This window comes from Pantoea sp. X-Soil-TKNS-1280, from assembly GCF_059730475.1.
On sequence record NZ_AP035963.1, the window covers coordinates 461,374 to 575,483 of the forward strand.

Here is a 114,110-nt window from a genome sequence, read left to right on the forward strand (position 1 = left end):
CCTTTGCTTTTTCGTAGAACCGTCTCCCACTGGAGGTGAGCGATACGCCCTGTGCATGATGGCGAATGAACAGCTGCTGTTCAAAAGCGTCCTCAAGGTTTTTGATGGCGACCGAAATCGAAGGCTGGGCGATGTGCAGCTGGCGTGACGCTTCGGCGATGCTTTCGGTCTCAACCACAGTGACGAAATATTTAAGTTGCTTGAGCGTGAAATGTGTCATGAGAAAAACCATTATAGAAATATTGTCAGGTGAAGGGTCTGCATAGCTTTAGGCTAATCAATGTAGATCAAGCAAGTGCCATGCCATGTATTCGCGATCGCGACAGCATTCTTAAACGGGAAAAGTTTGATATTCGTGAGGGAGGTAGCGGGTTTTTACTGCACGATGAATCATCAGCAAAGCAGCCCTGCCCCCGGGTTGCACCTTATCAGGGCAAAGGGATCTGATCACGCACCAGACCACGCAACCAGCGATGCGCCGTATCATTTTCCAGCCGCGGATGCCAGAACTGCGAAACGGTCATCTCCGGGGTACTGAACGGTAGCTCAAAACTCACCAGCGCCGGGCTGGCTTTCATCAGCGGGTGATAGAGAAACAGCGAACGAGGCACCAGCGCCACCAGATCAGAGCCTTGCGCAATCGCCACTGCGGTGGAAAACGCAGGCACCACGGCGGCAATCTGCCGGGTGTAGCCCGCTGCCACCAGTGCATCATGGATCGGTCCGCCCAGTTCACCACGGCGTGAAGCCACGATATGCCCCCAGGCAGCCAGTTCGCGCAACGTCACCTGCTGCGCCAGCGGATGCCCCTGGCGCACTACACCAACAAACCGATCGCGAAACAGCGCCTGCATGCGGATTTCCGGCCCCATATTGCCGAGCACGCCGATCTCCAGATCAACCCGCCCTTCACGTAAATCGCGTGAACTTTTTTCCGGCTTCGCCACAAAGTTCAGCCGCACACGCGGCGCAACCTGCGCCACCGCGTTGATTAAGGTGCTACCGAAAGCCTCAACAAAGCCCTCATTGGTGCGCAGATTAAAAACCCGATCCAGCGTCGCCAGATCCAGTGCTGTTGCTGCCGGTTGCAGCACCGCTCGCGCCTCACTGACGCTATGCTGGGTTCGCTGCCGAATTTCTTCGGCGTACGGTGTCAGCACCATATTGCGCCCGGCCCGCACCAGCAACGCATCACCTGTGGTGGCGCGTAACCGCCCCAGCGTACGGCTCATGGCAGATTCACTCAGGCCAAGACGGCGCGCAGCCCGCGTCACACTGCCTTCAGTCAGCAGCGCATCAAGCGCGAAAAGAAGATTCAGATCGGGTTCAGTCATACTTCATCCTCTCTGATTAGTGCTGCGGAAACAAGGCGTTTGCTCCAGGTGAGAAAGGTTAATGTGAGGGAGCCATCGGTGATTCTTCAGGAAATTATCAGGTGTGCCCCATGCTGGATTTCGCTACTACTGCCGTTGGTTGTCATTATGATTAATCGGTGTAAATAGCACTTACGCCAAAGAAATATGAGGGATGAAATGAGTTTTTTTGACGATCTTAAAACTTCGCTGGAAGAAGCTGTTGATATCAAAAACGGCGTTAAGGCTCCTGCTCGTGTTGCTCGCTATGAGATTGCAGATGTAAAAGCCATCAGAGAACAGCTGAACGTTTCACAGGCAGAAATGGCAAGAGCCCTGGGTACAAGCATTGATACGATCAAAAGCTGGGAAGCCAAACGCAGGAATCCAACCGCGCTGGCAGCGAAGGTGCTGGCGACTATCCAGGCAAATCCGGCATTTTATCTTGAGCTGGCTGCGCATTGAGTGGGCTCACTCTTGATTGAACATGTTGGCATGGACCTGTTGCGGCGCGATTTATCGCGCTTTTTCCAGATATTTAGCCACACCCTAAAATCTGCGCGATAAATCGCGCCGCTACCGATTCTTGCAATTATTGACCCGGTCGGCATCAAGGCCGGCACTACAGGCGTTTGCTGCAGGTTATCAATGCACATACTGCGCGTTCCGCCTGCTATCCAGCGGCGCTACACTCTTGCTGTAACGTTCATTACAGGAGAGAACCTTATGACCCCTTCAGCAACCCCACGCGTTTTACTGATTGGCGCCTCACGCGGGCTGGGCTTTGCCCTGACTGAGACCATGCTTCAGCGTGGTTACCATGTGGTGGCGACCGGACGCCAGCATTCCACCGCATCACTTGAGTCTCTCGCCCAACGCTATCCAGATACCCTGAGCGTAGAAAGCGTGGATATCACCCTGCCGGAACAGGTTAGCGCCCTGAAGCAGCGCCTGGGCGATCGTCAGTTCGATATGTTGTTCGTTAATGCCGGTGTGAAAAATAAGGATGGTGAAACCATTGCCGATGTCTCCACTGACGAATTTATTCGCGTGATGGTCACCAACGCGCTCAGTCCGCTGCGCGTGATTGAAACCTTCAAAGACAATGTCAGCGCTGACGGCACCCTTGCGGTGATGTCATCCGGCCAGGGTAGCATCACCAATAACACCAATGGCAACTACGAAGTCTATCGCGGCAGCAAAGCCGCTCTGAATATGCTGATGCGCAGCTTTGCCGCGCGTCATCAGGATGATGGACGCACCCTGCTGCTGATGGCACCAGGCTGGGTACGTACCGATATGGGGGGTCCTGAAGCACGCCTGAGCATTGAAGAGAGCATCCCCAACCTGCTGAATACCATGGAAACATGGCGTGGCCGCACCGGGTTACATTATCTCGATTATCTTGGCCGCGAGGTGCCGTGGTAACCCCCTTAACCCAGTTTGTGCAGCACCAGCTGACGGAGTTTGTCGCGCATCCAGCGATGGGCCGCATCCTCGCTCCCCGCCTTATGCCACAGCAGCGATAACCGGTAATCAGGCATCGCTACCGGCACCGGTTCTGCGCACAGTTCATAACGTTTGCACCAGCTGCTGACCAGCCCTTGTGGCACAGTGGCGAATAGCGGCATACGGTTCAGCATCATCGGTAATGCGGAGAAGTGCGGCGTGACAAACCTTACCCGGCGGGCAACTCCCAGTTGTCTCAGTTGCTCATCGAGCGCACTTTCGCTGACGCCGCGATAGGACACCAGCACATGATCGTGCTGAACGAAATCAGCCAGCGTCAGCGGTGAAGCCAGACGAATCTGCCGGTTATCCCACAAGGTGCAGAAACCCGCGCTGGCAATATCTTCGCGCAACAAATCACGGCTGCTTTCATTGCCGACCATTACCGCCATATCCGCCTGCTGCTTCTCCAGCAGCGGGATGGCCTGCCAGGGATCGGCGGCCAACACCGTAACATCCACCTGCGGCGCTTCTGTCATCAGGTCCGCCAGTAAATCCGGCATCAGCCATTGCTCGACCCAGTCACTCATGCCAAGGCGAAAGCTGTAGCGATCCTCCAGCGGGTTAAACGCTGGCGTACTAAAAATTGCCTGCTGTACACCCTGCAATAATGGCGCAATTAACTGTATCAGCTGTTCCGCGCGCGGCGTCGGCGTCATGCCGTGCGAGGCACGTATAAACAGCGGGTCGTCAAACATCTCACGTAAACGTTTCAGTGCCGCACTGACGGCAGGCTGTCCAAGATACAACCGCTGCGCCGCGCGGGTAACGCTGCGCGTTTCGTACATCACCAGCAGCAGCACCAGCAGATTAAGATCGACGCGAGTTAAATCATTTTCATTGATGATTTTCATGATTTTAATCGATTTAAATAATGCTTCAGGCTTCAGTATAGTGGCGTCATTAACTGACCGGGAGCAAATTATGCCAATCCGTGTAGGCGACTGCCTGATCGCGAAAGTGACCGAACAAACCGCCGCAGTTCCGTTTAGCGCGCTCTATCCAGAGAACCGCCATGAAATGTCCAGCGCAGTAGCACAACAAACGGCTGAATTGTCGATCCACAGCTGGGTGGTAAGAAGCGGCGACGACATCATCATTATCGATACTGCCACGGGTAATCAGCGCGAACGAGACCATAAGCCACTGTTTCATCAGCTGCAAACCGATTATGCCGCACGCCTGGCACAAGCCGGTGTGCAACCGCAGGATGTCACGCTGGTACTGATGACGCATATCCACACCGATCATGTCGGCTGGAATACCCACTGGCAGGAAGGACGCTGGCAGCCGATGTTTCCGCATGCGCGTTACATCTGTTCTGCACTGGAGCTGGAGCGATGCCAAAACACCCCGGCGATGCAGGCGTTATATCTCGATAGCATTCTGCCGCTGATTAACAGTGGTCAGCTGGAAACGGTTGATATCGATAATTCACCACGGTTTGCCGGTGTACTGCGTTATCTGCCTACTCCCGGCCACAGCAGCGATCATGCGTCACTCATGCTCAGCAGCCAGCACCAGCATGCGCTCTTTTCCGGCGACGTGATGCATCATCCAATCCAGTTTCAGTTCCCCCTCTGGAACTCGGTATTTTGTGAAGATAAAGCGCTGGCGGTGCGTTCGCGGCAACGGGCGATAGACTGGTGCCTGCAAAATCAGGCAATCTGGTTCAGTTCCCATTTTTCTGCCAGCTCATGCGGCAGGGTTTTACCTGCTGACGATGGGCAGCTTCACTGGATGCCGCTGGAGGCTGAACCGGATGCAATATGCTGATTATCTTCGTGCTTCGTTAAGCGACCTGACCCAGGCACTGAATCAAGGCACCACCACCTCTCGCCAGTTAACCGGGTTTGCCCTGCAACGTATTGCGGAAGCCGATCAAAGCGGCCCGCACTATAACGCCATTACCTGGCTGTTTGCCGACGAGGCACTGGCTGCGGCTGATGCCAGTGATGCGCGCCGCAGCCACGGTGAATCACCGGGTCGCCTCGAAGGTATCCCGGTGTTGATCAAAGATAACATCGAGGTACAAGGCTGGCCGACCAGCGCCGGTTCGGTGCTGTTACGCGCCGTCATTGCCGAACAGGACGCCCCGTTAGTGACGGCGCTGCGTGCCGCAGGTGCGGTGTTGCTGGGTAAAACGGCGATGCATGAGCTGGCGGCAGGGATTACTGGCGCATCCTCCCTCAGTGGTTTTACTGACAACGCCTGGCTGGCGGGCCATTCACCCGGCGGTTCCAGCAGCGGCTCGGCGGTGGCTGTCGCCGCAGGTTATGTTCCGCTGGCGATCGGTACCGATACCGCAGGCTCGGTACGCATTCCGGCCGCATTTAATCATCTGTATGGCCTGCGCATGACGCACGGTGCCATCAGCATTGACGGCATTGTGCCGCTGTCACCGACTCAGGATATTCCCGGCGCGCTGGTACGTCATGCAGCCGATCTGCGCCTTGCCAGTGAGATCCTGAGCGGGCAGCAGTTCGTGGATGGCGAAGAACCCCTGCGTATCGGTTTGTGGCTGGAAGGATTTGCCGCAGAGGAACCGGCGATCAACCAGGCGATACGCGCTGCGGTGGCGGCGCTGACGGGAGAAAACGGCACGCAACAGGAGATTGCCTTCCCGCAGCTTGAAGCGCTCGCAATGGATGCCAGTATCATTCCCTGGGAGTTTGCCGAAGCGCTGGCAGACTGGCTGGCCGACAAACCGCAGGCCGAGGTGAGCACGCTCAGCGAAGTGGTCGCATCGGAGCGGCATCATCCTCAGCTGAAAGCGGTGTTTACCGCACGCGCCAGTCATCCAGGTAAGACCAGTGAAAGCTATGCCGTCCAGCAGGTACGTCAGCGCACACTTTATCAAACCCTCAGCCAGCTGTTTGCCCAGCGCAGAATTAACCTGCTGGCCTATCCGGTGGTCAAACATCCCCCGGTGAAACATGGCGAGTTACAACCCGGCAGCAACGCCCTGCTGGCTGCGGTAACCGGGGCACCTGCTATCAGCATCCCGGTGGGCTTCACTGCCCAGGGACTTCCGATTGGCATGGAACTGCTGGCATTGCGCGGACGGGAAGATCTGTTGCTATATGCAGCAGCGCAGATGGCGGAGTTCGGCAGGTAAGGTTGTATGTGTATCGACCATTGCCACGACGGCGGCAATGGTCAAGGTTTTGCGGATTACTGGCAGTTTGGCGCACCAGCCACATTGGTGTTAGCCACCGCATTGATATTAGTAAAGGCTGCCGCGTTATTAGACGCCTGGAAACAATAGCTATCGGTGTTTGGTGCTTGCACCGCGAAGAAACAGGAGACGACATTCGCCGGAATAGTGATGTTGTGCAATCCGTGAATAGCGAAAATTGTGGCGGTGGCCGCGCGGGTGGCTGCACTGTTCGGGTTTTTCCGGAAAGTAATCCCGGTATTAGGTGCCGTAACCTGAATCTGCGAATAGTTAGTACAATTGGCACTGAACGGCAGATCAACGGCGAATGCCGGCAGCGACATTGCAGAAAATGTACTCAGAATCACGCCAGCCGTCAGGTAGTAGCAGATACGTTTTTTTTGCATGATACACATCCTTTTCATCGATAGAAATCTGCAATAAATGCAGTGGTTTGTTGCAACATCACAACGTTGTAAAGCGAGACTACCTGGTGATTGAGAGTCAGATTTGCAGGAAATTTAAATTTCCGTTCAACATATATTTCAAATCCGTACTGCCGGATCCGAAAGCAATTTTAACCGGCGTACTCATACTGGAACCTGAAACAGAAAAAAAACGGCTATTTGATGAATTGCTCATCTTGGGTAGCGCTACCCCCTGTGCGAAATCGGTGACCGTCAGATACCAGGATATTTGCGCAACATCAAAATAATAAAACGTATTAGGCGCACCTTGCATCGCTAAGGCTGGATATTGTTCAACATAAAGCGCGACCGCCATATTAGCCGCATCCGAGACGGTAAAACTGCTGTCAGTGGTAATTTCCAGTTTATTAAAAATACTACTTTTGTTATAAGGATTACCGGAAGCAAATCCATACTGGTTATGTAGTACCGGAAGGACATTATATCCACCCACGGTAGAGGGAAAAACAGCAACCGGTGGTTGTCCGGTAGTAAAAAGGACATTGGTATCCAGCGGCTGAGGCGTACTCCCCCAACCTAATCTAAAATCAGTTGGGTCCCAGCTGAATGATACTGCTCCACCATTATTTGTCCCATTCACCATCCAGACCAGGGAAGATTCATTCCCTCCCGAAGCATCGGCAAGAAATATCGCTATATATTGCGCTGCACCGCTGTTATTAATCACCTGCACCGAATAAGCCACGATTAGATATCCTTCTAGCAGAAAATCTATTCTAAAGCCAACCTGCTGCATAAACAGCAGATTGGCTTTCTTAATCTTTAGCTGTGCAAAAACTATTTACCGCAAAAAGTATCGATATCAGGAAACAGGAACAAATTGCAAAGTCGTATTAAGTTCAAATTTCAATGAAGTCACTCCATCCGCAAAGGAAAATTGCGTTGGGCTACTGACGTAAGTTCCTGATACGGCAACACCCTGTTTTGAATCCGTAGTACAAATCCAATAGGTTGGATGCGTGTCAAACAGGAAATTCCCGTTGGGTTTGCCCTGCATAGCAAATGCTGGCAAAGAATTCATGTATACTGCAAGGCTCATTGCTCTCGATTGGGCAACCGTAAATGTCGCATCGGTTGTTACCAGCATACTTCCGCTAGAAACACTGGCATTATTAAACGCCGTAGGCGATGTCTGGAATTGACCATTTGAATAAGTCACCCCCATCGCGTTATTTCCTCCTGCAGCGGTAGGATTCATACTTTGAATCGGGCCACCAGAACTCCACTGCACGCCGGGTGCTAATGGTTGCTCTGATGTACCCCAGTTTAACGCCCAATCAATGGTCCAGTTGTAAGTATTAGTATTGCCATCGTTGACGGTTTGCAACAACCAGACCAGTGGCAAACCCGCGATGAGATTAGGATAAGTTTGGTAAATGGCGACATTCGCAGGGCCGCCGCTGGAATTTTTGACAGAGAGAGAATAGGAAGACATAAGTTGTTCCTTTCAGGATAAGTTAATAAAAACATCTGTACTCAGAGACAATTTACAACGGTGTTCCGAGCGGGAACGAACTTATTATCATCGTATTTTTTTATTGTGCAAACCCCCTTACCAGGTCTGTGCGAGGAAATATTTAAATGATTAACATGGGGTATTCAGATTTTTTCTGGAAATTTCAGCAAGGGCTGATTACGAATAATTTCCCCTTTTTCATAGGAAAGCATTTAAAATCTCATTATGCAGATATATTTTTTAACAGAAAATAATGTAAAAAATATTTATGAATTTGAGTTAGGGGTGAAATTTTAATTGCATGATTTTTAAGATAAAAAATATTTTTCCTTTTTCACATTGATTTTCATAGGCTCTTAATTATCATTTTTCATAATGATTCTTGTAGCAAACTGGTAAGGAAATCCGATGTAATGCACTTAAGGCGAGAAAGCGTATGGAGAGCCTATGTAGTTAAATCATACTGTTATGTTGCAGTCAGCAAAGTGCTGGCTTAAAAACCGTCAATAAACTGATAGAACGCTGCCCATTATTTGGGCAACGCGACACGTCTATTAGTTATTGAATATTAACCTTGATTAAAATATAAATTTTCAAAAAATAAAAATATCAACCATGTAATGACAAACCCTTGATGGCTTTATCAACCGCTTTCTTCGGACCCCGTAGCGCGATGCCCACCAGATTCAGGTTATCTGCATCCTCGGCAAGGAAGACTTCGCGATTCGCCGCATCATGACCCGTGGAAAACATCGCGTGAACATAGGGAATGATGGTTAATTCGCGTTCCAGTCCCTGACGATGGGCGCGTTGCAGGCCCGGCAGATCCCCGGCAAACACCAGCATCGGTTGCCCGGCCATATTGCCGTAATGACGTCCGCGAGCATCAACGTAAGGTTCGCCCATCATTTCTGGCGCAGCCGAGGCAATCCCGGTGGCCAGAAAGGCCACCACATTTAAGCGCTGCCAGGTGGCTAAATCATCACGGACAATCAGGGCGATTTTAGTATCAAACATCTGCAACAACTCCGTTCGGGTCAAAACCCTATCATAAACAGGAGCGAGGCAGGCGGTCTGGAACGTTTGTGCACTGACGCTGATAAGAGGCGGGTGTCATGCGATAAGCACGCTGGAACCAGCGACCAAGGTGGCTCTGGTCAGAAAAACCCACCTGCAAGGCAACCTGAGCAGGTTCAACGCCCTGCGCCAACAGGCTACGTGCGCTACGCAGCCGTAACCGTACCAGATACGCATGAGGAGATTGCCCAAAGGCTTTTTTGAACTGGCGCGACAGGCGAAAACGATCAATACCCGATAACCGCGCCAGCTCCTCGAGGCCAATATCTTCCGCCATAAAATCGTGCAGATAATCACGCAGCAACTGCATCGGTGCCAATGTCTCAGTTCGCTGCAACCCCGGACGGGGATCAAGATGACGAGACAACATGGTCAGCAGATGATCAAGGCTTTGGTCACGCGCCAGCCGTCCTTCGCCGTGGTGCACCACGTACCATGCCTGCTGAATCGCGCAGGCCAGCAGCGCATCATCGTTCAGGGTTGAGCGAAAAGCCGCTTCTATATTGGCGATATCACCCAGACCACGCCGCTCCATCATCTGTGCCACCCACGTTTGTGGCAGGTAAAGCATCACATAAGTGAAGCCTTCGGTATCCGGGGCATGACCATCATGTACCGCACCTGGTTCAATCAGAATCGACCGCCCCGGCGTGCTGGTATGCAATGCGCGGTGGCAATTAAAGCGCTGCAACCCCTGCTGCGTCACCCCCACCAGCAACTCATCATGATCATGGGGATCGTAGGCGTGCCCGCAAAAATGGGCATTGACGCTTTCGATGCCAGTTTCGTCATCGCGGCGAAAATCGACCCAGTCCTGGCTGCTGGCGTTGGCGATTTTGGCTGGCATAACGGCTCCTGGCTGGCGCAACAGAAAAGAAACAAACTATATCAGGCCGGATAACAGCCACCAACTATTGGCAGCCCGCTCCCAACTCACGTAGCCAGTGAATCATCGCTTCACTGCCTGGCTGGCTCAGGGTGCGCTGTGGCCAGGCAAGAAAATAGGGTTTACTGAGGGGCAGGCAGAGTTCGTCAATCACCACCAGCTCGCCACGCGCCAGCTCCGGCGCGATCAGTCGCCGCTGCCCCAACAGCAATCCGACTCCAGCCACAGCGGCATCAATCGCCAGTGAGGTCAGATTGAAGCTAAACGCAGGTTGCGGTGGCGGTTCGTCCATGCCTTTGGCCTGAAACCAGCTACGCCAGTCAGGCAGAAAACGCCCTTCGTTGCCCCAGTCGAGGTGGATTAGAGGCGCATGGCTGAAGGCCTCTCCGGGCGCAAAGCACTGTAATAACGCCGGACTGGCGACTGGCAGCACCTCATCATGAAACAGCCACTGCTTATCCAGCTGCGGATAACGATCCTCGCCAAAGCAGATAACAAAATCGGCGGGCATGGCGGTGAAATCCACCTGGGCATGGGTGCCATATAACGACAGATTGATATCCGGGCAACAGGTGCGCCAGCTCGCCAGCTGTGGCAACAGCCATTTCGACGCCAGCGCCGGTAGCGCATACACCGTTAACCTGGGGGCGCTGGCGGTATGGCGAATGTTTTGCTGACCGAGGTGCAAAATATCAAAGGCTTCGGTGACATAGCGTAAATATTCCTTCCCGGTTTCGGTCAGCATCACGCCACTTTGCGTGCGCAAAAACAGGGCGCTACCCAGTTGCTCTTCCAGCTGGCGAATCTGCTGGCTGACCGCAGCCGGCGTTAACGCCAGCTGGGCAGCCGCTTTTGCCAGGCTGCCCAGTTCGGCGGCAACTTTAAATGACTGGATAACACTGATTTTTGGCAACCGCGGCGATTGGGCAGGCATTAAGTCTTCCTTATCAGGGTATTAAGTATTTATCGTTACACAGCTTTACAGGTGACAGTTAGAGTAACATCACACCTGCTAATCATGAGAATTGTTGCTATGTCTGGCTCTCTTGTTCGTCTCGACCGGCACCCGCTGGCCAATCATGACTGGCGTCAACGCTGTCGTGAGCAATTAAACCAATCTGGTGCGCTGGTATTGCGTCAGTTTTTACAACCCATAGCCTTACAGGCGATCATCGATGAAGGCCTTGCGCAGCGCCATCTGGCTTATCACACCCTCAGCAAACATAATGTTTATCTGATGAAACCTGATGAGGCGTTCAACCCTGAGCACCCGCGTAATCGTGATGTGATCAGTACCAAAGGCTGTATCACCGATGATGCCATCGCTGCCGAATCACCGCTGCGTCAGCTTTATAATGATGCCCTGTTTAAAAATTTCCTGTGCGAGGTACTGGGTGAAGAAGCGCTGTATCCCTACGCGGACCCTCTTTCCTCTATCAACCTGCACTACGCCCCCCACGGCCAGGAGCTGGGCTGGCACTTCGACAACTCCTCTTTTGCCATCACCTTATTGGTACAAAAACCGCTGGCAGGCGGCGTGTTTCAGTACGTGAAGGATCTGCGTGATGCCGACGCCGGTGAGATGAACTTCGCAGGTGTCGAGGCGGTGCTGGATGAACGCCAGCCGGTGGAAGCGCTGGCGATTGAAGCCGGTGATTTGGTGTTGTTTCGTGGCCGGAATTCTCTGCACCGCGTGACCCCAACCGAGGGGGAAGTCACCCGGATGCTGGCCGTGCTGGCTTACAATACTCAGCCCGGCATTGCGTTATCAGAAACAGCGCGTATGACATTTTACGGCAGACTGTGAAATCAGGGCGTGTCCGCCAGGGCACGCCAGCCGCGCAGAAAGATTTGCTGTGTGCGGAATGCCACTAACGCCCCACGTCATCATCACTTTGCTTGTTAAAGCCTTAGCAGGGCTATTTGTTTCGGTTCCAGACTAAGAATTAGGTTCACACTGTGAGATCACATTTGTATCATTATCTTTTCATTCAACTTTCAGAATCAAATTCTGCCATTTAGAGATAATACATCGGTTATATCTCTATACTGTTCCTTTCAGGATGAATGAATATGCCAATAAACTTAGTCAACGCTGGCTCCCCGATATTGCCCACCACTTCCCAAGAAAATAATCAGCCCCAACCTGTCCCACGGGATATTAGGAATGTAGAAACCAAACCCACCTCAAATGCTGTTGCAGAGACCACGCAAATGGCGGCCTCTGTACCGCATGAAGTGACTCCAGAGACATATGTTGGATATATGAATAACCGCAGCACGAAAGCACCCACCCCGATGACATTTCGTGGTATCAAATTCTCGCCCTATGCGAAACACGCCCCCTGCTTGTACCAGGGACCTCTGCATTTCAAAAACGATAATTTTATCGATCTTGAACTCTATTGCTTTAATATTAGCAATGACACCAGCATTAAATTCCATCAATGCTTTTTTGGAACAGATAAAGGAAAACTTAACTGGCGTAAGGTTGACTTAAAAAACACGAACTGGGAAGGCTCTACCATAGATGGTTCCTATAATGGCTCAAGATCAGAAATAAAATCGTGTTATTTTTCTGAAGTCAACATGTCTCAATGCAAATTGAAAAACTTCATAATATTTGATAGCGACACCCGTTCGATTTATGGGGCTAAATTTATTGATTCTGTCATGACAAATATGGCATTTGAAGGTTTCAGAAACTATAGAGACGTAAACTATTATAATATCGAAGATACCAGTTTTCGTAATATGCGAGCTGATAAACTGATATGGGATGTAGTAAGATGTGTGAAAGATGTTGATCTTAGCAATGCTAAAATAAAATATTTCTCACCGCTGGGAGGAACGGAATTTACTGGCGCGAAGTTTGGTATTTACGAAAAAGGCAGGATTACAATAAATCCGGCAATGTTTGACGATGTAAGGAAAGTGGATCCCTATCTCGACGGTGTAAATAACATGGAAGTGGGTGCACTGTTCTTGCATACCCTTGACTCGATACCGGATAAGGCCGTTAAACAAGATTTCGCTGAACAAATGATTGAGATGATAAAAAATGAACCAGTATTATCTGCAATCTATCCCAACTCAATCACGCTGCGACAGTCCATCATTAATCATTTGGCCCATTCTGATTATGACTCATCCGCTGAGATTCAGAAATTTATCTCTCAGGAATTGTTAAAAGAAGGCAATGACATTCTTATCCCCGCAAGATTGCGACCCTTTATGTATTACTCGGTACTTCATTCGCTTGATGACAATGCGCCGCTTCGTCGCCAATTCCTGGTCAATCAATTGATCGCTGAATATCCCGCATTAAAAGAGCGGTTCTATCAGATAACGCCCATCAGGGAATTCATTGAGTACATCGAAGAAGAAAAAACGCTCATCAATGGACACGATATCTCTCATGAAGGTTCACTGTATCATATCTTCTATAACCCGGATGACAGGAAAACGGCTTTATGCCTCCCCGCCGCTGAATTTAAAAAGTTAGTTGAAGAAAACCAGGTGCCACAGAATTTTTCGCTCTTGCAATACCAGGTGGATAAGAAAAATAGTGTTATCGAGAAACCGGATACTGTAGAGTCTCGAAGTCGTGTTCTGTCTGCGTTCCCCGCTTTACATAGTTTGTGGAGTTGTGCGGATGGCCTCTTCACACCTGTCATCCATTCTCTATTCGAACATAACCACACGCTTGATGCAGAACAGAACTCACGAGCATTTAAGATCAAAAATCAGATGATTTCGATGCTCAAACACAAGTCTTATCAAACTATGGAACTAGACATAACAAAAGATGCCTCTGTACTCAGCGAAATTTTGTCTCCCTTTTATATCGATGGAGCGAGTGCCGCCGATGCACGCGGGCAGTTGGTTGAATTAATGCAGCGCGAATTGTCACCAAAAATAACACAATTCTCTGAACGCGAGCAGAAAACCATTGCATTTATGTGCTTAATAAAAACGCTGTCTGATGTCTTTTATACACGCTATAGTTCAATATCAAATAAATCTCCTTATGCACCACGCCAGCTAGCCCAAAAACTGGTTGAGGACCTTAAAGCTTTTTCGCCTGAGGCCATTTCTGAAGAAGAAGCAGTGCTGTGGAGCAGCCTGCTGATGCCAGAATCAAGAAATGAATTACCCAGTTCTGATAAATTATCCCGCAGGATGGCTAGTTACTCGTTTCCCGGAGAGCACGGAAAGGAAATGAATAAAATCATGCAACTTTATTATCCTCTAAGTTAACCCATTTCCCGGTTATATGTTCCTTTGTCGCAGAGGCAAAGGAACACGCCTGTGACATATCATATCTTTCAGGAACGATTTTATGTCCGATATTTCTGTTAATGTCTTAGCCTCACCCATGGCCACTTCATCAGAAGCGCTTCATTCTGGAGCGTTATCTCGCCCGGCAATCAATAATCATTCAGTGACCCTCGCGTCAAATACACCATCAGTCATCAACACTCTGGATGCTGACAATACCTCCGAACTGAAAGACATTATCCCCACAACCTTTATCGATTATATGCATAACATTCGGCCCCATGATCAACGCCCCAGAACCTTTCGCGGGCTGGGTTTTGGTTATGATCTTGTCTGTAAACCTGGTGTTTTTTATGAACCGTTAGTATTTAATGGTGACACCTTCTACGACTTAAACTTCCGGGGACATTGCACTAACCACCGCATTGAAATGCATAACTGCGTACTCACAGTAGAAAATGACAAGCTAATTTGGTATGGGTCAAATTTCAAAAAATCCTGTTGGGAAAGCACCATAATTGATGGTTCATATAAAGGACAGCAAAGCATCATCAGAGACTGCGAGTTATCACAGGTTGAAATGGTTGGCTGTAAACTAAAAAACATCCGTATTGTAGATAATGCCTCATGCCAGATAGAACAAACTAATTTTTCCAAAAGCGCCCTGGACAATATAACATTCTCCAACAACCTGAGTGAGCAGTATAGATTCAAGAATGTTAGTTTCAAAGATATTCAAGCAGGAAAATTCGTTCTGCAGAATGTTAATTGCCTGGAGAACGTTGACTTTACCAATGCAAAGATCGATAAACTCTCTCTTCTGGAAGGGACAAAATTAACCGGCGCAATTTTTAGTAGTAACGCATCTGATGTTATCAAACTCGATCCTGAAATGTTTTACGGCATCAACCAGATAGACAGACATCTGGACAGCATTCATAATCCTGATACCGGTGCGTTGTTTTTTAATACACTTGCCACACTTAAAAATAATGCTGTCCGTTGCGCCTTTGCTGAACAACTGGTCGCGATGCTCGATGGGGATAGTTTATTAGCAGAAACATACAGACACTCCACATCGTTAAAACTTTCATTCATTAGGGAGATGACAAATAATTGTTATAAAGACTCCGAAATTATCAAGGATTTTATCGATCGTGAATTATTAAATCACAGCAAAAATGCATTACTTTCAGAGACACCGCATGCAGATCTCTCTGAACTACTCATGAAATTGAAGGAAGAAGCACTACTCGATTATCAGTTCCCGATAAACCAGCTCATCACAGCTCACCCGGAATTACGGGAAAAGTTCTATCAGAAAACGCCAATTAAAGATTTTGTCAGCTTTATAGAAAAAGAAATGATGATAGAAGATGAGGATGCCCCGCATCATATTTTCTATCATCAGGATAATAAGAAAGCCTTATATCTTCCGGCAACCGATTTCAGAGATCTGCTTCGCTCCAGCCAGACACCCGAACGTTATGCCTTATTGTGTTACCAACCCGATGAGAAGAAAATCGTGACGGACATCCCAGCCGTATTTTCGGATCTTAGCAGCGTACTGGAAGATTTCCCTAAACTGCACTCGCTATGGAGCCGTTCCGGCGGCATTATGACACCGGTGATTCGTTTTCTGTTTTCCCATTCTCCCGGCCTTGATAGCCTGCAAAAAAACCGGGCCGCAGAGATTGAAAACCATATGATTTCCCTGCTGATGCGCAAGGTTGATGCATCAACAAAACTCACCAAAGGGGCCGATGAATGTCTGTTAAGCGAGATTCTGGTGCCTTTTTATCTTGCCGAGACGAAAGATGACCGGAACAATGCCAGACAATTGCGTTGGCAACTAATTGAACTGACTCAGCAGCGCCTGGCGCTAAGTCACAAAAAATTCACTGATGATGAGAAAAAAGTCATTGCCTTTATGATCAACATCCGATTACTCACAGAACTTTTTTCCACGCGTTTTTATGCTGAAGAAGAAGAGTCGGCATATGCCCCACGTCAGCTTGCCTGGTGTTTAATTGATGACCTCATGGCTTTCTGGCCAGGCATTATTGATCCTGTTGATGCCGCAGACTGGAAGGAACGCCTGGTCCCAGAATTAAGCAAAACTTATACTTGTTCCTCCATTGTGGCGGATATGATCGCAACCTGTAGAATTAGAGGTGAGCGCGATGCAGAAATTAATAAAGCCATTAAACTCCATTACCCTCTGATTTAATAAATACTTATGTAACCCGTCGCGGCGCGATTTATCGCGCATCTTTTAAAACATCGCGATAAATCGCGCCGCGACGGCAAACAATTAAATAAACGTGAAAATCTCTTCGCGTGGCAGACGTGATTTCGGCAGCCCCGCATTGAAATCTTCTTCGCTACGGTAGCCAAGTGAGACCAGTACCACGCTGGTCAGCCCTTTTTCACGCAGGCCCAGCGCCTGATCGAGCGCGCGTTGGTCAAAACCTTCCATCGGCGTGGCATCAATGCCCAGCATCGCGGCAGCCAGCAGCAGGCCACCCAATGCCAGGTATACCTGTTTTTCCATCCATTGCGGAACATCGCGCTGTTCGTAACGGTGAATATCGACATAGCCGCGGCGGCTCTTATCCTGACCGGCTTTCCCTTCCGGTTTCAGAAAACGACCGTCTTTATCTTCCTGATCCAATACCTTTTGCAGATGGGCTTCGTCCAGGTCGGTACGCATGCACAGCGCGATAACGTGCGAGGCATTCAGCACTTTAGGGCCGTTGTAAACAAAGGGCCCCTGGGTTGATTGCGCGATCAGCTCACGACCTGCGGCGGTAGACGCCACCACAAAGTGCCACGGTTGCGAGTTCACTGAGGAAGGGCTGTTACGCAGCACATTCAGCAGAGTTTCGATCTCGGCATCCGGCAGGCTTTTACCGGAAGCAAAGGCTTTCACAGTGTGGCGACGGACCACAGCATCATTCAGCGTCATGTTTTTCTCCAGAGCAGTAACGGGTAATGTGGCAATACGATATCCGCCTCGCTAACCCACGGGTTAACGATTTGTGTTTCAATACGTTAAAAACCGCTCAGTACAATTTTGCCGCGTGCGCGACCACTCTCAATCAGGGCATGCGCCTTGCGCAGGTTGGCAGCATTGATGGTGCCATGATGCTCACCGGCGGTGGTTTGCAGGGTGCCATCATCAATCAGCGCGCTCACCTGTTGCAGGATGTCATGCTGACGTTGCATATCAGCGGTGTGGAACAGCGAACGGGTAAACATCAGCTCCCAGTGCAGTGAAATCGCTTTACGTTTCAGCGGCACTGCATCCAGCGTTTCGGGGTCATCGATCAGTGCCAGTTTGCCCTGCGGAGCCAGCACATCAATCAACTGCGGATAGTAGCTGTCGGTATGCGTCAGGCTGGCGACATAACGAACGTTACTGATGCCCAGCGCGGTCAGTTGCTCGCCCAGCGGGCGCTGATGATCGATAACATGATGCGCTCCCAGTGAACGCACCCACTCCGCCGTTTCAGCCCGGGATGCCGTACCAATCACCGTCAGGCGAGTGAGCTTACTGGCCAGCTGGGTTAGCATCGAACCCACACCACCGCCTGCGCCAATGATCAACAGCTCAGAATGGTCATCTGCCTCGATTTCAAGACGGTCAAATAACAATTCCCAGGCGGTTAACGCGGTGAGGGGCAGTGCAGCAGCATCCGCATCGCTCAATGACTGTGGCTGATGTGCGGCGATACGCTCATCCACCAACCCATACTCGGCATAGCTGCCGGGGCGGGTGATATCACCGGCGTAATAAACCTTATCCCCTGGCTGAAACAACGTCACCGCCTCGCCCACCGCTTCCACCACGCCCACTGCATCCCAGCCCAGAATGCGCGGTGTATCGGTGGGCGCACCAGCACGAACTTTCGTATCCACCGGGTTAACCGCGATGGCATTGATTTTGACCAGCAGATCGCGGGTGCCTGGTTGCGGTTTGGCAACATCGAGTTCGTACAGGGCATTTTCATCAGAAATCGGTAAACCATTCTGGCTGTAAACAATGGCTTTCATCGGTTGATCCTTATATCTCAAGGGTTTTAGTGAATGACGCTTAGCCTACGCTGCCCTCTCCTTGCGAAAAACGTCACTTGCAGGGGAACACTTTCACTCTTAGAGTGAAAATCTGCTGTCGCTGGAGAAATGAAATGATTCGACTGGAAGATGTGACGTTATTTGTGCGCTCCGCTGCGCTTGGCAGCTTTTCTCGTGCCGCGCGCGAGGCTGACCTGTTGCCAGGCCAGGTCAGTGCTGCGATTCAGCGTCTGGAACGTGAGCTGGATAAACGCTTGTTTGCCCGATCCACCCGCAGCCTGCGTCTCACCGCTGAAGGGGAAAAATACCTGCCCTACGCCCAGGAAATGCTGGCACTGATGCAGGCTGGTGCCGACAGCCTGCAAAGCCATGAAGATGCGTTATCCGGCGAACTGAAAATCGCCCTGCCTTCCGATATCGGACGCAATATCGTGCTGCCGTTGATTACCGAATTTTGCCGTCAGCACCCGGCATTGTCGCTGCGTCTCTCGCTCTCCGATCAAATCAGTGATGTGTTCCGCGATCCGGTGGATATCGCCATTCGCTACGGCAAACTGGATGACAGCAGTTATGTTGCCCTGCCGCTGGCCGAAGATAATCGTCGGGTGCTGGTGGCGTCTCCATCCTGGCTCGATCAGCATGGCCGCCCGGAGACACTGGAGGAGATCGCGCGGCATGATTGTCTGCTGTTTGTCATGAACGGCCATGTCTATGATAAATGGACCTTTCCGCAGGAAGGGATGCGCCGCCAGATTACGGTAAAAAGCCGTATGCTGTGTGACGATGCCGATGTCGCCCGCCGCTGGGCGGTGGCTGGGATGGGAATCGCTTACAAATCCTGGCTTGATGTATATGATGACGTGCAGGAGGGGCGGCTCGAAGTGGTGCTGCCACAGCAGCCTGGCGAAAGCACCCCGCTGCATCTGATCTGCCCGCATCGCAAACAATTTTCTCCGGCCATTCGCGCATTGCATCAGCTGCTGCGTACCCATCTGCGGGCGCTGACTGCGCAGCTTTCGGCATAATTGCCACCAACGCGCGATTTATGTCACAACGTTACACCTGCACCTGATACAGCTGTAACACCGAGACACTTCATCCAAACCATCCATCCTTTAAATTCATACAGTTACCATCATCTTCCGGCTGGCACAGTTTTCGCTATAGCCACGCTGAGCTTCTGCACCGGCCATCTTAAGTGGCAATGGACAGAAATAATGCCAGCCTCAAGGAGAACATAATGAAAGCGGCACGTTGGTATAAAGCACGCGACATTCGCGTCGATGACATTGAAGAACCCCAGGTCACAGCCGGAAAAGTCAAAATCAAAGTCGCATGGACCGGCATCTGCGGCAGCGATCTGCATGAATACATCGCGGGTCCGATCTTCGTCCCGGTAGAAAAACCGCACAAAATCAGCCATGACATTGCGCCGATTGTTCTCGGTCATGAGTTTTCGGGTCAGGTGGTTGAGGTTGGTACCGGTGTCACTAAAGTCAAAGTCGGCGACCGTGTCGTGGTCGAGCCGATTCTCTCCTGCGGCGAATGCCCGGCTTGTCGTGAAGGCAAATACAACCTGTGTGGCGACCTTGGTTTCCACGGCCTGTCCGGTGGTGGTGGTGGTTTTGCCAGCTATACCACAGTGGCAGAACATATGGTGCATCGTATGCCGGACGCCCTCTCCTATGAGCAAGGTGCGCTGGTGGAACCCGCTGCGGTGGCATTGCATGCGGTACGCATGAGCAAACTGAAAGCTGGCGACAAAGCGGCAGTATTTGGTGCCGGTCCGATTGGTTTGCTGGTCATCGAAGCGCTGCGTGCTGCCGGTGCCGCTGAAATCTATGTGGTGGAACTGTCACCGCAACGTGCTGAGAAAGCACGCGAACTGGGTGCCAAAGTGGTCATCGATCCGAGCAAAGAAGATGCCGTAGCGAAGATCCGTGAGCTGAGCGATGGCGGCGTTGATGTGGCCTATGAAGTGACCGGCGTACCGGTGGTGCTGAAGCAGTGTATCGACAGCACTAACTACGAAGGCGAAACCGTTATCGTGTCGATCTGGGAAGGTGAAGCGGCGTTCCACCCAAACAAAGTGGTACTGAGCGAACGTACCATTAAAGGCATTATCGCCTATCGCCATATTTTCCCGGCGGTGATGGAGTTGATGGTGCAGGGTTATTTCCAGGCGGACAAACTGGTGACCAAACGCATCGAACTGGCCGATCTGGTCGAGCAGGGTTTTGAGGCGCTGGTGAAAGAAAAACAGCAGGTCAAAATTCTGGTACGTCCACCACAGTGATATTAATCGGGCCAGCCAGGCTGGCCCGCCTTTAATGCCGCTCCGGCAGCTGAATTGCGTATCTTTGCAAACGTCGGTACAACGTCATGCGGCTGATGCCGAGCTGGCGTGCGGCTTCACTCATATTCCAATGCACTGCGCGGAGCTGCTGAATCAGTTGCCCCGCCTCGCTTTGCGTCTGATCGGGCTGCTGTGCCACCGCCTGAAGGGTATCGGGCAAGTCGCCCGGCAGAATGATCCCTGCCTCACACATCGCCAGTGCATACTGCAACGCATGATTTAACTCGCGCAGGTTACCCGGCCAGCGGTGATTGACCAGCTGATGACGCGCGCGATCGCTGAGTTGTGCCCGCTCCGCCAGCAGCGTATCAATCAGCCAGTTAATATCCGTACGTTCCCGCAGCGGCGGCAACATGATGCAGGCCCCCTGGAGACGATAGAGCAAATCTTCACGGAACAACCCCTGGGCCACACGCTGCGCCAGCGCATGGTGCGAAGCGGAGATCACGCGGATATCCACCTTCTGCGGCTGACGTGCACCAATCGGCAGCACTTCCTGCTCGGCCAGCACTCGCAGCAGACGCGTCTGCATCTCCAGCGGCATATCCCCTATTTCATCGAGGAACAGTGTGCCGCCATGCGCCGCCTGAATCAGCCCGCTGCGCGCTTTGCTACCCGCACCAGAAAAACTTCCCGGCAGATGGCCAAACAACTCGCTTTCAATCAGGCTGGCCGGAATTGCCGCGCAGTTCACCGCGATAAAGGGACCGTGGCGGCGGGTGCTGGCCTGATGAAAAGCACGGGCAAAATACTCTTTCCCACTGCCGGTCTCCCCCTGCACCAGCAAATGCAGCGGGGCGTCCACCAGACGCGTTGCGCGACGTAATTGCTGCGCCAGTTGCGCATCACCACCGGTTAACGCCGCCAGTTCAGGCGCTATCGTGACATTCTTCGTCGCAGGGGAGGATGCGACAACCCGTGCTGGCGCGAGGGTGTGCGCATAGAAACGTTGTTGCCCGTGGATATCGTCCAGTTGCTGCGTTTGCAACAGTTGCTCCAGTGAAAGATCAAACAGCGCTGAAACCGATGATCCTGCGGGCAATTGTCCGGCACCCAGCCAGCGTCGGGCTGCTGGATTCAACCCTACCAGTTGCCCGTTACCGTCAAACGCCAGTAAGAATTCTGGCTGCACATCCGCCCATGCCGGATTACGGCTGAGTTTCAGCACCCAATCGTGACGATGACGATGCAACAACCAGGCGTTCTCGATTTGCTGCGCCTGCTGCCGCGCCAGCTGCATCACCAGATGCTGGCTGGCACGCGGTTGAGGGGAAGAAAGCGCGGAAATATCCAGCACCGCCTGGAGTTGGCCCTGTGAATCGAACAGCGGCACCGCGCTACAGGTCAGCGGAATGTGGGTGGCATCAAAATGTTCTGCCTGATGGATGGTGATGGCTTCCCCGGTCGCGAGGGCGGTGCCGACGGCGCAGGTGCCGGAAAGCGCTTCTGACCACTGCGCACCCAGGAACAATCCGGCGCGACGCAAGCTGATTTCTGCGTTGGCATCGCCAAGATAATCCACCGCCACACCCTGCGCATCGGCCAGCAGTAAAATGTAACCGGCAGGCGCAATCTGTTGATACAACTTTTCCAGGCCATGCTGTGCCACAAAGCGCAGCTCTTCCAGTTGCTGACGATGCTCACGCAGCTGATGGGCGGGTAAGATACGTGCTTCCTGCATCCGACTGGGATCGAGACCGTGCCGGGTAACGCAGCGCAACCAGGAGGCCTGCACCGTATTATCCTGCGGATTTAGCACATTGGCGGCGGTCGCTTTTTCGACGCTGCTAACCACATTGGCGATATGCTCGCGCTGGCTCAGATTCACAGTCCCTCTCCTTCCTGGTGCCTTGGTTAAGTGGAATCACAGCATAGCGAATTAACACCTAATTAACAGATCCGGCATGGAAAAATGTCGCGTCTGACGATATAACCCTAAATCTGGACTTATTCGGCCACAGAGGAAATTATGGCGCTTTCTCACGAACTGATTTTGATCTACACCACCTATTTTGTTGCCACGGCCAGCCCCGGTCCGAGCAACATGGCGATTATGGGTACGGCGATGAAGCAAGGGCGCGGTTCTGCGCTGGCACTGGCGGGTGGGGTGATTGGCGGTTCGATGCTATGGGCGTTGCTGGCAGCCTGCGGCGTTCTTACCGTTCTGGCAACCTTTGCTCAACTGCTGGTGGTATTAAAAATCGGTGGTGGCCTGTATCTGTTGTGGCTGGCGAGTAAAGCAGGCAGATCGGCCTTGCGTAAACCAGATGCACCGGAATTTGCGCAGCACAGTGGCACGCCTGCGCAGTACGGCAGAATGTTTCGCCAGGGTTTGCTGATGCATGTGGGCAATCCAAAAGCGATTCTGACCTGGGTAGCAATTATGTCAGTGGCGCTGAAGCCAGAAGCGGCTGCATCAACCCTGCCGATGATCATCGCCGGGTGCGCTGGAATTTGCGTGTTGGTTTTCTGTGGATACGCGCTGCTGTTTTCCACCGCGCCGATGGCGACGTTCTATCGCAAAATCAGACGCGGACTGGATGCGCTGCTGGCCTGTTGCTTTGCCATTGCCGGGCTAAAATTAGTCTTCAGCCGTCACTGAGTCGCATTTCGTAGCGGCGCGATACATTGCGCCGCTACGACGTCCTGCTAACTTTGCTGCAATCAGGAATTATCAGGTTTGCTCGCTGCTGTTTCGCTAAACGCCGGTTTCTGTTTGCTGACCGAATAAACCACGTTTTTCGCGCTGTTCGGGTCCGTCGTCACGTCAACAGACTGAATGGTCACTCGGCCAAAGCCAAACAGCGTCTGAACGTAGCCACCCACCTTATGTTTACCCGCCGCAACATGAACCTGCTTTTCTTCACCTTTCGTCAGCAGACCCGCATCCTGGCCATCCACCGTTACATAGATGGCAGAGCCGTCATCGGTACGCGTGACTTCGTGAGTGATATTGATTACCGTCGGGCCTTGATCAAACGGCGATGCCATGTTGTTGTTCTCAATCGGAGCCGGGGTGGCAGCGGTGACAGCAGCCGTAGTATCAGCAGCATGACGGGCACAACCGGTAAGCAATGTTGCGGCCATCAGGCCAGCCAGCGTGTAACGTGAGAGCATCGTGACGAAAAACCTTTTTCTGAAAGATAAAGGCGTATTTTAACGCGCGGCTATCAGTGATGACAGTCACACAATTCCAGTATTATCTGAATTCCGCCCCCGTTCAGCCCCTGCGCCGCACGCAATGCAAAAAAGGCGGCGATTTTACCGCCGCCTGGGGAGTCAGCAACAGGTTATTGCAACGAATACCTTGCCATCGGAGCCACCTGCTGGATTAAGCCATTGGCTTTCATATATGCAGCAAAAGCCTGATAGCGTTGCGTATCGAGCATTGCGCTATGGCTGGCGAAATACGGCAACGTTGCCTGCCACGCCTGATGATTAAGCGGTGTGTTCAGCTCAGGATATTGCTTAATAAAGGCCTGCCAGGCCTGTTGCGGATGGGCACGCAGCCAGGCGACACCGGCATCCAGACCGCGTAAAAAGGCTGGAATGCGTTTGTCCTGCGCCGCCGTTTTCTGGTTTGCCAGGATGATCAATTCGTCGTAAACCGGGACACCAAAATCTTCCGGCTTAAATACCACCGGATTCGCGCCCTTATTTTTCAGGTCGAGCAACTCATAGTTGCGATACACCGTCATCGCCCCATCAATTTTGTGCGTCAGTAGCGCAGACTCCGCATCCATATTCAGGTTAATCAGTTTGACTGAGTCCACATCAACACCCTGGGATTTCAGCATGTTACGAATTGCCACATCTTCAAAGCCCGGAATGGCATAACCGAGCGATTTCCCGGCAAAATCCTTCAGCGAGTGAATGTCCGGAGACACCGTGGTCAGGGTATTCAGCGGCTGATTGATCAACGTACCCACGCGGATGACCGGCACGTCTTTATCCACCAGCGTGTACAGCTGCGGTTGATAGCTGATAGCAAGATCAGCCTTGCCCGCCGCCAGCAGCAAGGGTACGGAGGCCGAATCAGCGGGGGCGATCATCTCCACATCCAGCCCTTCTTTTTTAAACGCGCCGCTGTATTGCGCGGCAAAAATGGCCGCATGGTTAGGGTTCACAAACCAATCGAGCAGCAGACGAACCTTTTCATTGGCCTGGGCGACGCTGGTGGTTGCCAGCAACAGCAAGGCGGTGACCGCAGTACGTAGGGTGTTCAAAGTGCATCCTTAGGTTAAGTGCCAGAGAGTTTTCTTGCGTATCAGGGCGACGCTACCGGACAGCAACAACGCCAGAATCAGTAACAACAACAACGCGGCAAAGCTGGTGGCGGTTTCCAGCCGGGCATTGGACTGCATCATCAGGTAGCCCAGTCCTTCGCTCGCGCCAACCCATTCGCCAATCACCACACCAATCGGTGCCAGCACCACCGCCATCTGCAGGCCGGAAAAGAACTGCGGCAGCGCGGCCGGCCAGCGTACCTGCCAGAAGAGACGAAGACGCGATGAGTTGAGGGTCTGTGCCAGCTCCAGCCAGCCCGGCGGAGTGCGACACAGGCCGTCAAACAGCGACAGACACAGCGGGAAGAACAGGATCAACGCCGCCACCACGACTTTGGACGCGATGCCAAACCCCAGCCACAGCACCAGCAGCGGGGCCAGCGCAAACACCGGAATCGCCTGGCTGGCAGTGACCAGCGGAAATAACAAACGGCGCAATGTCGTGCTGGCGGCCATCAGCACTGCCAATACCACCCCCGCACCGACGCCCAGCAGCAACGCCAGCACAATCTCCGCCAGCGTGTACAGCATGTGATGCCATAACAGTTGACGGTGTACCCACAGGGCTTCCAGCACCGCCTCAGGTGAAGGCAGCAGAAATTTGGGCACACCGCTGCGCAGCGCCAGCAACCAGCCGCACAGCAACACTGCCAGCAGATAAACGGCGCTAAACAGATTCTTTTTCATCTTGATTCAGTCGGGTAAAAAGATGGCCCTGCGCCAGCAACAGGCCGGGATCGTCAATCGGACGAGGTACCTGCCCGTCTGGCACCGACCAGCGTTCAATATGCAACGGCTGCCCACTGAGCAGCAGAATGTCATCGGCCATGCGGCAGGCTTCCAGCGGATCGTGCGTCACCAGCAGCACGGTTTTGCCTTGTAACAGGGTCGCGGTCAGGGTTTGCAAGCTGAGTTTGGTCATCACGTCGAGGGTGGCAAAAGGTTCATCCATCAGCACCACATCCCGTTGCGCGTAAAGGGTGCGAGCCAAAGCCACACGCTGACGCATGCCGCCCGACAGGGTATCAGGACGGGCATTGGCGACCTGTGCCAGTTTCACCTGCTCCAGCAGATGCCGTGCCCGCTCCGGTTCGGGTTTGTCGCCTTTCAGACGCGCCGCCAGCATCACGTTGTCCAGCACCGATAACCACGGAAAGAGCAAATCCTGTTGCCCCATCCAGGCCACACTGGCCGCAACGCCACTGATGCGCCCCTGCTGTGGCTGGAGCAAGCCCGCCACCAGCCGCAGCAGCGTGCTTTTACCGATACCACTGCGTCCCAGCATCACCGTGGTTTTACCGCCACGCAGCCGCAGATTCATCTGCTGGCACAACGGCTGTGCTCCCCAGCTAAAGCCAAGATCGTGCAGCGTGATATCCTGGCTCATGATCGATTCGCTGCCAGAATGGCCAGCTGCGCACAACCGCGCTGCGCCAGCGTCGTGGCGGCCTGCGCCGCACGAATACCGCTGGCGCAAACCAGCACAATGCGTTGGCCTTGCGGGGGTTGCCATGCGTCAAGCTGTTGCGGCAGGATACGCTGCGCCCATGCCGCCACACTGACTGGTGCTTCTTCGCGGCTGCGCAGTTCTACTATGCAGTCCTCCGCCGTGAGTAGCTGCGTATCAATAAACGGCACCCAGGGTTGATCCGGCTCCGCAGCACGATCAAAACGGAACTGGCGAAAGTGCCAGTGCACAAAATCACAGTTCACCAGACAACCGAGCGGTGAAGGTTCCAGGCCAAGCAATACGCTCAGCGCCATTTGCGCCTGCATCGCGCCCAGTGTCGCCACTGCTGGCCCCATCACCCCGGCGGTATTGCAGTTCGCGCCGCTGGTGGGTAACTGCGGGAACACCGCACGATAGCTGGGGGCTGCGCCGCAAAATCCCCCCACATAGCCCTGACGCCCCAGGACCGAAGCGCTGATCAGCGGTATCCCCGCCGGATAACAGGCATCCGATAACTGATAAGTGACGGCAAAGTTATCTGCCGCATCGATAACCAGATCGATGTTGCTAAGTGCCTGCTGCACATTGCTGGCCGTCAGCGGCTGCGGCACCGGTTCCACCTGCACCTGTGGATTTCGCCGCAGCAGCGCACGCTGGGCGCTGGCGACTTTCGATTGCTGCACATCCTGCATATCAAACAACGTCTGCCGATGCAGATTATGCAGCGCCACCGTATCGTCGTCATACAAGCGGATAAAACCCACGCCCGCGCCCACCAGCAGCGGCAGCAGCGTCGAACCCAATCCACCTGCTCCCACCACCAGCACCCGCGCCCCGGCCAGTCGCTGCTGACCCTGCTCACCAATCTCCGGCAACATCGTCTGACGTTGATAGCGATCCATAGGGACTCTCCTCAGCAAAGATTCGCCAGACCAAAAACCGGGGTCGAAGGCACCGCCATATCGCGTTTTTCCATCAACCCGCCGTCGCGCGCCGCTTTCCCGGCCTCAATGGCCTGGCGGAACGCCGTCGCCATCAGCACCGGATCGCCCGCTTTTGCCACCGCGGTATTCAGCAAAACGGCATCAAAACCCAGCTCCATCGCCTGCGCTGCCTGTGATGGTGCACCAATGCCCGCGTCAATAATCAGCGGGATGTCGGTAAACCAGGCACGCATCGCCCGCAAACCATCAATATTGCGCAGCCCCTGACCGGAACCGATAGGCGCGCCCCACGGCATCAGCACTTCGCAGCCTGCTTCCAGCAGTTTTTCGCCGACAATCAGGTCTTCCGTGGTATAGGGGAAGACCTGGAAACCCTCGGCGCACAGAATGCGCGCCGCTTCTACCAGCGCAAAAGGATCCGGTTGCAGCGTATCGGCATGGCCGATCACCTCCAGCTTGATCCACGGCGTGTTAAATAATTCCCGCGCCATATGCGCGGTGGTCACCGCCTCCTGCACCGTATGGCAACCGGCGGTATTCGGCAGCACGCGCCTATCCAGCTGCGCCAGCAATTCACGAAATGCCGCACCGGCGACGCCTTCACGCCGCAGGCTGACGGTGATGATTTCACTGCCCGAGGCGACAATCGCCTGTTGCAGAATCGCCGGGGAGGGATAACCTGCCGTGCCCAGTAAAAAACGTGATTGTGGTTCAAAGTCGTAAAACATGATTTAGCCTCCCTGCATCGGTGATAACACTTCCAGCTGACATCCTTCTTCCAGCAGCTGGCTGTCGTACTGTGTTCTGGGCACAAACATGCCGTTAAACGCCGTGGCGACGCAGGCAGCATCAATGTGCTGCTCACGTAGCAACTCGCTCAGGGTGCTGGCGGCAGTCAGCACCTGGCGACCATTAAGCTGAATTTTCATAACGATGTTCCTCAGACAGACGCTGCATCAGCTGTTCCGCCATCAGCGGTGCCAGCAGGAAACCATGGCGATACATGCCGTTCAGATAAAAAGTGTCATTTTGATAGTGGATTTCCGGCAGGTTGGCCGGATACGCCGGGCGCAGACCGCTGGCGTTTTCGATAATGCGGGCTTCGGCTAACGCCGGATGAAGGGTATAAGCCGCACTGAGGAGTTCCATCATGGCACGTGCGCTGATGGCGCTGGCATCATGGCTCTCCACCATAGTGGCACCGAGCATAAAATGGCCGCCACGGCGGGGCACCAGATAGCAGGGAAAACGCGGATGCAGCAGACGAATCGGGCGTGAGAACTGCACCTCATCGCTGTGCAAAATCAGCATTTCACCGCGTACCGCGCGCAGACGCGGCAGCTCAGAGGCAGCGTGGATGCCTCGGCAATCAATCACTTGCCCGGAGGCTTTGCCGCTGTGAAACGTCACCCCACGCTGCTGTAATTTTTCACGCATCTCAGCCAGCGCCAGACGCGGATCAAGATGGGCTTCCTGGGAGAAAAATAAACCCCGCGCGAAACGACCGGCCAGTGCCGGTTCCACTGCGGCCGGGTCCACCCATTGATGCTGTTCCGTCATGCGGGCAAAACGGTTCAGCTCCTGGCTATCACGCATGGGTGCCACCACCAGCGTACCCTGATGTTCGACGCTGCTGACCCGTTGCTGCCACCACGCGGCGGCATGCTGACCAAGATCAATCACCGCACGCGGCGCACTTTCGGCTTCACACCAGGGCGCAAGCATACCGCCCGCGAACCAGGATGCCGGAGTACGGCTTGCATCGACAATCACTTCGATCTGCTCACCGCGTTCCGCTAACAGGGTAGCCACGCACAGGCCCGTCACACCGCCGCCAATCACCGACCAGCGACTCATAACGGACATTCTGGAAAAGAAACAGGAAATTGCATATCGGCCTCTCAGTCATTGCACTGAGACCCGGATACAGGAGAAGGGAAATAGCATACGTTGCACGAAAACGCCCCGCTGCCAGACAGCCTGCGATGCAGGTTGTCAGTCTTCCTACGCCAGTATCAACTGGGTCAGGTTCAAAGGGTCGCTAAGCCGCGCAATGCGCTTTTAGCCTCTCAGTCTCTCTGGCGAGACTCCCCCGACGCGTCTATTTGTATTGTAGTCGTCTGACTTCGTCAAGCATCAGCACCGCAACAAAGCCTAACCTTTCAAAATCTCCTGTTTCAGCATCATGCGCTTTTCTCCACGATTGCCTGGTATGCTCTCAAGATCTGGATTAATAGAAACAACGTCTGGCAGGAAAATTATGTGTGCTGATTCAGTGATTTCCGCCATCCTGGTGTGCGTATTTGGCGTGATTATTTTGTGGTGTGTCTTACGCCCGTGAAAGGGCAGGAAGTCGCGGGGATGGTAATGGGTTTGCTGCTACCACTAAAGGGAGGCACTCAGGCCTCCCCTTCTCTGCTTAACGCTGTGGGTGATTCACTTCCAGCGGACGCAGGTCAAACAACAGCACTTCCGCGTCTTTACCGTTGGCGAATTGCAGCGCGGTTTCGTTACGCACACGCGCACCGTCACCTTCGTTGAACACCACACCGTTCACCTCAATGCTGCCGCGTGCCACATGGATGTAGGCGTAGCGATCGGCATCCAGCGTAAAGGTCTGCTGTTCTGCACCGGTAAACAATCCGGCATAGATACGGATGTCCTGACGCACGCTCAGTGAACCTTCATCACCCTGCGGGGAAACAATCAGACGCAGCTGACCACGTTTGTCGTTTTCCGCCACCGATACCTGCTGGTAACCTGGCTGCGTGCCGCGTTCTGCCGGAACGATCCAGATTTGCAGGAAGTGGACGTTGTCCGCTTTCGAGTGGTTAAACTCGCTGTGCGTTACGCCGCTACCGGCACTCATCAGCTGCACATCACCGGGGACAATCACCGAACCGGTGCCCATGGAATCTTTATGCTCCAGCGCACCTTCCAGCACATAGGAGATGATTTCCATGTTGCTGTGCGGGTGGGCACCAAAACCCCGTCCCGGCGCAACACGGTCATCGTTAATCACCAGCAAATCGGAGAAACCGGTTTGTTTCGGATCCCAGTAGTTGGCAAAAGAAAACGTGTGGCGTGAGTTCAACCAGCCGTGGTCACCGAGGCCGCGCTGGGCTGACAGTCTTTGTTCAATCATGATCTGCTCCTCAAATTTGTTGGCGGAAGACAATATTGCTTCCTGATGTGACTCAGTATACGTAAACTGAATCGCCCAACAATGTGTTGCATTGACAATGACCGTCACCAATAAGTGGACAATATGCAGATAGACGACCTCCGCATTTATGTCGCCGTGATTAAAGCCGGCAACTTTACCGCCGCCGCAGAACAGCTGCTGCTTTCCAAACAATATGTCAGCCGCCGCATCGCCGCGCTGGAAGAAACGCTCGGCGCACGCCTGCTCAATCGCAACACGCGTAAGTTATCAGTGACGGATAACGGCCAACTGTTTGCCCGCCATGCACAGCGCATTCTTGATGATGTGCAGGAAGCAGAGCTTGCCGTGTCAGGACGCCGCCAGGTTTTACAGGGCAGTTTTCGTCTCAGCGTGCCGATGTCGTTCGGCATCAGCCATCTGTCGCCGTTTATCGCGGAATTTCTTAGCCTGCATCCGGCGCTGCAATTCCAGGTCGAACTGGCGGACCGTTATGTCGATATGATTGGCGAAGGCTTCGATATGGCGATTCGTATCGGCACATTGCCCGACTCAACGCTGATCGCCAAAAAACTGGGGGAGTTCCGCCGGGTGATCTGCGCCAGCCCCAGCTACCTGCAAGGGGCCGATGCCCCGCGTCACCCCGAAGATTTGCTTGATCATGCCTGCCTGCGCTACGGTCGCGAAAGCCAGACCGGCTGGGAGCTCTTTCAGGGGGAAAAACGTGAGGTGATTAACGTGCAGGGACCGATGGTCAGCAATAACGGTGAAATGCTGCGCGATGCAGCAATTGCCGGGCTGGGGTTGATCCTGCTACCGGAATTTATCGTTGCCCCCGCCCTCGCCAGTGGTGACCTGATCACCGTGCTGGATGACTGGCACCCCTCCTCGCTCAGCCTGAATGCGCTCTATCCGCAGCATCGCCAGCGCAGCGAGGTCAACCGGGTGTTTATGGCGTTTCTGCAACAGAAGCTGGCGTAGCGGCACAGTTAACAAATGGTGTTGCGATCACCGCGGTGCTGAGCCAGCTTCAGGATGCAAAGAGATATCTTTAGACACCGCTTCTCCAGCCAGCAACGCCGCTCCGAGCATGCCGCCATGATGGGCAAAGGCTCCCGGCACCACTAATGGCTGAGCACTGCGTCGTAACACATAACCTTGCACCGCCGCATCCAGCACCGCGATCAGTGGTGACACCGAAGCCAGGCCGCCCCCCACCACCACCACTGAAGCCCCGGTGAGATTGATGCAGTACGCCAGCGGCTGGCTGACCAACTGTAGCCAGGCGCTGATGGTTTGTCCGGCCAGTGCCTCCTGACGTTGCCAGCGCGCAATAATGTCGAGGCTGCTGGCGGATTCGTTATGCAAAGTGCGATGCAGATTTTCCATGCCACGCGCACCACCGTAGCTATCGAGGCAGCCTCGTTGTCCACACGGACAGCGCTGGCGCGGCAGCCGTCGCCATTCACCGTCAATCTCAACTTCCGTCAGTGTAATCGGGCCATGCCCCCATTCGCCGGTTAACCCATTTTGTCCGATGATAATGCGGCCATTCGCCACCAGGCCGCCGCCGACGCCAGAACCGAGGATCGCGCCAAACACCACCCTGTGGCCCCGTCCCGCCCCGACCAGCGCTTCGGCATAAGTAAAGCAGTCCGCATCGTTATGGACGATCACTTCACGTTGTAGTTCGTCAGCCAGTTCTCGTGCCAGGTTGCGCTGATGGAAGGCCGGAATATTGCTGGCAAAGGTCTCACCGCTATCTGGTGCCACAATCCCGGCGGTGGAAATCGCTACCGGGCTGCTGGCGCTAAAATGCTGCTGATGCTGGTCGATCATCGTTCGGATTAACCGCGTGAACTCAGGCCAGGACGTGGTTGGCATGTTTTCCTGCCCGAGCAGAGCCAATTCCCCGTTGCCCGTCGCCATCCCCAATTTGATAAATGAACCACCTAAATCGAAACAGATCACCGCAGGTTGCTGTGTATTCATAAACGCTTATCCATCACATCGCGTAAGCCGTCACCCAGCACGTTAAAGCCAAGTACGGTAATCAGAATGGCCAGGCCAGGGAAAAGGGAGACGTAAATGTTGAGTCCGAGGAAGTTGCGTCCATCGCTCATCATAGTGCCCCACTCCGGCATCGGGGGCTGCACCCCCAGCCCGAGGAATGACAGGCTGGCAGCCGATAACACCACCGCACCAGCCGTCAGGGTTGATTGCACAATCAGCGGACCGATCGCGTTGCGCAAAATATAGTGGGTGATAATGCGCGGATAACGCACCCCCAGCATATGCGCCGCTTCGATGTACTCCATATTTTTCAGCCCCAGCGTCAGATTGCGGCTGAGACGGGCATAAACCGGGATGGAGAATAACGAGATGGCGATCAGCATATTGGTCAGCCCTTCGCCGAGTACACTGACAATCAGAATCGCCAGTACGATACCCGGAAAGGCAAAAATCACGTCCATCATCCACATGATCGCCGCGTCGATTTTGCGCCCCGCCAGACCCGAAATGATACCGAGCGGAATGCCAATCACCATCGAAATCGCCACGCTCAGGCACACTTCAAATAACGAGATACGCGCCCCATAGATCACGCGCGCGAAGATATCACGGCCATAATCGTCAGTGCCAAACCAGTGCGCGGCGGAGGGTGCCTGTAAGGTATTCAGTAAATCCTGTTCGATCGGGTCCCAATGGGTAATCAGCGGGGCCAGCAGTGCCGCCAGCACCACCAGCAGCACCAATCCACCGCCAATGGCAATCGACGGATATGCCGCCAGGAAACGCAACAGCTGCCTGCTGCGCGATCGGCGCGACACCAGGGAAGTTTCGATGCTGTTCATCAGTCGAACCTTATTTTTGGATTCAGCAAGCCGATGAGAATTTCCCCCACCAGATTCATCAGCACCACACCGGTGACGGCCACCAGGGTGATACCCTGAATCACCGGGTAGTCACGATAGCGCACCGAATCCACCAGCAAACGACCAATGCCCGGCCAGTTGAATACCGATTCCGTCACCACCGCACCGCCAATCAGGCTGCCGAAATTCAGCGCCACAATGGTCACAATCGGGATCAGGGCGTTGCGTAACGCGTGTTTCCAGTGGATGCTGCGCGCCGACAACCCCTTAGCCCTGGCAGTGCGAATGTAGTCCTGACTTAATACATCCAGCATGCTGGAACGCGTCATGCGGGCGATCATCGCCATCGGCAAAATCGCCAGCGTCACGGTGGGCATGATGTAATTACGCCACGAATCGGCTCCCAGCAGCGGTAACCAGCCGAGCTGTACCGCAAAATAGTTCATCGCCAGCAGCGCCAGCCAGAAGTTGGCAATCGACGCTCCGGCAATGGTCAGCACCATCACCACCTGATCCGGAATGCGCTGGCGATAAATCGCCCCGGTCATCCCGGCGGGTACGCCAATAGCTATCGCCAGCAGGTAAGCCAGTGCCGCCAGCGATAAGGTATAAGGCAGCCGTTCACTGATTTCGCTGATCACCGGACGTTGCGACTGCAAAGACATCCCCAGATTGCCGTGCAGCGCTTCCGCTGCAAACTTCACATATTGCAGCGGCAGCGGCTGGTCAAGACCCAGACGGATGCGCATGTTATCCACCGCTTCCTGCGGTGCTTCCGGCCCCGCCATCAGGCGTGCCGGATCGCCCGGCAGCGCACGGATGGCGATAAAAACGATGATGGACACCCCGAATATAATCAACGGCAGTGAAAGCACCTTTTTCGCGACATACGCTTTCATAGCAACTCGCCTGGGTTATTTTTTGACGGCATCCCGCACCACTAACTGACCACCCGGCTGCATGGTCACGCCGCTGATATTTTTCCGCGCTGCATACAGGTCATCCTGGTAGAACAGCAGCACCTGCGGTGCCAGCGCGCTGATGCGTTTCTGCGCGTCGAAGTAGAGAGCTTTGCGTTTGGCATCATCCATGGTGGAGGCGGCAGTATCGATCAGATCATCGGTTTGCTTATCGCTAAAGAAACCAAGGTTGGCACCACCCGGCGCGAAGCTGCTGGTGTGGTACAGCGGGCGCAGTTGCAGGTCAGAACCGTACAGGCCGGATGACCATGAAGCCAGCACCGCATCAGTGCCCTGCGAGGCTTTCTCTTTTGCATCGGCGAAGGCCGCTTTGGTCCAGACACCACTTTCCATCTGACGCACATTCAGCTTCACGCCAATTTTGCTCCACATGCCCTGCAACACCTGCGCAGTGCGGGCATCCGGTGCCTGCACCGCAATCGACATGGCAAAGCCATCGGCATAACCCGCCGCTTTCAGCAGGTCTTTAGCTTTCTGCAGATCAAAGGGATAGTCATGCAGGCTTTTATCGTAATTCACATCAACCGGTGCCAGCGCCGAGTTGGCGGGCTGGGCATAACCAAACATCACTGCCTTGCTCAGCGCCTGCTGATCGGTGGCGAAGTTCAGCGCCTGACGCACGCGGACATCGCTCAACGCTTTACTTTGCGTATTAAGATCAACCCAGAACACCGCCGCACCCGGCGATTGTTTCAGATTGATGTTGGGATTGTTTTTTAACATGCCAGCGAATTGTGGTGGCACCGGGTTAATAATATCGACCTGGCCGGATTGCAGCGCCATATTCATCACCGAAGGCTCACTGCTCCACGTCCATTTTATTTCATCCGGCCCGGATGATTTACCCCAGTAATCCGCGTTCTTTTGTTCCAGCACGTATTCGCCGGATTTATATTGCACCAGCTTATAAGGCCCGGTGCCATCCGCTTTATTATTGATGCTGCCATCTTTATCCGCTTTGGGGCTGACCATTAATCCCGGCCCCGACGCCAGTACCGTCAAAAATGCCGGGTTTATTTTTTTCAGCTGAAATTCCACCGTCAGATCGTCTTTTTTCTTCACGTCCTGAACAAAGGTGCGGATTTTACCGCTGGCGGCCAGGCCGCGTTTGGTATCGAGATGGCGTTGAAAGTTTTCCACCACTGCATCGGCGTTAAAGGGCGTGCCATCATGGAATTTTACGTTGGGGCGCAGTTTAAAAGTCCAGTTCAGCCCGCTGGCATCGCTACTCCAGGAGAGCGCCAGCGCCGGAACTGCCTTGCCATCATCACCCAGCCGCGTCAGGCCTTCATACATCGGGTCCAGCACCGTACCAGTAAAGGTGGCGGTCTGATTACCCGGATCCATGCTGCGTGGCGGTTCGTTCTGCATAATAACCAGTTGGCTGGCAAACGCAGAGGCGCTGGCAAATAGCGACATCATGCAGCCCGCGAGAGTAATAACCCTGAAACGCTTAAGTGTGCTTTCCATGAAGGCCCTCAGATACGATTGGTGAATTATCCAGGCCATATAAGGCACAACTCCCAAACAAAAGCCAATAGGTTAGTTCATATATTTTACTTATATCTCGATCCAGGTTCAGAAAATTAACTAAATGCCGTTGTATTTGTTCCTGTGACTTATTATTGTCGGTGAAACAGTGCTTTGATCGCAGGACTCTTAATGCTCAATGCTCATCAGCAACAAATCATTCGTCTGCTTATTGCCTCACATGGCATGAGCCGCACGGCTATTGCGCAGAAGATGAAAATGAGTAAAGCGGCCATTAGCACCCTGATTAAAGAGATGCTCAATGCCGGTTTGCTGGAAGAAAGTATTCCTGAAGCCACCGGGCAGGGTCGCCCTTCCGTGTTATTAAAAATGCGCGCCGATAGCGCTTATTTTCTCGGCGCGTCGTTGCTCGGTGAACAAATCACCCTGGTGTTGATCGATATGCATGGGCACGTGCTGGCAAGCAGCGTGCTGCCCCTGAGTCTCGACCCGCAACAACTCACCCAGGCCATTGCCGCAGCCATCCCCCCGCTGGTACAGAGCAAGGGTATCTCACCGGATCAACTGATTGGCCTTGGCGTTACGCTTTCCGGCTTTGTCGATGAACACCAGGCAGTCTGCGTGCAGTCAGCCCTGCTCGGCTGGAAAAATGTCGCGCTGGCGGAGATGCTGAAGCAGACAACCGGGCTGGAGGTGTCGCTGGAAAATGATGCCAAAGCCCTGGCGGTGAGTGAGAAGATCTTCGGGCTGGCGAAGAAAGTTCGCAACTTCACTCTGATTTCGCACAGCGATGGCATCGGTTCGGCGCACTTTTTTCAGGGGCAACTGCATCGCGGTGCTCACGGTGGTGCCGGAGAAATTGCCCATTGCACCATTGAGCCCGGCGGCCACCCCTGTCGCTGCGGTAAACGCGGCTGTCTCGACACGCTGGCATCCTTAACGGCCATCCGCGAAAACATGCGCGAGAAAGCGCTCGATGCCGTAACCCTGGCGGAGCTGGAAAATCTGGCGGTGAAAGGTAGCAGTGCGGCAATTGCCATTCTGCACCGCGCGGGTAATGCGCTCGGCCTTGCCATTGCCAATATCATTCAGATGAACGACCCGGAATTGATCGTGATTGCCCATCATCCCGGCGCGTTTGATGGCTTGCTAAAAACCGTGGTGATGCAGGCCATTGATGCCAATGTCCTACCTTCCATCATGGGTAAGACGCCGATTTCGACCATCGTTCTCAGCGACGAAAGCTGGGCCAGAGCCGCTGCCAGTGTGGCGGCCTATCGTTTTTTAATTCATTTACCCGAGTAACGGAGGCGGCAATGCGCATTGCTTTTGGTGGTATTCATACTGAGTGCAGTACCTATAACCCGGTGCTGAATTATGCTGACGACTTCCGTATTCTGCGCGGCGATGAACTCACGGCGAGTCCTTATTTTGCCTTTCTTGCCGATTACGATGCCCTCTTCCTGCCGACCTTTCATGCCCGCGCCATCGCTGGTGGTCCGGTCGCACGCGTCACTTACGACGATTTTAAGCAGGATTTCTTAAGCCGACTGGCGACGTTGTTGCCCGTAGATGGCGTGTACCTGGCGATGCACGGCGCGGTCTACGTTGAAGGAATGGAAGACGCCGAGGGTGACTGGATTGCCGCCACCCGTGAGCTGGTTGGTGACGATTGCCCGATCAGCGTCAGCTATGATCTGCACGGTAACGTCACGCAACGCATCATCGATGCAATCGATATGTTCTCCACCTACCGCACTGCGCCGCATATCGATGTGGAGGAAACCATGCGTCGCTCAGTCGCGATGCTGGTGAAAAGCCTGCACAGCGGCGTGAAACCTGGCGTTGTCTGGGCACCGATTCCGGTGGTGTTGCCTGGCGAACGCACCAGTACCGAAGATGAACCGGCGAAAAGCCTGTATGCCCACCTGCCCGCCATTAACGCGATCGATCATATCTGGGATGCCTCACTGATGGTGGGTTACGTCTGGGCCGATGAACCGCGCGCGACGGCGGCAGCCATCATGACGGGTACCGATGCCGATGTGCTGGCTGAACAGGCGGCAAAACTGGCGCTGGCGTACTGGCAAGCCCGAGAACAATTCAGCTTTGGTTGTGTCACCGGCAGCACTGAGGAGTGTGTACGGATGGCGATGGCCAGCCCTACCCATCCGGTGATTCTGGCGGATTCCGGTGATAACCCCACCGGAGGCGGTGTTGGCGACCGCGGCGATATGCTGGCCGAGTTGATTCGCCAGGGTGCGCAGGGGGTGATTGTCGCCGGTATTACGGATAAACCGGCGACCGACGCGGCTTTTGCTGCCGGAGTCGGCGCAACGCTGCCATTGACTATCGGCGCGACGCTTGATCCGGCAGGTGGCAAGGCCAGTGCGCAATTTGTGGTGACTAACCTGGTGGATGACGCACGATCCGTCGCGAAACAGGCGCTGCTGCAAACGGGTGGCATTACCGTGGTGGTCGCTGACAGACGTCGTCCCTACCATAATCTGGCGGATTTTGCGCTGCTGGGGCTGGATCCGGCCACCGCCAATATTGTGGTAGTAAAATCCGGTTATCTGTCCCCCGAACTGGCACCGCTGGCCAATCCTAACCTGATGGCGCTATCAGAAGGCGTGGTCGATCAGTATGTGGAACGTCTGGTCCGCAAGCGTAAGACTCAGCCTGCTTATCCGTTTGATACCGATTTTGATTTCCTGCCGGTAAGCACCCTGTCCGCACGCTTTATGGCAGAGCCGCAGCCATGAAGACACAGGAACCGATGCTGCGTATAGAAAATCTGTCCGTGGCGTTTCGCCACGAGGATGACTGGCGCGAAGTGGTGCATAACGTCTCATTTGACATTCACGCTGGCGAAACGCTGGCGATTGTCGGTGAATCCGGCTCCGGTAAAAGCGTTACGTCTATGGCGATCATGCGCCTGCTGAATACCCGTCATACACGCATCACCGGTAAGGTGCTACTCAACGGCAGTGATTTGCTGCTGCTGAGCGAAGCCGCCATGCGCGATATTCGCGGCAATGCCGTGGCGATGATTTTTCAGGAGCCGATGACCAGCCTGAATCCTTCATTCACCATCGGTCATCAGATTGCCGAGGTGCTGACCACACACCGGAAAATTTCGTCGCGAGACGCCAGAGAAGCAACGATTCGTTTGCTGGAAAAGGTACGCATCCCCAACGCCGCGAAACGCTTTGATGACTATCCACACCATTTTTCGGGTGGGATGCGTCAGCGGGTGATGATCGCGATGGCGCTGGCGTTAAGACCCAAACTGCTGATTGCCGATGAGCCCACCACAGCGCTGGATGTCACCATTCAGGGACAGATTCTTGATCTGATTAAAACCCTGCAGGAAGAAGAAGGCACTGCGGTGCTGTTTATCACGCACGATATGGGCGTGGTGGCCGAAGTTTCAGACCGAACGCTGGTGATGTATCAGGGCGATGTCGTGGAGACCGGCACCACCGCCGCCATTTTCTCCGCCCCGTCGGCGGAATATACACGCACGCTGATTGCCACCGTCCCTCAGCTCGGGGCGATGCGCGGTATCGCGGGACCCCGTAAATTTTCGGATCCTCACTCGCCTTGTGCGATGCCGCGCTTGTCGGCGCAACCGTTGCTGTCGGTAAAAAATCTCACTACCCGTTTCAGTATTCATGAGGGACTGTTTAGTCGCAAAACCGGTGCGGTCCACGCGGTGGAAAATATCTCTTTCGACCTGATGCCAGGTGAAACCCTGTCGCTGGTGGGTGAATCAGGCTGTGGTAAATCCACCACCGGTCGCTCCCTCACCCGTCTGACCCGCGCCGCATCCGGTCAGGTAGAGTTTGACGGTTATGATGTGCTCAGTCTCGGCCCGGACGAATTACGCAAACTGCGTTGCGCAATGCAGATGATTTTTCAGGATCCCTTCGCCAGCCTGAACCCACGCATGTCAGTGCAGGAAGCGCTGACCGAGCCCTTTTTGCAGCATCGGTTGGGCAGCAAAGCCCAGGCAATACAAAAAGCCGCTGAACTGATGGAGCGTGTGGGGTTGTCGGCAACGATGCTGAAAAGATATCCGCACGAATTTTCCGGCGGCCAGCGGCAGCGTATCTGCATCGCGCGTGCGTTAATGCTCGATCCGAAAATGATCATTGCCGACGAATCGGTTTCAGCGCTGGACGTGACGGTGAAAGCGCAAATCATTAACCTGCTGCTCGATTTACAGCAAAACCTGGGCTTGTCGTATCTGTTTATTTCTCACGATATGGCGGTGGTGGAACGCATCAGCCATCGGGTGGCAGTGATGCTGTTGGGTGAGATTGTCGAGATTGGCCCGCGCGCGGCAATTTTTGAAAACCCGCAGCATGATTACACCCGTAAGCTGCTCTCCTCGGTGCCGGTACCGGATCCGGCACGCCGCCAGCTCAGACGACATATGGAGGTCAGCGAGCTGAAAAGCCCGGTCCGGCCACTGGGTTATGTGCCGGAAACACGTCGCTATCGCGAAGTCAGCGCCGGGCATTGGGTGATGGATCAGTAAATCGCACGGATCCGTAGCGGCGCGATTTATCGCGCATTCCCGTGCGCCGTGCCGGGAAAATACGTTACGTTATAAGGATTGCTACCCGTTACTTTAATCAAGGAATGTTGTGTGTCTCATTTTAATCAATATGGTCAACCCGTAGGGTTTGCTCTGCCGGACTGGCAGCCCGTCGCGCGTCCCTCCTTCACCCCCCTGGTGGGGCGGTTTTGTACGCTACAACCTTTACAGACTGGACACTGCGCATCGCTGTTTGCGGCATTTTCTCAGGCTGAAGACGATCGCGACTGGACATGGCTCGGTGCCGAACAACCCCACTCGCTGGAAGAGATGCAGCACTGGGTCGCACACAAAATTGCTGATGCTTTGCTGGTACCTTATGCCGTCATCAGCCATGCCAGCCAACAGGCGGTGGGTGTGGTGTGTTTCGCCAATATTGACCCACAAAATGGCGCGCTTGAAATCGGCCATGTGACCTGGTCACCGCTGATGCAGCGTAATGTGCTGGGCACGGAGGCATTGTTTCTGTTGCTGACCCAGGCCTTCATGCTGGGCTATCGTCGGGTGGCGTGGCGCTGCGACTCGCTGAACCATGCATCGCGTCGCGCAGCGGAACGTATCGGCTTCACGTTTGAAGGCCGCTTTCGCCAGGCAATGACGCGCAAACAACGTAACCGTGATACTGACTGGCTGTCGATTATTGATACCGAATGGCCTGTCATTTATCAGGCGATAACGCGTTGGATAGACGAAGAAAATATTGATAATTCAGGGCAACAAATTTTTCCACTACATCGATTCCTTAAGCGAAATTAATTTTCCCCCTCAGGATTTCCCTTGCTGAAATAGCGGTTATACATCATGTGCAATCCAGTAAAATAACCGCCTGTTTCGCATGGAAATAACTCAATACATTTGTAACCAAATAAATCCGCCATTTTGCTTCAATAGTTTTTAAACTAAATAAATTTTAAAATTTCAATAACAATGTTTTAAATTTGTTGCGAACTTTTTACTCATCGCTAAGAAACGTTGTTATCGCAATGAAAAAATCAACTACATTACTCACCTCGCTTTCGCTCACTGCACTGCTTGTCAGCTCTGCTGTTCATGCCACCGACACACCGGAAAAGACCGATGTACTGCTGATTGGCGGGGGCATCATGAGTGCTTCTCTGGGAACCTGGCTGGAAGAATTACAGCCCAGCTGGAAACAGGTTATGGTCGAAAAGCTGGACGGCGTGGCACTGGAATCGTCGAACGGCTGGAATAACGCCGGTACCGGCCACTCCGCGAATATGGAGCTGAATTATACGCCAGAACGTCCGGACGGAAGTATTGATGTCAGCAAAGCGCTGGAAATCAACGAAGCCTTTATGATTTCCCGTCAATTCTGGACCTCGCAGGTGAAACGCGGTGTATTAAATAACCCGCATAACTTTATTAATTCTACTCCGCACATGAGTTTTGTCTGGGGCGATAAAAACGTTGAGTATCTGACGAAACGTTATGAAGCGCTGCAAAAAACCGTGCTGTTCCAGGGAATGAAATTCTCCACCGATCACGCGCAAATTCAGCAGTGGGCGCCGTTGATTATGGAAGGACGCGATCCGCAGCAGAAAGTGGCGGCGACCTGGACCCCGGTTGGCACCGATGTTAACTACGGCGAAATTACCCGTCAGCTGATTGGCAGCCTGAAAAAGAACGATAACTTCTCGCTGGAAACCTCATCAGAAGTGACCGATTTCAAACGTAACAGCGATAACAGCTGGCACGTCACCATTAAAGATGTGAAAAGTGGTGAAAACCGCACCATCGATGCACGTTACGTGTTTATCGGTGCAGGCGGCGGCGCGCTGAAACTGTTGCAGAAAACCGGTATCCCTGAAGGTGAAAACTACGCTGGCTTCCCGGTGGGCGGTTCATTCCTCGTCACCGAAAACCCGGCGATTACCAGCCGTCATCTGGAAAAAGTGTACGGTCAGGCTTCCGTGGGTGCACCGCCGATGTCCGTACCGCATCTTGATGCCCGTTTTCTCGATGGCAAGCGTGTGGTGCTGTTTGGACCTTTCGCCACCTTCTCAACCAAGTTCCTGAAAAATGGTTCTTTGTTTGACCTGTTAGGCACCACCACCACCAGCAACTTTATGCCGATGACCCACGTAGGCATTGATAACTTCGACCTGGTGAAATATCTGATTGGTCAGGTGATGCTGAACGACGATGATCGCTTCGCCGCACTGAAAGAGTACTTCCCGGAAGCGAAGAAAGAAGACTGGAAACTGATTCAGGCCGGTCAGCGTGTACAGATCATCAAGAAAGATGCCGAGAAAGGTGGTGTGCTGAAGCTGGGTACGGAAATCGTGACCGATCAGCAGAAAACCGTTGCCGCTCTGCTGGGTGCGTCACCGGGAGCTTCAACCGCAGCGCCGATCGCGATTAACGTGATCAAGCAGCTGTTCCCGACCGAGTTCGCCAGCCCGGAATGGCAGCAGAAGATCCATCAAATCGTTCCGGCCTATGGCCAGAAACTGAACGACAATGCAGCACTGGCTCAGCAGGTTTGGGATGACACAGCTGCAACGCTGCAACTGACCAAACCCCCGGTGATCAACATGCCAGCCGCTGCCACTCAGCCGCAGGCAACGACTCCGGCTAAAGCGACCTCCTCGCCGCAACACGATATGGCGCTGTAAGTCTCAACCCCGTGCTACCTGGTACGGGGTTTTTCTTTATATCAACTGCGTTCAATGACACACAGATAACAGCCAAACCGGGCGCTATGCACATGGATATAAGCGGTTTCAGGTTGACGCAACATCTGCAAAATTAACGGCTCCGCCTCCCCGCCTTGCGTGACCTCCGCCGCAATAATCATATGTGCTGTATTAAAGGCTCGTAGCGAGAGTAGCCGGGTTGTCAGATACGCAGGGACTTCATCTTGATAAACACCTTGTGTGGTACATCCTTCATGGATATAGATGGCGTGTCTGCCTGAATAAGGCGTTGCCGCGGGTTGGTAGGCGTGATTGACCAGAATCGCATACTCCCCCTCCGGCACATCACGTAATGCAATGCGATCCGGAAAACCCGAGGATCTATCAGCCCGCTTACGTATCGCCAGATGTAACGCCAGATAGCGCTCATCCTGACCAAATAAATGTGTAAACTCTCTGCTGTCCAAACCGCGAATGGTATAAGCCATATTATCCTCCAGACGTTAAGCGTGGAGGTATTAAGCACCTGAACACGACGGCGTGCTCGCTGTTAACGGTCATGGAGTTTTCGATAAGGATTTGGCTGCGATTTCACCGAGGAAGGAAATTCGCCTGCTGGCTAAAAATTGGTTATTATCCGCTCCCACACTCCCCCCTGGCGACCTGATGTCTGTTATTTTTGATACCTTTATTGCCCCACTGTGTCATGACCAGATAGAAACGCTCTATCAGGATGAACACCTGGTGCTGATCAATAAACCCGCCGGCCTGCTCAGTCTCTCGGGCAAAAATCCGCAAAATATCGATTCCGTACATCACCGGCTGGTCAAGATTTTTCCGGGCTGCACCCTGGTTCACCGTCTTGATTTCGGCACATCCGGCTTAATGGTGATTGCGCGCAATAAGATGATCAACGCCGCCCTGTGCCAGCAATTCAGTCAGCGCAGCGTGACCAAGGTTTACAGCGCACTGTTGTGCGGACATCTTGAAAACCATGAAGGGGTGATAGACGCGGCGATTGCCAAAGATCCGGCGCGCTTTCCACTGATGTCTATTTGTGCAATCCACGGCAAACCCGCCCGTTCTCGCTATCAGGTGGTTGAACGTTTCAATCATGAGCTGGAAGATGGGACGTTACTGCCGTTAACGCGGGTGCAGCTAATTCCGGAGACCGGTCGCACTCACCAACTACGTATTCATTGCCAGCTGCTGGGCCACCCTATTTTAGGTTGCGACCTGTATGGCGGTCGCCTGCTGCCTGGCACGGAAAAAGCCCCACGGCTAATGCTGCACGCCAGTGCACTGGATTTTGTGCATCCTGTCAGCGAAGAGTGGATCAATGCGCGCCATAATAGCCCGTTTTGAACGGGCAACGCTCTGATTACCACATCAAATCATCAGGCACTTTAAAATCAGCATAGGGATCATCTTCATCATGCTGTTCCTGACTCAGGGGGCTGTTTAATACAATATGGCTCGCATCTCGCTGGGTGATTTTGTCAGCGACCACTGCAGGGATAATCGCGTATTCACTCTTACCATTGCTATCAACCACCAGGCGGGCGATAGCAAGACGCCCATTCACCAGTTGCGTTTGGGTCAACTTATCAACACTGATTTTTTTAATTAAATTGTTATCGGTGAAATTAAATTCAATATCACCTTTTGCAACGACGATTCTGTTCATCTCAATAAGTTGCTTCACCTGAGCTTTATATTCTTTTGCTAAAGCCGCTTGTTTTTGTTGTTCGCTTAGCTGCTTATCTCGCTCAAGTTGCGCTTTTTTATTCTCTTCCACCGCCTCTCTGGCCTCACGAGCCTGAACGCGTGATTTTTTAGCCGTCTTTTGGACTTTGGCCATTTTCTTGCTGGTCACTAAACCAGCCTTCAGTATTTGCTCTTGTAAGGTAAGTTTTGTCATCTTCGCTTCTAAACCATCTTAAAAATTTTGGGGGCAGCCCCCACTCTCACGTCTATTCATTGCGCCAGTGCATCAGGTTCTGACTCGCTTACCGGCTTTGTCACTTCCGCCTTGTACTTATCCACGATGCCATAAAATTTAAGCGCTACGCCATTGTTCATCAGTTGGGGGTTAAAGTCTATGCCGTGCCTGCTGTGAATTTTCTTTACCTGTGTGCTTTCATACGGTTATATAAATCCACCAAATGATTAAGCTGAATAGTTGATCATTGACAAGGTGGATATCACGTCTTAACTCAATACGCGCTGTGCTGAAAATTGGGCAGAAAGGTGAGCCGTTAAGTTTTGCGAAAACGCTGTTAAGGAAGCATTGTGACGATTTTTGTTCCGCTGATTTATCTTTTTGCTGGCTGGCTGATGGGAAAAACGGCCTGGGACTTCAAAACAGCTGCGTCCTGGATATTAACGCGTGTTGCCATTCCGATTGTCATCGTATTCAACATATCGACGCGTTTTGGCAGTATGAGTACCATCATCATCACCACGGCCATCAGTATGCTGATTATGCTGATGGCGTCGCGCTACATTATGCGTGATCCCATTAAAAGCCTGTGCTTCAGTTACCTTAATATTGGCTGGCTTGGGTTACCTGTGGCTACGGCCCTGTTCGGCAATGAAGCAGCAACCATCATCATCGCCGCCTATGTCGGTAGCTCGATTGTGGGCAACTCTGTCGGTGCGGGGATGCTTTCAGGCCACCATTTTAATCCCGTTAAATTAATTCAGACTCCACCTGTGCTGGCGCTAATCCTCGGGGCGATGCTCATTCCCTTCAGCCAGCAAATCACACTGTGGTTTGCCGAACTCTATGATGTCGCAAAATTTCTGATGAGCTTTCTCGGCATGGCCGTGCTTGGAATATGGCTGTCCAAAATTGAGCTGACTCTTCAGGATCTCCGCCAGGAAGTCCGCCCGTATCTGGTTAAATTTGGTGTGATGTTTATTCTGTTCACACTGCTTTTGATGCTCGCCAGAACATTCGACTTCCGGCTGATAACACAAAATCCTGGGACACTTTATCTGCTTTGCCTCCTTCCTCCGGCAGCCAATATCATCGTTCTTGAGACGCATTATCTGGGCACGGGGCATTCTGCTAAGCTCATTACCTGTGGAACCTGCATCAGCATCATCGCGATTAGCTTTTTCGCAGCGGCTGTCGCTATTGCCAGGACGATGGGTATTGTTCACTGATATCACGCCCGGAAAGGGTATTTTGGGCATGGCAGCCAGGGTTTGATCAGCAACTCGCGCTCTCTACCTCATGGTAATGACGATGAACGCAAGTTGCGTTAGAACGCTGATTACCTGACATAAAAGGAAACTGCGCGTCAGGCACGGGTTGCAATCAGAATGGCTGATGCTTTGATCAGAGCCAGTACGCGACTGCCCTGATTCAGCTTCATCTCTTCCTGGCTTTCGTTGGTCACGACGGCGATGATTTCAAACCCGGCATCAGTTGCAATATGCACTGTCGCGTTAACTGCGCCTTCAGTCACGCGGGTGACGCTACCGGCATACTGGTTACGCGCGGAGAACTTCAGGCCACATTCTTCAGTGGCAAGGGTGACCCATGGCGCTTTAATGAGCGCGATGGCCTCTTTACCCACCGCCAGGCCTAAAGCTTCTTTACTGCTGTGGGTGACAATCGCCACCAGTCTGACGCCACCAGCGAGCGTCAATTCGACTTCGTCATTGACCGCGCCGGTGGTGACTGCGCTGACTGTGCCAACCAGTTGATTACGTGCTGATACCTGCATAGAAACTCCTTATCTCGCGATTGAGTGATTATCGGATTTATAGTCTAACATCCGTCTATTTAGCGCTGTTTCCGTTTAAGTTCAATAAGCCATTTTTTGACTACGGTTATAAGATTTGGCTTGTTTACAAGTCGGGGTGTTTTTCACGACTGTATCTATCCAGAAAAAAGGCGTGAGCTTATGAAGTTGGCCGCGAAATCGTAGCGCTCCAGCCAAATTTTCAGCACATCGACTCCGTTAACATTTCCTGCTATCACCTGCTGAAACCATTGCATTGATCACCGTTTCCCGGCACGGTATCGGGTTTTAACCTATTTATTTATCAGGGAATTATTTATGAATTCTATCGTCACATCTCCAGTTACTTATTCATCAAACGGCGCAACCTTAGCCGGTTCTCTGGTTTATCAGGATGGCATCAATCATCCACGCCCCGGTGTGGTGATGGCTCCAAACTGGATGGGTGTCACCACGATGGCCGAAGATGTGGCAGCAAAAATCGCCGCTCAGGGCTTTGTGGTACTGGTGGCGGATCTTTATGGTGAAGGCCAGCGTCCAACAAATGGCGAAGAAGCTGGCAGCATGATGATGGCGGTGAAAGATACCCCGGCAGAAGTGGCGCGCATGCAGGCCGCTCTGGCGGCGCTACAACATCAACAACTCGCACCTGTGGCGGCGGATCAGCTGGCGGCGATTGGTTTTTGCTTTGGTGGTCACTGTGCGCTGGAACTGGCACGCAGCGGTGCTGATATCAAAGCGGCAGTTTCCTTCCACGGCACGCTGGATACCAAAGGCGACTATGCCATTGATGGCATCAAAGGCAGCGTGCTGGTGCTCGACGGTGCCGCCGATCCGCTGGTACCGCGTGAACAACTGAGCGAATTCGCCCGTGAGATGAGTGCGAAGCAGGTTGACTGGCAGCTGGTCAGCTATGCCGGTGCGGTGCACTCTTTCACCGATCCGGCCGCAAACAACCCTGGTGTCGCTCAGTACCATCCGCAGGTGGCAGAACGTGCCTTTCAACGCATGTTCGCGCTGTTCGCCGAAACCTTCTAATCCTTATTTCATCAGCACCTGAAATTGTGGATTAAATTCATCGAAGATGGGCAATGCCGCAGCACCTAATGCTGCGGTATCGCTGCCCGTCATGCCGGTTTTCAGCCGTGAACCGGTCAGATAGCGTCCGCGCACCGATTGATATAACGGCGGCAGGCGCTGAATGATTTTATCCAGCAGCGTAGCAGGCATCATGCCACCAATGATCACGCTCTCGGCATCGAAAATGCACTCCAGCATGTTAATTGCCTGTCGTAACGGTGCCAGCACGCTGTCGATCCAGCGATCAAACAGCGCCGGGTCAACTTCAAGTAAATCATCCGGCAGCGCGCTCATCGGATCCAGCCCGCAAAACTCATAGGCCGCCTGCAACGACACATAACGCTCCAGACAACCGTGATTGCCGCAATAGCAGGCGCGTCCACCCGGTTCGATCACGATATGCCCCACTTCTCCGGCGTTATGCGCATGCCCGGTATAAATATGGCCATCGGTGAAAATACCCGCCCCGAGCCCGGTACCGATATACAGGTAAATAAAGGAGTTAAGCTGGCGCGCGACACCGTGGAAACGTTCGCCGATAGCGGCTACCGTCGCATCATTCTCCAGCGTCACCGGCAGGCCGCTCATGGCCGCCAGTTCAGCCTCAATATCGACCTGTTCCCAGCCATTCAGCGTAGTCGGCCCTACCGATGAGATCCCCTCGACACCAAACGGCCCAGGCATCACCACACCCATCCCCAGCACCTTATGCCAGCGCTCACCCAGTTGGGTTTTAATCTCCGCCAGCACTTCAGCAATGCGCGCTAAGGTGGCACCGGGTTGGGGCTTTTGCACCAGAATAAGGCGACGAAAGTGAATCTCGCCGGTCAAATCCACCAGCACAATCAATAACGTTTGATGATCGAGATGAATGCCGATCGACCAGGCGCTGGCCGGGTTCAGCGTCACAGGAATGGCCGGTTGCCCCCGTCCCTGCTTGCGTGGCTGGCGGCTGGCAAGCAGCTCTGCCTCTTCCAGCTCCGCCACAATGTTTGACACCGTCTGCGGCGTCAAAGCGGTCAGCCGTGCCAGCTCGGCACGCGTCAATTCGCCATGCAGGCGAATGGCTTCGATGATCACGCGGCGATTATGCGCACGCGCATGTTCCAGATTGGTTCCCGAAGTTCTCATCGTACTCCCTTAGCTCTTAAGCGCATCGGCATCAATATCTATGATCGGCTACACATTTTCCATGCTGTTCACCTGACAGATGCAAAAATCTGTGCAGAGTTAAGCGCAGTAGTCGCCAGGGTTTCTACCCTGGCACGTCACTTGCTTTAGCTAATTGATGTCAGCCGCAGCAATCTGACAACCTGTGCGCGTTATTAAATCAATCAAATTGATTTAATTAAACACCCTCTTTTTGCATCAAGGCGGAGAAAACCATGAAAACCCGATTCACCCCCACGCTGAAAGGATGTTTTGCAGCCCTGCTGTTAGCAAGCGCAGGAAGCGCCTCAGCGGCCACTACGCTCAATGCGTTGTTTATGACCCAGGCCGCTTACAGTGAAAATGATATTCGCGCCATGACCCAGGAATTTGAAAAAGCGCACCCGGATGTGCAGGTTAATCTGGAGTTTGTCCCTTACGAAGCGTTGCACGACAAAATCGTTGCGGCACGCGGCGCCGGTGGTAACGGCTATGACGTGGTGCTGTTTGATGCCATCTGGCCTGCCGAATTTACCCGTTTTGATTTACTCCAGGACGTGAGCAGCCGCATCACCCCGGAAGAAAAATCACAAATCTTCCCTGGCGCGATGAATACCGTGGTGTTCAAAGGTAAAACCCTCGGCATGCCGTGGATCCTCGATACCAAATATCTTTACTACAACAAAGCGATGCTGGAAAAAGCCGGTATCACCACCCTGCCGCAAACCTGGCAACAGGTGATGGATGATGCCCGCACCATTAAACAGAAGAATATTGTTAAATATCCGCTGGTGTGGAGCTGGTCACAGGCGGAAGCGCTGGTGTGTGATTACACCACGCTGGTGTCCGGTTTTGGCGGCAAGTTCTACCAGAACGGCAAACTTGATTTTTCCAGCCCGGCCTCGTTACAGGCCGTGAAACTGATGAAAAGCTCGCTGGATGAAGGTCTGAGCAATCCAGCATCCCGCGAATATCTGGAAGAGGACGTGCGTAAATCCTTCTCCAACGGTGACGCCGCTTTCGCACTGAACTGGACTTACATGTACAACATGGCGAACGATCCGAAACAGAGCAAGGTAGCGGGCCAGGTGGGCATTATGCCTGCTCCGGGTGACGCACCCGGTAAAGTGGGCGCGGTTAACGGTTCGATGGGTCTGGGCATCGCTAAAGGCAGCAGCCATGCGGAACAAGCCTGGCAATACATCAGCTATATGACTTCCCAGCCGGTGCAGAATAAATACGCCACCCTGAGCCTGCCCATCTGGAAAAGCTCGTATCAGGATCCCGCCGTACTGAAAAACCAGGAAAGCCTGATTGCCGCCGCCGATAAATCGCTGAACGTGATGCTGTCTCGCCCGGAAACCGCCGATTATTCCCGCCTGTCTAATACACTGCAACAGCAATTACAGCAGGTGCTGCTGGGCAGTGCGACGCCGGAAGCGGCGATGCAGGCGGTCGATAAAAGCGCGGCGCATCTGCATTAAGGAGTCAGTATGCTGAGTTTGCGTCAACGCGAACAGCGGCAGGCATGGGTGCTACTGGCACCCATGTTACTGGTGATGTTGTTGCTCACCGCCTGGCCTCTGCTACGCACCATCTGGCTCAGTTTTACCGATGCCGCCCTAATCGGCAGCGGTGAAGCGCCTGGCTGGGTGGGACTGGATAACTACCTTTTTGCCCTCACCGATGCCGATTTTCAGTCTTCGCTTTGGCGCACGCTCTACTTCACCGTGGTGTCGGTCGCGATTGAAGGGGTGATTGGCGTACTGGTCGCCCTGCTGCTGAATCAGAAATTCATCGGGCGGAATGTCTTACGCGTGTTGGTGATCCTGCCGTGGGCGCTGCCAACGATCGTCAACGCCATGATGTGGCGACTCAACTTCAACCCGGACTACGGCAGCATCAATGCGCTGCTGACGCAGCTCGGTATTATTGATGGCTATCGCAGTTGGCTGGGTTCACCGGATTCTGCGCTGAACGCCGTGATGTTAGCGGATATCTGGAAAAACTATCCGCTGGTCACGCTGCTGGTGCTGGCTGCACTGCAATCCATTCCTGAGGATCTGTATGAGGCCGCGCGACTCGATGGCGCATCGGCCTGGCGACGTTTCCGGGCGATTACCTTTCCGGCCATCGTCGGCCCTCTGAGTGTCGCGCTGGTGTTACGTACTATCGATGCCTTTAAAATCTTCGACATTATTTACGTGATGACGCGTGGTGGCCCGGTCGATAGCACCAAAACCCTCAGCTTTTATGTCTACCAGGAGTCATTCAGTTATCTGCGCGCCGGGAGTGGTGCGGCTTACGCCATCCTGATGACCCTGCTGTGTGCGGTGCTGATCATCATTTACATGTCGCTATTGTGGCGTCAACGTCGTCGTGGGAGTGCCTATGAAGGCTAAATTACGCGCGGTGGCGAAATACCTTGCCGCGCTGGTGGTCGCCATTTCGGTATTGGCACCGATGGGCTGGCTGTTTCTGATGAGCGTCAGTGCCACCAGCGACCTGACGCGCATACCGCTGGAATGGGTGCCGCGCCAGTGGGACTTCACCCGCTACGGCAGGCTGCTGTCGCTGGCACCGGATCAGCCTGGCACCCTGTTCCTGCACGCCCTGGGCAACAGCCTGATGGTCGCCACCGGGGCGACGGTGATTTGTTTGCTGCTGGCGATTCCGGCCGCGTTCAGTTTCTCACGCTATCGTGGTCGCGACGGCTGGTTGTTTGCCTCCCTCGCCATCTACATGGTGCCGCCGGTCGCCTTTGTGCTGCCGCTTTATTTCCTGTTGCAGCATTTCGACCTGCTCAACACCCGACCTGGTTTGATCATTGTTTATTGTTCGCTGATCTTACCTTTCCTCACCTGGATGCTAAAAAACCAGTTCGATGCCCTGCCGCAGGATATCGAACAGGCGGCACGCCTTGATGGTCTGCGTGTCTGGCAGGTGCTGCTGCGGATAACGCTACCGCTGGCGAAACCCGTACTGGGTGCCGCAGCGCTGTTTGGCTGGTTGCTGGCATGGGACGAATTTTTCTATGCCCTGTTGTTCACCAGCAATATCGCGGCGCAGACCCTGCCAGTGACCATTGCCGGATTTACCGCCGGGCGTGCCACTGATGATGGTTTGGTTGCGGCAGTCGGTATTCTGGCTTCGGTGCCACCGCTGTTTATTGCTATCTGGCTACAGAAAACCCTGGTAAGCGGACTTGCCAGCGGCGGGAGTAAGGGATGATCAGCACAACGGCTACCACCGCCACGCTGTATGTGGTGGGTAACATTAACGTCGATTTAATTATGGGGACGCTGGATCAGTGGCCGCAGCGCGGGACCGAAGTGATGGTCAAAAACAGTGAGCTGCGCCCGGGCGGCTCTGCGGGCAACTGCGCACTGGCGCTGGAAGCGATGCAGGTGCGCCACCGCGCCATTGCTAACCAGGGTGACGATGGCCTCAGCCAGTGGCTGGCCGGTTATTTCCCGCACAGCGCAGCGCACTGGCCACGCAGCCAGTGCGAAACCTCACTCACCGTCGGCGTCACGCATTCCGATCATGAACGTTCGTTTATCAGTAATCATGGTCATATTGTGCAACTGACGGCGCAGCAGGTGCTGGAACAGCTGCCGGAGCAAGCGGCGGAAGGTGATATCGTGCTGCTATGCGGCACCTTTCTCTGCCTGCATCTTTACGATGAATATCCTGCCCTGCTGTGCGAACTTCGTCAGCGCGGATACCTGATCGCTGTGGATACCGGCTGGCCGCCACAAGGCTGGACGGATCAGGTTAAGCAGGATATCGCCCGCTGGTTGCCGCAATGCGACTGGCTGCTGTTGAACGAGGTGGAAACCCTCGGGCTGGGGGCGGCGGAATCATTAGACGCCAGTGCGATGCAGCTAACGTTGCAACTCAGTGGCCGCGGCGGCTGTGTGGTGAAATGCGGTGAACAGGGCGCACGCTGCTGGTTACACGATCGCAGCCTGAGCCAGCCAGCTCAACTGGTCACGGTGGTCGATACCATTGGTGCTGGCGACAGTTTTAACGCCGGTTTTCTTACCGCGCTGCTGCATCAGCAGGATACCGCCCAGGCACTACAGTGGGGGATCGCGGTGGCCGCGCTGGCAATCAGCACCGCCCCACGGCGTTACCCCACCTGGCAACAACTCCAATTTTCGGCAAAGGAACAGTAATTATGGCCAGTGTTGAACTGATCAAAGTCGCCAAACGCTACGGCAAGCAGTCGGTGCTGCATCCGCTCGATCTGACCATTCCTGATGGCAGTTTTACCGTGCTGGTTGGGCCTTCCGGTTGCGGCAAATCGACGCTGTTGCGTCTGCTGGCCGGGCTGGAGAGCCTGTCAGAAGGGGCTATTCTGATGGACCAGGTGCAGATCAACGATCGCGATCCTGCTGACCGGGATATTGCGATGGTATTTCAGAGCTACGCGCTTTATCCGCATCTGACGGTGGCTGAAAACCTGGCCTTTCATATGCAGGTGAAGAAGGTCAAACGCGAGGAGCAGCAGAGCAAAATCCAGCGTATTGCGGCGATTCTTGGCATCGACCAGCTGTTACAACGCTACCCGCGGGCGCTGTCGGGTGGGCAGCGCCAGCGTGTGGCAATGGGTCGGGCGATGGTGCGCAATCCACAGGTATTTTTGTTTGATGAACCGCTGTCAAACCTTGATGCCCAGTTGCGTATGGAATTACGCGCCGAGATTAAATCGCTGCATCAGCGTTTCAAAACCACCATGGTGTATGTCACGCACGATCAAGTGGAAGCGATGACGCTGGCGGATCAGATCGTGGTGATGCAGGCGGGCCATATTGTGCAACAAGGTGCCCCGCTGGCAATTTACGATCGCCCTGCCAATACCTTTGTGGCGCGTTTTATTGGTTCGCCACCGATGAACCTGTTACCGGCGCAGCTGATTGCGCACGACGGCGTGCCGGGGGTGCAATGTCAGGATTTATGGCAGCCGTTACCCGAACGCTGGCAGGGTGTGGCACGTGAACGTGACGGTGACATTGTCACCATTGGTATACGCCCGCATGACCTGCGCGAAGTCAGTAATGGTGCACCGGCACAGGTTAACGTGGTGGAGATCACCGGTGAATCTACCCTGCTGCACCTCGACTGGCATGGACACGCGCTGCATATGCAGATTGCCGGACGCCATGCCGCCAGCAGCGGTGATGCGCTGATGCTTGGCTTTAATAGCGAGAAAATACATCTTTTTGATAGTGAAACGGGCTATCGTTTAAACGAATCCAATAGCTGAAAATAAAAAAGCCACCCTCAAAATGAGGGTGGCGAAATAAAATTCAGTTAATTAAAAACGCATAACAACGATGATTTCGCGAACCCTCTTTCCCTGAGCATTGCACGATTCACTATTTTACCTTTTCATCAGCTTTCGTCTGTCTTCTCTGTTTAAAGAAAATGTAAAAGCCTTTTCACTATTTAACAGACTGACGACAGTTACCATGTCTTACCAATATTAAACTGGAACTGCTCAGACTTATCGCCTTCATATTTCTTGATCGGCACAGCATAAGAGAACACCAGCGGACCCAGCGGCGATTGCCATTGCAATGCCAGACCGCTGGAAACACGGATCTCGTCTGGGTTGCCATAATCCGGGATACCCGCGGCGCGTGTCGCAGCGGTATTTTCCCATTTGGTGTCCCATACCGTACCGGCATCAACGAATACCGAAGTCCGCAGCGAACTTTCATAACGTTCACTGACAAACGGCGTAGGCACGATCAACTCGGCGCTGGCGACGGCCATCGCGTTACCGCCCACCGCGTCATCCGACTTTTTCACCGCACAATCGCTGTAGCTGCTTTCGCTGCCGCTACAACTGTAATACGCCGCTTTCGGGCCGATGGTGTTGGAAGAGAAACCGCGCACCGAACTGGAACCGCCGGCATAGAAGTTGTCATAGAACGGGACTTCTTTGCCACCCAGGCCGTCGGCGTAACCCGCCTTCGTCCGTCCCATCAACACCCAACGATGATCGCTGCTGAGCGGGAAATAGGCATTGGCCGTGAGGGTACTTTTGTAATAACTGTTGGTTGATCCCGGCACCGTCACTTTAGTGTTGAAGCCCGCACTTACCCCTGACGTCGGGAAGAAGCCACGGTCCAGGGTGTTATAACCCCAGCCAACATTCCAGAAGACGTCATTGGCGCTGAAAGTATTGGAGCTGGTTGCGTAATCATCATCATCGTCGTCATCGGTTTCGATCACTTTTGGATGCACTCCGACGGACCCCAGATAACGCCACATCGACACCTGCGGAGCCATATTGCTGACGCGGTTATAGACATAATCGAATCCGGTATTGATGCTGTTATGTTCGCTAATCGGGAAACTTAAGGTAGTGCCCGCACCTAAACTTTTCAGCGTATATTCAGAAAGGTCATCATCGTCGGCTTTATAATCATTGTAGAACAATTTGCCGCCGAGACTGACGCCATCCACGGTGAAATACGGGTTGGTTGCCGAAACTTCGACATAGGTTTGGTAATCGTTTTTGGTGCCGCTAAAGCCAACGGTATTCCCGGTGCCCATCCAGTTATCCTGGCTGACGCCCAGCTGGAAGCTCACGCCGCTGTCGGTACCATAACCGACACCAATGTTGAAGGTGCCGGTGTTACGCTCTTTGACCTTGTACACCACGTCAACCTGATCCGGGGTGCCTGGCACGCGCTCGGTATCAACATCCACCGTTTCGAAATAGCCGGTACGGTTGAGGCGTTCTTTACCCTGATCCACCAGATTATTTGCCAGCCATGAGCCTTCCATCTGGCGCATTTCGCGGCGCAGCACCGAATCTTTCGAGGTGTCATTACCTTCAAAGCGAACTTTACGCACGTAGAAACGATTGCCAGCTTCGACATTGACGTGCAATTTTACCGTTTTGTCGGCGTCGTTAATTTCTGGCTGGGTACTGACCTGCGGAAAAGCGTAGCCATAACGGCCGAGCAGACTCTTGATGGCATTTTCATTCTGGGTAATCTGCGCGCCGCTGTACAAACCCCCTTTCGGGATTTGCGCCAGTTTCTCAATCTCAGCAGAATGCCCGGCTAAATCGCCGTTCACCACCACGCTGCTGACATGATAGATATCGCCTTCGTTAATATTAACGGTGATATAAATCCCTTTGCGATCGGGCGTTAAACTGACCTGAGTGGAATCAATATTAAAACGCGCATAACCACGATCGAGATAAAAACTGCGCAGCGTTTCCAGATCGCCGGAGAGTTTTTCTTTCTGATATTTCTGGTCGGCAATGAAATTCCACCACGGGACGTCATCGCGTAACTGGAAGCGCGATATCAGCTCATCATCGGAAAAAGCATGATTGCCGACAATATTGATCTGCTGAATTTTCGCCGAGACACCTTCAGTAAAAATAAATTTTAGATCGACACGGTTACGTGGCAGCGGCGTGACCACCGCCTTGACGCTGGCGGTATATTTCCCGACGCTGTAGTAAAAATCTTCCAGCCCCTTTTCAATTGACGAGAGCATGGTGCGGTCCAGCGCTTCACCCACGCGGACACCGGTCGCATCCAGATTCTGTTTCAGCTGATCTTCTTTAATCGCTTTGTTGCCGGAGAATGAGATGCTGGCAATCGCCGGACGTTCTTTCACCTTAATCAGCAGCGTGTCGCCGTCACGCAACACCTGCACATCTTCAAAGTTGCCGGTAGCAAACAGGGCACGAATGGTATTTTTGATGTCGTCATCATTGACACGGTCGCCGACGCGCAGCGGCATGCTCAGCATCGCCGCACCCGGTGCGACACGCTGTAATCCATCAAAATGAATATCCCTGAGGGTGAAATCATCTGCACCAAAGGCAGTGGTGGTTACCATGAAAAGTAACCCGGTTAACATCTTTTTCATCTGCTATGAGCCTGCCGCTATTCCTGTGCCTGTTGCGAATGCCTTGATTCCCGCACCACAAAAAATGGGCTGAACACATGGTTCAGCCCATCGGTAGTGGCGTTATGTTCCGGAAAAAAGACCGCAAAGCCTATGGTAAATTCATTGCGACAGGCCGATTTTCGGTTATTTTACAATAAGCTGAAAATCCGCTGCTTAAATCACATCAGAAGAATTACACCAGGTAAACAATTAACCTTCCGCCGCCGCCGTCTGGAAGGAGCGACGGTTGATGCTGGTTAACACCACCAGCACCGCCATTAATACCCACTCGACAATCAGGGTGCCGGTAATCGCCGACAGATGATTGCCATGCAGATAAAGCTGGGTAAATATGCTCCCCAGCAACATTGGCCCTAACCCCAGCGCCGACTGTTGCACCGTTGACAGCATCGCGCTCCCCGCGCCAGCCTGATGATGCGGCACGCCGGTCATGCCAATACGATAAAAGGTGCTGACAATAAACGATTGCCCAAAGCCAATCAGTACGGTTGACGGGATCAGCGTGACCACGCCCACGTTTGGCCAGGCGTATTGCAGAGTAGCGATCAGCGCCAGCAGTCCCAGCATCTGAATGGTGCAACCGGTCAATAACGTGACGCGTTTACCGCGCCTTTCGACCATGCGCGTGCTTTGCAACGAACCGATAAAATAGGCGATCCCCAGCGCGATAAAGGCGTTACCTGACTGGAAAGCGCTTAGCCCCAGACCGGATTGCAGTGTCAGCGCCACCGCAAACATAAAACCACTCCAGCAGGAGAAGAACAGCACCGCCATAGTTAAACCAAAACGCACCCCCGGCAGACGCATCAGCGAAGGCGGTAGCAGTGGCGCACCCAGTGCGGCTTCGAGACGCAATGAACTTTGACGCAGGCGATGCAGAAACAGCGGGAACAACGCCAGCAGCAGCATGCACGGCCATGACCAGTGCAGCACCGGCCCCAGCGCCAGGGCCAGCATCAGGCACCCGACCGCCCCTGCCAGCAGCAGCGTGCCGTTGACGTCAATGGCGACGCGCTGGTTATTGTGCGTCTCCGGCACAAAACGCCGTGCGGTCAGCAGCACAAAGAGGCAAATCGGCAGGTTGATCAGAAACACGCTGCGCCAGCCATAACCGCCGATGTCCGCCTTGATCAAAAAGCCCCCCAGCACCTGACCGACAATAAACGCCAGCCCGCCGATACCCCCATACAGACCAATGGCGCGCGCATGCGCCCGCCCCTTCAGGGTGACGTGTAAGGTGGCGAGGATTTGCGGCACGATAAATGCAGCGCCAACCCCTTGCAACACGCGGGCAAACATCAGCATGCCCACATTGTTGGCAATACCGCACAGCAGTGAGGCAATGCCAAAAGTCCAGACGCCCGCCAGGAAGACCCGACGGCGACCATAGTTATCCCCCATACGGCCGCCCATCGCCAGACAGATGGCGAAGGCAATGCCGTAAACTGCCACAATCAGCGCCAGTTCAATTGGCGTGGCGCGCAGGCTATGCGCCATGGCGTCAAGCGCAACGTTGACGATGGAAAAATCGATCATAGGCAGAAGCTGCCCGGAAAGCAGGACCACCAATCCTGCTCGTTGAAGTTGCGATGTATGCATCGGTTTTGCCCTTGTTTTTGTCTGCAGTGGAGCATAGCATTACCCAACCATTAAACGGGTACCAGTGCTTGTTTATCATGGTATAAATACTACCCGTCTTGTCAGGAGTTCCGCTGATGATTACCGCGCAACCGGCCAGCATTACCGCTAATCACAACCGTAAATTACTCGGCACTTTTCTGCGCACACGCCGGGAAAGCCTCGATCCGAACCGGCTGGGATTGCCGCGCATGCGCCATCGTCGGACGCCGGGTTTACGTCGGGAAGAAGTGGCCCAGCTGGCCGATGTGGGTGTTACCTGGTACACCTGGCTGGAACAGGGACGCGATATCAAGGCTTCCCCGAAAACCCTCACCGCCATCGCCACCGCGTTGCAATGTAATGATGTGGAAACGCAGCATCTGTTCTCCCTCGCCGGGCACATTCTCCCCTCGGTGCGCGAGGTTGCCGCCTGCTGCAAAATTGCCGAACACAATCAGCAAATGCTGGATGCTATCCAGTTACCGGCAATTATCGAAACACCGCGTTTCGATATTCTGGGTTATAACGCCGCCTGGTGTAAGTTGATGGGAGTACAGATGGCGGAGATCCCGCTGGAAGATCGCAACTGTATCTGGCTGGCGTTCAATCATCCCGGCTGGCGTGCTGCCATGGCGGACTGGGAAGAAGTGATGCCGCAAATGGTGGCGATGTTTCGCGGACAAATGGGCGAGCATCTTGGCGATCCCCACTGGGAAAGTTTTCTTGCCCGCCTGCTCGCCAGCTCCGACGAGTTTGGCCGGACCTGGCAGCGTTATGAATTGGGTAAAGTGGAAAATCGCGTGAAGCGTTTTCACCGCGCCAGCGTGGGTGAAATGACGTTGCGCCAGAACAACTGGTGGTCGGCCTCACGCAACGGTGACCGTTTGCTGGTGTATGTGCCTGACGATGCCGCCAGCGCGGCGTCATTGCAGCAGTTAATCGCTCAGGGTTAGCATGCGCCCTGGTCGCGGTTTTCTCACCACCGCGACCACAAGTTCCAGCAGCGCCAGCAGCACCAGCGACCAGACAAACGCGCTTTTGCCTGCGGTCACCAGCAGCCAGCCGCCGAAAGCCGGAAAACCAAATATGCCGACAAAATATGACACGACAAACCATGTCAGGGCGGCGTGGCGATCCGTCGGTGGTGAGTCGTTAACCGCCCAGGTCTGAATCACCGGATAGAGCAAACCATAACCGGCACCGGTCAACATCCCGGCTGCAATCTGGAATGCGGGATGGATTGCCAGCCCCAGCAGACAAATCAACCCCGCAATCAGGCACCCCAGCAGCCCCACCATCAGTGGCAAGCGTGGCCAGGTGGGCAAACGTCGCACCAGCAGCAGACGGGCGACTACGGCGGTCACCGCATGTACCGTGAAAAAAGTCCCCGCGCTGACGCGGGTTCCTGCCGTCAGAGACACCTGAAACGCCATCATTCCAGAGAACACCGCCCCTCCGAGGCCGACCATGATCACCGGGCGCAACGCAGCACCCGCCACCAGCGCAGGCAATTTTCGCACCCACGGACACAAAACCCGTTCGCATGCTGGTCGCGGTTCCCTGTAACCAAATATCAGCAGCAACAACGCGGCCGTCAGCCCCATCGCTGCGACACAGAAAAATGTGGTTTGCAACGACAACCCTGCCTGCACCATGCCTGCTCCCAGCAACACCGGACTCCCGCAAATCCCGGTCATCTGGAAAGCGCTAAACAGCGTAAAACCCGTTCCACGTTCCGCGTCACTCAGGCGTTCCGATAACGCCAGCGGCGCGGCCAGGTAAAACATGCCCCATCCCAGCCCCATCAGCAACGTCGCCAGTCGGGGCAGATAATCAGGGTCGATACCGTGCAGGTTAGCCAACAACGCATAACCCCCGGCCAGCACCAGTGAGGCTACTGCGGCCAGTCTGGCCGCATCAATTTTTCCAGCACACCAGCCGACCAGGGGGACACCCAGCAAGGTGCCGACCAGTGCCAGGCTGAGGGCTTTACCGGTATCGATATCACTACCACCCTGTGCATGGAACCAGGCAGAAATCAGGAAAGTGCCGCCGTATCCCCCGGCGGTAAACATCGTTCCCAGCAGGATAAACGGCAGAGAAGTGCTGCGCATTTGCATAATGACCGGTTTCCTTTTGCGTTTTCTGGCGTCATGCCACAGCCGGGACTCACAACACTGCGGTCCCTGACCGACTCAATGTTTTGTCAGTGGAAAGGATGAAAGTACAGGTGTCCGGTAAATAGTCAGGAAAAAATCAGGCGGAAAGGGGTGTGAATTTCAGAGATTAGTCATCGGCAGGTTTCAGGCGCTTCAAGGGTGAGGTTATATCAACCCTTACCTCACCCCGCTCCCAGCACTCGGGAGTATGTTTGCGCGTGACTAGCCTCCATGTTTTGCCCGTTGCAACGCATGGCGGAATTGCCTTACGTCATGCGGGAACCAGCAACGGCGCGACAGGGGCACATCTTCGTCTACCGCTTCTGGTAGCGGAAGTCTCTCCAGCGTTCCGCGATTACAAATCGCCCGTGCTAACGTCGCTGGCGGAACCCCCAGATAGCGTGCCATTTCCGGCAACGTCATGACTGAGTTACGCATCATAACCTCCTCTCATCGGTGATTTGATCTCCATGGTTGAGCCATCAGATATAAGTTTTATTGATTTGCGTCAGAATAGAATTTAATTCGGAACAAAAAATAACCAATTCGCGCTTTGAGGTGAGCTCTGTAAAAAATGTCTGACCCGCCGCACAGAATCATCTTCACCTCCTGCCGTGTTGCACCAAAAGTGAACTACGCTGCACAAATGTTGATCTGTTGTTAACTCGCACCGCGTCATTACGCAGGTTTTCTGCGTTCTGCGGCGTTGGCACGCGTTCTGCATTGTTATTCAACTAACAGGATGTCAGCCGATGACAACCCGCTAACACGGAGGCCGCGATGACTGCAAAACCCGAATTGATCGCCCGCATTGAAGCCAGTTTCAGCCAGCAAACGCCCAGCGCCCGGCGCATTGCCAGCTGGCTGCTGACGCACAGCGCGCAGATTCCGTTTGAAACGGCGGACAGCATCGCCCGCGCCACCGGCACAACCGGCATTACCGTGGGCCGCTATCTGCGCAAACTCGGTTATCGCAACCTCGACGATGTGAAAAAAAGCCTGCGCGATCTGCCTGCTATCCCTTATCAGGCCTGGGGCATGAACGAGCGCCTTGACGCCTGGCAGCAGCAAAATCATTTACCGCGTCGTTCGCAACAGTCGCTGGATTTGGAGCTGGATGCCATCCAGCACGTTTATCAACTGGCACAGAGCGAAGTCTTCCAGCGCGTGGTGCAGCAACTCACCCACGCCGATGCGGTGTTTGTTCTCGGCATTCAGTCCACGCGTGGTATCGCCAACGCCTTTTTCAGCCATCTGGAATATTTGCGTCCACGCGTCAGCTACGCCGAGGGGCTGTCTGGCAGCTGGGTGGAATCACTCAACTCTGGTTTTGAACGCCCCTATGTGGTGATTACCGATACGCGTGCCTACTCCGCCATCGCACGCCAATACTGTCGCGTCGCCAGCGAACAACAGGTGGGGCTGGCGTTAATCACCGACATCTGGTGCCCGTGGGCGCGGGACTATCCGCTGGATTTATTGCAGGTGAAAACCGATACCGGACACTTCTGGGATTCGCTGGCCCCGATTTCCTGCCTGTTTAATCTGCTGCTCTCGGGTGTGGTCGATCAGCTGGGCGATGGCCTTGCCACCCGCCTGGCGACCAATCGCCAGTTGCAGCAGGAATTTGGTCAATTTGAACGTTAAGGATTGCTATGTCTGACAATTGTGAACTGGTCGATCTCGCGCAGCATTTTCCAGAGTTGCTGATCGATCTGAAATATGCCACGGACGATAACATCACCGGACGCCCCATCTACCGCGAAGCGCGCTGCCTGCTGCATCCTGATGCCGTTGCCGCGCTGGAAAAAAGCCTCGCCATTGCCGCGCTGGCCGGTCTGCAACTGCGCGTCTATGACGCTTACCGTCCGCGCCAGGCGCAGGCGATGCTGTGGCAAGCCTGCCCCGACCCGCAATATGTCGCCGATCTCACCCTCGGTTCCAATCACAGTCGTGGCGTCGCCATTGACCTCACGCTGATGGACCCACAGGGGCAGATCCTCGATATGGGTGCGGGTTTTGATGAGATGCATGAACGTTCTCATCAGTACCATCCTTCCGTACCGGTCGCCGCACAGCGTAATCGTCTGTTACTCAACGCGATTATGTTTGGCGGCGGCTTTGTTGGCATGAGCAGCGAATGGTGGCATTTCGAACTACCTGATGCGCTGCGTTACCCGCTGCTGGACGATCGTTTTTCCTGTTACGACAACACCTTTCTTTAATGTTAACTGGAGCTTTGCGATGAAGACGACACACCTGTTCCGTTCGCTGTTACGCCCGGCCCTTTTGACCAGCGCGCTGGCACTCACCCTTCCGGCTGCCGTGCAGGCGGCGGTGCCAAAAGATATGCTGGTGATCGGCAAAGCCGCCGATCCGCAAACCCTCGATCCGGCGGTCACCATCGATAATAACGACTGGACCGTCACCTACCCGGCCTATCAGCGTCTGGTGCGCTACAAAACGGTGGATGGCAAAGGGTCTACCGAAGTAGAAGGTGATTTGGCCGCCAGCTGGCAGGCCTCAGCAGACCAGAAAACCTGGACTTTCAAACTCAAAGATAACGCCAAATTTGATGATGGCAGTGCCGTCACCGCCGATGCGGTAAAAGCCTCGTTTGAACGTCTGCTAAAAATCAAACAAGGCCCGGCAGAGGCTTATCCGGCTGACCTGAAAATCGACGTAGTCGATCCACACACGGTGACGTTTACCCTCAGCCAGCCCTTCGCCCCGTTCCTGTATACCCTGGCGAATGATGGTGCCTCGATCATTAACCCGGCGGTGTTGCAAGCGCACCCTGATGATGATGCGCGTGCTTATCTGGCGGAGCATACCGCCGGTTCCGGCCCGTTTATGCTGAAAAGCTGGCAGAAAGGCCAGCAGCTGGTGCTGGTGCCGAACCCGTATTACGCCGGAGCCAAACCGGCGTTTAAACGCGTATCGGTAAAAATTATTGGTGAAAGCGCCTCGCGCCGTCTGCAACTGTCGCGCGGCGATATCGATATCGCCGATTCGCTGCCGGTCGATCAACTCACCGCCCTGAAACAGGAAGGCAAAGTCGAGGTGGCGGAATATCCCTCGCTGCGCGTGACTTACCTTTACCTCAACAACGGTAAGGGGCCGATGAGCCAGGTCGATCTGCGTCGTGCCATCTCCTGGGCAACTGATTATCAGGGCATGGTAAAAGGCATCCTCAGCGGCTACGGCAAACAGATGCGCGGCCCGATTCCCGAAGGGATGTGGGGTTACGATGCCTCCGCCATGCAATACAGCATGGACGAAGCAAAAGCCAAAGCCGCGCTGGACAAAGTACCGCAGAAACCCACCAGCCTGACTTTCCTCTATTCGGATAACGATCCCAACTGGGAGCCGATTGCCCTCTCGACCCAGGCCAGCCTGAGCAAGATTGGCGTCAACGTGAAGTTAGAAAAACTGGCGAACGCCACCCTGCGCGAGCGCGTTGGCAAAGGGGATTACGACATCGCCATCGGTAACTGGAGCCCGGACTTCGCCGACCCCTACATGTTTATGAACTACTGGTTCGAGTCGGATAAGAAAGGCCTGCCGGGCAACCGTTCCTTTTATGAAAACGCCGAAGTGGACAAGCTGATGAAAAGCGCGCTGGCAACCACCGACCAAAAGGCCCGTACCAAAGATTATCAGCAGGCCGAGAAGATCGTCATCGACGAAGCCGCCTACGTTTATTTGTTCCAGAAGAACTACCAGCTGGCGATGAACAAGCAGGTAAAAGGTTATGTCTTTAACCCAATGCTGGAACAGGTGTTCAACATCGCCAGCATGAGTAAGTAAGCAACTCAACGTACGGCGTCGGTCCCGACGCCGTCAGGGAGCGCCGATGACACTCTGGCAAATTTTGCGCCAGCGCTGCTGGGGACTTGTCCTGGTGGTCGCTGGGGTATGCGTGATCACCTTTATTATCTCGCACCTGATACCGGGCGATCCGGCGCGTTTGCTGGCCGGAGACCGCGCCAGTGAAGCGATTGTGCAGCATATCCGCCAGCAACTCGGGCTGGATCAACCGTTATGGGTGCAGTTCGGACGCTATGTGATGGCCTTACTGCATGGCGATCTCGGCACCTCGATCCGCACCGGTCGTCCTGTGCTGGAGGAGATGCGCACCTTTTTCCCCGCCACGCTGGAACTGGCCAGCTGCGCGTTGTTGCTGGCGCTGCTGATTGGCATTCCACTCGGCGTGCTGTCGGCAGTGTATCGTAATCGCTGGCTGGACCATCTGGTCCGTCTGTTGGCGATCACCGGCATCTCCACCCCGGCTTTCTGGCTCGGACTGGGGGTGATTGTGCTGTTCTACGGCCATCTGCAACTGTTACCCGGTGGCGGACGGCTGGATGACTGGCTTGATCCGCCCGCGCGTGTCACCGGCTTTTACACTATCGATGCCCTGTTGGCAGGCGACAGTGAGGTGTTTTTCAATGCGGTGCAGCATCTGATTCTGCCCTCGCTGACGCTGGCCTTTGTTCATCTTGGCATTGTCGCGCGCCAGATTCGTGGCGCGATGCTGGAACAACTCAGCGAAGACTATATCCGTACCGCGCGCGCCAGCGGTTTACCGAACCGGGTGATTATCCTGCGTTATGCATTGCCGAATGCGCTAATCCCCTCAGTCACGGTACTGGGTCTGGCGCTGGGTGACCTGTTATACGGTGCCGTGCTGACCGAAACGGTATTTTCCTGGCCCGGCATGGGCGCGTGGGTGGTCGCCTCCATCCAGGCACTCGATTTCCCGGCAGTGATGGGTTTTGCCGTGGTGGTGTCTTTTGTTTATGTGCTGGTCAATCTGGCGGTGGATCTGCTCTACCTGTGGATCGACCCACGCATCGGTCGTGGAGGTGATGCATGATGATGACGGAAGTTGAACCGCGCGTCCGCAGCAGCAAAGCCTGGCAAGCCCGCCTGAAACGCATCTTCTGGCTGCTACGCCAAAGTCCGCTGACCTTAGTGGGCGGGCTGATTATGCTGCTGATGTTATTGCTGCTGGTGCTGTCGCCGTGGCTGGCACCCTTTGACCCCAACGCGCTGGACCTCACGGCCAGGCTGCAGGCACCCTCCGCGCTGCATTGGTTTGGCACCGACGAAGTGGGCCGCGACCTGTTCAGCCGCGTGCTGGTCGGCAGCCAGCAATCGATGGTGGCGGGATTGATGGTGGTGGTGATTGCCGGAGGGATTGGTTCGCTACTGGGTTGCTTTTCCGGCGTGCTCGGCGGGCGCGGTGATGCGCTGATCATGCGACTGATGGATATCATGTTATCGATTCCCTCGCTGGTACTGACCATGGCGCTGGCTGCCGCCTTAGGCCCGAGCCTGGTGAATGCCATGCTGGCGATAGCCATCGTACGCATCCCGTTTTACGTGCGACTGGCACGCGGACAAACGCTGATCGTGCGCCAGTTTACCTATGTGCAGGCCGCACGCACCTTTGGTGCTTCACGCTGGCATCTGATCAGCTGGCATATCCTGCGCAACGCCTTGCCACCGTTGATCGTACAGGCATCGCTGGATATCGGCAGCGCGATCCTGATGGCAGCAACCCTGGGTTTTATCGGCCTTGGCGCACAGCAACCTACCGCTGAATGGGGGGCGATGGTCGCGGTCGGTCGTAATTACGTGCTGGATCAATGGTGGTACTGCACCTTCCCTGGTGCGGCCATCCTGATCACCGCGGTTGGCTTTAACCTGTTTGGTGACGGCCTGCGCGACCTGCTCGACCCGAAAACGGGAGGACAACACTGATGGTGGCTCCGGTACTGGAAATACGCGATGTGCAGTTAAGCTTCCCGATCTATCAGGGCGAAGTTCACGCACTGAATCATGTTTCTCTCAACGTAGGGCGTGGCGAGATTGTCGGGGTGGTAGGTGAGTCGGGTTCCGGGAAATCGGTCACGGCGATGCTGGCCATGCGCCTGCTGCCAGAGGGGCATTATCGTGTGCCGCAGGGCGAGGTCACGTTGCTCGGGGAGGATGTATTACGCGCCAGCGAGAAACAGCTGCGTCAGTGGCACGGCTCGCGCGTGGCGATGATTTTTCAGGAGCCGATGACGGCACTCAACCCGACCCGGCGCATTGGTCGGCAAATTATTGAGGTGATCCGTCATCACCAGGCACTGACGCGCAAAGCTGCACAAGAAAAAGCCATCAGCCTGCTGGAGGAGATGCAAATCCCCGATGCCGCGCAGGTGATGAAACGTTATCCGTTTGAACTTTCCGGCGGCATGCGTCAGCGCGTGATGATTGCTCTGGCTTTCTCCTGCGACCCGACGCTGATCATCGCCGATGAACCGACCACCGCGCTGGATGTGACGGTGCAGCTTCAGGTGTTGCGCCTGCTGAAGCAGAAAGCGCGTACCAGCGGCACCTCGGTGCTGTTTATCAGCCATGATATGGCGGTGGTGTCGCAGTTATGCGATCGCTTGTATGTGATGTATGCCGGGAGCGTGATTGAGCGCGGGGCGACGCAGGATCTGATTCAGCACCCGGTTCATCCCTATACCCAGGGGTTATTGCAGTGCGCACCGGAACAGCGCGCGCCACGATCAACGCTGCCCGCAATCCCCGGCACCGTACCCAATCTGGCGCATTTACCTGGCGGTTGCGCCTTCCGCGAGCGCTGTTTCGCTGCCGGGCCGCGTTGCGCTGAAATCCCCACGCTGCAACCCTGCGGCAACGCCAGCCAGTTTACCGCCTGCTGGTATCCGCAACAGGAGAACGCTTATGTCTGAGATGCTGCTGGAACTGCGTGATGTCCACGTCAATTTTCCGTTACGCCGTAACTGGCGTGGGCGTGTTACCGAGCAGGCCCATGCGCTAAATGGTCTCGACCTGCAACTGCAACGCGGTGAAACGCTGGGGATTGTCGGTGAATCCGGCTGCGGCAAAAGCACCCTCGCCCAGCTACTGATGGGGATGCTGCAACCCCAGCAGGGCCAGTGTCAGCGCACAGCACAGGCAACCGGTTCAATGCAGATGGTGTTTCAGGATCCGTTATCGTCGCTGGACCCGCGCCTGCCGGTGTGGCGCATTATCACTGAACCGGTCTGGATTCAGCGGCGTATGAAGGAGTCAGCCCGGCGGCAGCTGGCGGCAGAACTGGCGCAGCTGGTGGGGATTCGCGTGGAATATCTTGATCGCCTGCCACACGCTTTTTCGGGTGGACAACGTCAGCGTATCGCCATCGCCCGAGCCCTCTCCTCCAGCCCGGATATTATCGTGCTGGATGAACCGACATCGGCGCTGGATATTTCGGTACAGGCCCAGATCCTCAATCTGCTGGTCACGCTGCAACAACAACGCAACCTGACTTATGTGCTGATCTCACACAATGTGTCGGTGGTGCGGCATATGAGCGATCGCGTGGCCGTGATGTATCTCGGGCAAATTGTCGAGCTGGGGAAAGCAGAACAGGTGCTATCCGAGCCACAACATCCTTATACCCAGTTGCTGCTGGCTTCGGTGCCCAACATTCATGAACCCCTCGCGGAGCATATTGCGTTACGCAAAACCGACCTGCCCGGCAACCGTATCCTGCCTGCGGGGTGCTATTTTCGCGATCGCTGCCCACAGGCGAAGGAAGCCTGTGGGCAACCGCAGACGCTGCGGGTGATCGAGGGGGAACGATCGGTGCGTTGCTGGCAGGTTACGGGTTCAGATTAACAATCCGCCCTTCACGCGCGCTGACAAACGCCGCATCCAGCACTTCCAGCACGCTAATCGCCTGATCCGTCGTCACCGGCGGCGCACTGCCGTTTTGCACCGCCGCCGCAAACGCGGCGTAATAATCATGATATGCCCCCTGCGCCGACGGGATCTTCTCAGCACCCGCCGCGGTATGCAGCGTGCCCCAGTGCTCCGGGGGTTCGAATCCCCAGCCAGCCAGATCGTCCAGCGGACGCTTACCGGCATAGATCTCACGCGCCTGCACATCTGAACCCTGGGCAACATAACTGCCTAAGGCACCGTATAAACGTAGCTCACGCATCGACAGATAATTGATTTTACTGGAGGAAATATAAGAATGCGCGCCGCTGCTATGGGTTAACGTCAGCACAAAGCTGGCATCCGTCGGCCCTTCGGGGCGATCGACGATATCCAGATGCGCCAGCACCGAGGTCACCGGCCCCATCAGCCACATTGCCTGGTCCACCAGATGGCTGCCCATATCGCGCAGCAATCCACCCGTTTCCCCGCCTTCCAGCGTGTGTGGTTCGTCGAGATCCATACGATTATGCAAGCGCCATAACTTGCCAACCTTTTGTTGTTCAATCAGCTGGCGCAGCGTCTGCATATCCGCATCAAAACGACGGTTGTGATAGACACCGAGCACCACGCCGCGCGCGCGCGCCGCAGCGGCCAATTCGCGTCCGGTCTTCGCGTCCGGGGCAAAGGGCTTATCGGCAATCACTGCCACACCCGCGGCAATCGCTTCCAGCACCAGTTCACGCCGCGTTTGCGGTGGTGTCGTGATGGTGACGATATCCACCCCCGCAGCCAGCAACGCCGTCAGGCTGGGGTAAATGGGGACATCCGGGAAATCAGCCCTGACTTTAGCGATGGTGGCAGGGGCGCGCGCCACTATACCTGCCAGTTCCAATCCTTTAGCTGCTGAAATAAATGGTGCATGGAAATTCTGTCCACCGGTGCCGTAACCCACTAATCCGACTCTCATATCCCCTCCGTGAAACAGGTTAAGTTGTTGATGATGCATTACTGGCAACGGTAGCAAATATGCACCAGCAAACAACACAAAAATTTCATAAATGAGATATTCGGAACATTATTACTGAGCAGCCGGAAAGTAATGCACCGGTGTCGGGAAGTCCGCCGCCGTTTTTCCCAGCAAGCGCTGCGGGCGGAAATCCGTTAATAAAGCACTGGGGCTATCGCTGCTTAACTCCTCTGCCACCAGGCGGCCAATCAGTGGCGACAACGTCATCCCGCTGTGCATCACCGCCAGGTACACCCGCTGATGCGGGGTGACAAATCCCAGCGCCGGTAAGCCATCGGCCGGACGTGCACGCTGTCCCACCACAATCTGCTCGATTTGTAGCGAACCGGCGTCATCAAACAATTCGCGGTAGCGCGCCTGCATCTGACGGGCAATATCGCTATCGGTCGCGGGAGGCGCGGCGGGATCGGCCAGGTCATCCAGATCCAGTGCCTGTAACAGCAAACGTCCGCCACCGTCCGGACGAACATTTAACTGCGGTGAAATCAGGTTGGTGCCCAGCGATAACGGCTGCGGCGCAGTACGCGCGAGGAAGCTACAGCCGATTTTATTGGGCTGGCTGGCATCCGTCAGCGCCAGTTGCAGGCCGAGATGTGTCAGAAATTCAGCGGACCAGCGCCCGGTCGCTACCACCAGCCGATCGCCATGCCAGTGCTCACCATTATCCAGCTGTAAGCTGACCTGACTGGCGCTCTCCTGCACATCCGTCACCTGGCAATGCTGGTGTAAGATCGCACCGGCGGCACGGGCATCCGCCCATAACCGGGCCAGATAAAGCGCGGGATAAAGGAGTGATTCAGCAGGGAAATGCCACAGGCTGCCGCTGACCGCCGTACTGCGCAGTTCCGGGATTGCGCGCTGCAATTCACTCAGCGTGACTTCCCGAGCCGGGTAGCCCATGGATTGCAGCCGTGCGGCACGCTGCTGGAGTTCGGTCTGACCGGCCTCCGAGGCCCACTCCCAGGTGCCACAGGTTTCCAGCCAGCGCAAAGCAGAAGGATGCGACAGCTGCAATTTAACGTGTTCTTCCATCGACAACACATTGAGCTGGTGATAACTCTCCGGCTGTTTGCCATTGGAGTTCAGCCAGGCAAATGAGGTGCTGCTGGTGCCTGCGCCAATATGCTGCTGCTCGAAAATGGTCACCTGCGCGCCCTGCAAAGCCAGCGCACGCGCCACCGCCATGCCGATGACGCCGCCACCCATTACTGCAATTTTTTGTGCTGTCATATCTGGCTCCCTGAAAAAAAATCAACCATATCATAATCAATCGCTGCCAGCGGAAAGGAAATTTCCGCCAGCCTCATTGATGGAAAAGATATAAGTTTTTCTTCTGAAGTCAGATAATAATATTATACCGGAGTGACAATTTTTCCGGTGGCGAAATAAGACAACAAATTCTCCAGCACATTATTTGCCATTTGTTCCCGTGTTTCATACGTGGCACTGGCAATATGCGGCATTAATATCACATTCTCCAGCGCACAAAGTGCCGGGTTAATAACTGGCTCCTGCGGATAAACATCCAGTGCCGCGCCTTTAATTATTCCCTGCTGCAACGCCGTAATCAGATCGGCTTCATTCACCACATTGCCACGCGCCACATTGATCAGCACACCCTCAGCGCCAAGTGCTTTCAGCACCGTTTTATCGACGATATGCTGATTCTCCGCACTGCCCGGCAAGGCCAGCACCAGAAAGTCACTGAATGCCGCCAGTTGTTCAATATTGTCACAACGGCGATAGTTCACCGCTTTGGCACTGCGGGCGGTGTAAGCCACCTCCATGCCAAAGGCTTCTGCACGGCGGGCGATGGCCAGACCAATCGCGCCAAGCCCGGCAATGCCTAACTTTTTACCACTGACTTTGCTGGAAAGCGCCGGAGCCTGCACTTCCCACTGCCCGGAGCGGGCAAACTGATCGTAATGCAGCAATTTACGCGAAAAGGCCAGCGTCAGCCCCAGCGCCAGATCCGCCACATCTTCAGTCAGAATATCTTTGGTGATACTCACCTGAATCTGGCGGGATGCGGCATTGGCGAGATCGATACGATCGGTACCAACACCAAAAACGGCAATCGCTTTACAGGCCGGTAATTGCGCCACAATCGCATTTTCCACCCCAACATCACCCCGGGTGACAATTGCCTCGATTGATTGTCCCTGACGCTGCAAAAATAACGCCGGGTCTGCCTGTTCATATAAACGATGGCAGTGAAAATGTTGCGTCAGCTTTTCATCCAGCTGCGGCATCAACGGCTGAATAATAAGGATTTCAGGTTGTGTAGTTGGCATTTTTCTTTCCGCGATAAAAATGGGTTGATCCTCAGACTAACGGATTAACGTTATGTTACGGCGAGTGGTTACGTATTTCGTCGCAGCGATCACGTTAGCCAATGTGCTATTTGGGGCCAGCCATAATCAGAGTCTCTATACAAATCGCTTCGCTTATCTGGCGAACTCTCCCTGTGCGGTCTACGGTTAAAAAAACCACAAAGACTTAACAACCTTTGGAACATGCTATGACCGCCCGTGTCGATACCCTTGCCAACTCGTACAGCGAATTGCACCGCCTGCAACAGCGGTTGCAGTCACACCTTGAGCAGCTGCTGCCCGGCGGACAGCAGACTGATCGGGTACGGGCAGCCATGCGGGCAGGCACGCTCGCTCCCGGTAAACGTATTCGTCCCCTGCTGCTGTTGCTGGCTGCGCATGATATGGGTTGTGATACGCAACAACCCGGCCTGCTGGATCTGGCTTGCGCAGTGGAGATGGTACATGCCGCCTCGTTGATCCTTGATGACATCCCCTCAATGGATAATGCCCAGATGCGTCGGGGCCGCCCCACCGTGCACCGCGAATTTGGCGAGAATGTGGCGATCCTCGCAGCGGTAGCCTTACTCAGTCGCGCTTTCGAAGTGATCGCACTGGCACCCGGCCTGGCAGCAAAACATAAATCCGCCGCCATTGCCGAACTCTCCTCGGCAGTCGGTTTGCAGGGACTGGTGCAGGGGCAATTTCAGGATTTGCATGATGGAGCACACACACGCAGCACCGCAGACATCGAACTCACCAATGAGCTCAAAACCAGCGTGTTATTTCGCGCCACGCTGCAAATGGCGGCAATCGCCGCCAACGCTTCGCCATCGGTGCGACTCAAGTTAAGTTTCTTTGCGCAGGATTTAGGTCAGGCCTTTCAGTTGCTTGACGATCTCGCCGATGGCAGTCAGCACACCGGGAAAGATCGCCACCAGGACCAGGGTAAATCCACACTGGTAGCGATGCTGGGCGCAGAAGGTGCCGAGCGCCGCTTACGTGACCATTTGCGCAGCGCCGATGCCCACCTGGCCTGTGCCTGTCATCGCGGTATGGCCACCCGCCAGTATATGCACGCCCTGTTTAATCAACAGCTGGCGAGGTTCAACTGACCAGCCGCTATGAAGTCATTCTGGTGGGTGCCGGGCTGGCAAATGGGTTGATCGCCCTGCGGTTGCATCAGCAACATCCCACGCTGAAATGTCTGCTACTGGAGAGCCAGCCGCAGGCGGGCGGCAACCATACCTGGTCGTTTCATCAGGACGATTTACAGGCTGACCAGCATCGCTGGATCGCGCCACTCATCACCTCACGTTGGTCGGGTTATCAGGTGCGTTTCCCGGCGTTGCAGCGCAACCTGCCCGGTGATTATTTCTCTATCTCTTCAGCCACCTTTGCCCGCCAGCTGCGCGCCACATTCGGCGATAATTTATGCACCGGCTGTGCCGTGCAACAGATTACCCCCAACAGCGTCACTCTGGCGGATGGCCGTCAGTGGCAGGCTCCGGTGGTGATTGACGGCCGTGGCGTGCAATATTCCCCGCATCTGTCCCTCGGCTATCAGGTTTTTATTGGTCAGGAATGGCAGCTGGCGCAGCCGCATGGGCTGACGCAACCGATATTGATGGATGCCACGGTGCCACAGCATCAGGGTTATCGGTTTGTCTACACCCTGCCACTCAACAGCGACCGGCTGTTGATTGAGGATACCCACTATATCGACACCCCCCTGCTGGCGCAGGAAGTGGCCCGGCAGAATATCGCCGATTATGCCCGGCAGCAGCGCTGGCACCTGAGCTTGCTGATACGCGAAGAACGTGGCGCTTTGCCCATCACCCTGAGCGGTGATATTGATGCTTTCTGGCAACAGCAGCGTGGACAACCCTGCAGCGGCCTGCGCGCCGGATTATTCCACGCCACTACCGGCTATTCATTACCCACGGCGGTAATACTGGCGGAACATATTTCCAGCCTGCTGCCCACCGATGCCGCGACACTCAGCCAGCATATCGAAACCTTTGCCCGGCGACAGTGGCGTCAACAACGCTTTTTCCGCCTGCTGAATCGCATGCTGTTTCTTGCTGGTCAGCCCGATCAGCGCTGGCGTGTGATGCAGCGTTTTTACCAGCTGAATGCCGGATTAATTGGCCGATTTTATGCCGGACAGCTGACCCTCACCGATAAGGCAGGCATTATTTGCGGTAAACCACCGGTCCCACCCGGTGCCGCGCTACGCGCGCTGCTGACGACACAACCGCAGACAGGGAAGAAACCATGAAACGCACTTACGTGGTGGGCGCAGGCTTTGGCGGCCTGGCGCTGGCGATTCGTTTACAGGCAGCTGGCATCCCGACCACGGTGCTGGAGCAGCGTGATAAGCCCGGTGGACGTGCCTATGTCTGGCACGATCAGGGATTTACTTTCGATGCCGGGCCCACGGTGATTACCGATCCCACCGCAATCGAGGCGCTGTTCACGCTGGCGGGCAAATCCATGCGTGATTATGTCGAGCTATTGCCGGTGACCCCCTTTTATCGTCTGTGCTGGGAAGATGGCCGCACGCTGGATTACGACAACAACCAGTCACGGCTGGAACAGCAGATTGCCACCTTTAACCCGCAGGATGTGGCCGGATATCGTCAGTTCCTTGCTTATTCACGCGATGTGTTTAATGAGGGTTATCTGAAACTCGGCACCGTACCCTTTTTATCGCTGCGCGCTATGCTGCGTGCCGCGCCGCAGCTTGGTCGTTTGCAGGCGTGGCGCAGTGTTTACAGCATGGTGGCGCAGTTTGTGCAGGATGATCATTTGCGTCAGGCCTTTTCTTTTCACTCGCTTCTGGTGGGCGGTAATCCGTTTGCCACATCGTCGATTTATACCTTAATCCATGCGCTGGAGCGTGAATGGGGTGTATGGTTTCCGCGTGGTGGCACCGGCGCGCTGATCAACGGCATGGTGAAGTTATTTCAGGACCTTGGTGGCGAGCTGCTGCTGAATGCCCAGGTGTGCAGGCTTGAGACTGAGGGTGACCGGATTAATGGCGTACAGCTGGTTGATGGACGACATTTTGCCACTGCCGCAGTGGCTTCAAACGCCGATGTGGTCCATACCTATGCCAGCCTGCTGGCGCATCATCCCGCAGCGGCAAAACGCGCGGCGGCGCTGAAACGTAAACGTATGAGTAACTCGCTGTTTGTGCTGTATTTTGGTCTGAATCAGCCTCATCCGCAGCTGGCACATCACACCGTGTGTTTCGGCCCACGCTATCGCGGATTGATTGATGATATTTTTCACAGCAACCAGCTTTCACAGGATTTTTCGCTGTATCTGCATGCCCCCTGCTCCAGCGATCCGCGCCTCGCGCCACCGGGTTGCGGCAGTTTTTATGTACTTGCTCCCGTGCCTCATTTGGGCACAGCGGATATTGACTGGCAACAGGAAGGCCCACGTTTGCGCGATCGTATCTTTGCTTATCTGGAGCAGCACCAGATGCCGGGCTTGCGTTCTCAGCTGGTCACCGAACGCATGTTCACACCTGTTGATTTTCGCGACACGCTGCACGCCCATCAGGGGTCGGCGTTTTCGCTGGAGCCGATCCTGACGCAGAGCGCCTGGTTTCGGCCACACAATCGCGATGCCGCGATTCACAATTTATATCTGGTTGGCGCAGGCACACATCCCGGTGCCGGAGTTCCTGGGGTGATTGCTTCGGCCAAAGCCACTGCGCAACTGATGCTGGAGGATCTTGCCGGATGAGTATGCCGTTAATGGCGCACGCCACCCACACCATGGCTGCTGGCTCAAAAAGCTTCGCGACTGCCGCCAAATTGTTCGATGCCTCAACGCGCCGCAGCACGCTGATGCTGTATGCCTGGTGTCGTCATTGCGATGACGTTATTGATGGTCAGACGCTGGGAGCGCCTGGATCACAGCATGCTATCGATGATGCGCTGGCACGCATGGCGCATCTGCAACTGGAAACGCGCCGGGCCTACAGCGGTGCCAGCATGGCAGAACCGGCGTTTGCCGCCTTTCAGGAGGTCGCACTGATGCACCGGATCCCAGCGCAACTGGCCTTTGATCACCTCGAAGGTTTTGCGATGGACGCACGTCACCAGCGCTACCTGAGCTTCGACGACACCCTGCGTTACTGCTATCACGTCGCGGGAGTGGTGGGTTTAATGATGGCGCAGGTCATGGGCGTGCGTGATGAAAAGGTATTGGATCACGCCTGTGATTTAGGGCTGGCTTTCCAGCTGACCAATATCGCACGCGATATCGTCGAGGATGCACGCAATGGCCGCTGTTATCTGCCCGAGGAGTGGCTGCAACCGCTGGGTTTGCGCAGCGATAATCTGGCCGATATGCAACATCGTGCGGCGATTGCCACACTCGCCGCGCGCCTGGTGACGGAAGCAGAACCTTATTATCAGTCAGCGCACGCCGGGTTAGCGGGGTTACCGCTGCGTTCAGCCTGGGCGATCGCCACTGCTCACGGCGTGTATCGTGAAATTGGCATGAAAGTGTTGCAGGCCGGCGCGCAGGCGTGGGATTCGCGCCAGCATACCAGTAATGGGGAGAAACTGGCGTTACTGCTCAGGGGGGCCGGGCTGGCAATTCGATCGCGGCTGGTTTCGCCTGAGGCCCGCCCGGCGGGGCTATGGCAACGACCATGACAATAACAGCAGCGTTGCAATCATTTGAAGTGGTTTTTTCGTCCCTGTCGCTGACGCAGCGCTGCCTGTAGCTTAGGTAACGGCGGCGCATATAAAAAGCCGAACGAAACACACCCTTCGCGTCCACGCACCGCATGATGCATACGGTGCGCCATATACAGGCGTTTGAGATAGCCGCGGCGCGGAATATAGCGGAACGGCCAACGTTGATGAACCAGACCATCATGCACCATAAAATACAGCGCACCGTATACCGTCATACCTGCTCCAATCCACTGCATCGGCCATAGCCCTTGCACGCCAGCCAGGATCAGCACTATCGCCAGCAGGGCAAAGGCCAGTGCATAAAGATCGTTGAGTTCAAATTTGTTGTCGTGTGGCTCATGATGCGACAAATGCCAGCCCCATCCCCAGCCGTGCATGATGTATTTATGTGCCAGCGCGGCAACCACCTCCATCAACACCACGGTGGAAAGCAGGATTAGCGTATTCAATAACCAGAGCATCATCCGTCCTTCTTTGTTAACGGGTCAGTATCCTTACTCAAAATAGCCCAGATTTCTGTCAGAGGTTGTCTTCCCCGGCCGCTAAATCTCTTCCCAGCATGATCACTTCCTCTTCAGTAGGCTTTTCCCCCCGATAAGCAGCCATTGCTGCCCGACTTAAGTTGTTTTCATCATTTTCACAGCGGATATCCTCCCCATCACGCGTGGTTCCATGATAATAAGCCTGTCCATTTTCCTGCCATTCTCGCAGGGTACAGATTATTTTTGTCGTTCCGGGTACGCCTGGTTTCCTGAATTGTTCCGTGAAAAGTTCCCGGACCGTAATCCGTTCTCCTGTCGGATTAAAGCCTCGCAAAAACTCGCCATTTTCATCTTCAATCGCGACATACCAGCGCTGTTTTTTTGCCAGATTTATCAGGCGGCTATCCGGCTGTTCTGGGGAAGTTTTCACTTTTTTGCTTTTCGGTTCATCACTCTGGGGCTGTTTATTTTTAGTCACATGATTAAACCAGTTCATCCGTCGTTCCAGCTCCAGCGCCAGCATTTTATAAAACTGCACAGTTCCGGGTATATTCCTGTAGCCCATCGACTTTTGGATTAGTATTCTGACAAGGTTTTCTATATCTCTTTGTTGCGGGATGTGAGAAGACCGTCTGAGGAAACTACGCAATAAGTCAGCCCAGCAATTAATCAATTTATCCTGCCATATCTCTTTGCTGTTTTTAGTGTCATAAAACGCATAGGTATAAGGGATTGGCAGAATACATTGCTTCACATAACTCGCGGGTAAATTACCCCGCTCCATTAGCCAGGTTAAAATGCAGTTAATCGTACCCAACACATGCGCAGAATTTTTGGGTTCATTGTGATAAAGGCGCGCCATCATATTGGGAAGTTCCCCTCCCATAAGTTTCAACCATTGTGCTGTTTCGGCGGGATAAGGTAAGGCGATACTGGCTAGCTTTTTCATTATGCCATTGGCCGTTCTGAAATCCGTTGTAATCTCGCGCATAACATGACAGATGGTATTCAGATGCAGATTAATCGAGGTTCTATCTTTAATTGCCTCTATCTTAGCCATGTCCAATACAGGATCGGCAGTGGAACGCGCCTGTGGCGGTAAGTTTTTGAGAAATTTTTCATAGCCTAACTTAATCACCAGCATACTTAATAAGTCAGATGTCCTGCTGACTAACACATATCTCAACCAGTCATTGTATTCAACTGAATGAGCGGCTTCGGCGGAGGTCGTTGCATTAAACAGATGATATAGCGGTGCATCTGGATAGCTGTTGCCGAGCATAGTCATGGTTTTTTTGAAATAAGCCTCACGGACATAAACATTACTCCCAATATAAGCAACTTCATTGAGCAACGCTTTTTGCAATTCATCAACATCACAAATCTCCTGCTCATTACAACCTTGTGGGATAAGATAGATAAAATCAAAGGCTGGATTAACTGTCGTAAACATATGACACAGCTCATGTATGACATTTTTAAAAAACTCGGCCAGGCCTGCTGACGACTGATTTCGGGAAAACCAGATTCTATGATGGGGATCCTGAGGGATGGTCGCGGCAGCCATAATGTTCCCTGGCGGAGGTTCAACCACAGCAAATTGGTTTTCATTTAACGCCTTAGACAGGTAAGTTCCCGCCTGACGTAATAAAGACTGAACCTGCCCTAAAAAGTCGCGATAGATAGTAAAGGTGACCCGTTCTGGCCGAATACCCGTGCAAAAGGCAATAGCATCCATCACTTCACCGACATGTTCCGGGTTTTTTATTTTCCTGAAAACTTCACCCACAACTTTATTCACTAATTCCAGCGCGGGTCGCAGATTAGGCAATTGCGCGTACACGCCCGCACCACGGGTCAAAATCACCATGCGCTGTTGTTGTTGGGCATAAATTTCACACGGGTCCCCCTCGCCTCGGTAAGGAAATTTCGCTGTGGCAACACTTGCCGGTGGTATATCTGCGACGGGGGGTGGTTGCTGTTGCGATGTGCCGGCTCCGCTATTCATATATCGCATTTGCAATGCGTCAGTGGAGCTGGGCTGAGATAATACCTCATTTTCATCACAGATGTTTATGCATGATAACTTTTGTTGTGACTGCGTTAATTCCGCCGTCCATTTCTGCCGACTCAGCCGATCCTGATCATGCTGCGTGTTGATTCTGATTGATTTAACTTTTCCCGCGACTCGTCGATTCCCTCGTGATTTCGCAGCCAGAATAAAACTGGCTGTCAGTGGTTCAGCGTCGGCAGAGGCGAGAATATTATCTTTTACCAAAGCATGCTTTTGCGATATTGATGGCCGGGTTGTTCTGGCTTCCTGCCTGACAACAGCAGCATGACATGCTCTATTAAAAGATATTCTTTCTCGTTGTGATACTGATGAGGATATTACCGCAGTCGTCGGGGCAATATAATTAATTACTCCAGCCACCCTGGAAACTGGCAGTGGACGTGATTGTGATAAAGGCTGAATAACCCCGCGCCCGGTCATCGGCACGATGGCATTATTATCTGGCATAATATCAATGCTCTGCTGACTGAAAATGAAAGTTATTCAGGCCATACTTATTGAGCCTGGATATGATTCCTGTAATAACTTTCCCCCAAATCCGCTTATTCCAGCAAGCATTTAGATCTGAAATAGTGAAGGTAGTCGCGAAATTACCCGAAGAAACAAAATTGTTTCATATTGATAACGCTGCTGAATTTTATAATTAACTTCAATCTCCCTTTCCCAACATCGTTTTCAGCAATATCACCACGTCGCTTTGCTGCTCTCCAGGTCGGGCTAAGACCCGTCAGTAACGTCAATAGCTGAGGGTATGGATACCCTGCCAAAAATCATTAATGAGCTGGTCAATTTCCTGCACCTTTCCATCACGCGATTGGCGTACAATTGCATCAATGAGTTTCTCTTTGTCCAGTTTGAGAAGTGCCATATGAGTTTCACCCGCGCTAATGATTGCAACATCACTGCCCAGCAAAAATGCCCCCATACGGACTGGATCCCATTCAAATTTTTCAGTGTCTATCGGTAATTCATAGATGCGTTGATCTTCAATGAGTCCGTATTCACCGATGATCTTGTAAAGATCAGTAGCATCTTTGGCATTTGCCGCTCCGCGATCTCGCCATGCGAAAAGCTTTAGTAAAGCCAGACCAGGTAATGAGCAAAATGGCAGAACCTCTCCACTGTTTAGTTTCACCCGCACAGTGTGCAAATACGCTTCTTCAAAACCATCCACTGCCATAATGATTTCCCGGTCAGGCGGCCATGCAACTTGTTTATCTTCAGCGACACCGCCAAACGGAATAATGTCGAGCTCTACACCTTCCGCAACCATTCGATGGGCGTTTCCTTTTATGGCCCGAGCCCCTTCTTTCATGAATGCTTGTTTTAAATCTTCAAATTGCTCCCAACCATTAACGAAAACGGCAAAATCAATATCACGAGTTTGGCGTCCAACACTTCTCCCATAAACATGATGAATTAATATTTCTCGGGCGCTGGCACCAGCAATAAAAAATGAAATACTCTGTGAACTACAAACACGACTTACAGTAGCCAACAGTTTTTCAATAACTGAAGAGAGCGGATTCGTTAAGGTTAAGATATTTGTCATTAATAATCCTCGCAACTTCTCGATTTCTATCATCGCCACTGCCTAGTAGCTCCGCCAGGCACAAGATTGTTTTAGCTCGGGTATTCAGTTTAAAACCTCCCCAAAAGCATGTTATTAACTGAAAATGACCATCGCGCGCAGGTTTTAAGCCAAGTTCTTTACGGCGTTGCAATAACGGATACGGGGTATAAACTATTCCCGTACTGGGAAGTAAGTATCCCTCACTCAATTCTGCTGCGACAATTTCTCCACCCGAATATTCATCCGGTAAAAGTGCCAATTGCTCCCATGATTTGGGAAAGTCTGCGTATAACTGCTTTAGTTTGGGGCGTAACGCGTTTGCATAATCATTAATCCATAATGCTACCAGCTCATCTTCTTTCATCAGACGCCTGCCGCCTTGAGCTTTACGGTAATAACGTTGATTTTCAAGATAGCCAAAAGCCTTACTAACCATCCCAAGAGAAATGCCGGATAACTCCGCCAGACTACGATAGGTATTATTTAACGTATCGGGATCCGATAACAAAACAAAAAGCAACTTCATCACACCTTCAGCCATTTTGCTACCCGAAGGCACAGTCTTTTTCTCATACCGTCCTTCTACCATCAGGTACAGCCCTGGTACCTGGATACGGGTATTTCCGGCGCTATCAAGATAATTAATTTTTTGTGAGGCACAAAATGCAGCTAAGTCAGGCGTGAGTCGATTACATACCAGCAGCCACGGAAGACCGCCTGCATCATGTGTCATTCGCTCTTTTGCAGTCAAAAGTGTCTGCTTACGATGAATATATTTTACTTCCAATGCCAAATGAACCCGCTCGCCATTTGGGGCTATCAGTTCTGCACAGTAATCATGCCCTGCCCCTTCCGAACTGTTGACATAAGTCAGGCTAAAACCATCAGCAAGGTTTTCAATCGCATCTGATAAGAGCTGTTCTTCGTTCATTTGTTCACACCTTATCAATGTTCATGATTCATGAACAAAGTAATTCTATGAACAAAAAGCTGACTCTGCAACTCTAACCGTCCTAAAGATTTATGCCTGTTCCGTTGGCAAGCATTCCCCCTTTACATCCCCTCCCAGCCTCGTTAGTATCACCAACTCCCAACGGCAACCTGCCGTTGCGTAAGCGTTAACGTCAACCAACGCACCATGAGCAGAATTGTTCTGACTTTTTCTATGGTGCGAAAAATTGACCCAGACTGTTTTCTCTGCAAACCCTGCCCTGCGCCGTTCCGGCTTTTTCCTGTTCCTGTTGCTATTGACTGCGGCCAACCTGCGCACGCCGATCACCGCCACCGGGCCGGTGCTGGAAAATATTCGCCTGACCTTTGGCCTGAGTGCCAGCGCCGCAGGCGTGCTGAATTTCCTGCCGCTGCTAATGTTTGCCACTCTCGCCCCACCCGCGGCCTGGCTGGGCAACCGTTTCGGACTGGAGCGCAGTTTATGGGGGGCGCTGCTGTTGATTACGCTGGGCTCGCTGCTGCGCATCAGCGGCAGTGAAAACGCGTTATGGACCGGTACGCTGTTGCTCAGCGCCGGTATCGCCGCCGCCAACGTCTTACTGCCACCGCTCATCAAGCGCGACTTCACCGCTCACACCGCGCGTTATATCGGCCTTTATGCCACCACCATGGCGATCACCGCCAGCATCGCGTCAGGCGTGGCGGTGCCACTGGCGCAGCTCACTGGTGCAGGCTGGCATCTGGCCCTGGGTGTCTGGTTAATCCCCGCGGTGGTCGCGCTGCTGGCCTGGCTGCCACTCCTGAAAAAAACCGCAGTACATCCTCATGTCGCATCAGCCCAATCCCTGACACGCTCGCCGTGGCGTTCCGCCATCGGCTGGCAGGTGTCGTTATTTATGGCCTGCCAGTCGCTGACCTTTTACACCCTGATTGGCTGGTTCACCCCCTTTGCGCAGGACAACGGTATCAGCCAGCTGGAAGCCGGTGGGATGCTGTTCGTCTATCAAATTGTGGCGATTGTCGCCAACCTGGCCTGTATGAGCGCGCTGAAAAAATTCCGCGATCAGCGTGCCATTGGCTTTGCAGCTTCGTTGGCGATTTTTATTGCGGTAACCGGCTTACTGCTGGCTCCGGCGCTGGCGCTATTGTGGCTGGTACTGGCGGGCCTGGGTGCGGGTGCATCAATGGTGATTTGCCTCGCGTTATTTAATCTCCGTACCCAGGATCATCGCCAGGCATCGAAGCTATCGGGGATGGCACAATGCGTAGGATATGGTCTGGCGGCGCTGGGGCCGCTGTGCTTTGGTATGTTGCACGATGTCAGCGGCAACTGGCTGCTGCCGCTGACATTGCTGGTGGTGATTGCCGCGATACAAATGGTGATGGCACCCCTGGCAGGCCGGGCGCGCCATCTCTGATCAGGCCTGTACCGCTGTTGCCACTCTGTGGCAAATGCAACCTGCTTCAGGGATGAAAATCAGCGAGGGTGGCGCGCGTGAGTGCATCCTGTTCGGCTGCCGCCAGCAAAGCCTCCACCAGCCCGGGGAAACGGGCATTCAAATCTTCCCGGCGCAGTGACAACAGGTTTTCACGCCCGGAGGGCCGCTGCCAGATCACACCACTGTCGCGCAACACGCGCCAGTGATGAGTTAGCGTGGATTTCGACACGCCCTGCAACAACGAACCGCAGGTATGCTCACCACCATCGGCAAGGATGCTGACCACCGTCATCCGCATCGGGTTGCCCAGCGCCGCCAGCACGTTTTCCAGGCGAATCTCTGCGCGCGGTGGATGTCTGGTCATAAGCTGTCTCTCAATGGTACGTATAAATACGAAGTATCGGGCAGACGCGGCGGGATGTACAGAACACGGCGAGCTATCGCCCGCCGTGTGAATGGATTTACTGACTGATGGATTGTTGCAGGGCGGCGATTGACGAGGTGACACCCGCCTCCACGGACATGGTGAGATCCTCCATTTCCAGTGAGACCCAATCGTTGTAGCCCATCATGCGCACCACCGAGAAAAACTCCTTCCACCATTGCAGATCCTGGCCGCAGCCCACCGCAACATAGTTCCAGGCCCGATGGGCAACGTCTTCCACCGGTTTGGTTTCCAGCAGCCCGTTGATATTCACCAGCCCGCGTTCCAGTCGCACATCTTTACCATGTACATGGTGAATCGCCGGGCCGAGCGCCCGCGCCGCTGCAATCGGGTCACCTCCCATCCATAACAGATGGCTGGGATCGAGGTTTAAACCGACCATCGGCCCGACGGCATCGCGCAAACGGAACAAGGTTTCCGGGTTCCACACCAGCATCGAACTAAAGTTCTCCAGCGCGAAACGTGCCACACCGCTGGCTTTCGCCTGCTCCACCAGCCCCAGCCAGTAGGGAATCGCTACCTCATTCCACTGATAATCGAGGCAATTTTTCAGCGTTGGCGGCCAGCTTACCGTGTAAGTGATCCAGTTTGGGATGGTGTCGTGAGGACTGGCGGGCGGCAGGCCGCTCATCATCACGATTTTCTCCACGCCCAGCTCACCGGCCAGCGCCAGTGCCTGTTCGGTGTCCCGCTTATGACGCTGCCCCAGCTCGCCAACATCCAGCGGATTACCCGATACATTCAACGCCGCGATCGTCATACCACGGCTTTCCAGCGCCTGGAGCAGTTGGCGGCGTTGACTGGCGCTGGCGAGCAGTGCTTCCGTGCGCAGATGCGGTGCCGATGACCAGCCCCCGGTGGTCATTTCCACGCCATACACGCCCAGTTCAAGCAATTTATCCAGCATCGCTGCAAACGGCAGATGCCCGAGGCTATCAGTACAAAAAGAGAGTCTCATGAGGGTTCCTTAGTGATAGTTGACCCAGCAGGCACCGTTATCCGCCGAGCGGACACAGTTTTCGATCCAGCGCACCCCTTCCAGACCGGCGTTAATATCGGGATAGATCAGGCTGTCGAGGGTCTGCTGATCGCCGCGCTGTGTGGCGCTGATGGCAATGGCAAATTTGAGGTAGATATTGGCCCATGACTCCGCCAACCCTTCGGTGTGCAGCGCACCAAGGCGTTCATCCGCCAGCGCGCTGTCATCGAGATACGGCATACCGTGATGAAGTATTTGGTTCGGCTGTCCCTGTACTTCATATTTCAGCTCGCCAGGGTTGTAGTCACTCCACTCCAGGCTGGCGCGCGAACCAATCACGCGAATGCTCTGGCTATCCATCGAACCGGCGTTGATCGATGACGCCCACATGCGGCCCACGGCACCGTTGTCGTAATGCATCAACACCAGCGCGTTATCTTCCAGCGGGGCGCGCGACGGGATAAAGCTCTGGCGATCGCATAACAGCGATTGGATATGCAACTGTGGCAACACCAGTTGCGAGATATAGAAAGTATGGGTAGAGATGTCGCCCAGCACGAAAGAAGGCCCGGCGATTTTCGGGTCAACACGCCATTTTTGCGCATCACTGAATTTGTCGGCGCTATCGCTGGCACTAAAGCCGTGGGTGTATTGCAGTTCGACCATGCGTACTTCGCCAATATCGCCTTTGGCGATCATCGCCCGCATTTGCATCAGTAAAGGATGGCCGGAGAAACCATAAGTGACACCGACAATCAGCCCCTTCGCTGCCGCCAGGTCCTTAATTTCCCGTGCTTCCTCAGTCGTGAAAAACAGCGGTTTCTCGCAGATAACATGAATCCCGGCATTAAGTGCTGCTTTGGTGATCTCATAATGAGTGCCGTTAGGGGTGGCGATGGTCACCACTTCAACGCCATCATCACGCTGCGCCTCTTCTGCCAGCAGCTGCTGATAGTTGTCGTAGCAACGTTCGGCGTTCATGCCGAGGTTGACGCCAAAATCACGACCACGTTCCGCATCAATATCGAACGCACTGGCCACCAGCTGATAAGCGGTGTTATCGCGCAGCGCGCCGGAGCGATGTTTATAGCCCACCTGGCTTAAACGCCCGCCACCAATCATTGCCCAGCGTAAAGGACGAGGGATCTTCTTTTCACCGTTTTGCATAGCCATTCCTTAATTATTTGCACTCGGGTGCAATTGAGGTCAGAGGTAAGGGTTCATTTCTGGTTTTTCTGTTCAAACTGCAGGTAATTGGCCTGGGTCACCGTGGCATACGGAATCCAGTTGTAGGGGGCGGTTTTCTGTTTATCCAGCATCGCCCTGGTGACCTGCACCGCACCGGTGGCCTGTCCTTTCGCGTCCTGAAAGATGGTCACCGCCATGTCACCGCTTTTAATAAATTGCAGACCGTCCGGCGTGCCATCAATGCCCGCCACCAGTAAGTGTTCCTTTTTCGCCTGCTTCAGCGCCATGATGGCCCCAATCGCCATTTCATCGTTATTGGCGGCAATGGCATCGATCGGCGTACCGTTGAGTAACCAGCTGGACACCACATCCACCGCCTCGTTGCGCTGCCATTTGGCGGTCTGCTTTTCCACCACCTTCATATCCTTGTGCGCAGCAATCACCTCTTCCACCGCGCGGGTGCGTTCACGCGCCTCTTCATTTGACAACGCACCCATGATGATGGCGACATTACCTTTGTAGTTCATGCGTTGCGCCAGCGCTTCCATCTCCATCTTACCGCTGAGAGCCGAATCGGAACCGACATACGCCATCTGCCCAGCCAGCTTCACCTCCGGTTTACGATTCACAAAGATCAGCGGGATATTGGCGCGTCTGGCCGCATCCATCATCGGCCTTACCCCCTGGGTATCCACCGGGTTGAGGATAATGGCGTCAACACCCTGATTAATAAAATCATCCACCTGCTGAACCTGGAGTGCCACATCACCTTTGGCATCGGAGAACTGCCCTTTCATGCCGGAGCTATCCAGTTCATGCACCATCTGGGTACGCAGAATCGAGACAAAATTGAGATCGAAATTGGCCAGTGCAACGCCCACCTGCCAGGTTTTAGCCTGCACACTGGCGATGGCGAGTACACCTAATATCAGAACTATCGTTTTCACAATCTTCATGGTCATTTCCTGTAGGGTCATGGTGTTATGATCCGAACGGAAGAACGACACTGCTGATTTTCACCATTTTGCACCCGGGTGCAAAACGAGCAAAAAAAAGAGACGGACAGTCATATCTTCAGGGGAGGTACTGGCGAAAATGTCGTCCACGGCGAAAATTTAGTCAATCCGGCAAAACGTAAATCAGCGGAAGCGATCACAAAATGTTAATCATTTGCACCCGATTGCAAAAAACATTGCAATCGGGTGCAAAGATCAAACATAATCGCAACATCATAAAAACAGGGTTATTTCGCGACAGGTTTCGACGCACAAACGCGCTTTGGGTGTTTATTTTCGATTGGGTTTCACGTTCAATGCAGGGGTCTTTCGCTAACTCCGATATGCAGGTGCTATGAGCAAACCCATCACAAAACCCCACAAAGCCACCGCCAGCGATGTTGCACGCCAGGCGGGCGTGTCGAAATGGACGGTATCGCGTGCCTTTACGCCAGGTGCGTCAATCTCCGACAAAGCGCGTGAACGCGTGCTGGCCGTGGCAACTGAGCTGGGCTACCGCCCTAACCTGTTGGCGCGCAGTCTGTCGCAAAAGAAGACGCACATTATTGGGGTCGTGATTGATGAGATGAGGAATCCGCATTCGCTACTGTTAATTGATACGGTAACCAACCAGTTGCAGAAACGCGGCTACATGGCCCTGCTGCTCAACATCACCAATAGCGAGAATCATAAATCGGTGATGATGCTGGCCGATCAATTGCAGGTGGATGGGTTGCTGTTCCTCGGCACGGTATTGACGGAAGAACTGGTGGACATCGCACAGGAACTGCACCATATCCCGCTGGTGCAGCTGTGTCGCAACAATGATGTTCCGGGTATTGATGTGGTGAAAATCGATGACCAGCGCGCAGGGAAACAGCTGGGAGAGCTGCTGCTGGCGCAGGGATATACCCGCTTCGGTTATATGCGCGGGCCGGAAACCAGCAGCAACCATTTGCAGCGCCTTGATGGTCTACAGCTGGCGCTGGCTGAAGTGGGATTAACGCTGGAAGTGATGCTGACGGCCGGTGGCTACGCCCAGGAGCGCAGCTATGCGGTGCTGACGAAGTATCTCAATGCCCACGCGCCTGCCGATCGCATTGACGCGTTGTTCTGTGAGAATGATGCACTGGCGCTGGGTGCGCTGGAAGCCTTGCGCGAGGGCGCTGGCAATAAACATATGGCGGTGGTGGGTTTTGATGGTATCGAGGAAGCCGCTCTGCCCGGCTGGCAACTCACCACCTATAGCCAGCGCATTGATTTATTAATTGAAGAAGCTTTAAACCGGCTGATTGATGAACGTGCCACCCCAGGCGGCGTCTGGACGCAGGGAGAATTGCGTATACGACGCTCTCACCTGAAGCCATAAGGTAATAAGGAGGAGCGTTATCCTGCCAACGACATGAATATCGCTGCCAGAATTGCTGCCGTCAGGACCCGCAGCGATGGCAGCATGAAAAAATATATCAATTAAATTTTTATTATTTATGGCCAGGAAATTACAGCCTGCGGATAAGTGTGTCAAAAATATCAATACACCCTGACCGTATTTAAATACCTTCTGAGAAAATAATAACGAATGCGATTCGTCGCTGTTGCCTGCACGCTATTTATCGCGCGGTATCGCCGTGCCATCCGTTTAGAACGTCGTGCTCTGTAAAATTTATCTGCCGTATCCGTCAGCAGACGGAATGATGAAAGGAAAGATGTATGAACCGAAGAGAAGCGCTCTTTTCGCTCAGCTCGATTGTGGCGTCGCTTGCCGTCGCCCCTCAGTTGCGCGCGAAGGAGTTACATGATGTCCCGCTGCAAACCCAAATGAGTGCCGATCACCTGCCGCAGCCCGCGTGGCAGCAGGGCTATCAGGTACTGACCGCCCCCCTGGTTCGCCAGAATCTGGCCGCAATTTTTGATCGTTTAATTCCCGCCGATCACCTCGGCCCCTCGGCCAGTGAAGCCGGTTGTATTGAATTTCTCGATAGTCAACTGGCTGGCGATTATGGCTCCGGCGCGGCGCTTTATTTAGCCGCACCGCTGCACCCGGAAAATGAAGAGAAAATTATGGGTAGCCCACAATTTCTCTCCACGCCGAAGGAACGTTATTTAACCGGGCTGGCCGCACTGGAATCCTGGGCACAAAAAAACCATCAGGCGTCATTTCATACTTTAAATGCGCAACAAGTCGATGACTTTCTGACAAAGATGGAAGACGGCAAAATTGATCTGGGAAATACGGTAAACAGCCAGGCGCTTTTTGAATTAATGCTGCAAAATGCGCGTGAGGGCTATTTATCCGATCCGATTTACGGTGGCAATAAAAATATGGCGGGCTGGAAGATGATTGGCTTCCCCGGCGCACGCTATGACTATCGCCCTTATATTGAGCGCCGCAACGAAAACCTGGCGCTGATTCCCGTCAGTCTGATTCCCAACGATTAATACGCCGGAGCTGAGTCAATGTCACAAATCAGAAATAAGGCTGACGTGGTTATCGTCGGCCTGGGCTGGGCCGGTTCGGTGATGGCCGAAGAACTGACGCGCGCCGGATTAAATGTCGTCGCAATTGAGCGTGGTGCCTGGCGCGATACCTCCACCGATTTCCCGGTTTCCATTGATGCCGATGAACTGCGTTTCCATACCCGGCGTAAAATTCTGCAACCGATGAGCGTTGAAACCACGACCTTTCGCAACCGGAGCGATCAGCTGGCCGCACCGGTACGTAACTGGTCGGCGTTTCAGTTTGGCTGGAACGTCGGCGGTGCCGGAACGCACTGGGCCGGGATGTCATGGCGCTTTACCCCGTGGGATTTTCAGGTCGCGACGCAAACCCGTGAACGCTACGGCGCTGCCAGAATGCAGGGATTACAGTTGCAGGACTGGGGCATCACTTATGATGAAATGGCCCCCTACTACGACCGCTTCGAGCGAATCGCCGGTACCTCCGGTTTCGCCGGTAATCTCAACGGCGAGCGTCGCAAAGGCGGCAATGTGTTTGAAGGACCTCGCTCGCGCGACTATCCGACGCCTCCGCTGAAAGATACCCACTGGATGAGCAAATTCCGCCAAACTACGGAGAAGATGGGTTACAACCCGTTCACCGTTCCGGCGGGCAACCTGTCGCAGGCTTACGTTAACCCGCTGGGTGTCAGCATGGGACCGTGCACCTACTGCGGTTTCTGCGATTTCCACGGCTGCGGCAACTTTTCCAAATCCTCTCCCCAGGCCTGCATTTTGCCGGTGCTGATGCGTCGCCCCAACTTCACCCTGCTGACGGAAACGGAAGTGCTGCATGCGGTAAAGCATGATGACGGTAAGACGGTGAAAGGGGTGAAATTTATCACCAAAGAAGGCGTGGAAGGTTTCCAGCCTGCCGATATCGTCTGCATCACCGCCTATCAGATGGACAACGTGCGTTTAATGCTGCTCTCAAAAGTGGGTGAGCAGTACGATCCCCGTACCGGACGCGGCACCATTGGCCGTAACTACAACTACCAGACCTGCTCCAGCGTCACCGGCTTTTTCGATAACGAATATATGAACCCGTTTATTGGCGGCGGCGCGCTGGCAGTACAAATCGATGATTTCAATGGCGATAACTTCGATCATAGCGGCCTCGATTTTATTGGTGGTGCCGGAATTATGGGCTTCTCCACCAACGGCCGCCCGATTCAGAACATGAACGGATTGCGTCCAGGGACTAAACGCTGGGGCAGCGAGTGGAAAGCGGGCTATGCGCGTGATTATCAGACCGCGGGCACCATTTTCTGCCAGGGCACCTCGATGCCGATGCGCGAGGCGTATCTCGATCTTGACCCCAACTACAAAGATCGCCACGGCCAGCCGCTGCTGCGTATGACCTTTGACTGGAACCAGAACGATGTGCGCATGGCGAAATACGTCACCGAACGCGCTATCAACATCATGAAGGAAGTGGGCGGCCAGCATCTGGTGGTGGATAACCAGGCAGAACAAAGCTGGAACCCCTATATGCAACACAGCTCGCACACTATCGGCGGCGCAGTGATGGGGGCTGATCCCAGCACTTCAGCACTGAATCCGTACCTGCAAAGCTGGGATGCCCACAACCTGTTTGTGGTCGGTGCATCAGCCTTCCCCAACAATGGCGGTTACAACCCAACGGTTACCGTGGGTGCGCTGGCGGTACGTGCGGCACAAGCCATCCACCAGACTTACATCAAAAACCCGGCACCGCTGGTGGGAGCGTAATCATGGCGAAGGCGAAAAAGATAACTTATACCCTCGCGGCGCTGGCGGTAGTCGCGGCGATTGGCGTGACCGGTAGAATGTGGGTGGTACTGGATAGCGCCCGCTCAGACGTGGCAGATGATAAGGTGCAGCTGGCGGATTTTCACAGCAACGACGATGCCGCCATCAAACGCGGCGAATACGTCATGCGCCTCTCCGACTGCGCTGCCTGCCATAACGCCGATTTTTCCGGTGGCTATAAGATTGATACGCCTTTCGGTGCGTTGTTGACCTCCAACATCTCACCGGATCGTGAAACCGGTATCGGGAAGATGACTGAGCGCGATTTCTTCAACGCGGTGCGCCAGGGACGTGGCGAGCATGGCTTCCTCTATCCAGCCATGCCATACACCGCCTATACGCAGATCAGCGATCAGGATATGCACGATCTCTGGGCCTGGTTTTCCGTGCAGCAACCGGTGAAAAACGCCATCGACGAAAATGCCGGGATGAATTTCCCGTATAACATTCGTCTGGCGATGGCCGGCTGGAACCTGTTGTTCTTCGATAATGCCGCGTTTAAACCACAAAGTACCCAGACCGATGCCTGGAATCGCGGCAAATACATTGTCGATGGCCCGGCGCACTGTAGTGTGTGCCACACCGCGCGTAATGCCCTTGGTGGCGAGATCAGCAGCCAGTATCTTCAGGGTGGCAATCTCGGCAGCTGGTATGCACCGGATATTTCACAGAATCCTCATGCCGGTATTGGCAAGTGGACGGATGAAGAGATCGCCGATTACCTGAAAACCGGCTCCAATGGCAGCAGCGTGGCGGCGGGTCCGATGGCTGAAGCGGTCGAGCATTCGACACAATATTTTAACGATCAGGATTTGCACGCTATCGCCACCTATCTGCGCAGCCTGCCAGCTTCTGCCACACCGCAACCGACTGGTTTCGTCATGGACAAAACACACCGTGATCAGGCAGCCTTACGTTATGAAGTGGATTGTTCGGCATGTCATGGTCTGGCCGGGGAAGGCATTCATGGTATGGTACCGGCGTTCGCAGGTAACACAGCGATGCTTAACGATCCCACCAATATGATTCATGCGCTGCTGGATGGCGCGCGTGCGCCACATACTGAAGATCGCCCAACGGCTGCGGGGATGCCCGCCTTCGCCTGGAAGTTGAACGATCAGCAGATGGCAGATGTGCTCAACTATGTGCGCAATTCGTGGGGCAATCAGGCGGCTGAGGTAAAAGCCAGCGATGTGGCAACACTGCGCCAGATGACCGGTGCCGGAGATAAGCTGAAGACGCCAGCAATGCAGTAACCGCTAATCAGGCTGACCATGCGATTTATGGTCAGTCTTTTCGCTTATTCTACCGCTCGGGCGACCACCTCGCGTGCCGATTGTTGCGCACGCTGCATCACTTGCTGCATATCCACCCCTGACAACTTGCCTCCCTGTTTAACTATTCGCCCCTCCACCAGCACGGTATCGACATTCTCCGGCTGCGCCGAATACACCAGCAGCGCAGCGGGATCACCACCGCCAAAGCCGCTCATCGCCAACGTATCTGGTCTGATGATTTGGATGTCGGCGCGTTTTCCGGGTTCGAGGGAACCGGTTATCGCCTGCAATCCCAGCGCCTCGGCACCACCATGCGTTGCGCTGCGGAGCAACTGCATGGGGTCAGGCAGGGTTTCGTCGCGGGTCGCCCCGCTGAAAGTCAGTGCAGCCAGCCGCAGCGAGGCGAACATATCGCCGCTACCGGCCAGCGCGTTACCATCCAGGCCCAGTCCAAAATGCTGTACCGCAGCAAAATGATCGATGCGCGTCAGACCATAACCCACTCGCTGCTCGCTGACCGGCGTGATCACCACACTGGCCCCGGCTGCTTGTGCCGCCTCAAGTTGTCGCGGGGTGGCATCGGTGGCGTGAATCACCGCCATATCCGACGCCAGAATATGATGCTCGATCAGTGCATTAAACATCGCGTCATGATCGCCGCTGACGTGAACCTGAATCGGCAACCGTAACTCGCGCGCCAGCTTCAGTTCCGCATCACGCATTTGCCAGTTCTGTGCATCGTTAAGATTACGCGGCAAACGCCAGGCCAGCCCAAGCGAAACCAGACTGTCCTGGCGTTGTGCCAGCTGACGCAGATGGGTAAGATCAATGGGATGGTGCGTGGTTTTATCCGGCCCGCCGTAATACATGATGGCACGGATACCGGCGTGTTTAAGCGCCTGATACCCGGCATCTCCCCATGCCGGCCCCTGGATATTATCGAAGAAATCTCCGGTGGTAGTAACGCCGCTGTTCAGTAATTCCAGCGCGCCAGTGTACATCGCCGTTTCGATGTCACCCGGTTGCATTTTTTGCCCCAGCTTATTGCTGACCGGGAAAAATTTACCCTGCGCGTTACGAAACTGGCCGCGCATGGTCGTGACCCATAAATGATTATGGGCATCGACAAAACCTGGCAGCACATAGCCACCACGAGCATCAATCACATGCGCACCGCTAGCGGGCAACGCCTCGCCTATCGCCACGATGCGCCGGTCTTCAATCAGGATGTCAGCATCAGGGTAAACCTGATTCTGCGCATTCATGGTCATCACATAACCATGTTTAATTAACAGGCGGTCATCGGCGGCCATCGCGCTGGATGCCATTAACAGCAAACCACTTACCAGGGTTTTCTCGTGCATGTTGACTTCTCCCGGGTTGAGCGATCAGCGCAGCAACTGGGCAATTCCCCATAGCGCTAACGCGTGATCATCTTCAGAAGGTAAACCGCTGACGCTGACAGCGCCGATAATCGCGCCCTGAGGATTGAGCAACGGGAAAGAGCCGCCGTGATCGGTGTAATCCGCCTGGCTGATAAAAGCCTGCCGATCCATCCGCTCGCCCTTCTGCTCGTTAAGCAGCCCCACATACATTGAAGAGTGACCATGACGCAATACGGTATTCCTTTTGCGTCGCATCCACTCCAGATTATCCGGACAGGATCCTGGCAACGCCGCCAGAAACAGCACCTGACCAAAAGCATAGACTTCAATCGAGATGGGTGCTTGCGCTTCGCGGCCACGCTGCTGAATGCTCTGACCGATTTGCCAGGCCAGATCGAAGTCAAACTGCGGCAGACGGTGTTCCGCTTCCTGTTGCAACAGGGTTTCAAGGCTAAGCGATGATGACATAAGGGTTTCCTCTCCATATGAAATAAAATTTCCACAATTTATAACATGGAAAATATTTTTCACCAGTGATGAGGATCACGCACCTTAACCCGAATCACGGGGAATCATGGTAAAACCCATATCGATAATCGGCGTGGTCACCGCTTCGCCTTGCAACCGGGTTAGCAGCTGTTGTGCGGCCAGCCTGCCCATCGCCTGACGATCGATACGCACCGTGGAAATCGCCGGAAAATTAGCGGCGGCAAAATCGAGATCGCCAAAACCAATCACCGCCAGCTGTTGGGGAACCACCAGGCCGCGCGCCTGCGCTTCCATCAGCGCCCCCTGCGCCAGGGTATCGGAACTGCATACCAGGACATCTGCCGTGGGGTGGGCCGCCAATACCTCAGCACAGGCTTCACGACCACGCGTCATCAGCGCGGGCAGTGCGACCGGAGCATCGACAAGCAGAGCGATGCCTTGCGCTTTTAATGCCTCCAGCAGACCCTGCTTACGCTGCAATGCACGCTGATCGTCAGTCCAGATCAACGCCGGTCGCTGATACCCACGTTGCGCCAGATAGGCCGCTACGCATGCGCCGACTTTTTCGTGAGAAAAGCCGACCAGCATGTCGATGGGAGTGGGTGTCATATCCCAAATTTCCACCACCGGTACACCGGCCTGCAACAACACCTTCTTCAGCTGGCTGCTGTGATGGATACCGGTCAGCACCACCCCATCGGGCCGTCGCGATAGCAACGTGGCAACGGTTTCCGCCTCAGTTTCGGCCTCATAGCCGGTCACGCACAACAGCATGTGATAACCCTGCGCGCTGAGGGTGTCATTGAGGCTCTGGATGGTATCAACAAACATGTTGTTGTTAATTTGCGGCACCACCACGGCAATCAAACGGCTACGATTGGTGGCGAGACTACCCGCCTGCGCGTTTGGGATATAGCCGGTGGCCTGCACGGCGGCCAGCGCCTTTTCAACCGTAGCGGGCCGGACCTGCTGTGGCGAATTGAGCGCACGGCTGACTGTCATCGGTGAAATACCGGCCACCCGTGCCACATCTTCCAGCGTGGGCGCACCTTTGCGCGCCAGATTGCGTTGTTTCATTGCCACTTAGCCTGGAGAAAACCAGCGGCTAGCATAACGTAAAACGGTGTTCCCCGGTAAATGTTAGGGCTATCATTTTTTTCATCGCAATACCAAAAATGTGATCATGTGAACATTAATGACCTAACATCATGGCGCATAGTCCTTGCGAAGCAAAAATGTTAGCGCAATCATTTTAACAGGAGACTCGCATGTCAGGTGTTAATTCCGCCGCAGTGACTTATGCCAAAGCGCAGGGTGCCGCCACCGCTGCCGAAAGTGGCGACCGTATCGTCTGGGTCAATTTATCGCTGGCCTTTCTGCCGCTGGCAACGCCAGTGAGCGATGCCAAGGTGTTGACCGGACGCCAGAAGCCACTGACCGAAGTCGCGATCATTGTGGCGGAAATCGCCACGCGTGATGGCTTTGAGGGTATCGGCTTCAGCTATTCCAAACGTGCCGGAGGCCAGGGTATTTATGCTCACGCCTGCGAAATCGCCGATGCGTTACTCGGAGAAGATCCTAACGATATCGATAAAATCTATACCAAACTGCTGTGGGCAGGCGCATCCGTGGGCCGCAGCGGCATGGCCGTGCAGGCTATTTCACCCTTCGACATCGCGCTGTGGGATATGAAAGCACGACGCGCCCGCCTGCCGCTGTCAAAACTGCTCGGGGCGCATCGCGATTCGGTGCAGTGCTACAACACCTCGGGCGGCTTCCTGCATACCCCGCTCGATCAGGTGCTGAAGAACGTCGCCATTTCACGCGAGAATGGTATTGGCGGCATTAAAATCAAAGTCGGCCAGCCTGATACCAAAGAAGACCTGCGTCGCCTGGCGGCGGTACGTCAGACGCTGGGCGATGATTTCCCGCTGATGGTCGATGCCAACCAGCAATGGGATCGCGAAACCGCCATTCGCATGGGCCGCAAAATGGAACAATTCAATCTGGTTTGGATTGAGGAACCCCTGGATGCGTACGATGTTGAGGGGCACGCGGCCCTGACCGCCGCGCTGGACACCCCGATTGCCACCGGTGAGATGCTCACCAGCTTCCGCGAACATGAGCAGCTGATCCTCGGCAACGCCAGCGATTTCGTCCAGCCCGATGCACCGCGCGTCGGCGGTATCACGCCGTTTCTGAAGATTATGGATCTGGCGGCCCGTCACGGACGCAAGCTGGCCCCGCATTTCGCCATGGAGATTCATATCCATCTGGCGGCAGCCTACCCGATTGAACCCTGGCTGGAACATTTTGAGTGGCTCAATCCGCTATTCAATGAACAGCTGGAACTGCGTGATGGGCGCATGCTGATTTCTGACCGCCACGGCCTCGGTTTCAGCCTGAGTGAACAGGCGCGTAAATGGACCACGCTTACCCACAGCGTGGGTAAACGGCCCTGAACGACAGCCGCTACGTCGCATTTTCGCGGCGCTGGGCTTTCGCCAGCGTGCGCGCCAGTAACGACGAATACAGCGGTTTGCCACCAAAAAATTGCGCCGCCAGCGTGGCTCCAAGGCAGGTGATGATCATCGGCAGGATCAGCTGATAGTTATTGGTCATCTCCAGTACCAGCACGATGCCGGTCAGCGGTGCTCGCACCGAGGCGGCAAACAGCGCGCCCATTCCGGCGACGGCAAACGTCGCCGCTTCCAGCTGATAACCAGGAAACCAATGCGCGCAAAGCTGACCAAAACAGGTACCAAGCAGGGTACCCAGTGTCAGCATCGGCGCAAAAATTCCACCGGGTGCGCCAGATGCAAAACAGCAGATGGTGATCACCACGCGTAACGCGAACAGGGCAAATAATCCCAGCGCGGTGAAGTGTCCGGCAGAGAAATCCGGGATCAGCGTGATGCCGCCGCTGATGGCTTCCGGCAGTATCCATCCCAGCACACCACAAATACCCGCCAGCACACTGCCCCACAACACCCAGGGCGCGGTACGTCCGTGATGCAGCCGCTGGAACTGATCCTGGGTCCAGAAAATCAGGCGATTAAACGCCACGCCGCAGCCGCCAAACAGAATGCCGAGCAGCAGATACAGCCATAAGGTGGACGTCGGTGCATCTTTAAGCTGACCAATGTTGATAATCGCTTCATTGCCGTTAAACAGGCGGAACACGATGCTCGACATAATCACACCAACGAACACCGCTTTAATAGAAATCAGGCTGTAGCGGAACTGCGGACGCATTTCCTCGATGATAAACAGAATCCCCGCCAACGGTGCGTTGAACGCGGCAGAAAGCCCGGCAGCCGCACCGGTTGCCAGCAAGGTATGACGCGCTTCTGACGAACGCACCCCGAACATATCGGTACACATACGCCCAATATTGCCACCGATCTGCACCGTCGGACCTTCACGCCCCAGCACCATGCCCGACCCGAGCGCGCCCATCCCGCCGATAAACTTCACCGGCAATACGCGCCACCAGCGCACCGGCCTGAGTTCTTCCAGCGCGCCCTCAATTTCCGGGATGCCCGAGCCCCCGGCTTCTGGCGCAAAGCGTCGTACCAGCCAGTAGCCCAGCGCCCCCAACAGGGCGGCCGCAAAGAAAGCACACAGCACATTCAGCAGTGGATTGCTCGCCTGATCAGCCAGCCAATTCAGCCGTGAATGAAAAATAAAGTTCACTGCTTTATCAAAGGCTACCGCCACCAGGCCGGTCAAAATGCCGACCAGTGCCGCCAGTAATAGCAACGCTACCGGGGTTTTATCGCGCCGCATCAGCCGTTGCAGCAACAAAAAACGCCCCGCGCGCATCACCGTTTCCGGCTGCGCAGAATCTTGTGTCACAGACATGCCATCCTCTATCTTAAAATTTATTGTTCTTCTACATTGGGCAACTCACCGTAGTGAATCGCCAGCCATACCGTGGGCTGATCGGGTGCCGTCCAGTTCACACGATGACGGCAACCGGGAGGGATATCAACAAAATCACCAGGGCGCAGTTGCCGTTCGGCTTCACCCTCAAGCTGCAAACCGGCTTCTCCCTGCACAATCAACACCCATTCGCCCTGCGTCTGGCAATACCAGAAATCCGGCGGACTGGCCTGGCCGGTAGAAACGATACGTTCGATACGCAGATTGGGACGTTGCAAAAGTTGCTCGAAGGTTTCAGCACTGCCTGCCTGGGCCGCCGCAGGGAAGGCCTGCAACAGATTGGTTAACATGGTGATGTCTCATTATCGGTGCATAATCAATGCACTGTAACGCAGGCTTCACCCTGATTGCTCACAGTTTTTTGTGTCACTGATTGACGCGCAGGCGGCAAGTCACGATCATCCCCGGCCAGAATGGCTATGCACGGAGCATAAAAGTGTCTGAACTCAGTAACGCATTGCTGGAAGAGATTATCGAACAGGTTCGCCCGCTGACCCGGCAGGGAAAAGTGGCGGACTATATTCCCGCGCTGGCGGGGGTATCACCCGATCAGGCAGGCATCGCAATTTATGTTGCCGACGGCACCTGTTATCAGGCTGGGGATGCCGATACCCGTTTTTCCATTCAGTCGATCTCGAAAGTGCTGTCACTGACCCTGGCGCTGACGTTATATGACGAGCCGGAAATCTGGCAGCGCGTCGGCAAAGAGCCCTCCGGCCAGGCGTTTAATTCGCTGCTGCAACTGGAGCTGGAACAGGGCAAACCGCGCAATCCCTTTATCAACGCCGGGGCGCTGGTGATGTGCGACCTGCTGGAAAGCCGACTCACGGCACCGCGTCAGCGCATGTTGGAGATTGTGCGCCGCCTGGCGCAGCGCAATGGCATCAATTATGACCGGGTAGTGGCTCGCTCCGAATATGAACATTCGGCACGCAATGCCGCCATTGCCTGGCTGATGAAATCCTTCGGCAATTTCCACAACGATGTCAGCAAAGTGATGGAAACCTATTTCCACTACTGCGCGATGGCGATGAGCTGCACCGAACTGGCACGCACTTTCTTCTACCTGGCGAATCATGGACGCAGCCTCGGTGATGAAATCACGGTGATTTCACCGCGTCATGCACGTCAGGTCAACGCGCTGATGATGACCAGCGGCATGTACGACGGTGCGGGCGAGTTCGCCTGGCGTGTGGGAATGCCGGCAAAATCCGGCGTAGGCGGCGGCATCATCGCGGTCATCCCCGGAGAAATGAGTATCGCGGTGTGGTCGCCCGCGCTGGATAGCACGGGCAACTCACTGGCAGGTACGATGATGCTGGAGATGCTGACGGAACGGCTGGGACGATCGATTTTTTGATCGCGCTTAACTCACCACATTCTGCGCAGTGCCCTGCCAGAAGCCAGCAAGATTGCTCTCGATCCCGCGCAGCAGGTTGGTCACCCCCTGCTGGCTGGCCCAGGCGATATGCGGCGTCAGCATCAGGTTAGGTACATCAGGTTGCAATAGCGGATGATCGGCAGCAGGTGGTTCACTGGTCAGCACATCCAGCGCCGCCCCGGCAATCACCCCCTGACGCAGGGCGTGGGCCAGCTCGGTTTCGTTGATCAGACCGCCACGCGCAGTGTTGATAAGCAGGGCGGAAGGCTTCATCTGCGCCAGCGCGGATAAATTGATCAGCTGCTTTGTTTCTGGCGTCAGCGGGCAATGCAGCGTCAGCACATCGCTTTGCGCCAGTACCTGCTCAAACGGCACATACCCATCACGCAAGACGCTGCTGCCTTTACGGTCGGCATATAACACTTTCATCCCCAGCGCCTGAGCCATCTCGCCGACGGCGCGGCCAATATCGCCTTTTCCGATGATCCCCAGGGTCGCACCATAGATGTCCTGGATCGGCTGACGATGCACGCAAAAATGCGATGAGGCAGGCCAGGCGCTACGCGTGCTGTTGACGTAGTCCACCAGATGACGTCGCAGGGCAAATAGTGCCGCAATCACCCCTTCCGCCACGCTGCGCGTGGAGTAGCCCGGTACGTTGCTGACGACAATGCCCCGCTCGCGACAGGCCGCCAGATCGATGCAGTCATAACCGGTAGCTGCCACGCAGACGTAACGTAAGGCGGGCAGCTGGCGCAGCGTATCAGCGCGTAACGGCACCTTGTTGGTGATCACCATCTCCGCATCATGCAGCACATGGACCAGTTCCGCCAGCGAGGTGGTGGCGCGATACTGCCAGTCGGTACACCATTGGGGACGTTGTGGCGCGCGCGGCAGGGTATCGCCGTCAAGGGTGACAATCTTCATTGCTTCTCCGCTTTAATGTTTCTCTATTGATCTTGCCAGGTTGCATTAAGGTTAACAAAAGCTGAGTGTTACGTGATTTTTTTCAAAAGATGCGAATTATTTCTTCAATACCTTCAGTTTTTTTAACCCATCACAGGTAATCGCGTTACACTTCCGCCCAATTTAATCAGTAACCTCCGTTTCCGCCATGATGTTTTCGTCTGCAATTCGCCAGCGCCTGACTGCCTGCATCGCCATCGTGGCGGTGTTGTTGCTGTTTGTTGCGCCGGTGGTATCGAAAACGTTGCTGGAACGTCAGAACCACATGCAAAGCATGATGGCCGACATGCCTATGCATCACGATGCCATGCCGGATATGGCGATGCCGGGCATGGATCATCATATGATGGACGATGGCGAATTCGCCTGTGGCTACTGTGATTTGCTGGTGCATGTGCCGTTGATGATGTGGGTGTTTATCCCCTTCATCTGGCTGATGCTGGTCATTTCCCGCGCCCCACCGCTGCCCTGCGTCATCGCGCCGGTGACCCGTCGTCAAGTCGCAACCCACCGACCGCGCGCGCCGCCTGCCCTTCTCTCCTGCTGACATGATTCAATCGGTAGCGCATCCCGCTGGATGACGCTTGAGCATTCTTTTATCGCAAGGAAGACGGCTTTGTCTGCTGTTCACTCTGTAGCACCGCGCGGCGCGGTGCTTAATTTGCTACGCCGCTTACATTTCTATATCGGCCTGTTTGTCGCCCCTTTTATCTTTATCGCTGCGCTGAGCGGCACGCTGTATGTGCTGACACCCCAGCTGGAAAACGTGCTGTATAAAGACGCGTTAAGTGTTCAGCCTGGTGATCACGCACAACCCTTGTCGGCACAAATCGCCGCTGCCCGCGCTTATGCTGGTGAGAAACAACGTATCTATGCCGTTCGCCCGGCACCGGGTGCCAGCGATACCACGCGTGTGCAGTTCAGCGATCCCTCCCTCGGTGCTTCGCAGTCACGTTCAGTATTTATCGATCCCTACACCTTACAGGTGAAAGGCGATATGACGGTCTATGGCACCAGTGGCGTGCTGCCACTGCGCATGACCATCGACCTGCTGCACAGCAGCCTGTTGTTGGGGGACTTTGGCCGCAACTACAGCGAGCTGGCAGCTTCCTGGCTGTGGGTGGCGGCGCTCGGCGGTGTACTGCTGTGGCTGGGGACGCGTCCACGCCGCAAGGCAAAAACGCCACGTGGACGCTTTGCCTTTAGCCGACACTGGCACATCACCCTTGGCCTGACGCTGCTGCTGGGCTTACTGTTTTTCTCCGTCACCGGACTGACCTGGTCGCAATGGGCAGGTGGCAATATTGATCGCTGGCGCACCGAACTGAACTGGCTGACGCCACAGGTCAACACCGCGCTCAACCACGATGAACCTGCGATGGCCGCCGACCCCCATGCCGACCATCAAAGTATGCCGGGTATGGATATGTCGATGATGGCGATGCCGGTACAACATGGCCCGGTCAATGTCGCCGATGGCGACTGGGATCGCGCGTTGCACGCAGCGCGAGCAGCGGGAATTTCGGCTACCAAACTGGAGTTACGTCAGCCAAAAAATACGGATAAGGCATGGACGGTAAGCGAAATCGATCGCAGCTGGCCTACCCAGGTGGATGCCGTGTCAGTGAATCCACAGGATTTCACCATCGTCGATCATGTGTATTTCGATCGTTTCCCGCTGGTGGCGAAGCTGACACGCTGGGGTGTGGATGCGCACATGGGGGTGTTGTTCGGCCTGGCAAATCAGCTGCTGCTGGCGGCCTTCGGTCTGGGTTTATGCACCATGATTGTGTTGGGTTATCGCATGTGGTGGCTGCGTCGTCCACAGCAGGCAGAAACCAGTCCGACCCAGACTCTGACAGCCGCCTGGCTGGCGTTACCACACTATGCCAAAGGGGCCTGTTTGCTGCTGGCACTGGCGCTCGGTTATGCGCTGCCAGTCATGGGCGTGAGTCTGCTGGCGTTTTTGCTGGTCGATATCCTGCGCTTCCGTGCTCAGCAACGCGCACCGGTTGATGCGCAGGTGCTGCTGGCCGCGCAGCAATCGCCGCTTGGCATTATTCGCGCCCGATTTGCCGTGAAACGCAAGGAGATGCGTCACTTCCTGTATGGGCTGTGTGTGCTGGCGCTGATTGTCGGCACGGTGATGAGTAATGCGATTATCGGTGGCGTGATTGAACAATATGGTATCCCGTTCAGCCGCTGGTCACTGACCATGTATCTGACCCAGGGCTTTATGATCGCGCTCTACACTACGGTGTTTACCGCGCTGATGTCGATTCCGCTGTGGTACTTTTTCCTCGGCGAAAAGGATGATGCGCAGGGTTAATACCCCGCACGAACCGTAGCAGCGCGATTAGAAAAACAGCGCGATGAATCGCGCCGCTACGAACCAGTACATGAATTGTAGCGGCGCGATTTATCGCGCATGTCCTGCTAAAAATCAGCCTTCAGCACCACGCGATAATGCGCTTTACCGGCACGGACATGATCGAGCGCGTCATTCACTTTCGACATCGGAAATTCTTCCACGGTCGGCGCGATATCAACGCGTGATGCCAGTTTCAGCAACGCACGCAGCTGACCCGGTGAACCGGTGGAAGAACCCGTAACCGCACGATCGCCAACAATCAGGCTAAATGCCGGAACTTCAAACGGCTTCATCACCGCACCCACGGTGTGGAACTTGCCCTGACGCGCCAGTGCCTGGTAATAGGGTTTCCAGTCGAGATCCACCGCCACAGTGCTGATAATCAAATCAAACTGCCCTGCCAGCGCATTCAGCGCCTCTGGATCACGGCTGTTGACCACACGGTCAGCGCCCATCGCCAGAATCGATTCGGTTTTACCGGCAGACGAACTGAACGCGGTGACTTCCGCCCCCATCGCGCGCAACAGTTTGATCGCCATATGACCGAGGCCACCGATACCAATCACCCCTACGCGGCTGGTCGCGGTGATGTTGTTCATCAACAACGGTTTAAACACCGTGATACCGCCACACAGCAACGGACCGGCGGTGGCGATATCCAGCGATTCCGGCAGCGGGATCACCCATTGCCAGTTAGCGCGCAGATGGCTGGCGAATCCACCGTGGTTATTGATGGTGGAGACCTTACCGTTTTCGCAGTTAACCTGGTCACCGGTGATACAGGCATCGCAATGCTGGCAGCTTTTGGCTGTCCAGCCGATACCGACACGCTGGCCGAGACTTAGCCCTTTATTCTGCGCCGCGTCCCCCAGCGCCACCACGCGGCCAATCACTTCGTGGCCGGCAATCAGCGGATAGGTTGAACCACCCCACTCGTTATCAATCATCGACAGATCAGAGTGGCAGACGCCGCAATAATCCACCTCTACCTGTACATCTTCAGCAGCCAGGGGGCCGGCCTCGTATTCGTAAGGCACCAGCGCCTCACCCGCCTGCATGGCGGCATAGCTCGTAATTTTCATCGCTGTCCTCAGTGGTTGGTCTCTGATGACAGGAGTCTATCAAATCACGCCCCATTATTATGCTGAATAATCATACGATTATGTTAGCACCTGCTGCGAAGCAGCGTTAAAACGGGTCATGGTTAATCGGGCTGCGAAAGGCGTTACGCGCCGCCTCAATCAACTGACTGGCTGTCACCGTCGGCGGCAGGTGCGTCAGCACTTTCATCGCCTGCCAGTAACATAGCACCATCTCTTCATCGCTCTCGTTTTCGGCCATTTCCCTTAACCGCCCACGCAGGGTCAACACATCCAGCGTCTGCTGCTCATCCACCATCTCCGCAATCGTTTGATTGATAACCTGATGGATGATTTTCCAGGAAATTTCGGCAAGCACAATTAACCTCTTTTTTATCTCTTTCAGCTCCGGGCAAATGAATAAAAAAAGGCGCGGCGGTCGCAGCGCCTGAAACAACGAAAATGTAGGATAACTATAGTTGGTTATTTGGCTGGCAAAGGGCATCGCGCCTGACAATTTCGTAGCTCGCGGATCTGTAAACTGATTTTTATCTGGCACGGATTATGACACCTGAGAATGGCTTTGTAACAAAAAAGCCTGAGCTTGTGCTGGTCGCCGCCGCAACGCTTTGTCAAAGTAGGAAAACTTTTTCTCTCTAAAGGGAGTCACGATGAGTCAGTCAACCGCATTGCATGCCGATCCACTGGTCTGGGGCCACGGCCCGAAGGTGTTTGAAGTGTTTCTCGAACCTACCTGCCCGTTTTCGGTGCGCGCATTTAATAAGTTCGATGCGTTATTAAACCTGGTCGGCGAAGAGAAGATGACGCTGAAAATCCGTTTGCAATCACAGCCGTGGCATATGTATTCCGGCCTGATTGTGCGCTACATTCTTGCCGCGTCCACCCTGCCCGCAGGCAAAGCCGCCGCCAAAGCGGTGCTGAAAGCAGTGGCCGATCACCGCGAAGAGTTTGAGTTCACCGATCACGCCCGCGGCCCCAATATGGACACCACGCCGAACCAGCTCCTCGATCGTCTGGAGCAATACAGCGGTGTCAATGCACGCGAGCCTTTTGACCGTGCCGAATTGCAGAATGAAATCAAATGGCATTGCAAATATTCACGCCAGAACGGTATCCACGTGTCACCCACCTTTATTGTCAATGGGCTGGTGCAGGCGGATATTGGCAGTGGTGATGAGATCGAATCCTGGGCAAAACGTATTCTTGCCTGACTCCCGAGGCCCGCGTCGTCGGGCCTTTCGCTATATTTCGCAATAGTTTACTCCTTGCCTCATTATGCTTATCCTGTTAATCGTTATTTACCTAATTATATAGCGAGAAATGGAATGCAACATAAACTGCTTAGCGCGCTTCTGCTCACCGCAGGCGCGAGTCTTAGTCTTAATGCCCTGGCAAATACCGACATCCGCGTCACCTACGCCGGTTCGATGGGCAAAGTCATGGACCAGGCGTTAGGTCCAGCGTTTGCTAAAGAAAATAACGGTAATTACCAGGGACAAGGCCAGGGGGCTTACGGCATGGCTCGCCTGCTGGCGAGTAAGAAAATCACTGCCGATGTGTTTGTTTCCATCACCCCAGGGCCGATGCAGATCCTGAAAGATGCCGGACTGATTGATACCGCGGTGCCGGTTGCCAGTACCAGCATGGTGATCGCCTACAGCCCTAAGGGTAAATACGCGCAGCAGTTTGCTCAGGCCAAAGGCAGCGATGCCAGCTGGCTGAAAGTGCTGGCAACGCCAGGACTGAAATTTGGCCGCACCGATCCTATTAACGATCCGAAAGGTCAGAATATCGTCTTTACCCTGCTGTTGGCTGAGAAGTATTACCACCAGCCGGGCATCGCCGAAAAAATCATGGGCGGGGTACAAAACCCGGCGCAAACCCATCTGGAAGGTGGCCTGCTGGCACGCCTGGAGAGCGGCCAGGTTGATGCTGCGGCCGGTTACGAAAGTGAGGTGATCTCCGCCCATCTGCCCTATATCGCACTGCCGGATGAAATCAATCTGAGCAATCCGGATCAGGCGAAACAGTGGTATGACACGGTCAGCTTCCAGGTGAAAGACAGCAAAGGCGAGGAAAAAACCCTGCATACTCAGCCGATGGTGTACTACGCTGCGGTGCTGAAAAATGCGCCGAACGGCACCGCGGCCGGTAAAGCCTTCGTTGACTTTATGCTGAGCCAGCCAGGCCAGGCGCTGCTGAAACAGAACGGCTATGCGGCACCGAAAGGTGGCGTGCTGTACCAGCCATGAGAAAACGCCAGTCCACCGCGTTGTGGCTCTCACTTCCGGCCCTGTTGCTGCTGGCTGTCCCGTTCGTCACGCTGATTGGCGTGACGCACTGGCAGCATCTGCGGCTGGCATGGGGCGATAGCCATGCCATCGCCACCTCCCTCGCGCTGGGAGGGGTGGCGCTGTTGCTGATTTTTCTCAGCGGATTACCGGTGGCCTGGTGGCTGTCACAGGCGCGGGGAAAAGCGCGCCTGATCGTGGAATTGCTGGTGTTGATCCCGCTACTCACGCCACCGCTGGCGATGGGGATTTTGCTGGTGAGTGCCTATGGGCCTTACAGTCTGCCCGGCGAGTTACTGGGACGGTTCGGCATGACGCTGGTGAATAACCCGGCAGCCTTTGTGTTGGCGCAATGGTATGGCGCGTTGCCTTACTTTGTCACTGCCGCACGTTCCGCCTTCGCTGGCGTGCCGAAAGAAATTCTTGAAGCCGGTCGCACCCTCGGCGCACCGCCCTGGCAACGTTTCTGGCGATTATCCGTGCCGCTGGCCGCTCCGGGCCTGGCTTCCGCCACCGCCCTGGCCTGGGTGCGTGCCATGGGCGAATTCGGTATCGTGATGATCTTTGCCTACTTCCCCCAGGGGATGCCGGTACAGCTGTACAACAACCTGCAAAATGACGGCGTCGATGCCGTGTATGTGCTGCTATGGTTGTTGTTGCTGTTTACCTTACCGGTGCCGCTGCTGTGCTTTGTCACTTCGCGACGTCTGCAACAGGGGAAAGTCGCGCTGGTATAACATCGTCACCCTGAGTGCCAGCGCTCCACGCGCCGCGCACTCTCCTCCACTGCCTGTTTAATGCTGGCCAGCAAGGGTTCCATATCCAGCGGTTTGATGAAAAAGGCAAAGGCATCGTGGCGATATTCCTCTGGCGTGTCATGGTCGGCCATAATAATCACCGGCAATAACGGGTGACGTTGGGTGTGCTCCGCCAGCCAGTTTTGTCCGTTGATGTCCGGCAGCGGCACATCGAGTAGCAGACAACCCCGTAACGGCCTGGCTCCCGCTGTGGCGGCCTCAAAATCGGTAAGATCAATAAAGTCCACCACCTGATAATCCAGCGCTTTCAACAGGAACCCAAGGGATTCGCTCACGGATACGTCGTCTTCCACTAACCAGACCGTCGCAATCATCAATTTACCCCGCAGCTAAAAACGTCATGCGAGCGCTGATAATAGTCTGCGTACGGCCACATCTCCACCGGCGAAAATCAGCCATAAAGCCGCATTCCGCCGGGGATTTGTGTGAATAGCACCAGGTTAAAAAACAGCATATCCTGCGAACGTCAGGCACATCGGGAGGATAATTATCTGACTCCAGCACTGGCGTGGTCTTGCTTTTTGCACCACACCAGTGCGAAATCAGATATTTCTAAGGCATCGTGTAAAATCTACTTACACTCAAGTGAGGCGGACTAGCTGTTGCGTTGCAAATGGCTGCTGACAAAGGCCTTACAACGCGGCGAAATCGGGTCGCTGAACACCTGCTGCGGTGAGCCTGACTCTTCGATTTTACCCTGATGCAAAAACACCGCTTTATTGGAAACATCGCGGGCAAACCCCATCTCGTGCGTCACGATAATCATGGTACGCCCCTCCTCCGCCAGCCCGCGGATCACGCGCAGCACTTCCCCCACCAGTTCAGGATCCAGCGCCGAAGTCGGTTCATCGAACAGAATCGCCTTCGGCTGCTGCGCCAGCGCGCGGGCAATCGCCACACGTTGCTGTTGTCCGCCCGAAAGCTGTGACGGCCAGGCGTTGCGTTTTTCATACAACCCCACTTTGTGCAACAGCGCTTCGGCCTCTTCCAGCGCCTCTTTAGAACTGCGCTTTTGGACATGCACCGGGGCTTCCATGATGTTCTGCAACACGGTTTTATGCGGCCACAGATTAAAGCTCTGGAACACAAAACCCAGTTGCATCCGCATCAGCTTGATGCGGTTACGCTGCTCGCGATTCAGCTTTTCATGCGGATTATCGATGGTGACCACTTCGTCACCTACCGCGATCTCGCCCCCCTGGGGAATTTCGAGGAACGGGATGCAGCGCAGCAGGGTACTTTTGCCCGAACCACTGGCACCGATCAGCGAAATCACATCGCCATCCTGTGCTGTCAGGCTGATGTCGTGCAGCACTTCATGGCCACCGTAACTTTTTCTGAGATGGCTCAGGGCGATAGTCGGTTTGCTCATTAACGTGCTCCAGCGTAATAAGGGGACAAACGGCGCTCCAGCAGCGCCACACCTTTGCTCACCAGCACGGTCAGCAGCAGGTAGATAATCGCCGCGCTGATAAATACCTCCAGCGCGCGGAAGGTCTCGGACACAATCGAATCGGCAATGCCGGTCATCTCCATCAGACTGATGGTGCTGACCAGCGACGTTGATTTAATCATCGAGATGATTTCATTGCTGTAAGCAGGCAATGCCTGACGCACGGCAATTGGCAGCGTGATGCGACGCAGCATGGTAAAGCGCGACATGCCGCACACCTTCGCCGCTTCCAGCGATTGCACGCTCACCGCATTCAGGCCACCGCGCAGAATTTCCGAGGTGTACGCTGCATCATTAAGAATCAGGGCTATCAGGCCACACCAGTAAGGATCACGCAGCAGCGGCCAGAAGAGGCTCTCGCGCACCGCCGGTAAGCTGCCGAGTCCGTAATAGATCATGAAAATCTGAATCAGCAACGGCGTGCCGCGAAACAGCCAGACATAAAACCGCGCGACATAGCTGCCCACGCGGTTTTGTCGCAGCAAATTCAGCAGTAGCGCCAGCATCCCGCCGCCCAGCAGCGACAGGACAGCAAGATTCAGCGTGAGCGGTAATCCGCGCAGCAGCGCCACCAGCGTGTGCTGCAAAAAGGAAAAATCCATCGGGCCTCCTTACAACCGGGCGCGTTGTTGCCCGCGCATGGCCACTTTTTCCACATAGCGGAAGACAAAATCGGAACAGGTGGTGATGATCAGGTAAATCACCGCACCCACGCTGTAGAAAAAGAACGGCATTTGCGTTGAATTGGAGGCGGTAGAAATCTGGTTCATGGTTTCGACCAGGCCGGTCACTGAGACCAGCGCCGATTCCTTAATCACCGATTGCCACTGGTTACCCATGCCAGGTAACGCAGTTTTCAGCGCCTGCGGCACAATCATGCGGCGAAACAACATCAGACGCCCCATGCCGGTGACGGTCGCTGCTTCCAGCGTCCCTTTCGGGATGGCGTGGTAAGCCCCACGGAACACGCCGCTTTGATACGCACCCGAGATCAACCCGATGGCGATGGCTCCGGCGACGAAGCCGTTCACATCGAACGGCCCCGGTAAATCGAGCAACGCGCCAAAGAAGCCCACCACCTGGCGGCCACCAAAGTAAAACAGGTAGATCACCAACAATTCCGGCACACCGCGAAACAGCGTGATATAGCCACCCGCCAGCCGTTGTTGCCAGCGCGAGCCACCAATCTGCATCCAGCACAACAAGCTGCCAAGAATTGCGCCCAGCAACCAGGCGCAGAGAGAAACGGTCACGGTGACGGTAGCAGCATTGAGCAATACGCCGCCCCACCCTTCATCACCGAATCCTAACAGTTGCCAGTCGATAGTCATAAGCGTCAGGCATTATTCCGCAGGTGCGACGTTCTCGCCGAACCACTTAATAGAAAGCTGTTTCAGCGTGCCATCTTTGATCATTGAGACCAGCGCAGCATCCAGCGCGGCTTTCAGCTCTGGATTGTTTTTACGCAACGCAATCGCTGACCCCTGACCCAGCACACCACCGACAAAACCATAGCCGGTGCTGTTCACGGTATCCGCATGTTTTTTCACATAGGCATTGAGGTTAGTACGTGACGCCATCACCGCATCAACGCGGCCATTCAGCAGATCGGCGAAGGTTTCCGGGCCACCCTGATAGGTGCGGATGGTCGCCACATCAGACAGATATTTGTTAAGGAAGTCAGCCTGGATGGTGGCAACCTGCACCGCAATGGTTTTGCCTTTGAACTTCGCTTTCAGCGCGTCGATGGCTTTGGTCATACCCGCTTCATCACCGGCCTGCACCACTTCGTTGTTACCTGGCAGGGTATCCAGCGCACTACCTTTCAGGGTGACAAAGCCCGACACGCTGACGGTGTATTGATGGGTGAAATCCACCACTTCTTCACGCTTCGGCGTGACGGTTACCGCATCCACCACCGCATCGTATTTGCCATCGACCAGGCCGGGGATCATGCCTGACCATTTCTGTGCCACCAGCTCGTATTTGAAGCCAACGCGTTTTGCCAGTTCTGCCACCATATCCGGCTCGTAACCGACAATTTTACCGCTCGGCGTGGATTGGTTGAACGGAGGATAAGCCGCTTCGGTGGCAAATTTCAGGGTGCCAAAATCTTTCGCCTGGACCAGAGCAGAAGTGGCAAGCAGCAGCATGCCAACGGAAGCGGTGAAAAGCCCTTTACGCATCATCATAAAACCTCAGGATTTGTTATTGATTGCTGGAGAGTAAATCGATGGCTAAACGGGCTAACGCCTGAGTGCCTGCATGAATACTGCGCTCGTCGGGTTGATAATCCGAGTTGTGCAGGTGATCGTCGCGTCCTGGCGCGCCGGAACCAATATGGATCTGGCATCCCGGTGCCCGTTCGGTAAACAGCGAGAAATCCTCAGCGCCAAAGCTGGCACTGGGTTTAGCGATAATCGCTTTACCGAACTGATGGGACAGGATGGTTTCCAGTTGGTCAATCAGCGCATCGTCATTCATCAGTGGTGGTACACCGCGCTGATAATTGACCTCAATACGCGTATTCAGCGCCAGCGCCACCCCCGCGCAAATACGTTTGAACGCCGTCTCGATATGTGCGCGTGCCGCCGGAGACTTCGCCCGCACCGTGCCCTGAATCAGGCAGCTATCAGAAATGATATTGTGCGTGGTGCCACCGTGGATATGACCAACAGTCAGCACCGCCGAGTTAGCCGGATCGAGTTCACGGGAAACAATAGTTTGCAACTGGGTGATCAGATGCACCGCCGCAATGATTGGATCGGTACCCATATGCGGGCGCGCCGCATGGGTTGAGGTGCCGTGCACCACCAAATCAAACTCATCGCTGGAGGCAGTACTGGCCCCGCGTGTCAGGCCGATTTCACCGGCTGCCAGTTCCGGTTTGTTATGCAGCGTAATCGCCAGATCGACGCCATCTGCCGCGCCATCGGCGATCATCGCTTCCGCACCACTTTCCGGCGTTTCTTCCGCAGGCTGAAAAATCAGGCGTACCGTGCCGTGCAGCTGGTCACGATAATGCGGCAGGATGGATGCCACGCCCAGCAACGTCGCGGTATGAATATCATGGCCACAGGCATGCATTTTACCCGGATAATTGCTGCTGAACGGCAACCCGGTTTGCTCGTGAATCGGCAGCGCATCCATATCGGCACGCAATAATACGGTTTTACCGGGATGAGCACCGACGATGTCCAGCATCACACCGGTTTTCCCTACGCCGGTTTTCGGCGTCAGGCCAAGAGCTAACAACTCCTGCTCAACGATTTTCGCGGTACGGTGAGTATCGAAACCCAGTTCAGGATGGGCGTGAATATCACGACGGATATTGATGAGATGTGCTTCCAGGCTTTCGCTTCTGGCACTGATTTCCCGGGCCAAAGTGGCTTGATGGTCTTTCATGGTTGCGGTGATCTTTTTCAGGCTTGCGCCCGGCCTATATGGCATTTTTATGAAGAAAGTCTCTGTATTTATTCACAGCCCCTGGCAGAATGCAACGCGCAATCTTGCGGGTTACTTGCTGAATTTTCGTGATATTTTGCTAATCCCCTGCGAAAGCAGGATAAAAATCCATGTGCGGGAAAGGAAGCAGTCATAACATTCATAATCGGCTGCGGATCATCAGTATTTCTGATTTTGTTACTGAACAAACGATTGCTGGATATTTAGGCAATCTGGCTGTTGTACCAAAACCATAAGCGTATGCGGTAATTCATAAAAGCCATTCATCTGATTCAGTAAACTGGGTTTATTTGATGCTCGTTGTTAGTAAGACGGCTTCATAAATTTTGTTTTACTATCAGGAGATTAATGTGATTCGGGCTTCAATACCACATGCAGAACTTAGAACCTATGATTTGAACACAGAACAAATCCAGCCCCGTCGGGCCTCGCAGGATCCGCTGCCTTTTACCAGCGGTAATGCTGCAAACCCCTACCTTGCCACTCCAATCTGTTCAGAACCGGGGGGTGATATTTCCCCGCCTGCACGTTCGGTCAATGCGCTTTTGGCTTTCCAGACTGAGCAATTGAACATCGCAGAATTTGTCATGGACAAATTGAAACTCAATAAAAACACGTTGCAATTGATACCAGGACTTTTAAAAACGACAGGGTCAGGTATGCAGATGGCCAGTAAAGAACAAATAAACACCTCAAAAAAATTAAATAGCAAACTCATCGATAATATTTCAACTGCATTCAGTAATAAACATCGAGTGCCCCTGAAAGACGTTAAAAGCATCATAAAAAAAGAATTCAAAGCAGCGGCAATAAAAATACGCAACAGCAATAACTGGGATAAAATAAATACAAAGATTGCACACGGCGACCATAATTATATCAGCACCCTGACTCCCGCCGGGAAAATGAAGGCTGGCATCCATGATATCTTCCAGCAATCCTATCTGGATAAAGGTGTTTGCAGTGCAACCACTACTGATACCCAACACGCCACCAATTTATGGATGTCGGAAATTACGGTTCCTGATAAGGATGGTCGCCCTGAGGCGTTATTTAACGGCATCCGCCACGGTATTCTCTCACCTTACGGATTGAAAAAGAGCGATCCTGCTCGTCAGGCCGGTGCCATCACTCGGGCAAAGGAAGTATTAACTGCAGCTTTATATGCAAAACCAGATTTGTTACAGCGCGCGCTCTCCGGCCAGGTCGTTCCTTTGAACCTGGTTTCCACCTCACTCGCCACCGCAAGCAAGCCAGGAAAAGAGGATGGTATGGTCGCTGACCAAATGCATGCCTGGCAAGCATTGACCCAACAAACGCCTCTGAGTCTTACCATCAGGAATGAACAGGGCGAATTAAAACAGATAAAGGTCAATCTGAAGGTTGTTGCATTCAGTCTGGGGGTTAACGAAATGGCACTGAAGTTCAAACTGGGCTGGACTGCCTCAGATAAATATAATGATCAGGCACTGAAGCAACTATTTGGCCCTGAACTGAAATTCACTACGCAACCTCAAGGTATGGTTGGCGAATATCTGAAAACCAACCCTGAGAATGGAGCAAAAGTACGGGAACTTAGCCAGCAGCTCAGGGATATCTTTATTAAAAAATCCCACCATCATGATGGAGGTGAGCCCTACAAGGCAGCACAACGCATCACCATGCTGGCATATGAAATTGGTGCTGTACCGTGCTGGAACTGTAAAAGTGGCAAAGACAGAACAGGCATGCTGGATGCAGAAATCAAAAGGGAGGTGATAAGCCAGCATCAGGGAAAACCATTAAGTCAACCGGGTCGTCTGCAAAGTAAAGCCGATAAGGAATTATTTCAGAACGTCCTGGTTAATGGTGGTAATGCAGAGGTTCAGGCGTATAACACCAGTGTTGCAGGTAATAAAGTCATTAAGTCCTTACCTCTTCCCGGAATGAATCTGTCATTTAATGAGCGTATTGGAAACAACCAGGTATTGAAAGCAACACAAGGGTTATCAAAACTGGTTTATAGCTGAGGAATTATGTCGAATATTATTTATAGTCTTTATGACGCTCTCGGGTTGGAAATAGACGGTGATGACCCGGTTTTAATCGTTGATAAGGAACTGACCATTTACTTCAATGAGTCAGACCATACGCTGGAGATGTGTTGTCCTGTTG

Annotated in this window: 109 protein-coding genes and 1 riboswitch (2 of these 110 only partly in view); of the genes, 50 read left to right on the top strand and 59 right to left on the bottom strand. The window is 54.3% G+C overall.

Annotated features, from left to right (window positions below; genetic code table 11):
- Window positions 1-220, bottom strand: partial view of a LysR substrate-binding domain-containing protein gene (locus tag AC6I8X_RS22085; protein WP_021313392.1) — the beginning only. The gene continues 701 nt to the left of window position 1, outside the view; the window shows 220 of its 921 coding nt (coding positions 1-220); the start codon lies at window positions 218-220; its stop codon lies beyond the left edge, outside the window.
- 208 nt (window positions 221-428) lie between these two features.
- On the bottom strand, window positions 429-1,334 hold the full coding sequence (locus AC6I8X_RS22090; protein ID WP_497841121.1) for a LysR family transcriptional regulator: 906 nt from the start codon (window positions 1,332-1,334) through the stop codon (window positions 429-431).
- A 198-nt stretch (window positions 1,335-1,532) separates the two neighbouring features.
- On the opposite strand from AC6I8X_RS22090, the gene nadS reads away from it, so the two are divergent.
- Together nadS and AC6I8X_RS22100 are read left to right on the top strand one after the other, a co-directional pair.
- Entirely contained in the window at window positions 1,533-1,817 is a 285-nt protein-coding gene (nadS, locus tag AC6I8X_RS22095) for a NadS family protein (protein WP_313684447.1), read from the top strand.
- 261 nt (window positions 1,818-2,078) lie between these two features.
- Entirely contained in the window at window positions 2,079-2,780 is a 702-nt protein-coding gene (locus tag AC6I8X_RS22100; RefSeq protein WP_497841122.1) for an SDR family NAD(P)-dependent oxidoreductase, read from the top strand.
- Between the two features lie 5 nt (window positions 2,781-2,785).
- Here AC6I8X_RS22100 and AC6I8X_RS22105 read toward each other — a convergent pair whose 3' ends face one another.
- Entirely contained in the window at window positions 2,786-3,715 is a 930-nt protein-coding gene (locus AC6I8X_RS22105) for a LysR family transcriptional regulator (protein ID WP_497841123.1), read from the bottom strand.
- Between the two features lie 70 nt (window positions 3,716-3,785).
- On the opposite strand from AC6I8X_RS22105, the gene AC6I8X_RS22110 reads away from it, so the two are divergent.
- Window positions 3,786-4,637 (top strand): MBL fold metallo-hydrolase, encoded by an 852-nt coding sequence (locus tag AC6I8X_RS22110; protein ID WP_313684455.1) that lies wholly within the window; start codon window positions 3,786-3,788, stop codon window positions 4,635-4,637.
- Window positions 4,624-5,979 carry an amidase gene (locus AC6I8X_RS22115; protein ID WP_497841124.1) on the top strand — a complete coding sequence of 452 codons (1,356 nt, stop codon included), beginning with the start codon at window positions 4,624-4,626 and terminating at the stop codon, window positions 5,977-5,979. The genes AC6I8X_RS22110 and AC6I8X_RS22115 overlap by 14 nt, the downstream gene beginning before the upstream one ends.
- A 56-nt stretch (window positions 5,980-6,035) precedes the next feature.
- Here the strand turns inward: AC6I8X_RS22115 and AC6I8X_RS22120 are convergent, their stop codons facing one another.
- The 6 genes from AC6I8X_RS22120 to AC6I8X_RS22145 all read right to left on the bottom strand — a co-directional run bounded on the left by AC6I8X_RS22120 (window position 6,036) and on the right by AC6I8X_RS22145 (window position 10,859).
- Window positions 6,036-6,425: a hypothetical protein gene (locus tag AC6I8X_RS22120; RefSeq protein WP_497841125.1), complete on the bottom strand. Its 390-nt coding sequence runs from the start codon at window positions 6,423-6,425 to the stop codon at window positions 6,036-6,038.
- A gap of 97 nt (window positions 6,426-6,522) precedes the next feature.
- Window positions 6,523-7,191: a hypothetical protein gene (locus tag AC6I8X_RS22125; protein WP_497841126.1), complete on the bottom strand. Its 669-nt coding sequence runs from the start codon at window positions 7,189-7,191 to the stop codon at window positions 6,523-6,525.
- 117 nt (window positions 7,192-7,308) lie between these two features.
- Window positions 7,309-7,941 (bottom strand): RhiA family protein, encoded by a 633-nt coding sequence (locus tag AC6I8X_RS22130; RefSeq protein WP_313684463.1) that lies wholly within the window; start codon window positions 7,939-7,941, stop codon window positions 7,309-7,311.
- 630 nt (window positions 7,942-8,571) lie between these two features.
- The gene (locus AC6I8X_RS22135; RefSeq protein ID WP_299450724.1) at window positions 8,572-8,979 is read right to left on the bottom strand and encodes a DUF2000 domain-containing protein; all 408 of its coding nucleotides are present in this window, start codon (window positions 8,977-8,979) and stop codon (window positions 8,572-8,574) included.
- 31 nt (window positions 8,980-9,010) lie between these two features.
- Window positions 9,011-9,886 (bottom strand): helix-turn-helix transcriptional regulator, encoded by an 876-nt coding sequence (locus AC6I8X_RS22140; protein WP_497841127.1) that lies wholly within the window; start codon window positions 9,884-9,886, stop codon window positions 9,011-9,013.
- 64 nt (window positions 9,887-9,950) lie between these two features.
- Window positions 9,951-10,859: a LysR substrate-binding domain-containing protein gene (locus tag AC6I8X_RS22145; protein WP_497841128.1), complete on the bottom strand. Its 909-nt coding sequence runs from the start codon at window positions 10,857-10,859 to the stop codon at window positions 9,951-9,953.
- Between the two features lie 99 nt (window positions 10,860-10,958).
- Here AC6I8X_RS22145 and AC6I8X_RS22150 point away from each other — a divergent pair, with 99 nt between their 5' ends.
- From AC6I8X_RS22150 to AC6I8X_RS22160, 3 genes are all read left to right on the top strand, one after another.
- Window positions 10,959-11,732 (top strand): HalD/BesD family halogenase, encoded by a 774-nt coding sequence (locus tag AC6I8X_RS22150; protein ID WP_497841129.1) that lies wholly within the window; start codon window positions 10,959-10,961, stop codon window positions 11,730-11,732.
- Between the two features lie 266 nt (window positions 11,733-11,998).
- The gene (locus AC6I8X_RS22155) at window positions 11,999-14,185 is read left to right on the top strand and encodes a hypothetical protein (RefSeq protein ID WP_497841130.1); all 2,187 of its coding nucleotides are present in this window, start codon (window positions 11,999-12,001) and stop codon (window positions 14,183-14,185) included.
- An 82-nt stretch (window positions 14,186-14,267) separates the two neighbouring features.
- The gene (locus AC6I8X_RS22160; protein ID WP_497841131.1) at window positions 14,268-16,436 is read left to right on the top strand and encodes a hypothetical protein; all 2,169 of its coding nucleotides are present in this window, start codon (window positions 14,268-14,270) and stop codon (window positions 16,434-16,436) included.
- An 84-nt stretch (window positions 16,437-16,520) separates the two neighbouring features.
- On the opposite strand, the gene nfsB is transcribed toward AC6I8X_RS22160, so the two are convergent.
- Window positions 16,521-17,174: an oxygen-insensitive NAD(P)H nitroreductase gene (gene nfsB, locus AC6I8X_RS22165; protein ID WP_313684475.1), complete on the bottom strand. Its 654-nt coding sequence runs from the start codon at window positions 17,172-17,174 to the stop codon at window positions 16,521-16,523.
- An 86-nt stretch (window positions 17,175-17,260) separates the two neighbouring features.
- Window positions 17,261-18,262, bottom strand: coding sequence for a zinc-binding alcohol dehydrogenase family protein (locus AC6I8X_RS22170; RefSeq protein ID WP_497841132.1), 1,002 nt, complete (start codon window positions 18,260-18,262; stop codon window positions 17,261-17,263).
- A gap of 134 nt (window positions 18,263-18,396) precedes the next feature.
- Between AC6I8X_RS22170 and AC6I8X_RS22175 the strand changes: the two genes are divergently transcribed.
- Window positions 18,397-19,308 (top strand): LysR family transcriptional regulator, encoded by a 912-nt coding sequence (locus tag AC6I8X_RS22175; protein WP_497841133.1) that lies wholly within the window; start codon window positions 18,397-18,399, stop codon window positions 19,306-19,308.
- Window positions 19,309-19,523: 215 nt separating this feature from the next.
- On the top strand, window positions 19,524-20,579 hold the full coding sequence (locus tag AC6I8X_RS22180) for a 2,3-butanediol dehydrogenase (RefSeq protein WP_313683769.1): 1,056 nt from the start codon (window positions 19,524-19,526) through the stop codon (window positions 20,577-20,579).
- Between the two features lie 31 nt (window positions 20,580-20,610).
- On the opposite strand, the gene AC6I8X_RS22185 is transcribed toward AC6I8X_RS22180, so the two are convergent.
- Window positions 20,611-22,467 (bottom strand): sigma-54-dependent Fis family transcriptional regulator, encoded by a 1,857-nt coding sequence (locus AC6I8X_RS22185; protein ID WP_497841134.1) that lies wholly within the window; start codon window positions 22,465-22,467, stop codon window positions 20,611-20,613.
- 141 nt (window positions 22,468-22,608) lie between these two features.
- On the opposite strand from AC6I8X_RS22185, the gene AC6I8X_RS22190 reads away from it, so the two are divergent.
- Window positions 22,609-23,241, top strand: coding sequence for a LysE family translocator (locus AC6I8X_RS22190; RefSeq protein ID WP_313683767.1), 633 nt, complete (start codon window positions 22,609-22,611; stop codon window positions 23,239-23,241).
- A 62-nt stretch (window positions 23,242-23,303) separates the two neighbouring features.
- On the opposite strand, the gene AC6I8X_RS22195 is transcribed toward AC6I8X_RS22190, so the two are convergent.
- The 9 genes from AC6I8X_RS22195 to AC6I8X_RS22235 form a co-directional block, all read right to left on the bottom strand.
- Complete coding sequence (locus tag AC6I8X_RS22195; protein WP_497841135.1) at window positions 23,304-23,756, bottom strand: hypothetical protein; 453 nt, start codon at window positions 23,754-23,756, stop codon at window positions 23,304-23,306.
- A 173-nt stretch (window positions 23,757-23,929) separates the two neighbouring features.
- A complete protein-coding gene (locus tag AC6I8X_RS22200) occupies window positions 23,930-24,865 on the bottom strand; it encodes an ABC transporter substrate-binding protein (protein WP_497841136.1) in 936 nt (311 codons plus the stop codon).
- 9 nt (window positions 24,866-24,874) lie between these two features.
- Window positions 24,875-25,612, bottom strand: a complete 738-nt coding sequence (locus tag AC6I8X_RS22205) for an ABC transporter permease (RefSeq protein WP_497841137.1) — start codon at window positions 25,610-25,612, stop codon at window positions 24,875-24,877.
- The gene (locus AC6I8X_RS22210; protein ID WP_497841138.1) at window positions 25,593-26,312 is read right to left on the bottom strand and encodes an ABC transporter ATP-binding protein; all 720 of its coding nucleotides are present in this window, start codon (window positions 26,310-26,312) and stop codon (window positions 25,593-25,595) included. Before AC6I8X_RS22210 ends, AC6I8X_RS22205 begins: the two co-directional genes overlap by 20 nt.
- Window positions 26,309-27,277 carry a HesA/MoeB/ThiF family protein gene (locus tag AC6I8X_RS22215; RefSeq protein ID WP_497841139.1) on the bottom strand — a complete coding sequence of 323 codons (969 nt, stop codon included), beginning with the start codon at window positions 27,275-27,277 and terminating at the stop codon, window positions 26,309-26,311. The genes AC6I8X_RS22210 and AC6I8X_RS22215 overlap by 4 nt, the downstream gene beginning before the upstream one ends.
- Window positions 27,278-27,288: 11 nt before the next feature.
- Window positions 27,289-28,047, bottom strand: coding sequence for a thiazole synthase (locus AC6I8X_RS22220; protein ID WP_497841140.1), 759 nt, complete (start codon window positions 28,045-28,047; stop codon window positions 27,289-27,291).
- A 3-nt stretch (window positions 28,048-28,050) separates the two neighbouring features.
- The gene (gene thiS / locus AC6I8X_RS22225) at window positions 28,051-28,248 is read right to left on the bottom strand and encodes a sulfur carrier protein ThiS (RefSeq protein ID WP_497841141.1); all 198 of its coding nucleotides are present in this window, start codon (window positions 28,246-28,248) and stop codon (window positions 28,051-28,053) included.
- Window positions 28,232-29,176 (bottom strand): FAD-dependent oxidoreductase, encoded by a 945-nt coding sequence (locus AC6I8X_RS22230; protein WP_313683760.1) that lies wholly within the window; start codon window positions 29,174-29,176, stop codon window positions 28,232-28,234. Before AC6I8X_RS22230 ends, thiS begins: the two co-directional genes overlap by 17 nt.
- 127 nt (window positions 29,177-29,303) lie before the next feature.
- A riboswitch (TPP riboswitch) is annotated at window positions 29,304-29,423 on the bottom strand.
- A 315-nt stretch (window positions 29,424-29,738) separates the two neighbouring features.
- Window positions 29,739-30,464: a pirin family protein gene (locus tag AC6I8X_RS22235; RefSeq protein WP_497841142.1), complete on the bottom strand. Its 726-nt coding sequence runs from the start codon at window positions 30,462-30,464 to the stop codon at window positions 29,739-29,741.
- A gap of 123 nt (window positions 30,465-30,587) precedes the next feature.
- On the opposite strand from AC6I8X_RS22235, the gene AC6I8X_RS22240 reads away from it, so the two are divergent.
- Window positions 30,588-31,463, top strand: coding sequence for a LysR family transcriptional regulator (locus AC6I8X_RS22240; protein ID WP_313686724.1), 876 nt, complete (start codon window positions 30,588-30,590; stop codon window positions 31,461-31,463).
- A 27-nt stretch (window positions 31,464-31,490) separates the two neighbouring features.
- Here the strand turns inward: AC6I8X_RS22240 and AC6I8X_RS22245 are convergent, their stop codons facing one another.
- The 4 genes from AC6I8X_RS22245 to AC6I8X_RS22260 are packed head-to-tail and all read right to left on the bottom strand — an operon-like array spanning window position 31,491 to window position 35,808.
- Window positions 31,491-32,474, bottom strand: a complete 984-nt coding sequence (locus tag AC6I8X_RS22245) for an ROK family protein (RefSeq protein ID WP_497841143.1) — start codon at window positions 32,472-32,474, stop codon at window positions 31,491-31,493.
- The gene (locus AC6I8X_RS22250; protein WP_299450676.1) at window positions 32,471-33,337 is read right to left on the bottom strand and encodes an ABC transporter permease; all 867 of its coding nucleotides are present in this window, start codon (window positions 33,335-33,337) and stop codon (window positions 32,471-32,473) included. The genes AC6I8X_RS22245 and AC6I8X_RS22250 overlap by 4 nt, the downstream gene beginning before the upstream one ends.
- Window positions 33,337-34,257 (bottom strand): ABC transporter permease, encoded by a 921-nt coding sequence (locus AC6I8X_RS22255; protein WP_497841144.1) that lies wholly within the window; start codon window positions 34,255-34,257, stop codon window positions 33,337-33,339. The genes AC6I8X_RS22250 and AC6I8X_RS22255 overlap by 1 nt, the downstream gene beginning before the upstream one ends.
- Before the next feature lie 15 nt (window positions 34,258-34,272).
- Window positions 34,273-35,808, bottom strand: coding sequence for an ABC transporter substrate-binding protein (locus AC6I8X_RS22260; protein WP_416413554.1), 1,536 nt, complete (start codon window positions 35,806-35,808; stop codon window positions 34,273-34,275).
- A gap of 192 nt (window positions 35,809-36,000) precedes the next feature.
- Between AC6I8X_RS22260 and AC6I8X_RS22265 the strand changes: the two genes are divergently transcribed.
- From AC6I8X_RS22265 to mqo, 5 genes are all read left to right on the top strand, one after another.
- A complete protein-coding gene (locus AC6I8X_RS22265) occupies window positions 36,001-37,134 on the top strand; it encodes an ROK family protein (RefSeq protein WP_497841145.1) in 1,134 nt (377 codons plus the stop codon).
- A gap of 11 nt (window positions 37,135-37,145) precedes the next feature.
- Window positions 37,146-38,594: a M81 family metallopeptidase gene (locus AC6I8X_RS22270; protein WP_497841146.1), complete on the top strand. Its 1,449-nt coding sequence runs from the start codon at window positions 37,146-37,148 to the stop codon at window positions 38,592-38,594.
- Window positions 38,591-40,375, top strand: coding sequence for an ABC transporter ATP-binding protein (locus AC6I8X_RS22275; protein ID WP_497841147.1), 1,785 nt, complete (start codon window positions 38,591-38,593; stop codon window positions 40,373-40,375). The genes AC6I8X_RS22270 and AC6I8X_RS22275 overlap by 4 nt, the downstream gene beginning before the upstream one ends.
- Window positions 40,376-40,486: 111 nt before the next feature.
- Entirely contained in the window at window positions 40,487-41,191 is a 705-nt protein-coding gene (locus tag AC6I8X_RS22280) for a GNAT family N-acetyltransferase (protein ID WP_313686736.1), read from the top strand.
- Between the two features lie 227 nt (window positions 41,192-41,418).
- Window positions 41,419-43,071, top strand: coding sequence for a malate dehydrogenase (quinone) (gene mqo, locus AC6I8X_RS22285; RefSeq protein ID WP_497841148.1), 1,653 nt, complete (start codon window positions 41,419-41,421; stop codon window positions 43,069-43,071).
- 41 nt (window positions 43,072-43,112) lie between these two features.
- Here mqo and AC6I8X_RS22290 read toward each other — a convergent pair whose 3' ends face one another.
- The gene (locus tag AC6I8X_RS22290; RefSeq protein ID WP_313686740.1) at window positions 43,113-43,580 is read right to left on the bottom strand and encodes a DUF1203 domain-containing protein; all 468 of its coding nucleotides are present in this window, start codon (window positions 43,578-43,580) and stop codon (window positions 43,113-43,115) included.
- A gap of 178 nt (window positions 43,581-43,758) precedes the next feature.
- On the opposite strand from AC6I8X_RS22290, the gene AC6I8X_RS22295 reads away from it, so the two are divergent.
- Complete coding sequence (locus AC6I8X_RS22295) at window positions 43,759-44,457, top strand: RluA family pseudouridine synthase (protein ID WP_497841149.1); 699 nt, start codon at window positions 43,759-43,761, stop codon at window positions 44,455-44,457.
- Window positions 44,458-44,473: 16 nt separating this feature from the next.
- Here AC6I8X_RS22295 and AC6I8X_RS22300 read toward each other — a convergent pair whose 3' ends face one another.
- Together AC6I8X_RS22300 and AC6I8X_RS22305 are read right to left on the bottom strand one after the other, a co-directional pair.
- Window positions 44,474-45,013, bottom strand: coding sequence for a DUF2058 domain-containing protein (locus AC6I8X_RS22300; protein ID WP_497841150.1), 540 nt, complete (start codon window positions 45,011-45,013; stop codon window positions 44,474-44,476).
- Window positions 45,014-45,069: 56 nt separating this feature from the next.
- Window positions 45,070-45,174 carry a DUF2543 family protein gene (locus AC6I8X_RS22305; protein ID WP_409521734.1) on the bottom strand — a complete coding sequence of 35 codons (105 nt, stop codon included), beginning with the start codon at window positions 45,172-45,174 and terminating at the stop codon, window positions 45,070-45,072.
- A 210-nt stretch (window positions 45,175-45,384) separates the two neighbouring features.
- Here AC6I8X_RS22305 and AC6I8X_RS22310 point away from each other — a divergent pair, with 210 nt between their 5' ends.
- On the top strand, window positions 45,385-46,263 hold the full coding sequence (locus AC6I8X_RS22310; RefSeq protein WP_497841151.1) for an AEC family transporter: 879 nt from the start codon (window positions 45,385-45,387) through the stop codon (window positions 46,261-46,263).
- A 137-nt stretch (window positions 46,264-46,400) separates the two neighbouring features.
- Here the strand turns inward: AC6I8X_RS22310 and AC6I8X_RS22315 are convergent, their stop codons facing one another.
- On the bottom strand, window positions 46,401-46,829 hold the full coding sequence (locus AC6I8X_RS22315; protein ID WP_313689917.1) for a TOBE domain-containing protein: 429 nt from the start codon (window positions 46,827-46,829) through the stop codon (window positions 46,401-46,403).
- Between the two features lie 336 nt (window positions 46,830-47,165).
- On the opposite strand from AC6I8X_RS22315, the gene AC6I8X_RS22320 reads away from it, so the two are divergent.
- The gene (locus AC6I8X_RS22320) at window positions 47,166-47,885 is read left to right on the top strand and encodes a dienelactone hydrolase family protein (protein ID WP_497841152.1); all 720 of its coding nucleotides are present in this window, start codon (window positions 47,166-47,168) and stop codon (window positions 47,883-47,885) included.
- A 3-nt stretch (window positions 47,886-47,888) separates the two neighbouring features.
- Here the strand turns inward: AC6I8X_RS22320 and AC6I8X_RS22325 are convergent, their stop codons facing one another.
- On the bottom strand, window positions 47,889-49,058 hold the full coding sequence (locus AC6I8X_RS22325) for an ROK family protein (protein ID WP_497841153.1): 1,170 nt from the start codon (window positions 49,056-49,058) through the stop codon (window positions 47,889-47,891).
- A gap of 254 nt (window positions 49,059-49,312) precedes the next feature.
- On the opposite strand from AC6I8X_RS22325, the gene AC6I8X_RS22330 reads away from it, so the two are divergent.
- The 5 genes from AC6I8X_RS22330 to AC6I8X_RS22350 are packed head-to-tail and all read left to right on the top strand — an operon-like array spanning window position 49,313 to window position 54,348.
- Window positions 49,313-50,560: an extracellular solute-binding protein gene (locus AC6I8X_RS22330; RefSeq protein ID WP_084880543.1), complete on the top strand. Its 1,248-nt coding sequence runs from the start codon at window positions 49,313-49,315 to the stop codon at window positions 50,558-50,560.
- 9 nt (window positions 50,561-50,569) lie between these two features.
- Window positions 50,570-51,478 carry a carbohydrate ABC transporter permease gene (locus AC6I8X_RS22335; protein ID WP_497841154.1) on the top strand — a complete coding sequence of 303 codons (909 nt, stop codon included), beginning with the start codon at window positions 50,570-50,572 and terminating at the stop codon, window positions 51,476-51,478.
- The gene (locus AC6I8X_RS22340; RefSeq protein WP_313687622.1) at window positions 51,468-52,307 is read left to right on the top strand and encodes a carbohydrate ABC transporter permease; all 840 of its coding nucleotides are present in this window, start codon (window positions 51,468-51,470) and stop codon (window positions 52,305-52,307) included. Before AC6I8X_RS22335 ends, AC6I8X_RS22340 begins: the two co-directional genes overlap by 11 nt.
- Window positions 52,304-53,257 (top strand): carbohydrate kinase family protein, encoded by a 954-nt coding sequence (locus AC6I8X_RS22345; protein WP_313687624.1) that lies wholly within the window; start codon window positions 52,304-52,306, stop codon window positions 53,255-53,257. Before AC6I8X_RS22340 ends, AC6I8X_RS22345 begins: the two co-directional genes overlap by 4 nt.
- Window positions 53,258-53,259: 2 nt before the next feature.
- A complete protein-coding gene (locus AC6I8X_RS22350; protein WP_497841155.1) occupies window positions 53,260-54,348 on the top strand; it encodes an ABC transporter ATP-binding protein in 1,089 nt (362 codons plus the stop codon).
- Between the two features lie 200 nt (window positions 54,349-54,548).
- Here the strand turns inward: AC6I8X_RS22350 and bamA are convergent, their stop codons facing one another.
- Window positions 54,549-56,987, bottom strand: coding sequence for an outer membrane protein assembly factor BamA (bamA, locus tag AC6I8X_RS22355; RefSeq protein ID WP_497841156.1), 2,439 nt, complete (start codon window positions 56,985-56,987; stop codon window positions 54,549-54,551).
- Window positions 56,988-57,218: 231 nt separating this feature from the next.
- Window positions 57,219-58,628 (bottom strand): MFS transporter, encoded by a 1,410-nt coding sequence (locus AC6I8X_RS22360; RefSeq protein ID WP_497841157.1) that lies wholly within the window; start codon window positions 58,626-58,628, stop codon window positions 57,219-57,221.
- Between the two features lie 116 nt (window positions 58,629-58,744).
- On the opposite strand from AC6I8X_RS22360, the gene AC6I8X_RS22365 reads away from it, so the two are divergent.
- Entirely contained in the window at window positions 58,745-59,602 is an 858-nt protein-coding gene (locus tag AC6I8X_RS22365) for a helix-turn-helix transcriptional regulator (RefSeq protein ID WP_497841158.1), read from the top strand.
- Here AC6I8X_RS22365 and AC6I8X_RS22370 read toward each other — a convergent pair.
- Both AC6I8X_RS22370 and AC6I8X_RS22375 read right to left on the bottom strand, forming a co-directional pair.
- Window positions 59,585-60,763: an MFS transporter gene (locus AC6I8X_RS22370; RefSeq protein WP_497841412.1), complete on the bottom strand. Its 1,179-nt coding sequence runs from the start codon at window positions 60,761-60,763 to the stop codon at window positions 59,585-59,587. The two genes, AC6I8X_RS22365 and AC6I8X_RS22370, sit on opposite strands and share 18 nt — an antisense overlap.
- Before the next feature lie 267 nt (window positions 60,764-61,030).
- Window positions 61,031-61,249, bottom strand: coding sequence for a hypothetical protein (locus AC6I8X_RS22375; RefSeq protein ID WP_409521751.1), 219 nt, complete (start codon window positions 61,247-61,249; stop codon window positions 61,031-61,033).
- 339 nt (window positions 61,250-61,588) lie between these two features.
- Here AC6I8X_RS22375 and AC6I8X_RS22380 point away from each other — a divergent pair, with 339 nt between their 5' ends.
- The 7 genes from AC6I8X_RS22380 to AC6I8X_RS22410 are packed head-to-tail and all read left to right on the top strand — an operon-like array spanning window position 61,589 to window position 68,494.
- Window positions 61,589-62,455, top strand: coding sequence for a MurR/RpiR family transcriptional regulator (locus AC6I8X_RS22380; RefSeq protein WP_299450641.1), 867 nt, complete (start codon window positions 61,589-61,591; stop codon window positions 62,453-62,455).
- A gap of 8 nt (window positions 62,456-62,463) precedes the next feature.
- Window positions 62,464-63,033: a D-alanyl-D-alanine dipeptidase gene (gene ddpX / locus AC6I8X_RS22385; RefSeq protein ID WP_299450639.1), complete on the top strand. Its 570-nt coding sequence runs from the start codon at window positions 62,464-62,466 to the stop codon at window positions 63,031-63,033.
- A gap of 19 nt (window positions 63,034-63,052) precedes the next feature.
- The gene (locus AC6I8X_RS22390; RefSeq protein WP_497841159.1) at window positions 63,053-64,618 is read left to right on the top strand and encodes an ABC transporter substrate-binding protein; all 1,566 of its coding nucleotides are present in this window, start codon (window positions 63,053-63,055) and stop codon (window positions 64,616-64,618) included.
- A 46-nt stretch (window positions 64,619-64,664) separates the two neighbouring features.
- On the top strand, window positions 64,665-65,687 hold the full coding sequence (locus AC6I8X_RS22395) for an ABC transporter permease (RefSeq protein ID WP_313682836.1): 1,023 nt from the start codon (window positions 64,665-64,667) through the stop codon (window positions 65,685-65,687).
- Window positions 65,684-66,577 (top strand): D,D-dipeptide ABC transporter permease, encoded by an 894-nt coding sequence (ddpC, locus tag AC6I8X_RS22400; protein WP_497841160.1) that lies wholly within the window; start codon window positions 65,684-65,686, stop codon window positions 66,575-66,577. Before AC6I8X_RS22395 ends, ddpC begins: the two co-directional genes overlap by 4 nt.
- Entirely contained in the window at window positions 66,577-67,563 is a 987-nt protein-coding gene (locus AC6I8X_RS22405) for an ABC transporter ATP-binding protein (RefSeq protein WP_497841161.1), read from the top strand. The genes ddpC and AC6I8X_RS22405 overlap by 1 nt, the downstream gene beginning before the upstream one ends.
- On the top strand, window positions 67,556-68,494 hold the full coding sequence (locus tag AC6I8X_RS22410) for an oligopeptide/dipeptide ABC transporter ATP-binding protein (protein WP_313682840.1): 939 nt from the start codon (window positions 67,556-67,558) through the stop codon (window positions 68,492-68,494). The genes AC6I8X_RS22405 and AC6I8X_RS22410 overlap by 8 nt, the downstream gene beginning before the upstream one ends.
- On the opposite strand, the gene AC6I8X_RS22415 is transcribed toward AC6I8X_RS22410, so the two are convergent.
- From AC6I8X_RS22415 to AC6I8X_RS22425, 3 genes are all read right to left on the bottom strand, one after another.
- Window positions 68,478-69,506: a Gfo/Idh/MocA family protein gene (locus tag AC6I8X_RS22415; RefSeq protein ID WP_313682842.1), complete on the bottom strand. Its 1,029-nt coding sequence runs from the start codon at window positions 69,504-69,506 to the stop codon at window positions 68,478-68,480. The genes AC6I8X_RS22410 and AC6I8X_RS22415 overlap by 17 nt on opposite strands.
- A 111-nt stretch (window positions 69,507-69,617) precedes the next feature.
- Window positions 69,618-70,796, bottom strand: a complete 1,179-nt coding sequence (locus AC6I8X_RS22420; protein ID WP_497841162.1) for an NAD(P)/FAD-dependent oxidoreductase — start codon at window positions 70,794-70,796, stop codon at window positions 69,618-69,620.
- Window positions 70,797-70,918: 122 nt separating this feature from the next.
- Window positions 70,919-71,860, bottom strand: coding sequence for a 2-hydroxyacid dehydrogenase (locus AC6I8X_RS22425; protein WP_497841163.1), 942 nt, complete (start codon window positions 71,858-71,860; stop codon window positions 70,919-70,921).
- A gap of 227 nt (window positions 71,861-72,087) precedes the next feature.
- Here AC6I8X_RS22425 and AC6I8X_RS22430 point away from each other — a divergent pair, with 227 nt between their 5' ends.
- Genes AC6I8X_RS22430 through crtB form a run of 4 tightly spaced genes read left to right on the top strand, consistent with a single transcriptional unit; the run spans window position 72,088 to window position 76,557 of the window.
- The gene (locus AC6I8X_RS22430) at window positions 72,088-72,993 is read left to right on the top strand and encodes a polyprenyl synthetase family protein (protein ID WP_313682851.1); all 906 of its coding nucleotides are present in this window, start codon (window positions 72,088-72,090) and stop codon (window positions 72,991-72,993) included.
- Window positions 72,990-74,159 (top strand): lycopene beta-cyclase CrtY, encoded by a 1,170-nt coding sequence (gene crtY, locus AC6I8X_RS22435; RefSeq protein ID WP_497841413.1) that lies wholly within the window; start codon window positions 72,990-72,992, stop codon window positions 74,157-74,159. The genes AC6I8X_RS22430 and crtY overlap by 4 nt, the downstream gene beginning before the upstream one ends.
- Window positions 74,156-75,637 carry a phytoene desaturase gene (locus tag AC6I8X_RS22440; RefSeq protein WP_497841164.1) on the top strand — a complete coding sequence of 494 codons (1,482 nt, stop codon included), beginning with the start codon at window positions 74,156-74,158 and terminating at the stop codon, window positions 75,635-75,637. The genes crtY and AC6I8X_RS22440 overlap by 4 nt, the downstream gene beginning before the upstream one ends.
- Window positions 75,634-76,557, top strand: coding sequence for a 15-cis-phytoene synthase CrtB (gene crtB / locus AC6I8X_RS22445; protein ID WP_497841165.1), 924 nt, complete (start codon window positions 75,634-75,636; stop codon window positions 76,555-76,557). The genes AC6I8X_RS22440 and crtB overlap by 4 nt, the downstream gene beginning before the upstream one ends.
- Before the next feature lie 20 nt (window positions 76,558-76,577).
- Here the strand turns inward: crtB and AC6I8X_RS22450 are convergent, their stop codons facing one another.
- The 4 genes from AC6I8X_RS22450 to AC6I8X_RS22465 form a co-directional block, all read right to left on the bottom strand.
- Entirely contained in the window at window positions 76,578-77,063 is a 486-nt protein-coding gene (locus tag AC6I8X_RS22450) for a sterol desaturase family protein (protein ID WP_497841414.1), read from the bottom strand.
- A 58-nt stretch (window positions 77,064-77,121) separates the two neighbouring features.
- Window positions 77,122-79,605 (bottom strand): hypothetical protein, encoded by a 2,484-nt coding sequence (locus AC6I8X_RS22455; protein WP_497841166.1) that lies wholly within the window; start codon window positions 79,603-79,605, stop codon window positions 77,122-77,124.
- A gap of 289 nt (window positions 79,606-79,894) precedes the next feature.
- Window positions 79,895-80,710 (bottom strand): nucleotidyl transferase AbiEii/AbiGii toxin family protein, encoded by an 816-nt coding sequence (locus AC6I8X_RS22460; protein WP_497841167.1) that lies wholly within the window; start codon window positions 80,708-80,710, stop codon window positions 79,895-79,897.
- Window positions 80,664-81,662: a type IV toxin-antitoxin system AbiEi family antitoxin gene (locus tag AC6I8X_RS22465; protein WP_313682859.1), complete on the bottom strand. Its 999-nt coding sequence runs from the start codon at window positions 81,660-81,662 to the stop codon at window positions 80,664-80,666. Before AC6I8X_RS22465 ends, AC6I8X_RS22460 begins: the two co-directional genes overlap by 47 nt.
- A 247-nt stretch (window positions 81,663-81,909) precedes the next feature.
- On the opposite strand from AC6I8X_RS22465, the gene AC6I8X_RS22470 reads away from it, so the two are divergent.
- A complete protein-coding gene (locus tag AC6I8X_RS22470; protein ID WP_313682861.1) occupies window positions 81,910-83,100 on the top strand; it encodes a CynX/NimT family MFS transporter in 1,191 nt (396 codons plus the stop codon).
- Between the two features lie 46 nt (window positions 83,101-83,146).
- On the opposite strand, the gene AC6I8X_RS22475 is transcribed toward AC6I8X_RS22470, so the two are convergent.
- The 4 genes from AC6I8X_RS22475 to AC6I8X_RS22490 form a co-directional block, all read right to left on the bottom strand.
- The gene (locus tag AC6I8X_RS22475) at window positions 83,147-83,485 is read right to left on the bottom strand and encodes an ArsR/SmtB family transcription factor (protein WP_084880468.1); all 339 of its coding nucleotides are present in this window, start codon (window positions 83,483-83,485) and stop codon (window positions 83,147-83,149) included.
- 97 nt (window positions 83,486-83,582) lie between these two features.
- Window positions 83,583-84,524, bottom strand: coding sequence for a sugar phosphate isomerase/epimerase family protein (locus tag AC6I8X_RS22480; RefSeq protein ID WP_497841168.1), 942 nt, complete (start codon window positions 84,522-84,524; stop codon window positions 83,583-83,585).
- Between the two features lie 9 nt (window positions 84,525-84,533).
- Window positions 84,534-85,712, bottom strand: coding sequence for a Gfo/Idh/MocA family protein (locus AC6I8X_RS22485; protein WP_497841169.1), 1,179 nt, complete (start codon window positions 85,710-85,712; stop codon window positions 84,534-84,536).
- Between the two features lie 53 nt (window positions 85,713-85,765).
- Window positions 85,766-86,689, bottom strand: a complete 924-nt coding sequence (locus AC6I8X_RS22490) for a substrate-binding domain-containing protein (RefSeq protein WP_497841170.1) — start codon at window positions 86,687-86,689, stop codon at window positions 85,766-85,768.
- 394 nt (window positions 86,690-87,083) lie between these two features.
- Here AC6I8X_RS22490 and AC6I8X_RS22495 point away from each other — a divergent pair, with 394 nt between their 5' ends.
- The 4 genes from AC6I8X_RS22495 (at window position 87,084) to AC6I8X_RS22510 (ending at window position 92,271) form a co-directional block, all read left to right on the top strand.
- Window positions 87,084-88,097, top strand: a complete 1,014-nt coding sequence (locus AC6I8X_RS22495; RefSeq protein ID WP_497841171.1) for a LacI family DNA-binding transcriptional regulator — start codon at window positions 87,084-87,086, stop codon at window positions 88,095-88,097.
- 341 nt (window positions 88,098-88,438) lie between these two features.
- A complete protein-coding gene (locus AC6I8X_RS22500) occupies window positions 88,439-89,167 on the top strand; it encodes a gluconate 2-dehydrogenase subunit 3 family protein (protein WP_497841172.1) in 729 nt (242 codons plus the stop codon).
- 18 nt (window positions 89,168-89,185) lie between these two features.
- Entirely contained in the window at window positions 89,186-90,955 is a 1,770-nt protein-coding gene (locus tag AC6I8X_RS22505; RefSeq protein ID WP_313682877.1) for a GMC family oxidoreductase, read from the top strand.
- Window positions 90,956-90,957: 2 nt separating this feature from the next.
- Window positions 90,958-92,271 carry a c-type cytochrome gene (locus AC6I8X_RS22510; RefSeq protein WP_313682878.1) on the top strand — a complete coding sequence of 438 codons (1,314 nt, stop codon included), beginning with the start codon at window positions 90,958-90,960 and terminating at the stop codon, window positions 92,269-92,271.
- Window positions 92,272-92,315: 44 nt separating this feature from the next.
- Here the strand turns inward: AC6I8X_RS22510 and AC6I8X_RS22515 are convergent, their stop codons facing one another.
- From AC6I8X_RS22515 to AC6I8X_RS22525, 3 genes are all read right to left on the bottom strand, one after another.
- The gene (locus tag AC6I8X_RS22515; RefSeq protein WP_497841173.1) at window positions 92,316-93,656 is read right to left on the bottom strand and encodes an amidohydrolase family protein; all 1,341 of its coding nucleotides are present in this window, start codon (window positions 93,654-93,656) and stop codon (window positions 92,316-92,318) included.
- Between the two features lie 24 nt (window positions 93,657-93,680).
- Window positions 93,681-94,145, bottom strand: a complete 465-nt coding sequence (locus AC6I8X_RS22520; RefSeq protein WP_497841174.1) for a heme-degrading domain-containing protein — start codon at window positions 94,143-94,145, stop codon at window positions 93,681-93,683.
- A gap of 84 nt (window positions 94,146-94,229) precedes the next feature.
- Entirely contained in the window at window positions 94,230-95,243 is a 1,014-nt protein-coding gene (locus AC6I8X_RS22525; RefSeq protein ID WP_497841175.1) for a LacI family DNA-binding transcriptional regulator, read from the bottom strand.
- 191 nt (window positions 95,244-95,434) lie between these two features.
- Between AC6I8X_RS22525 and AC6I8X_RS22530 the strand changes: the two genes are divergently transcribed.
- Window positions 95,435-96,628: an L-talarate/galactarate dehydratase gene (locus AC6I8X_RS22530; protein ID WP_497841176.1), complete on the top strand. Its 1,194-nt coding sequence runs from the start codon at window positions 95,435-95,437 to the stop codon at window positions 96,626-96,628.
- A gap of 10 nt (window positions 96,629-96,638) precedes the next feature.
- Here the strand turns inward: AC6I8X_RS22530 and clcA are convergent, their stop codons facing one another.
- Together clcA and AC6I8X_RS22540 are read right to left on the bottom strand one after the other, a co-directional pair.
- The gene (gene clcA / locus AC6I8X_RS22535; RefSeq protein WP_313682888.1) at window positions 96,639-98,030 is read right to left on the bottom strand and encodes a H(+)/Cl(-) exchange transporter ClcA; all 1,392 of its coding nucleotides are present in this window, start codon (window positions 98,028-98,030) and stop codon (window positions 96,639-96,641) included.
- Window positions 98,031-98,050: 20 nt separating this feature from the next.
- Window positions 98,051-98,401 (bottom strand): cupin domain-containing protein, encoded by a 351-nt coding sequence (locus AC6I8X_RS22540; RefSeq protein ID WP_497841177.1) that lies wholly within the window; start codon window positions 98,399-98,401, stop codon window positions 98,051-98,053.
- A gap of 146 nt (window positions 98,402-98,547) precedes the next feature.
- On the opposite strand from AC6I8X_RS22540, the gene glsB reads away from it, so the two are divergent.
- Entirely contained in the window at window positions 98,548-99,471 is a 924-nt protein-coding gene (gene glsB / locus AC6I8X_RS22545) for a glutaminase B (protein ID WP_313682892.1), read from the top strand.
- A 6-nt stretch (window positions 99,472-99,477) separates the two neighbouring features.
- On the opposite strand, the gene AC6I8X_RS22550 is transcribed toward glsB, so the two are convergent.
- Window positions 99,478-100,419: a D-2-hydroxyacid dehydrogenase gene (locus AC6I8X_RS22550; protein ID WP_497841178.1), complete on the bottom strand. Its 942-nt coding sequence runs from the start codon at window positions 100,417-100,419 to the stop codon at window positions 99,478-99,480.
- 187 nt (window positions 100,420-100,606) lie between these two features.
- Here AC6I8X_RS22550 and AC6I8X_RS22555 point away from each other — a divergent pair, with 187 nt between their 5' ends.
- Both AC6I8X_RS22555 and AC6I8X_RS22560 read left to right on the top strand, forming a co-directional pair.
- Window positions 100,607-101,005, top strand: a complete 399-nt coding sequence (locus AC6I8X_RS22555) for a DUF2946 domain-containing protein (RefSeq protein WP_313682896.1) — start codon at window positions 100,607-100,609, stop codon at window positions 101,003-101,005.
- 30 nt (window positions 101,006-101,035) lie between these two features.
- A complete protein-coding gene (locus AC6I8X_RS22560) occupies window positions 101,036-102,787 on the top strand; it encodes a DUF2534 family protein (RefSeq protein ID WP_497841179.1) in 1,752 nt (583 codons plus the stop codon).
- Window positions 102,788-102,894: 107 nt separating this feature from the next.
- On the opposite strand, the gene ahr is transcribed toward AC6I8X_RS22560, so the two are convergent.
- On the bottom strand, window positions 102,895-103,911 hold the full coding sequence (gene ahr, locus AC6I8X_RS22565; protein WP_299450569.1) for an NADPH-dependent aldehyde reductase Ahr: 1,017 nt from the start codon (window positions 103,909-103,911) through the stop codon (window positions 102,895-102,897).
- A gap of 106 nt (window positions 103,912-104,017) precedes the next feature.
- Window positions 104,018-104,287 (bottom strand): hypothetical protein, encoded by a 270-nt coding sequence (locus AC6I8X_RS22570; protein ID WP_208717844.1) that lies wholly within the window; start codon window positions 104,285-104,287, stop codon window positions 104,018-104,020.
- Between the two features lie 292 nt (window positions 104,288-104,579).
- Here AC6I8X_RS22570 and AC6I8X_RS22575 point away from each other — a divergent pair, with 292 nt between their 5' ends.
- From AC6I8X_RS22575 to AC6I8X_RS22585, 3 genes are all read left to right on the top strand, one after another.
- On the top strand, window positions 104,580-105,140 hold the full coding sequence (locus tag AC6I8X_RS22575; protein WP_313682904.1) for a DsbA family protein: 561 nt from the start codon (window positions 104,580-104,582) through the stop codon (window positions 105,138-105,140).
- 114 nt (window positions 105,141-105,254) lie between these two features.
- Window positions 105,255-106,181 (top strand): extracellular solute-binding protein, encoded by a 927-nt coding sequence (locus AC6I8X_RS22580; RefSeq protein ID WP_084880424.1) that lies wholly within the window; start codon window positions 105,255-105,257, stop codon window positions 106,179-106,181.
- Entirely contained in the window at window positions 106,178-106,957 is a 780-nt protein-coding gene (locus tag AC6I8X_RS22585) for a molybdate ABC transporter permease subunit (RefSeq protein WP_313682906.1), read from the top strand. Before AC6I8X_RS22580 ends, AC6I8X_RS22585 begins: the two co-directional genes overlap by 4 nt.
- A gap of 5 nt (window positions 106,958-106,962) precedes the next feature.
- Here AC6I8X_RS22585 and AC6I8X_RS22590 read toward each other — a convergent pair whose 3' ends face one another.
- The 6 genes from AC6I8X_RS22590 to AC6I8X_RS22615 all read right to left on the bottom strand — a co-directional run bounded on the left by AC6I8X_RS22590 (window position 106,963) and on the right by AC6I8X_RS22615 (window position 111,896).
- Window positions 106,963-107,352 (bottom strand): response regulator transcription factor, encoded by a 390-nt coding sequence (locus AC6I8X_RS22590; protein WP_497841180.1) that lies wholly within the window; start codon window positions 107,350-107,352, stop codon window positions 106,963-106,965.
- A 281-nt stretch (window positions 107,353-107,633) separates the two neighbouring features.
- Window positions 107,634-108,410: an ABC transporter ATP-binding protein gene (locus tag AC6I8X_RS22595; protein WP_497841181.1), complete on the bottom strand. Its 777-nt coding sequence runs from the start codon at window positions 108,408-108,410 to the stop codon at window positions 107,634-107,636.
- A complete protein-coding gene (locus AC6I8X_RS22600; RefSeq protein WP_313682912.1) occupies window positions 108,410-109,093 on the bottom strand; it encodes an ABC transporter permease in 684 nt (227 codons plus the stop codon). The genes AC6I8X_RS22595 and AC6I8X_RS22600 overlap by 1 nt, the downstream gene beginning before the upstream one ends.
- A gap of 9 nt (window positions 109,094-109,102) precedes the next feature.
- Window positions 109,103-109,822, bottom strand: coding sequence for an ABC transporter permease (locus AC6I8X_RS22605; protein WP_084880409.1), 720 nt, complete (start codon window positions 109,820-109,822; stop codon window positions 109,103-109,105).
- Between the two features lie 12 nt (window positions 109,823-109,834).
- Entirely contained in the window at window positions 109,835-110,683 is an 849-nt protein-coding gene (locus tag AC6I8X_RS22610) for a transporter substrate-binding domain-containing protein (protein WP_299450553.1), read from the bottom strand.
- A gap of 16 nt (window positions 110,684-110,699) precedes the next feature.
- Window positions 110,700-111,896, bottom strand: coding sequence for a M20 metallopeptidase family protein (locus tag AC6I8X_RS22615; protein WP_299450550.1), 1,197 nt, complete (start codon window positions 111,894-111,896; stop codon window positions 110,700-110,702).
- 410 nt (window positions 111,897-112,306) lie between these two features.
- Here AC6I8X_RS22615 and AC6I8X_RS22620 point away from each other — a divergent pair, with 410 nt between their 5' ends.
- Entirely contained in the window at window positions 112,307-113,965 is a 1,659-nt protein-coding gene (locus AC6I8X_RS22620) for an inositol phosphate phosphatase SopB (RefSeq protein WP_497841182.1), read from the top strand.
- A 6-nt stretch (window positions 113,966-113,971) separates the two neighbouring features.
- Window positions 113,972-114,110, top strand: partial view of a hypothetical protein gene (locus tag AC6I8X_RS22625; RefSeq protein ID WP_497841183.1) — the beginning only. Its footprint extends 215 nt past the window's final position; the window shows 139 of its 354 coding nt (coding positions 1-139); its start codon is at window positions 113,972-113,974; its stop codon lies off the right edge, out of view.

What these genes read in the sequence shown, in the direction of transcription:
- AC6I8X_RS22090 (WP_497841121.1), bottom strand. Translation starts at nt 1,334, where the DNA reads ATGACTGAACCCGATCTGAATCTTCTTTTCGCGCTTGATGCGCTGCTG.
- nadS (WP_313684447.1), top strand. Translation starts at nt 1,533, where the DNA reads ATGAGTTTTTTTGACGATCTTAAAACTTCGCTGGAAGAAGCTGTTGAT.
- AC6I8X_RS22100 (WP_497841122.1), top strand. Translation starts at nt 2,079, where the DNA reads ATGACCCCTTCAGCAACCCCACGCGTTTTACTGATTGGCGCCTCACGC.
- AC6I8X_RS22105 (WP_497841123.1), bottom strand. Translation starts at nt 3,715, where the DNA reads ATGAAAATCATCAATGAAAATGATTTAACTCGCGTCGATCTTAATCTG.
- AC6I8X_RS22110 (WP_313684455.1), top strand. Translation starts at nt 3,786, where the DNA reads ATGCCAATCCGTGTAGGCGACTGCCTGATCGCGAAAGTGACCGAACAA.
- AC6I8X_RS22115 (WP_497841124.1), top strand. Translation starts at nt 4,624, where the DNA reads ATGCAATATGCTGATTATCTTCGTGCTTCGTTAAGCGACCTGACCCAG.
- AC6I8X_RS22120 (WP_497841125.1), bottom strand. Translation starts at nt 6,425, where the DNA reads ATGCAAAAAAAACGTATCTGCTACTACCTGACGGCTGGCGTGATTCTG.
- AC6I8X_RS22130 (WP_313684463.1), bottom strand. Translation starts at nt 7,941, where the DNA reads ATGTCTTCCTATTCTCTCTCTGTCAAAAATTCCAGCGGCGGCCCTGCG.
- AC6I8X_RS22135 (WP_299450724.1), bottom strand. Translation starts at nt 8,979, where the DNA reads ATGTTTGATACTAAAATCGCCCTGATTGTCCGTGATGATTTAGCCACC.
- AC6I8X_RS22140 (WP_497841127.1), bottom strand. Translation starts at nt 9,886, where the DNA reads ATGCCAGCCAAAATCGCCAACGCCAGCAGCCAGGACTGGGTCGATTTT.
- AC6I8X_RS22145 (WP_497841128.1), bottom strand. Translation starts at nt 10,859, where the DNA reads ATGCCTGCCCAATCGCCGCGGTTGCCAAAAATCAGTGTTATCCAGTCA.
- AC6I8X_RS22150 (WP_497841129.1), top strand. Translation starts at nt 10,959, where the DNA reads ATGTCTGGCTCTCTTGTTCGTCTCGACCGGCACCCGCTGGCCAATCAT.
- AC6I8X_RS22155 (WP_497841130.1), top strand. Translation starts at nt 11,999, where the DNA reads ATGCCAATAAACTTAGTCAACGCTGGCTCCCCGATATTGCCCACCACT.
- AC6I8X_RS22160 (WP_497841131.1), top strand. Translation starts at nt 14,268, where the DNA reads ATGTCCGATATTTCTGTTAATGTCTTAGCCTCACCCATGGCCACTTCA.
- nfsB (WP_313684475.1), bottom strand. Translation starts at nt 17,174, where the DNA reads ATGACGCTGAATGATGCTGTGGTCCGTCGCCACACTGTGAAAGCCTTT.
- AC6I8X_RS22170 (WP_497841132.1), bottom strand. Translation starts at nt 18,262, where the DNA reads ATGAAAGCCATTGTTTACAGCCAGAATGGTTTACCGATTTCTGATGAA.
- AC6I8X_RS22175 (WP_497841133.1), top strand. Translation starts at nt 18,397, where the DNA reads ATGATTCGACTGGAAGATGTGACGTTATTTGTGCGCTCCGCTGCGCTT.
- AC6I8X_RS22180 (WP_313683769.1), top strand. Translation starts at nt 19,524, where the DNA reads ATGAAAGCGGCACGTTGGTATAAAGCACGCGACATTCGCGTCGATGAC.
- AC6I8X_RS22190 (WP_313683767.1), top strand. Translation starts at nt 22,609, where the DNA reads ATGGCGCTTTCTCACGAACTGATTTTGATCTACACCACCTATTTTGTT.
- AC6I8X_RS22195 (WP_497841135.1), bottom strand. Translation starts at nt 23,756, where the DNA reads ATGCTCTCACGTTACACGCTGGCTGGCCTGATGGCCGCAACATTGCTT.
- AC6I8X_RS22205 (WP_497841137.1), bottom strand. Translation starts at nt 25,612, where the DNA reads ATGAAAAAGAATCTGTTTAGCGCCGTTTATCTGCTGGCAGTGTTGCTG.
- AC6I8X_RS22210 (WP_497841138.1), bottom strand. Translation starts at nt 26,312, where the DNA reads ATGAGCCAGGATATCACGCTGCACGATCTTGGCTTTAGCTGGGGAGCA.
- AC6I8X_RS22215 (WP_497841139.1), bottom strand. Translation starts at nt 27,277, where the DNA reads ATGGATCGCTATCAACGTCAGACGATGTTGCCGGAGATTGGTGAGCAG.
- AC6I8X_RS22220 (WP_497841140.1), bottom strand. Translation starts at nt 28,047, where the DNA reads ATGTTTTACGACTTTGAACCACAATCACGTTTTTTACTGGGCACGGCA.
- thiS (WP_497841141.1), bottom strand. Translation starts at nt 28,248, where the DNA reads ATGAAAATTCAGCTTAATGGTCGCCAGGTGCTGACTGCCGCCAGCACC.
- AC6I8X_RS22230 (WP_313683760.1), bottom strand. Translation starts at nt 29,176, where the DNA reads ATGAGTCGCTGGTCGGTGATTGGCGGCGGTGTGACGGGCCTGTGCGTG.
- AC6I8X_RS22235 (WP_497841142.1), bottom strand. Translation starts at nt 30,464, where the DNA reads ATGATTGAACAAAGACTGTCAGCCCAGCGCGGCCTCGGTGACCACGGC.
- AC6I8X_RS22240 (WP_313686724.1), top strand. Translation starts at nt 30,588, where the DNA reads ATGCAGATAGACGACCTCCGCATTTATGTCGCCGTGATTAAAGCCGGC.
- AC6I8X_RS22245 (WP_497841143.1), bottom strand. Translation starts at nt 32,474, where the DNA reads ATGAATACACAGCAACCTGCGGTGATCTGTTTCGATTTAGGTGGTTCA.
- AC6I8X_RS22250 (WP_299450676.1), bottom strand. Translation starts at nt 33,337, where the DNA reads ATGAACAGCATCGAAACTTCCCTGGTGTCGCGCCGATCGCGCAGCAGG.
- AC6I8X_RS22255 (WP_497841144.1), bottom strand. Translation starts at nt 34,257, where the DNA reads ATGAAAGCGTATGTCGCGAAAAAGGTGCTTTCACTGCCGTTGATTATA.
- AC6I8X_RS22260 (WP_416413554.1), bottom strand. Translation starts at nt 35,808, where the DNA reads ATGGAAAGCACACTTAAGCGTTTCAGGGTTATTACTCTCGCGGGCTGC.
- AC6I8X_RS22265 (WP_497841145.1), top strand. Translation starts at nt 36,001, where the DNA reads ATGCTCAATGCTCATCAGCAACAAATCATTCGTCTGCTTATTGCCTCA.
- AC6I8X_RS22270 (WP_497841146.1), top strand. Translation starts at nt 37,146, where the DNA reads ATGCGCATTGCTTTTGGTGGTATTCATACTGAGTGCAGTACCTATAAC.
- AC6I8X_RS22275 (WP_497841147.1), top strand. Translation starts at nt 38,591, where the DNA reads ATGAAGACACAGGAACCGATGCTGCGTATAGAAAATCTGTCCGTGGCG.
- mqo (WP_497841148.1), top strand. Translation starts at nt 41,419, where the DNA reads ATGAAAAAATCAACTACATTACTCACCTCGCTTTCGCTCACTGCACTG.
- AC6I8X_RS22290 (WP_313686740.1), bottom strand. Translation starts at nt 43,580, where the DNA reads ATGGCTTATACCATTCGCGGTTTGGACAGCAGAGAGTTTACACATTTA.
- AC6I8X_RS22295 (WP_497841149.1), top strand. Translation starts at nt 43,759, where the DNA reads ATGTCTGTTATTTTTGATACCTTTATTGCCCCACTGTGTCATGACCAG.
- AC6I8X_RS22300 (WP_497841150.1), bottom strand. Translation starts at nt 45,013, where the DNA reads ATGACAAAACTTACCTTACAAGAGCAAATACTGAAGGCTGGTTTAGTG.
- AC6I8X_RS22305 (WP_409521734.1), bottom strand. Translation starts at nt 45,174, where the DNA reads ATGAACAATGGCGTAGCGCTTAAATTTTATGGCATCGTGGATAAGTAC.
- AC6I8X_RS22315 (WP_313689917.1), bottom strand. Translation starts at nt 46,829, where the DNA reads ATGCAGGTATCAGCACGTAATCAACTGGTTGGCACAGTCAGCGCAGTC.
- AC6I8X_RS22320 (WP_497841152.1), top strand. Translation starts at nt 47,166, where the DNA reads ATGAATTCTATCGTCACATCTCCAGTTACTTATTCATCAAACGGCGCA.
- AC6I8X_RS22325 (WP_497841153.1), bottom strand. Translation starts at nt 49,058, where the DNA reads ATGAGAACTTCGGGAACCAATCTGGAACATGCGCGTGCGCATAATCGC.
- AC6I8X_RS22330 (WP_084880543.1), top strand. Translation starts at nt 49,313, where the DNA reads ATGAAAACCCGATTCACCCCCACGCTGAAAGGATGTTTTGCAGCCCTG.
- AC6I8X_RS22335 (WP_497841154.1), top strand. Translation starts at nt 50,570, where the DNA reads ATGCTGAGTTTGCGTCAACGCGAACAGCGGCAGGCATGGGTGCTACTG.
- AC6I8X_RS22340 (WP_313687622.1), top strand. Translation starts at nt 51,468, where the DNA reads ATGAAGGCTAAATTACGCGCGGTGGCGAAATACCTTGCCGCGCTGGTG.
- AC6I8X_RS22345 (WP_313687624.1), top strand. Translation starts at nt 52,304, where the DNA reads ATGATCAGCACAACGGCTACCACCGCCACGCTGTATGTGGTGGGTAAC.
- AC6I8X_RS22350 (WP_497841155.1), top strand. Translation starts at nt 53,260, where the DNA reads ATGGCCAGTGTTGAACTGATCAAAGTCGCCAAACGCTACGGCAAGCAG.
- bamA (WP_497841156.1), bottom strand. Translation starts at nt 56,987, where the DNA reads ATGAAAAAGATGTTAACCGGGTTACTTTTCATGGTAACCACCACTGCC.
- AC6I8X_RS22360 (WP_497841157.1), bottom strand. Translation starts at nt 58,628, where the DNA reads ATGCATACATCGCAACTTCAACGAGCAGGATTGGTGGTCCTGCTTTCC.
- AC6I8X_RS22365 (WP_497841158.1), top strand. Translation starts at nt 58,745, where the DNA reads ATGATTACCGCGCAACCGGCCAGCATTACCGCTAATCACAACCGTAAA.
- AC6I8X_RS22370 (WP_497841412.1), bottom strand. Translation starts at nt 60,763, where the DNA reads ATGCGCAGCACTTCTCTGCCGTTTATCCTGCTGGGAACGATGTTTACC.
- AC6I8X_RS22375 (WP_409521751.1), bottom strand. Translation starts at nt 61,249, where the DNA reads ATGATGCGTAACTCAGTCATGACGTTGCCGGAAATGGCACGCTATCTG.
- AC6I8X_RS22380 (WP_299450641.1), top strand. Translation starts at nt 61,589, where the DNA reads ATGACTGCAAAACCCGAATTGATCGCCCGCATTGAAGCCAGTTTCAGC.
- ddpX (WP_299450639.1), top strand. Translation starts at nt 62,464, where the DNA reads ATGTCTGACAATTGTGAACTGGTCGATCTCGCGCAGCATTTTCCAGAG.
- AC6I8X_RS22390 (WP_497841159.1), top strand. Translation starts at nt 63,053, where the DNA reads ATGAAGACGACACACCTGTTCCGTTCGCTGTTACGCCCGGCCCTTTTG.
- AC6I8X_RS22395 (WP_313682836.1), top strand. Translation starts at nt 64,665, where the DNA reads ATGACACTCTGGCAAATTTTGCGCCAGCGCTGCTGGGGACTTGTCCTG.
- ddpC (WP_497841160.1), top strand. Translation starts at nt 65,684, where the DNA reads ATGATGATGACGGAAGTTGAACCGCGCGTCCGCAGCAGCAAAGCCTGG.
- AC6I8X_RS22405 (WP_497841161.1), top strand. Translation starts at nt 66,577, where the DNA reads ATGGTGGCTCCGGTACTGGAAATACGCGATGTGCAGTTAAGCTTCCCG.
- AC6I8X_RS22410 (WP_313682840.1), top strand. Translation starts at nt 67,556, where the DNA reads ATGTCTGAGATGCTGCTGGAACTGCGTGATGTCCACGTCAATTTTCCG.
- AC6I8X_RS22415 (WP_313682842.1), bottom strand. Translation starts at nt 69,506, where the DNA reads ATGAGAGTCGGATTAGTGGGTTACGGCACCGGTGGACAGAATTTCCAT.
- AC6I8X_RS22420 (WP_497841162.1), bottom strand. Translation starts at nt 70,796, where the DNA reads ATGACAGCACAAAAAATTGCAGTAATGGGTGGCGGCGTCATCGGCATG.
- AC6I8X_RS22425 (WP_497841163.1), bottom strand. Translation starts at nt 71,860, where the DNA reads ATGCCAACTACACAACCTGAAATCCTTATTATTCAGCCGTTGATGCCG.
- AC6I8X_RS22430 (WP_313682851.1), top strand. Translation starts at nt 72,088, where the DNA reads ATGACCGCCCGTGTCGATACCCTTGCCAACTCGTACAGCGAATTGCAC.
- AC6I8X_RS22440 (WP_497841164.1), top strand. Translation starts at nt 74,156, where the DNA reads ATGAAACGCACTTACGTGGTGGGCGCAGGCTTTGGCGGCCTGGCGCTG.
- crtB (WP_497841165.1), top strand. Translation starts at nt 75,634, where the DNA reads ATGAGTATGCCGTTAATGGCGCACGCCACCCACACCATGGCTGCTGGC.
- AC6I8X_RS22450 (WP_497841414.1), bottom strand. Translation starts at nt 77,063, where the DNA reads ATGCTCTGGTTATTGAATACGCTAATCCTGCTTTCCACCGTGGTGTTG.
- AC6I8X_RS22455 (WP_497841166.1), bottom strand. Translation starts at nt 79,605, where the DNA reads ATGCCAGATAATAATGCCATCGTGCCGATGACCGGGCGCGGGGTTATT.
- AC6I8X_RS22460 (WP_497841167.1), bottom strand. Translation starts at nt 80,710, where the DNA reads ATGACAAATATCTTAACCTTAACGAATCCGCTCTCTTCAGTTATTGAA.
- AC6I8X_RS22465 (WP_313682859.1), bottom strand. Translation starts at nt 81,662, where the DNA reads ATGAACGAAGAACAGCTCTTATCAGATGCGATTGAAAACCTTGCTGAT.
- AC6I8X_RS22475 (WP_084880468.1), bottom strand. Translation starts at nt 83,485, where the DNA reads ATGACCAGACATCCACCGCGCGCAGAGATTCGCCTGGAAAACGTGCTG.
- AC6I8X_RS22480 (WP_497841168.1), bottom strand. Translation starts at nt 84,524, where the DNA reads ATGAGACTCTCTTTTTGTACTGATAGCCTCGGGCATCTGCCGTTTGCA.
- AC6I8X_RS22485 (WP_497841169.1), bottom strand. Translation starts at nt 85,712, where the DNA reads ATGCAAAACGGTGAAAAGAAGATCCCTCGTCCTTTACGCTGGGCAATG.
- AC6I8X_RS22490 (WP_497841170.1), bottom strand. Translation starts at nt 86,689, where the DNA reads ATGAAGATTGTGAAAACGATAGTTCTGATATTAGGTGTACTCGCCATC.
- AC6I8X_RS22495 (WP_497841171.1), top strand. Translation starts at nt 87,084, where the DNA reads ATGAGCAAACCCATCACAAAACCCCACAAAGCCACCGCCAGCGATGTT.
- AC6I8X_RS22500 (WP_497841172.1), top strand. Translation starts at nt 88,439, where the DNA reads ATGAACCGAAGAGAAGCGCTCTTTTCGCTCAGCTCGATTGTGGCGTCG.
- AC6I8X_RS22505 (WP_313682877.1), top strand. Translation starts at nt 89,186, where the DNA reads ATGTCACAAATCAGAAATAAGGCTGACGTGGTTATCGTCGGCCTGGGC.
- AC6I8X_RS22510 (WP_313682878.1), top strand. Translation starts at nt 90,958, where the DNA reads ATGGCGAAGGCGAAAAAGATAACTTATACCCTCGCGGCGCTGGCGGTA.
- AC6I8X_RS22515 (WP_497841173.1), bottom strand. Translation starts at nt 93,656, where the DNA reads ATGCACGAGAAAACCCTGGTAAGTGGTTTGCTGTTAATGGCATCCAGC.
- AC6I8X_RS22520 (WP_497841174.1), bottom strand. Translation starts at nt 94,145, where the DNA reads ATGTCATCATCGCTTAGCCTTGAAACCCTGTTGCAACAGGAAGCGGAA.
- AC6I8X_RS22525 (WP_497841175.1), bottom strand. Translation starts at nt 95,243, where the DNA reads ATGAAACAACGCAATCTGGCGCGCAAAGGTGCGCCCACGCTGGAAGAT.
- AC6I8X_RS22530 (WP_497841176.1), top strand. Translation starts at nt 95,435, where the DNA reads ATGTCAGGTGTTAATTCCGCCGCAGTGACTTATGCCAAAGCGCAGGGT.
- clcA (WP_313682888.1), bottom strand. Translation starts at nt 98,030, where the DNA reads ATGTCTGTGACACAAGATTCTGCGCAGCCGGAAACGGTGATGCGCGCG.
- AC6I8X_RS22540 (WP_497841177.1), bottom strand. Translation starts at nt 98,401, where the DNA reads ATGTTAACCAATCTGTTGCAGGCCTTCCCTGCGGCGGCCCAGGCAGGC.
- AC6I8X_RS22550 (WP_497841178.1), bottom strand. Translation starts at nt 100,419, where the DNA reads ATGAAGATTGTCACCCTTGACGGCGATACCCTGCCGCGCGCGCCACAA.
- AC6I8X_RS22555 (WP_313682896.1), top strand. Translation starts at nt 100,607, where the DNA reads ATGATGTTTTCGTCTGCAATTCGCCAGCGCCTGACTGCCTGCATCGCC.
- AC6I8X_RS22560 (WP_497841179.1), top strand. Translation starts at nt 101,036, where the DNA reads ATGACGCTTGAGCATTCTTTTATCGCAAGGAAGACGGCTTTGTCTGCT.
- ahr (WP_299450569.1), bottom strand. Translation starts at nt 103,911, where the DNA reads ATGAAAATTACGAGCTATGCCGCCATGCAGGCGGGTGAGGCGCTGGTG.
- AC6I8X_RS22575 (WP_313682904.1), top strand. Translation starts at nt 104,580, where the DNA reads ATGAGTCAGTCAACCGCATTGCATGCCGATCCACTGGTCTGGGGCCAC.
- AC6I8X_RS22580 (WP_084880424.1), top strand. Translation starts at nt 105,255, where the DNA reads ATGCAACATAAACTGCTTAGCGCGCTTCTGCTCACCGCAGGCGCGAGT.
- AC6I8X_RS22585 (WP_313682906.1), top strand. Translation starts at nt 106,178, where the DNA reads ATGAGAAAACGCCAGTCCACCGCGTTGTGGCTCTCACTTCCGGCCCTG.
- AC6I8X_RS22590 (WP_497841180.1), bottom strand. Translation starts at nt 107,352, where the DNA reads ATGATTGCGACGGTCTGGTTAGTGGAAGACGACGTATCCGTGAGCGAA.
- AC6I8X_RS22595 (WP_497841181.1), bottom strand. Translation starts at nt 108,410, where the DNA reads ATGAGCAAACCGACTATCGCCCTGAGCCATCTCAGAAAAAGTTACGGT.
- AC6I8X_RS22600 (WP_313682912.1), bottom strand. Translation starts at nt 109,093, where the DNA reads ATGGATTTTTCCTTTTTGCAGCACACGCTGGTGGCGCTGCTGCGCGGA.
- AC6I8X_RS22605 (WP_084880409.1), bottom strand. Translation starts at nt 109,822, where the DNA reads ATGACTATCGACTGGCAACTGTTAGGATTCGGTGATGAAGGGTGGGGC.
- AC6I8X_RS22610 (WP_299450553.1), bottom strand. Translation starts at nt 110,683, where the DNA reads ATGATGATGCGTAAAGGGCTTTTCACCGCTTCCGTTGGCATGCTGCTG.
- AC6I8X_RS22615 (WP_299450550.1), bottom strand. Translation starts at nt 111,896, where the DNA reads ATGAAAGACCATCAAGCCACTTTGGCCCGGGAAATCAGTGCCAGAAGC.